Annotated in this window: 110 protein-coding genes, 3 pseudogenes and 1 riboswitch (2 of these 114 cut by a window edge); of the genes and pseudogenes, 68 read left to right on the plus strand and 45 right to left on the minus strand. The window is 37.7% G+C overall.

Translation table 11 applies throughout. The features are described 5' to 3' along the window. From F948_RS06280 to F948_RS06310, 7 genes and pseudogenes are all read left to right on the plus strand, one after another. Positions 1 to 2,193 (plus strand): annotated as a pseudogene (locus tag F948_RS06280) (molybdopterin-dependent oxidoreductase) (it extends 90 nt beyond the left edge of the window). Between the two features lie 271 nt (positions 2,194 to 2,464). Next, a complete protein-coding gene (gene moaA / locus F948_RS06285; protein WP_409360449.1) occupies positions 2,465 to 3,502 on the plus strand; it encodes a GTP 3',8-cyclase MoaA in 1,038 nt (345 codons plus the stop codon). Positions 3,503 to 3,523: 21 nt separating this feature from the next. Further along, a complete protein-coding gene (locus F948_RS06290; protein WP_004638937.1) occupies positions 3,524 to 3,775 on the plus strand; it encodes a MoaD/ThiS family protein in 252 nt (83 codons plus the stop codon). Between the two features lie 2 nt (positions 3,776 to 3,777). Then, positions 3,778 to 4,320 (plus strand): molybdenum cofactor biosynthesis protein MoaE, encoded by a 543-nt coding sequence (locus tag F948_RS06295; RefSeq protein ID WP_004961653.1) that lies wholly within the window; start codon positions 3,778 to 3,780, stop codon positions 4,318 to 4,320. A 15-nt stretch (positions 4,321 to 4,335) separates the two neighbouring features. After that, positions 4,336 to 5,259 (plus strand): bifunctional molybdenum cofactor biosynthesis protein MoaC/MoaB, encoded by a 924-nt coding sequence (gene moaCB, locus F948_RS06300; protein WP_004915579.1) that lies wholly within the window; start codon positions 4,336 to 4,338, stop codon positions 5,257 to 5,259. Beyond that, a complete protein-coding gene (locus F948_RS06305) occupies positions 5,259 to 6,488 on the plus strand; it encodes a molybdopterin molybdotransferase MoeA (RefSeq protein ID WP_004961656.1) in 1,230 nt (409 codons plus the stop codon). The genes moaCB and F948_RS06305 overlap by 1 nt, the downstream gene beginning before the upstream one ends. Positions 6,489 to 6,663: 175 nt before the next feature. After that, positions 6,664 to 7,146, plus strand: coding sequence for a winged helix-turn-helix transcriptional regulator (locus F948_RS06310; protein ID WP_004961659.1), 483 nt, complete (start codon positions 6,664 to 6,666; stop codon positions 7,144 to 7,146). Between the two features lie 110 nt (positions 7,147 to 7,256). Here F948_RS06310 and F948_RS06315 read toward each other — a convergent pair whose 3' ends face one another. The 4 genes from F948_RS06315 to tusD are packed head-to-tail and all read right to left on the minus strand — an operon-like array spanning position 7,257 to position 8,659. Then, positions 7,257 to 7,568, minus strand: coding sequence for a TusE/DsrC/DsvC family sulfur relay protein (locus tag F948_RS06315; protein WP_004915588.1), 312 nt, complete (start codon positions 7,566 to 7,568; stop codon positions 7,257 to 7,259). A 29-nt stretch (positions 7,569 to 7,597) separates the two neighbouring features. Further along, positions 7,598 to 7,882 (minus strand): hypothetical protein, encoded by a 285-nt coding sequence (locus F948_RS06320; RefSeq protein WP_004961664.1) that lies wholly within the window; start codon positions 7,880 to 7,882, stop codon positions 7,598 to 7,600. Between the two features lie 13 nt (positions 7,883 to 7,895). Further along, complete coding sequence (locus tag F948_RS06325) at positions 7,896 to 8,246, minus strand: hypothetical protein (RefSeq protein WP_004961668.1); 351 nt, start codon at positions 8,244 to 8,246, stop codon at positions 7,896 to 7,898. Between the two features lie 44 nt (positions 8,247 to 8,290). After that, positions 8,291 to 8,659 carry a sulfurtransferase complex subunit TusD gene (gene tusD, locus F948_RS06330; protein ID WP_004954585.1) on the minus strand — a complete coding sequence of 123 codons (369 nt, stop codon included), beginning with the start codon at positions 8,657 to 8,659 and terminating at the stop codon, positions 8,291 to 8,293. A 63-nt stretch (positions 8,660 to 8,722) separates the two neighbouring features. Between tusD and F948_RS06335 the strand changes: the two genes are divergently transcribed. The 4 genes from F948_RS06335 to F948_RS06350 all read left to right on the plus strand — a co-directional run bounded on the left by F948_RS06335 (position 8,723) and on the right by F948_RS06350 (position 13,504). Beyond that, positions 8,723 to 9,730: an SDR family NAD(P)-dependent oxidoreductase gene (locus F948_RS06335; RefSeq protein ID WP_004915596.1), complete on the plus strand. Its 1,008-nt coding sequence runs from the start codon at positions 8,723 to 8,725 to the stop codon at positions 9,728 to 9,730. Between the two features lie 117 nt (positions 9,731 to 9,847). Beyond that, positions 9,848 to 11,242: a class II fumarate hydratase gene (gene fumC / locus F948_RS06340; protein WP_004961671.1), complete on the plus strand. Its 1,395-nt coding sequence runs from the start codon at positions 9,848 to 9,850 to the stop codon at positions 11,240 to 11,242. Between the two features lie 119 nt (positions 11,243 to 11,361). Next, positions 11,362 to 11,853 (plus strand): hypothetical protein, encoded by a 492-nt coding sequence (locus F948_RS06345; protein WP_026057358.1) that lies wholly within the window; start codon positions 11,362 to 11,364, stop codon positions 11,851 to 11,853. Positions 11,854 to 11,990: 137 nt separating this feature from the next. After that, positions 11,991 to 12,080: riboswitch (glycine riboswitch) on the plus strand. Positions 12,081 to 12,259: 179 nt separating this feature from the next. Then, entirely contained in the window at positions 12,260 to 13,504 is a 1,245-nt protein-coding gene (locus F948_RS06350) for a D-amino acid dehydrogenase (protein ID WP_004961676.1), read from the plus strand. Positions 13,505 to 13,552: 48 nt separating this feature from the next. Here F948_RS06350 and F948_RS06355 read toward each other — a convergent pair whose 3' ends face one another. After that, positions 13,553 to 14,200 (minus strand): A1S_1983 family putative colistin resistance protein, encoded by a 648-nt coding sequence (locus tag F948_RS06355; RefSeq protein ID WP_004961678.1) that lies wholly within the window; start codon positions 14,198 to 14,200, stop codon positions 13,553 to 13,555. Between the two features lie 98 nt (positions 14,201 to 14,298). Here F948_RS06355 and ispF point away from each other — a divergent pair, with 98 nt between their 5' ends. Continuing rightward, the gene (ispF, locus tag F948_RS06360; protein WP_004915605.1) at positions 14,299 to 14,790 is read left to right on the plus strand and encodes a 2-C-methyl-D-erythritol 2,4-cyclodiphosphate synthase; all 492 of its coding nucleotides are present in this window, start codon (positions 14,299 to 14,301) and stop codon (positions 14,788 to 14,790) included. Here ispF and F948_RS06365 read toward each other — a convergent pair. The 5 genes from F948_RS06365 to glnL all read right to left on the minus strand — a co-directional run bounded on the left by F948_RS06365 (position 14,778) and on the right by glnL (position 19,843). After that, complete coding sequence (locus F948_RS06365; protein ID WP_004915607.1) at positions 14,778 to 15,302, minus strand: protein tyrosine phosphatase family protein; 525 nt, start codon at positions 15,300 to 15,302, stop codon at positions 14,778 to 14,780. The two genes, ispF and F948_RS06365, sit on opposite strands and share 13 nt — an antisense overlap. A gap of 137 nt (positions 15,303 to 15,439) precedes the next feature. Beyond that, a complete protein-coding gene (gene argF, locus F948_RS06370) occupies positions 15,440 to 16,360 on the minus strand; it encodes an ornithine carbamoyltransferase (RefSeq protein ID WP_004915611.1) in 921 nt (306 codons plus the stop codon). Between the two features lie 113 nt (positions 16,361 to 16,473). Then, on the minus strand, positions 16,474 to 17,115 hold the full coding sequence (locus F948_RS06375; protein ID WP_004961684.1) for a TetR/AcrR family transcriptional regulator: 642 nt from the start codon (positions 17,113 to 17,115) through the stop codon (positions 16,474 to 16,476). Positions 17,116 to 17,247: 132 nt separating this feature from the next. Next, positions 17,248 to 18,747: a nitrogen regulation protein NR(I) gene (gene glnG / locus F948_RS06380; protein WP_004961687.1), complete on the minus strand. Its 1,500-nt coding sequence runs from the start codon at positions 18,745 to 18,747 to the stop codon at positions 17,248 to 17,250. Further along, entirely contained in the window at positions 18,734 to 19,843 is a 1,110-nt protein-coding gene (gene glnL, locus F948_RS06385) for a nitrogen regulation protein NR(II) (protein WP_004954561.1), read from the minus strand. The genes glnG and glnL overlap by 14 nt, the downstream gene beginning before the upstream one ends. A 328-nt stretch (positions 19,844 to 20,171) precedes the next feature. On the opposite strand from glnL, the gene rimO reads away from it, so the two are divergent. The 12 genes from rimO to lpxA all read left to right on the plus strand — a co-directional run bounded on the left by rimO (position 20,172) and on the right by lpxA (position 32,508). Beyond that, complete coding sequence (gene rimO / locus F948_RS06390) at positions 20,172 to 21,515, plus strand: 30S ribosomal protein S12 methylthiotransferase RimO (RefSeq protein ID WP_004915625.1); 1,344 nt, start codon at positions 20,172 to 20,174, stop codon at positions 21,513 to 21,515. Positions 21,516 to 21,566: 51 nt separating this feature from the next. Next, positions 21,567 to 22,295 (plus strand): UMP kinase, encoded by a 729-nt coding sequence (pyrH, locus tag F948_RS06395; protein ID WP_004662027.1) that lies wholly within the window; start codon positions 21,567 to 21,569, stop codon positions 22,293 to 22,295. Positions 22,296 to 22,372: 77 nt separating this feature from the next. Beyond that, positions 22,373 to 22,927: a ribosome recycling factor gene (gene frr, locus F948_RS06400; protein ID WP_004915629.1), complete on the plus strand. Its 555-nt coding sequence runs from the start codon at positions 22,373 to 22,375 to the stop codon at positions 22,925 to 22,927. A gap of 5 nt (positions 22,928 to 22,932) precedes the next feature. Next, positions 22,933 to 23,682 (plus strand): polyprenyl diphosphate synthase, encoded by a 750-nt coding sequence (gene uppS / locus F948_RS06405; protein WP_004915632.1) that lies wholly within the window; start codon positions 22,933 to 22,935, stop codon positions 23,680 to 23,682. A 2-nt stretch (positions 23,683 to 23,684) separates the two neighbouring features. Beyond that, positions 23,685 to 24,509, plus strand: a complete 825-nt coding sequence (locus F948_RS06410; protein WP_004961691.1) for a phosphatidate cytidylyltransferase — start codon at positions 23,685 to 23,687, stop codon at positions 24,507 to 24,509. Beyond that, positions 24,510 to 25,706 (plus strand): 1-deoxy-D-xylulose-5-phosphate reductoisomerase, encoded by a 1,197-nt coding sequence (gene ispC / locus F948_RS06415; protein ID WP_004961694.1) that lies wholly within the window; start codon positions 24,510 to 24,512, stop codon positions 25,704 to 25,706. 5 nt (positions 25,707 to 25,711) lie between these two features. Further along, positions 25,712 to 27,067 (plus strand): RIP metalloprotease RseP, encoded by a 1,356-nt coding sequence (gene rseP / locus F948_RS06420; protein ID WP_004961696.1) that lies wholly within the window; start codon positions 25,712 to 25,714, stop codon positions 27,065 to 27,067. Between the two features lie 32 nt (positions 27,068 to 27,099). Then, the gene (bamA, locus tag F948_RS06425) at positions 27,100 to 29,631 is read left to right on the plus strand and encodes an outer membrane protein assembly factor BamA (RefSeq protein ID WP_004961698.1); all 2,532 of its coding nucleotides are present in this window, start codon (positions 27,100 to 27,102) and stop codon (positions 29,629 to 29,631) included. Positions 29,632 to 29,674: 43 nt separating this feature from the next. Continuing rightward, positions 29,675 to 30,157 (plus strand): OmpH/Skp family outer membrane protein, encoded by a 483-nt coding sequence (locus F948_RS06430; RefSeq protein ID WP_004961701.1) that lies wholly within the window; start codon positions 29,675 to 29,677, stop codon positions 30,155 to 30,157. 3 nt (positions 30,158 to 30,160) lie between these two features. Then, the gene (gene lpxD / locus F948_RS06435) at positions 30,161 to 31,231 is read left to right on the plus strand and encodes a UDP-3-O-(3-hydroxymyristoyl)glucosamine N-acyltransferase (RefSeq protein WP_004961703.1); all 1,071 of its coding nucleotides are present in this window, start codon (positions 30,161 to 30,163) and stop codon (positions 31,229 to 31,231) included. 6 nt (positions 31,232 to 31,237) lie between these two features. Then, entirely contained in the window at positions 31,238 to 31,723 is a 486-nt protein-coding gene (gene fabZ / locus F948_RS06440; protein ID WP_004915652.1) for a 3-hydroxyacyl-ACP dehydratase FabZ, read from the plus strand. Continuing rightward, complete coding sequence (gene lpxA / locus F948_RS06445; RefSeq protein ID WP_004954536.1) at positions 31,720 to 32,508, plus strand: acyl-ACP--UDP-N-acetylglucosamine O-acyltransferase; 789 nt, start codon at positions 31,720 to 31,722, stop codon at positions 32,506 to 32,508. The genes fabZ and lpxA overlap by 4 nt, the downstream gene beginning before the upstream one ends. Before the next feature lie 57 nt (positions 32,509 to 32,565). Here the strand turns inward: lpxA and F948_RS06450 are convergent, their stop codons facing one another. After that, a complete protein-coding gene (locus F948_RS06450; RefSeq protein WP_004961708.1) occupies positions 32,566 to 33,492 on the minus strand; it encodes an AraC family transcriptional regulator in 927 nt (308 codons plus the stop codon). A gap of 187 nt (positions 33,493 to 33,679) precedes the next feature. On the opposite strand from F948_RS06450, the gene F948_RS06455 reads away from it, so the two are divergent. Continuing rightward, positions 33,680 to 34,918: an alkane 1-monooxygenase gene (locus tag F948_RS06455; protein WP_004961710.1), complete on the plus strand. Its 1,239-nt coding sequence runs from the start codon at positions 33,680 to 33,682 to the stop codon at positions 34,916 to 34,918. 165 nt (positions 34,919 to 35,083) lie between these two features. Then, positions 35,084 to 36,436, plus strand: coding sequence for a glutathione-disulfide reductase (gorA, locus tag F948_RS06460; RefSeq protein ID WP_004961714.1), 1,353 nt, complete (start codon positions 35,084 to 35,086; stop codon positions 36,434 to 36,436). A gap of 69 nt (positions 36,437 to 36,505) precedes the next feature. Here gorA and F948_RS06465 read toward each other — a convergent pair whose 3' ends face one another. The 4 genes from F948_RS06465 to F948_RS06480 form a co-directional block, all read right to left on the minus strand. Then, positions 36,506 to 37,705: an acyl-CoA dehydrogenase family protein gene (locus F948_RS06465; RefSeq protein ID WP_004915678.1), complete on the minus strand. Its 1,200-nt coding sequence runs from the start codon at positions 37,703 to 37,705 to the stop codon at positions 36,506 to 36,508. A 22-nt stretch (positions 37,706 to 37,727) separates the two neighbouring features. Next, complete coding sequence (locus F948_RS06470) at positions 37,728 to 39,014, minus strand: acyl-CoA dehydrogenase family protein (RefSeq protein WP_171057513.1); 1,287 nt, start codon at positions 39,012 to 39,014, stop codon at positions 37,728 to 37,730. Between the two features lie 236 nt (positions 39,015 to 39,250). Then, the gene (locus F948_RS06475; protein WP_004915684.1) at positions 39,251 to 40,624 is read right to left on the minus strand and encodes an ABC1 kinase family protein; all 1,374 of its coding nucleotides are present in this window, start codon (positions 40,622 to 40,624) and stop codon (positions 39,251 to 39,253) included. Between the two features lie 196 nt (positions 40,625 to 40,820). Then, a complete protein-coding gene (locus F948_RS06480) occupies positions 40,821 to 41,126 on the minus strand; it encodes a hypothetical protein (protein ID WP_004915688.1) in 306 nt (101 codons plus the stop codon). Positions 41,127 to 41,287: 161 nt separating this feature from the next. On the opposite strand from F948_RS06480, the gene ybaK reads away from it, so the two are divergent. From ybaK to F948_RS06555, 15 genes are all read left to right on the plus strand, one after another. Then, positions 41,288 to 41,755 (plus strand): Cys-tRNA(Pro) deacylase, encoded by a 468-nt coding sequence (gene ybaK, locus F948_RS06485; protein ID WP_004915690.1) that lies wholly within the window; start codon positions 41,288 to 41,290, stop codon positions 41,753 to 41,755. 316 nt (positions 41,756 to 42,071) lie between these two features. Further along, positions 42,072 to 43,856 (plus strand): IucA/IucC family protein, encoded by a 1,785-nt coding sequence (locus F948_RS06490; protein ID WP_004961723.1) that lies wholly within the window; start codon positions 42,072 to 42,074, stop codon positions 43,854 to 43,856. After that, positions 43,849 to 45,330: an acinetoferrin biosynthesis monooxygenase AcbB gene (gene acbB / locus F948_RS06495; RefSeq protein ID WP_004961724.1), complete on the plus strand. Its 1,482-nt coding sequence runs from the start codon at positions 43,849 to 43,851 to the stop codon at positions 45,328 to 45,330. The genes F948_RS06490 and acbB overlap by 8 nt, the downstream gene beginning before the upstream one ends. After that, positions 45,327 to 47,144: an acinetoferrin biosynthesis protein AcbC gene (gene acbC / locus F948_RS06500; RefSeq protein ID WP_004961728.1), complete on the plus strand. Its 1,818-nt coding sequence runs from the start codon at positions 45,327 to 45,329 to the stop codon at positions 47,142 to 47,144. Before acbB ends, acbC begins: the two co-directional genes overlap by 4 nt. Positions 47,145 to 47,171: 27 nt before the next feature. Beyond that, entirely contained in the window at positions 47,172 to 47,810 is a 639-nt protein-coding gene (acbD, locus tag F948_RS06505) for an acinetoferrin biosynthesis acetyltransferase AcbD (RefSeq protein ID WP_004961733.1), read from the plus strand. Then, positions 47,807 to 48,178, plus strand: coding sequence for a hypothetical protein (locus F948_RS06510; protein ID WP_004961737.1), 372 nt, complete (start codon positions 47,807 to 47,809; stop codon positions 48,176 to 48,178). Before acbD ends, F948_RS06510 begins: the two co-directional genes overlap by 4 nt. Next, the gene (locus F948_RS06515; protein ID WP_004961738.1) at positions 48,175 to 49,410 is read left to right on the plus strand and encodes an MFS transporter; all 1,236 of its coding nucleotides are present in this window, start codon (positions 48,175 to 48,177) and stop codon (positions 49,408 to 49,410) included. Before F948_RS06510 ends, F948_RS06515 begins: the two co-directional genes overlap by 4 nt. 9 nt (positions 49,411 to 49,419) lie before the next feature. Beyond that, complete coding sequence (locus tag F948_RS06520; protein WP_004961741.1) at positions 49,420 to 51,690, plus strand: TonB-dependent receptor; 2,271 nt, start codon at positions 49,420 to 49,422, stop codon at positions 51,688 to 51,690. Between the two features lie 24 nt (positions 51,691 to 51,714). Further along, positions 51,715 to 52,974, plus strand: a complete 1,260-nt coding sequence (locus tag F948_RS06525) for an MFS transporter (RefSeq protein ID WP_004961744.1) — start codon at positions 51,715 to 51,717, stop codon at positions 52,972 to 52,974. A 197-nt stretch (positions 52,975 to 53,171) separates the two neighbouring features. Beyond that, complete coding sequence (gene mtlD / locus F948_RS06530; protein WP_004961746.1) at positions 53,172 to 55,301, plus strand: bifunctional mannitol-1-phosphate dehydrogenase/phosphatase; 2,130 nt, start codon at positions 53,172 to 53,174, stop codon at positions 55,299 to 55,301. 75 nt (positions 55,302 to 55,376) lie between these two features. Continuing rightward, a complete protein-coding gene (locus tag F948_RS06535; protein WP_004961749.1) occupies positions 55,377 to 56,000 on the plus strand; it encodes a 2'-5' RNA ligase family protein in 624 nt (207 codons plus the stop codon). Between the two features lies 1 nt (position 56,001). Then, positions 56,002 to 56,520 (plus strand): bifunctional adenosylcobinamide kinase/adenosylcobinamide-phosphate guanylyltransferase, encoded by a 519-nt coding sequence (gene cobU, locus F948_RS06540; protein WP_004961751.1) that lies wholly within the window; start codon positions 56,002 to 56,004, stop codon positions 56,518 to 56,520. 1 nt (position 56,521) lies between these two features. Next, the gene (gene cobT / locus F948_RS06545; RefSeq protein WP_004961753.1) at positions 56,522 to 57,592 is read left to right on the plus strand and encodes a nicotinate-nucleotide--dimethylbenzimidazole phosphoribosyltransferase; all 1,071 of its coding nucleotides are present in this window, start codon (positions 56,522 to 56,524) and stop codon (positions 57,590 to 57,592) included. After that, positions 57,582 to 58,181 carry a histidine phosphatase family protein gene (locus tag F948_RS06550; RefSeq protein ID WP_004961757.1) on the plus strand — a complete coding sequence of 200 codons (600 nt, stop codon included), beginning with the start codon at positions 57,582 to 57,584 and terminating at the stop codon, positions 58,179 to 58,181. The genes cobT and F948_RS06550 overlap by 11 nt, the downstream gene beginning before the upstream one ends. Further along, positions 58,178 to 58,918, plus strand: a complete 741-nt coding sequence (locus tag F948_RS06555; protein WP_004961760.1) for an adenosylcobinamide-GDP ribazoletransferase — start codon at positions 58,178 to 58,180, stop codon at positions 58,916 to 58,918. The genes F948_RS06550 and F948_RS06555 overlap by 4 nt, the downstream gene beginning before the upstream one ends. A gap of 51 nt (positions 58,919 to 58,969) precedes the next feature. Here the strand turns inward: F948_RS06555 and F948_RS06560 are convergent, their stop codons facing one another. The 8 genes and pseudogenes from F948_RS06560 to F948_RS16675 form a co-directional block, all read right to left on the minus strand. Further along, positions 58,970 to 60,433: a PepSY domain-containing protein gene (locus tag F948_RS06560; protein WP_004961763.1), complete on the minus strand. Its 1,464-nt coding sequence runs from the start codon at positions 60,431 to 60,433 to the stop codon at positions 58,970 to 58,972. Between the two features lie 3 nt (positions 60,434 to 60,436). Then, positions 60,437 to 62,548: pseudogene (locus F948_RS16010) on the minus strand (TonB-dependent receptor). Between the two features lie 77 nt (positions 62,549 to 62,625). After that, positions 62,626 to 63,132, minus strand: a complete 507-nt coding sequence (locus F948_RS06575; RefSeq protein WP_026057357.1) for a hypothetical protein — start codon at positions 63,130 to 63,132, stop codon at positions 62,626 to 62,628. A gap of 176 nt (positions 63,133 to 63,308) precedes the next feature. Continuing rightward, positions 63,309 to 64,400, minus strand: coding sequence for a 3-deoxy-7-phosphoheptulonate synthase (locus F948_RS06580; RefSeq protein ID WP_004954481.1), 1,092 nt, complete (start codon positions 64,398 to 64,400; stop codon positions 63,309 to 63,311). 118 nt (positions 64,401 to 64,518) lie between these two features. Continuing rightward, positions 64,519 to 65,406 carry a sulfite exporter TauE/SafE family protein gene (locus F948_RS06585; RefSeq protein WP_004954478.1) on the minus strand — a complete coding sequence of 296 codons (888 nt, stop codon included), beginning with the start codon at positions 65,404 to 65,406 and terminating at the stop codon, positions 64,519 to 64,521. Between the two features lie 116 nt (positions 65,407 to 65,522). Then, entirely contained in the window at positions 65,523 to 65,813 is a 291-nt protein-coding gene (locus F948_RS16670; RefSeq protein WP_004961776.1) for a hypothetical protein, read from the minus strand. Next, entirely contained in the window at positions 65,810 to 67,366 is a 1,557-nt protein-coding gene (locus tag F948_RS06595; RefSeq protein ID WP_004961778.1) for a PepSY-associated TM helix domain-containing protein, read from the minus strand. The genes F948_RS16670 and F948_RS06595 overlap by 4 nt, the downstream gene beginning before the upstream one ends. Positions 67,367 to 67,369: 3 nt before the next feature. Then, complete coding sequence (locus F948_RS16675) at positions 67,370 to 67,663, minus strand: hypothetical protein (RefSeq protein WP_004961780.1); 294 nt, start codon at positions 67,661 to 67,663, stop codon at positions 67,370 to 67,372. 244 nt (positions 67,664 to 67,907) lie between these two features. Between F948_RS16675 and lpxB the strand changes: the two genes are divergently transcribed. Next, entirely contained in the window at positions 67,908 to 69,083 is a 1,176-nt protein-coding gene (lpxB, locus tag F948_RS06605) for a lipid-A-disaccharide synthase (RefSeq protein ID WP_171057511.1), read from the plus strand. A 41-nt stretch (positions 69,084 to 69,124) separates the two neighbouring features. On the opposite strand, the gene F948_RS06610 is transcribed toward lpxB, so the two are convergent. Next, a complete protein-coding gene (locus F948_RS06610; protein WP_004961784.1) occupies positions 69,125 to 69,994 on the minus strand; it encodes a DUF2797 domain-containing protein in 870 nt (289 codons plus the stop codon). 37 nt (positions 69,995 to 70,031) lie between these two features. Here F948_RS06610 and F948_RS06615 point away from each other — a divergent pair, with 37 nt between their 5' ends. Further along, positions 70,032 to 70,493: a DUF6231 family protein gene (locus F948_RS06615; RefSeq protein ID WP_004961786.1), complete on the plus strand. Its 462-nt coding sequence runs from the start codon at positions 70,032 to 70,034 to the stop codon at positions 70,491 to 70,493. A 131-nt stretch (positions 70,494 to 70,624) separates the two neighbouring features. Further along, a complete protein-coding gene (locus F948_RS06620; protein ID WP_004961790.1) occupies positions 70,625 to 71,248 on the plus strand; it encodes a YidB family protein in 624 nt (207 codons plus the stop codon). Between the two features lie 59 nt (positions 71,249 to 71,307). On the opposite strand, the gene F948_RS06625 is transcribed toward F948_RS06620, so the two are convergent. The 5 genes from F948_RS06625 to F948_RS06645 all read right to left on the minus strand — a co-directional run bounded on the left by F948_RS06625 (position 71,308) and on the right by F948_RS06645 (position 75,733). Further along, positions 71,308 to 72,399, minus strand: a complete 1,092-nt coding sequence (locus F948_RS06625) for a porin (RefSeq protein WP_004961792.1) — start codon at positions 72,397 to 72,399, stop codon at positions 71,308 to 71,310. Positions 72,400 to 72,647: 248 nt separating this feature from the next. Beyond that, positions 72,648 to 73,061: an HIT family protein gene (locus F948_RS06630; protein ID WP_004954452.1), complete on the minus strand. Its 414-nt coding sequence runs from the start codon at positions 73,059 to 73,061 to the stop codon at positions 72,648 to 72,650. 89 nt (positions 73,062 to 73,150) lie between these two features. Continuing rightward, entirely contained in the window at positions 73,151 to 73,420 is a 270-nt protein-coding gene (locus F948_RS06635; protein WP_004954451.1) for a YARHG domain-containing protein, read from the minus strand. Positions 73,421 to 73,771: 351 nt separating this feature from the next. Continuing rightward, positions 73,772 to 74,644: an NAD(P)-dependent oxidoreductase gene (locus tag F948_RS06640; RefSeq protein ID WP_004961796.1), complete on the minus strand. Its 873-nt coding sequence runs from the start codon at positions 74,642 to 74,644 to the stop codon at positions 73,772 to 73,774. A gap of 3 nt (positions 74,645 to 74,647) precedes the next feature. Next, a complete protein-coding gene (locus F948_RS06645; protein ID WP_004961801.1) occupies positions 74,648 to 75,733 on the minus strand; it encodes an alpha/beta fold hydrolase in 1,086 nt (361 codons plus the stop codon). A 346-nt stretch (positions 75,734 to 76,079) separates the two neighbouring features. Between F948_RS06645 and F948_RS06650 the strand changes: the two genes are divergently transcribed. From F948_RS06650 to aroC, 11 genes are all read left to right on the plus strand, one after another. Further along, positions 76,080 to 77,267 carry an O-succinylhomoserine sulfhydrylase gene (locus F948_RS06650; protein ID WP_004915783.1) on the plus strand — a complete coding sequence of 396 codons (1,188 nt, stop codon included), beginning with the start codon at positions 76,080 to 76,082 and terminating at the stop codon, positions 77,265 to 77,267. 12 nt (positions 77,268 to 77,279) lie between these two features. Next, a complete protein-coding gene (locus tag F948_RS06655) occupies positions 77,280 to 77,609 on the plus strand; it encodes a YbaB/EbfC family nucleoid-associated protein (RefSeq protein WP_004915785.1) in 330 nt (109 codons plus the stop codon). Between the two features lie 67 nt (positions 77,610 to 77,676). Beyond that, on the plus strand, positions 77,677 to 78,273 hold the full coding sequence (gene recR, locus F948_RS06660; RefSeq protein WP_004915789.1) for a recombination mediator RecR: 597 nt from the start codon (positions 77,677 to 77,679) through the stop codon (positions 78,271 to 78,273). Between the two features lie 287 nt (positions 78,274 to 78,560). Next, positions 78,561 to 79,703 (plus strand): ribonuclease D, encoded by a 1,143-nt coding sequence (locus F948_RS06665; RefSeq protein ID WP_004961806.1) that lies wholly within the window; start codon positions 78,561 to 78,563, stop codon positions 79,701 to 79,703. 102 nt (positions 79,704 to 79,805) lie between these two features. Beyond that, positions 79,806 to 80,111, plus strand: a complete 306-nt coding sequence (locus F948_RS06670) for a YcgL domain-containing protein (protein WP_004961809.1) — start codon at positions 79,806 to 79,808, stop codon at positions 80,109 to 80,111. Beyond that, positions 80,104 to 80,490, plus strand: a complete 387-nt coding sequence (locus F948_RS06675) for a hypothetical protein (protein ID WP_004915801.1) — start codon at positions 80,104 to 80,106, stop codon at positions 80,488 to 80,490. Before F948_RS06670 ends, F948_RS06675 begins: the two co-directional genes overlap by 8 nt. Before the next feature lie 39 nt (positions 80,491 to 80,529). Then, a complete protein-coding gene (locus F948_RS06680) occupies positions 80,530 to 81,381 on the plus strand; it encodes an AAA family ATPase (protein ID WP_004915804.1) in 852 nt (283 codons plus the stop codon). A 12-nt stretch (positions 81,382 to 81,393) separates the two neighbouring features. Further along, positions 81,394 to 82,581, plus strand: a complete 1,188-nt coding sequence (locus F948_RS06685) for a vWA domain-containing protein (protein WP_004915807.1) — start codon at positions 81,394 to 81,396, stop codon at positions 82,579 to 82,581. Positions 82,582 to 82,618: 37 nt separating this feature from the next. Continuing rightward, a complete protein-coding gene (gene trpB, locus F948_RS06690) occupies positions 82,619 to 83,824 on the plus strand; it encodes a tryptophan synthase subunit beta (RefSeq protein ID WP_004954438.1) in 1,206 nt (401 codons plus the stop codon). A 125-nt stretch (positions 83,825 to 83,949) separates the two neighbouring features. Beyond that, positions 83,950 to 84,960 (plus strand): 50S ribosomal protein L3 N(5)-glutamine methyltransferase, encoded by a 1,011-nt coding sequence (gene prmB, locus F948_RS06695; RefSeq protein ID WP_004961811.1) that lies wholly within the window; start codon positions 83,950 to 83,952, stop codon positions 84,958 to 84,960. Positions 84,961 to 84,971: 11 nt separating this feature from the next. After that, positions 84,972 to 86,063, plus strand: a complete 1,092-nt coding sequence (aroC, locus tag F948_RS06700) for a chorismate synthase (RefSeq protein ID WP_004954434.1) — start codon at positions 84,972 to 84,974, stop codon at positions 86,061 to 86,063. Between the two features lie 100 nt (positions 86,064 to 86,163). On the opposite strand, the gene F948_RS06705 is transcribed toward aroC, so the two are convergent. After that, entirely contained in the window at positions 86,164 to 87,393 is a 1,230-nt protein-coding gene (locus F948_RS06705; RefSeq protein ID WP_004961815.1) for a GGDEF domain-containing protein, read from the minus strand. A gap of 343 nt (positions 87,394 to 87,736) precedes the next feature. Here F948_RS06705 and F948_RS06710 point away from each other — a divergent pair, with 343 nt between their 5' ends. Continuing rightward, a complete protein-coding gene (locus F948_RS06710; protein ID WP_004915823.1) occupies positions 87,737 to 88,483 on the plus strand; it encodes an iron-containing redox enzyme family protein in 747 nt (248 codons plus the stop codon). Positions 88,484 to 88,549: 66 nt separating this feature from the next. Here the strand turns inward: F948_RS06710 and F948_RS06715 are convergent, their stop codons facing one another. Then, the gene (locus F948_RS06715) at positions 88,550 to 89,248 is read right to left on the minus strand and encodes an NAD(P)H-dependent oxidoreductase (RefSeq protein ID WP_004915825.1); all 699 of its coding nucleotides are present in this window, start codon (positions 89,246 to 89,248) and stop codon (positions 88,550 to 88,552) included. Between the two features lie 123 nt (positions 89,249 to 89,371). On the opposite strand from F948_RS06715, the gene F948_RS16680 reads away from it, so the two are divergent. Together F948_RS16680 and F948_RS16685 are read left to right on the plus strand one after the other, a co-directional pair. Further along, a complete protein-coding gene (locus F948_RS16680; protein ID WP_004961820.1) occupies positions 89,372 to 89,713 on the plus strand; it encodes an AraC family transcriptional regulator ligand-binding domain-containing protein in 342 nt (113 codons plus the stop codon). Positions 89,714 to 89,751: 38 nt separating this feature from the next. Next, positions 89,752 to 90,321, plus strand: a complete 570-nt coding sequence (locus F948_RS16685; protein ID WP_004961822.1) for a helix-turn-helix domain-containing protein — start codon at positions 89,752 to 89,754, stop codon at positions 90,319 to 90,321. A gap of 90 nt (positions 90,322 to 90,411) precedes the next feature. Here F948_RS16685 and F948_RS06730 read toward each other — a convergent pair whose 3' ends face one another. Further along, entirely contained in the window at positions 90,412 to 91,737 is a 1,326-nt protein-coding gene (locus F948_RS06730; protein WP_008942541.1) for an ISNCY family transposase, read from the minus strand. A gap of 296 nt (positions 91,738 to 92,033) precedes the next feature. Between F948_RS06730 and F948_RS06735 the strand changes: the two genes are divergently transcribed. Continuing rightward, entirely contained in the window at positions 92,034 to 92,270 is a 237-nt protein-coding gene (locus F948_RS06735) for a VF530 family protein (RefSeq protein ID WP_004961824.1), read from the plus strand. A gap of 122 nt (positions 92,271 to 92,392) precedes the next feature. Here F948_RS06735 and F948_RS06740 read toward each other — a convergent pair whose 3' ends face one another. The 3 genes from F948_RS06740 to F948_RS06750 all read right to left on the minus strand — a co-directional run bounded on the left by F948_RS06740 (position 92,393) and on the right by F948_RS06750 (position 94,776). Then, positions 92,393 to 93,067: a HEPN domain-containing protein gene (locus tag F948_RS06740; protein ID WP_004961827.1), complete on the minus strand. Its 675-nt coding sequence runs from the start codon at positions 93,065 to 93,067 to the stop codon at positions 92,393 to 92,395. Positions 93,068 to 93,139: 72 nt separating this feature from the next. Further along, positions 93,140 to 93,448, minus strand: coding sequence for a helix-turn-helix domain-containing protein (locus F948_RS06745; protein ID WP_004954417.1), 309 nt, complete (start codon positions 93,446 to 93,448; stop codon positions 93,140 to 93,142). Further along, positions 93,445 to 94,776 (minus strand): type II toxin-antitoxin system HipA family toxin, encoded by a 1,332-nt coding sequence (locus tag F948_RS06750; RefSeq protein WP_004961830.1) that lies wholly within the window; start codon positions 94,774 to 94,776, stop codon positions 93,445 to 93,447. Before F948_RS06750 ends, F948_RS06745 begins: the two co-directional genes overlap by 4 nt. A 277-nt stretch (positions 94,777 to 95,053) precedes the next feature. Here F948_RS06750 and F948_RS06755 point away from each other — a divergent pair, with 277 nt between their 5' ends. Beyond that, positions 95,054 to 95,752, plus strand: coding sequence for a DUF1826 domain-containing protein (locus F948_RS06755; RefSeq protein ID WP_004961833.1), 699 nt, complete (start codon positions 95,054 to 95,056; stop codon positions 95,750 to 95,752). Between the two features lie 59 nt (positions 95,753 to 95,811). Here the strand turns inward: F948_RS06755 and F948_RS06760 are convergent, their stop codons facing one another. The 5 genes from F948_RS06760 to F948_RS06780 form a co-directional block, all read right to left on the minus strand. Further along, complete coding sequence (locus F948_RS06760) at positions 95,812 to 96,609, minus strand: sulfite exporter TauE/SafE family protein (protein ID WP_004961834.1); 798 nt, start codon at positions 96,607 to 96,609, stop codon at positions 95,812 to 95,814. A gap of 41 nt (positions 96,610 to 96,650) precedes the next feature. Then, positions 96,651 to 97,145: a flavin reductase gene (locus F948_RS06765; protein ID WP_004961839.1), complete on the minus strand. Its 495-nt coding sequence runs from the start codon at positions 97,143 to 97,145 to the stop codon at positions 96,651 to 96,653. 186 nt (positions 97,146 to 97,331) lie between these two features. Beyond that, a complete protein-coding gene (locus F948_RS06770) occupies positions 97,332 to 98,360 on the minus strand; it encodes a methionine synthase (RefSeq protein ID WP_004911103.1) in 1,029 nt (342 codons plus the stop codon). 23 nt (positions 98,361 to 98,383) lie between these two features. After that, on the minus strand, positions 98,384 to 99,379 hold the full coding sequence (locus F948_RS06775) for a DUF1852 domain-containing protein (protein WP_004954402.1): 996 nt from the start codon (positions 99,377 to 99,379) through the stop codon (positions 98,384 to 98,386). Positions 99,380 to 99,769: 390 nt separating this feature from the next. Next, positions 99,770 to 101,974, minus strand: coding sequence for a TonB-dependent siderophore receptor (locus tag F948_RS06780; RefSeq protein WP_004961845.1), 2,205 nt, complete (start codon positions 101,972 to 101,974; stop codon positions 99,770 to 99,772). Between the two features lie 218 nt (positions 101,975 to 102,192). Between F948_RS06780 and F948_RS06785 the strand changes: the two genes are divergently transcribed. The 5 genes and pseudogenes from F948_RS06785 to F948_RS06805 form a co-directional block, all read left to right on the plus strand. Then, positions 102,193 to 102,624 carry an SRPBCC family protein gene (locus tag F948_RS06785; RefSeq protein ID WP_004961847.1) on the plus strand — a complete coding sequence of 144 codons (432 nt, stop codon included), beginning with the start codon at positions 102,193 to 102,195 and terminating at the stop codon, positions 102,622 to 102,624. A 175-nt stretch (positions 102,625 to 102,799) separates the two neighbouring features. Next, a complete protein-coding gene (locus F948_RS06790) occupies positions 102,800 to 103,681 on the plus strand; it encodes a LysR family transcriptional regulator (RefSeq protein WP_004961848.1) in 882 nt (293 codons plus the stop codon). A gap of 230 nt (positions 103,682 to 103,911) precedes the next feature. Then, positions 103,912 to 104,616, plus strand: coding sequence for a CoA transferase subunit A (locus F948_RS06795; RefSeq protein ID WP_004961850.1), 705 nt, complete (start codon positions 103,912 to 103,914; stop codon positions 104,614 to 104,616). A gap of 22 nt (positions 104,617 to 104,638) precedes the next feature. Continuing rightward, positions 104,639 to 104,818, plus strand: coding sequence for a CoA-transferase (locus F948_RS06800; protein ID WP_409360451.1), 180 nt, complete (start codon positions 104,639 to 104,641; stop codon positions 104,816 to 104,818). Further along, a pseudogene (locus F948_RS06805) lies at positions 104,805 to 105,734 on the plus strand (thiolase family protein); the annotation flags it as partial. The gene F948_RS06800 and the pseudogene F948_RS06805, both read left to right, overlap by 14 nt. A 292-nt stretch (positions 105,735 to 106,026) precedes the next feature. Here the strand turns inward: F948_RS06805 and F948_RS06810 are convergent. The 5 genes from F948_RS06810 to F948_RS06830 form a co-directional block, all read right to left on the minus strand. After that, entirely contained in the window at positions 106,027 to 107,394 is a 1,368-nt protein-coding gene (locus F948_RS06810) for an MFS transporter (RefSeq protein WP_004961859.1), read from the minus strand. Positions 107,395 to 107,489: 95 nt separating this feature from the next. Then, the gene (locus F948_RS06815; protein ID WP_004961864.1) at positions 107,490 to 108,776 is read right to left on the minus strand and encodes a DcaP family trimeric outer membrane transporter; all 1,287 of its coding nucleotides are present in this window, start codon (positions 108,774 to 108,776) and stop codon (positions 107,490 to 107,492) included. Positions 108,777 to 109,059: 283 nt separating this feature from the next. Beyond that, complete coding sequence (locus tag F948_RS06820; RefSeq protein WP_004961867.1) at positions 109,060 to 109,761, minus strand: class I SAM-dependent methyltransferase; 702 nt, start codon at positions 109,759 to 109,761, stop codon at positions 109,060 to 109,062. A 65-nt stretch (positions 109,762 to 109,826) separates the two neighbouring features. After that, positions 109,827 to 111,521: an AMP-binding protein gene (locus tag F948_RS06825; protein WP_004961870.1), complete on the minus strand. Its 1,695-nt coding sequence runs from the start codon at positions 111,519 to 111,521 to the stop codon at positions 109,827 to 109,829. Between the two features lie 108 nt (positions 111,522 to 111,629). Next, on the minus strand, positions 111,630 to 112,247 hold the full coding sequence (locus F948_RS06830; RefSeq protein ID WP_004961872.1) for a TetR/AcrR family transcriptional regulator: 618 nt from the start codon (positions 112,245 to 112,247) through the stop codon (positions 111,630 to 111,632). Positions 112,248 to 112,392: 145 nt separating this feature from the next. Between F948_RS06830 and F948_RS06835 the strand changes: the two genes are divergently transcribed. The 3 genes in view from F948_RS06835 to F948_RS06845 are tightly spaced (at most 24 nt apart) and all read left to right on the plus strand, a layout consistent with a single transcriptional unit that may run on beyond the window. Next, positions 112,393 to 113,565, plus strand: a complete 1,173-nt coding sequence (locus tag F948_RS06835; RefSeq protein WP_004961873.1) for an isovaleryl-CoA dehydrogenase — start codon at positions 112,393 to 112,395, stop codon at positions 113,563 to 113,565. A gap of 24 nt (positions 113,566 to 113,589) precedes the next feature. Continuing rightward, entirely contained in the window at positions 113,590 to 115,191 is a 1,602-nt protein-coding gene (locus tag F948_RS06840; protein ID WP_004961876.1) for a carboxyl transferase domain-containing protein, read from the plus strand. A gap of 9 nt (positions 115,192 to 115,200) precedes the next feature. Continuing rightward, positions 115,201 to 115,343, plus strand: the start of a protein-coding gene (locus F948_RS06845; protein WP_004961879.1) for an enoyl-CoA hydratase/isomerase family protein. The gene runs 661 nt beyond the window's last position; 143 of the gene's 804 nt are visible here — the first part of the coding sequence; its start codon is at positions 115,201 to 115,203; the stop codon falls past the right edge of the window.

Genomic DNA, 115,343 nt, shown 5'->3' on the forward strand with positions numbered 1-115,343 from the left:
AACCAATTTAAGAAAATTAAAGGTGATGATCAGCATCCATTTTCACAAGGTTATATTTGTCAAAAAGCAGCGCGTTTACAGCATTATCAACAACATGCAGATCGTTTAACTCATCCCTTGAAGCGACAATCTGATGGTTCATTTCAAGAAATTTCTTGGGATCAAGCGATCCAAGAAATCGCAGATCAATTGGTTGAAATTCGTGATGCACATGGCGGAACAGCATTTGCGTCGGTTGGTGGTGGTGGACAAGGCAATCATCTAGGAGCGGCTTATGGTCGTCAACTATTGTATGCAATGAAAAGCTTTTATGCCTATAACTCACTTGCTCAAGAGAAAACTGGTGATTTCTGGGTGAATGGTCGTTTGTTTGGCAGTCAAGCATGTCATACCACTGAAGATGTGGAAAATGCGGATTATGTTTTATTTATTGGAACCAATCCGTTTCAAGCACATGGTATTCCAAATGCTCGTGATACTTTAAAACATATCAAGAAAGATCCAAACCGAACAATGGTGGTTTTTAATCCGCGTGTTACTGAAACGGCTAAGCAAGCTGATATCCATGTGCAATTAAAACCAGGTACAGATTCCTATTTGATGTCTGCAATGATTGCAATCATGTTGCGCGAAGATTTGTATGATCAAGCATTTATTCAAAAGCATACGCATGGGTTTGAGCAAGTTAAACAAGCATTTTCAGCCGTCCCAATTGAGTAATATATTGAGAAGGCAGATGTTTCAGTTGAATTGATCTATCAAATTGTCCGTGATTTTGCCAAAGCTAAGCGTGGTTGTGTTCGTATTGATTTAGGGATTCAGCATACTTTAAACACAACCTTAAACGGATATTTGGAAAAACTACTTTATTTACTCGTAAGGCATTTTGGTAAACAGGGAACGAATAACTTACATACTATGTTTATTCCGATCTTGACCAATACTGATGAGCGTAATCCTAAATATCGTCGTACGGTTCATCATAAGATGTTTCCAATATCAGGTTTTTTCCCACCAAATATTTTACCTGACGAAATTTTAAAAGCAGGTGATAAGCGAGTACGTGCAGTCTTTGTAGATAGTTGCAATCCATTGCTCACCTATCCAGACACCGCAGCTTATGAACAGGCATTCCAGTCATTGGAGTTGCTAGTTGTGGTTGATGTTGCGATGACAGAAACAGCGCGATTAGCCCATTATGTATTGCCAGCGCATAGTCAATTTGAAAAGTGGGAATTTACGGGCTTTAATTTGGAATTCCCACAAAATGGTTTCCATTTACGTCATCCGCTTTTTAAAGCTCAAGGCAATACGCTGCCTGAATCGGAAATCTATACTCGCCTACTTGAAGCAATGGGTGCTATTCCAAAACAGTTTCCTTTACTGAATAAGATCGCGCAAAAGGATTCCGCTAAAACAGCATATCTAGGTTATTTTGCTGCACTTGCTGCCAGTTTTGTGAAAAATAAAAAGTTAGTCCCATTTGCGGCATCTATTGTATATCGAACACTTGGGCAGACATTACCAAATGACGCCGCATCAACGGCTTTATTTTTGCCTTTGTGTATGCAGTATTCGGCTCAACACTATAAAGCAGTCAAACAAGCAGGTTATAAAGGGAATCGTTTAACACTAGGCGTAAACTTATTCCAAGCGATATTGCAAAAACGTTCAGGCGTAATTCTCTCTAAACACAACTATGATGATGTCTGGGATTTGGTTGCTTATAAAGATAAAAAGATTCATTTAGCAATCCCTGAAATGTTGATTGAGTTAGCACAACTAAATCAACAAACTCAAGGTACAACTGATCAGTTTCCATTTATCTTATTGGCGGGTGAGCGCCGTAGCTATAACGCAAACCAAATCTACCGTGATCCAGCATGGCGTAAGGTTGATGCAGAAGGTCGCTTGAGAATGAATCCTGAAGATGCAATTTATTTTGGCGTAGAGACTGGTCACTCATTGCAGTGTATTTCGGAACATGGGCAGATTGATGTGGTTGTGGAGATCGATGAGGGAATGCGAAAAGGGGTCGTTTCGCTGCCGCATGGCTATGGTTTACGTTATAACGGAGGTCAGGCGATTGGACCTGAATTGAATCGATTAACTTCGTTAATGCATTGCGATCCTTTATCGAAAACGCCATATCATAAATATGTGCCTGTACGACTTGAGAAGCCTGCGGCATAGTTGATAGATTGAGTTGATTTGCACTGTTTTATTGCGTTTAAATTTATATATGTTTTGAAATGGTGCAATTTCATTTAACCATAATCTGCTATAAATCATCAGATTTTGCTCTAGTATTAAAAAGATAAGTTCATTCAACTAAACACAGACTATATGATTGATGAATTTTAGAAATTGGAATAATAATTGCTTAAGTAAAATTCTCATATGTTCAGGAAAATAGATACGCACACAACTTGTGCTGAACAAGATGAGAAAATTCACAATATGAGTGCATATGATGAAGCATGAAATACCTGAAACGAGTTTACCGATCTTACAAGATCAGTATGGTCGTATTAAGCGTAAGTTACGTATTTCGGTGACGGATCGTTGCAATTTTAAATGTGTGTATTGTATGCCTGAACATCCTGAATGGATGAAAAAGCAAGACTTATTAAGTTTCGAATCCCTTTTGGTTTTTTGTACTTATATGGTGAAAAAAGGCATTGAGAATATTCGTATTACAGGTGGGGAACCTTTAATGCGACAAGGAGTTGTTCATTTCATCCGTGATTTGCAACAACTAAAAAAAATTGGTTTAAAACGTATTTCAATGACGACTAATGGTCATTACCTAGCGAAGTACGCTGATCAATTAAAAGCTGCTGGTTTGGATGATTTAAATATCAGCCTCGATAGTCTCGATGCAAAACAATTCAAAGCACTAACCAAGAAAGAACTTAATCCTGTATTAGAAGGAATAAAAGCCGCTCAAAAAGCTGAAATTCCTTTTAAAATTAATTGTGTTTTGATGAAAGATCACAATGATGATCAAATTCTACCGATGGTGAGATGGGCTAAAGATCAAAATATCCCATTACGTTTTATTGAGTTTATGCCGCTAGACGGTGATCAACATTGGACAAAAGATGCTGTTGTGAGCGAAGCAGAAATATTAGCGCGATTAAAGCCTCATTATGCTATTGAGCTACTTCAACAAAATCATGAACCAGCACGCCAATATCGATTAGATGATGATTATCGAATTGGCATCATTTCGACGATTACTCACTCATTTTGTGGTGAGTGCGATCGTATTCGTCTAACTGCACAAGGTGAACTATTCAATTGTTTATTTGCTCAACAAGGTTTGAATATCAAAAACGATTTGTTGAACACCATTAAACAACATATTGGTTTATCTGAACTGTCATATCAAATGTTAGATCAAAAAATTAAACCTTATATCTGGCATAAGGCCAAAGGTTATCACGCGATACAAAACCAACAAGTACGTAAAATTAGTATGCACATGCTTGGAGGTTAGATTGAAAAATATGGAGAGGGTATGCAAACCATAGAAATTAAGATAGAAGCTTTTGGCGAGATAGAAAGATTACTACCCAAACCACTTCAATTTGAGTTTGCTAAAGAAAGTTTAATTTTAGATGTTTTAAATCATATTGTAGATCGTTATCCAGATGCTACAAAGGCGATGGATAAATGTGCTTGCGCGATAGGTGAAGATATTGTGACACGTCAGACCGTACTCAATTCATCATGCACAGTGGTGCTTTTGTCACCTGTTGCTGGAGGTTAGAAATGCGTGAGTTCTCAAGAGTTCAAGATCAAGCATTAAGTTTAGATATTTTTGATCCTATTCAGTCATTTCCTGAATGTGGTGGGATTGATGTTTTCATAGGAACTGTGCGAAACCATCATGAAGGAAAATCTGTAAAAGCTCTTAAATATACCTCTTACACGCCCGTTGCAGAAAAGATGATTCGTGACATAGAACAGGAAATTAAAGATAAATATCAAGTTTCTTATGTTCGAGTGATTCATCGTATTGGTTATTTGGATGTGAGTGACACCGCAATTATTGCAATTGCGTATGCTGCGCATCGCCGTGAAGCATTTCAAGCTTGTGAAGAGGCTGTGGAACGAGTCAAGCATGAAGTTCCAATTTGGAAAGAGGAATTTTTCACAGATGGAACAAGCCATTACGTTGAAGGCTGTTGTATTCGAAAAGATACTACTGATAATCTTCAATCGAAAAAGCACTTGAGTTCTCCTTTATCAAAAGCAGAATCAACAACGCATCAGCACCATGAACATTGTGCACATGACCATACACACGATTAAATTTAGGAAGTAGAGATGAAAAATGTTGGGATGAAACCCGAAAGTTATCGTGTAGCTGAAGCACAAGCTGTTTTACATGCACCTGCACATTGTATTCAACTCCTACGTGACGGAAATACCGAAAAGGGCGATGCACTGAAAACTGCGCGTATTGCAGGTATATTGGCAGCGAAACGAACGGATGAGCTGATTCCGCTTTGCCATCCATTACCGATTTATCGTGCCGATGTTGAATATGAATTAAATGATGATCATGTCGTAATTTTAACCACGGTAGAAACGATTGGTCCTACAGGTGTTGAGATGGAGGCACTCACAGCTGCCAGTCTTGCAGGTTTAACGTTATATGACATGTTAAAACCGCATTGTGAGCCAGAAGAGCTTTGTTTAGATCAATGTAAATTGCTCAAGAAAAAAGGCGGAAAATCACATTTCAAACGTACCTTACGTCAACCTGTTTCTGCTGCAGTGATTGTTCTCTCAGATACTGTGGCAGCTGGTCGAAAACCTGATACGGCAGGAAAGTCAGTTGTTGATACTTTGACAGAAGCTGGTTTTGATCCAATTCATTATCAAATTCTGCCTGATGAATCTGATCAGTTAAAGGATCTAGTGTTAGAGCTAAGCAAATCTTATGCATGCATTATGACTGTTGGTGGTACAGGAATCGGGAAGCGTGACATAACGGTAGATACGCTTGAGCCATTGTTAGAAAGAAAATTAGATGGTTTGATGGAAGCGGCGCGTTCTTTTGGACAGAAGCGTACGCCATATGCGGCTATGTCGCGTGGGGTGGCTGGTTTTATTGATCGTTCGTTAGTAGTGACTTTACCTGGTAGTCGTGGCGGCGCAAGTGAATCAATGGCTGCAATTTTGCCAGCCTTGGTGCATATTTTTGATGTTTGCAGTGATTTGCCACATCCAGGGGGATATGAGTAATGTCAGGATGTGGTGCTGAGAAAGGGTTGATCAGTATTGATGATGCTTTGGCGTTGATTCAGTCAACGCCTAGCGCATTGACGGTTGAGCAACTGCCATTAACCGAATGTCTGAATCGTTATTTGGCTCAAGATGTGTATTCAGAGGTCGATTTACCCACTTTTTCACAAAGTGCTGTGGATGGGTATGCAATATGTTCATCCTCTGAAAATCTTCAAGATTCAGTATTTGAAGTTATTGGAGAGATAAAAGCAGGAAGTGAACTTGATCATCAACTTCTGCAGGGACAAGCCATACGTATTTTTACTGGGGGTAAGGTTCCAACTGGAACGACACATGTCGCTAGACAAGAAATTGTAAAGATCGAATCAAATAATAAAATCCGATTAGTCGAACATATTCAGCAACAAGCAGATATTCGTTTTGCAGGCGAGGAAATTCAATTAGGTCAGAAGATTGCTGAATGTGGTCAGAAAATTAATATTGGTGCGCTTGCAGCATTGAGTATGATCGGTGTACGAAGTATTGCTGTATATAGACTACCTAAAGTAGCTGTACTCGTCACTGGTGATGAAGTTGCTGAAACACCAGAAGATTTAAAAGCTGGCAAAGTTTTTGATGCAAATGGACCTTTATTAAAAGCATGGTTTGAAGATTACGGCATAGAGGTAAATATTCTGCACATTGCAGATGAGTCTCAACGTGTTACTCAATGTTTTAACCAATTAAAACAACAATATGATGTGATCATCACCACAGGTGGTGTATCTGTTGGGGACTATGATTTTGTCCGTCCTTGTTCATTTGACGCAGGTTTCGAACAAATATTTTGGAAAGTTAAACAAAAACCAGGTAAACCACTTTTCTTCGCCCAATATATTGAAGATGAGCATCGCTGTTTTTTACTTGGATTGCCTGGAAATCCAGCTGCAGTTTATGTTTGCATGCAAATCTATGGCAAGGTTTTATTAGATGCATTGCAAAATCAAGATCAATCAATCAATTGGTTTAGTGGAACATTAACACACGAACTTAAATCTGATGCACGTGAGCGTTTTTTAAGAATGCAGGCTTATTACGAACATGGACAATTAAAATTAAAAAGTCTAGCTAAGCAACAATCACATATGCTCAGTAATTTAATGCAAGCAAATTGTTTGGTTCGAGTTCCTGCAAATACTAAACTTGAGATTGGACAAGAATTAACAGGTGTATTTATAACGATTTAATTTTTGATTACATTATGTAACTAGCATTGTTTTTAGATGTTGTTGACGAGTTCTGATATTGCATCTAAACAATAAACTGGTTTAGTGTAATATCAGTATTGTTTTTCTTATAAATAATACGGTTCAAGACATGGATGGTGTCTTTTAATACTTTAAAAATAATTAGGTGATAATAATGAAATGGGAAGAAATCGGTGAGCAACCATGTTCTGTTGCTAGAACACTTTCGGTTCTAGGTGATCGTTGGACAATGTTGATTCTACGAAATGCTTTTATGGGTATACGCCGTTTTGATGATTTCCAGCGCAGCTTAGGGCTAACACGTCATGTGTTATCAGAACGTTTAAAACGACTTGTAGAACATGAAATTTTAGTTAAAGTTCCTTATGTCGAGCGTCAAGAACGGTTTGAATATCAACTTACAGAAAAAGGACTAGACATGTATCCAATCATTCTTTCGATGGTACAGTGGGCTGATAAGTGGATGGATAAAGGGTTAGGTAAGCCGATAGAATTTACACATAAAAGTTGTGGCAAGAAAATAAGCCCCAAAGTAGTTTGTTCTGAATGCGAAGAGCCTATTCGTGTAAAAGATGTAAGAGTTGCAGCTGGACCAGGGTATTTCGCTTTCGTAGAGCAAAAGAAGAAGACAGCTTAATTCAAGTTTCTTCTTGTTCTATCTCATGTTTTATTACGTGAGATAGAACTTCAAAAAATTTAGGGTTTAATCTGTTATCTATGCTAAAAAAAATCTTTAATCATAAGTGTTTACAAACAATTTGCAGGTTTGGGAACGCCCGCCAATCGGCTTAAGTGGCGTGCAACTAAACCTGTATTGAACTTCTGCTGTAGTTCAGCATTGTTAATCTCAGGGCTTACCGTTTTCATTAAAAATTTTATTAGTGGTCGGGTAGCTGGAGAATGTCCAAACTGTTGATAAAACTGACGTACAGCATTTAAAACCTCAAAATGCCATTCTGTAAGCTCCAAATCTAATGATTTAGCAAGCTCCTTAGCAACTTCATGGTTCCAAACGGTATAGTCAACTAAATGTCCGTCTTGATCTAGCTCTAATTGCATAAAATAGCCTAAGCAAAATTAAAAATATCTTATTTAAGTGTAATACAATGATGAAATTCTAAAACTAAATCAGCAAAATCAGAGTATTGCAAAATGTTGATTTGCGTGTGATTAGTCTGATTTAGTAAATTAACATCTGAATCTAAACAATATATGCTCCGATAATTATTAAAAATTTCATCAGGTACAGCTAACAAAGCTTCACCCATGATCACGATCGGGTCGTCAACTAATGCAAATTGATATAGCTCGCTCCAAACTTTCGCCAGATTGCTATATGGTGCCTGAATGATAATTAATTTTTTTTTGTTCATGGGGAAATCTCAATCACCAATATAAGACATGATCAAATGATCGAACGAATTCTGGAAGCAAGTTAACCAGTTCTATATCTTGATCAGAATTTTGAACCTCATGACGATCTTTATTTTTTTCTTCAATCAGAATAGGTGTCAAATCATAAAATTCAAAACTTTCCACCATATTGGATGCAATTTTAAAAGCATCACGGAATTGATTAAATTGTAGCTTATTGTTTAGTAGGCTAATTGCAGCGTCTTTGAATAATACTTTGACAGATATACCAAAGGTTGCTAAAACCATAATAGCAGATAAACTTTCGTTGATTTGCAAACTGGTCAAATTGGGCTGCGTTAGGATGACGAGTACAGTTTTCACACAATTTACCTTTTAAAAGCAACACTCTAATTAAGAACTTAGAATTAAAATTGAATTAACCGCGAACAGCTTTGCACAGCATCAGCTAATTCACCGAGACCGACTAACTCAAATCCTTGAGCTAAGTTGTGATGTTGTAGCGAATGACGTTGCGCATTGTCCGCATCAGTGATTCCTCTAGCGAGAGCAGCACTGACACAGACAGGGAGTCGAATACCAAGTTTTTGCCATTCATGTTTCAAATTACGTTGATCATCAGGAAACCACTGAAAATCATTCGCGACTTGAACACCATCTTGGTAAAAGAAAACACGAAACTCTTCATGCTTGTCTTGCAATGCTTGAGCTAAACCAAAAGCATGCCAAGCGATGATAGACGTTGGTGCTGAGGTAATTAATAGTAGTGTACTCATTGAACATTCACTATAGCTATAGTCGGCAAATGATGGACATATTAAAAAGAAGGCAAGTATACAATGATTTTGGTGACAGGTGGTTTAGGCTTTATTGGTTCCCACATTGCCTTGAGTTTATTGGCTCGAGGTCATGAGATCGTCATTGTTGATAACTTAGCTAATTCTACATTGCAAACTTTGGAACGCCTAGAGTATATCTCAGGTATGTATATACCATTTGCCAAGCTCGATGTCCGAAATACACCTGCATTAAATAAAGTCTTTGAACAATACTCAATAGACACTGTTATTCACACGGCAAGTTTTAAATCTTTAGAAGAATCCGTGTTAAAACCACTTGAATATTATAACGATAATGTCAGTAGTATTATGAGTTTACTCCGTGCGATGCAACGGATGGGTGTTCGGCAACTAGTTAATATTTCCAGTTTAGCCGTTTATGGTAAATCAGATGATCAATTGATTGAGGATACGGAATTTAATTATACCTATTCAAATCCTTATATCCGTTCGCAACAAATGGTTGAAGACATCATCGCTGATACTTACAAAGTCGACCATGATTGGAAAATGGTAAATCTAAGATTGTCTAATATTGTTGGTGCATTTGAACATGGGGTTTTAGGGGAATACGTTCCGCAATTGCCCAAAAATATCGTACCACTCGCTTTGCAGGTTGCCGCGATGCAAAGAGAGTGCATTGAACTCCAAAATCAGGCAAATACTACTGATGGTACTGTTGAGCGAAGCTTTTTACATGTATTGGATGCTTGTGATGCTGTATTAGCATCTTTACATTGGTTATCAACTCAACAAGGATGTTTAGAGAGTTTTAATATCGCCCATAATGATTTAACTTCAATAAGCAAATTAATTGAAGAAATTAGTAAAGTAACCAAAATGGAGATACGCGTGCAGCCGGCTGTTTATCAACATGAGGAGCTTAGTCAGCTTGGGGCGAATATCGATAAGGCTGCGAAAATATTGAATTGGACTCCTAAGCGTTCTTTAACCCAGATGATTGAGGATGAATGGAGATTTTATCTCAATATTTTGAAGGGTAACTAATAAATAATGATTCTTATTTACATTTATAGCTACTTTCATTAGGATAGAAATATAAGCCAAAGCACCATCCGCTCTAGCCCATTTATAAAAGTTTATTGATTGAATTTGAGGTGTTTTATGCAAATGCGAATTGAACATGACACGATGGGTGAGGTTGCAGTTCCAAACAATGCTTTATGGGGGGCGCAAACTCAAAGAAGTTTGCAAAACTTCAAAATAGGACATGAAAGATTACCAAGAGCAATGATTCGTGCAATGGGGCTTGTAAAGAAAGCCGCAGCAATAACTAATGCTGAGTTAAAACAACTGCCTCAAGAGTTAAGCCAATATATCGTAGATGCTGCTGAAGAGGTGATTGAAGGCAAGTGGGATGATCAATTTCCACTTGTAGTGTGGCAAACGGGCTCGGGTACGCAAAGTAATATGAATTGCAATGAAGTGATTGCAAATATTGCGAATCAGAAGCTTGGTCATGCTTTAGGTGCCCAAAATCCTGTACATCCAAATGATCATGTAAATCGAGCTCAATCTACAAATGATTCTTTTCCTACAGCAATTCATGTTGCTGCCGCACTTCAAATTAATGAATTATTAATCCCTGCCGTTGAGAAGTTAAAAGATACTCTGCACGCTAAATCACAAGAGTTTAATGACATCGTGAAGATTGGACGTACACATCTACAAGATGCAACGCCGCTTACATTGGGTCAAGAATTTAGTGGGTATGTCTCACAGCTTGAACATGGACTTAAGCGTTTAAACCAAGCATTAGCTGGTTTGTATGAATTGCCACTTGGTGGAACGGCTGTTGGCACTGGACTGAATGCTCATCCAGATTATGCAGTTAAAGCAGCTGAACAATTAAGTGGTTTGACGGGACTACCTTTTATAACAGCACCTAATAAGTTTGAAGCATTGGCAGGAAGAGATGCTGCCGTATTTGCCTCAGGTGCTCTAAAAACGCTTGCTGTCAGCCTAAATAAGATCGCGAATGATATTCGATGGTTAGCCAGTGGACCACGCTGTGGTTTTGGGGAGTTGCGGATTCCTGAAAATGAACCTGGCTCTAGCATTATGCCTGGTAAAGTCAATCCAACTCAAAGTGAAGCTATGACGATGGTTGTTGCTCAAGTGTTAGGGAATGATACGACGATCAATGTCGCAGGTGCATCGGGTAATTTTGAGCTAAATGTTTTTATGCCTGTGATTGCCTATAATCTTTTACAATCTATTCAATTGCTTGGCGATGCTTGTAATAGTTTTAACGATCATTGTGCAATAGGAATTGAACCAAATCGAGAAAAAATTGATTATTTCTTGCATAATTCATTAATGTTAGTCACAGCACTTAATCCTGTGATTGGTTATGAAAATTCAGCCAAAGTAGCTAAAACAGCATATAAAGAAAATAAAACCCTTAAGCAGGTGGCTGTAGAACTTGGTTTAATCTCCGAAGCGCAATTTGATGAGGTGGTTAAGCCAGAAAATATGGTCTCTCCAAACACTAAATAAAGTGCTTTAAATATATCAATAAAAAAACCTTTACCTTTGCTGAGGGTTTTTTTATGAGTAGTTTTTATAAAGTGAACTGCGTACAATACGCTTTTGATTTATTTGACTGTTGCTTTGTTATGCTCAAAATATATTTAACAGATACTCAAACCCATATCCAATTTTCAGATATTCCAAATGAAAATCCTGTTAAGTTTCTGTTAAATTTAAAAAAAATATTTCCTAGTACAGCCGATTTATTATTGCCTGTACTACCTGAAGACAACAATTTAGAAAACGTAACATGGGAAGCTACATCGAGTGATTTTGATGTATTTAAAAAGCTTGTTGAAGGTTGGGGGATTATTGAGCTACGCCTAAGTGCAATCACAACATATAAAGATAAGAATTTTGCGAATGATTTAGTGAAGAAAGCGCAGATCAGACGTAAGCAAATTTCCCAAAAGCATCCTCAGTTATCATTGATTGAGCTTGATTATATTTTAATGCACGAAATCCATGCTTTGATTGATGCTGAATTAGTAATGATTGGAGAAAAATTTTATTTATCTAAGTTAAGAGAACTTTGGAAAGGAAATTTCTCTGAACAAATTTTGCAATGCAAATTCTAAAAATCTAAAGCAGACAAATCGTCTGCTTTTTTTATTCTTGAGCAAATTTAGAGTAGAATAAAGAACGACCTACAAAGAATTACAACATATTCATGTCTGTATTTCACTACGGCATATATATTGCTTATAGGGATATAAATATTATTGCGGGAGAGAAGTTCTTCAATGAACTCGCCGAAGGAGCAACGACCCCGGAAACTCTCAGGCAAAAGGACTGTAATAATATAAATACAATCTGGAGAGCAGTGCTCTTAATGTAGAAACAACACAATTTATTTTCTACACAAAACACTCACCGAAGGGGAAGGCTTAATGATTAATTGGTAATCATCTGCCGAAACTCTCAGGTACCATGACAGATGGGGCTATACAAAAAAGGAATGCTTTGCATTTCTAGGAGTTAGCTATGCCTCATGTTGTTGTTATTGGTGCGGGGATTACGGGTGTAACGTCTGCATATGAATTAATAAAATTAGGTTATCAAGTGACGGTAATTGATCGTCATCTATTTCCAGCGATGGAAACCTCTTTTGCGAATGGGGGGCAATTATCCGCTTGTAATGCTGAAGTCTGGAATCAAAAAGCAACCGTGCTAAAGGGCATTAAATGGATGAGTAAAAAAGATGCACCATTGTTGCTCAATCCTTCTTTCAGTGTGCATAAATATCGTTGGTTGGTCGAATTCTTAACACATATTAAAAACTACAAAGCAAATACCATTGAAACAGTGGGTTTAGCACTTATGGCTAGACAACGTCTTTTTGAGGTGGCTGAAAAAGAGAATCTGTCATTTGATCTTGAAAAGCGTGGCATTTTGCACATGTACCATACAAAAGAAGATTTCGAAATTGCAAAAAAAGTGAATGATATCTTAGTAGAAGGAAAACTTGAGCGTAATGCAATCACTCCAGAGGAAATGAGAGCAATAGAGCCTACGTTGACTGGAGATTATTATGGTGGATATTACACAGCTGGAGATGCGACTGGAGATATCCATAAATATTCAGTAGGCTTAGCACAAAAAACTGAAGAATATGGTGTTAATTATCGCTTTGGATTAGATGTTGTAGACGTAAAATGTTTACAAGACAAAGTGATTATTCAATGTAAAAAAAGCTCTGAAAATATGGATGCTGAATCTGAAGCGCGTACTGAAATTGAAGCGGATTTGATTGTTGTGTGTGGTGGTGTGGGAAGTTATCAGTTAGCAGATATGCTTGGAGATAGCGTTAATGTATACCCAGTGAAAGGATACTCGATCACAGTGCAACTCAAAGATGAACGTAGTGTCAAGAATGCACCTTGGGTCAGTCTGTTAGATGAAAGTGCAAAAATTGTGACATCACGCTTGGGTGCAGATCGGTTCCGTGTTGCTGGTACAGCTGAATTTAATGGCTATAATCGTGATATACGTGCTGATCGGATTCAACCATTAATCAATTGGGTTAACCAAAATTTTGATATTTCTACAGAGCATTCAGTACCTTGGGCTGGGTTGCGTCCAATGATGCCTAATATGCTGCCTGTCGTTAAGCAAGGTCGACAATCACGTGTTTTCTACAATACGGGACATGGACATTTAGGATGGACATTATCAGCAGCTACTGCTGTGATTATTAGTCAAGAAATCTCACAAAAATTTCCAAACTAAATTAAAAAATGCCGATGTTTATACATCGGCATTTTTTCATAATTCTTCTTAATCGTATAAACGATATATTCCTGTAAAACGCTCACATCCTTTTTGGTCACTTTTAATAACAAGTAGAGCTTTTTGAAAATCAAACTGATATTGGCATTTCTTTTCATTATCAATAATTTGATTCTTTTTTTCGGGTGTGCTGTATGCGAGAAGAGATATAGTTTGGGTTTCAATGCGATTGTTTGGATTACGGTAGGCTATACCTTCAATTTTTAGCTTATCTTTATCAAGTTGATGAATCTTTAAGTGCACAGGAAGCTCAGACAATCTACCATTCTCAAATTTTAAATAATGTTGCGTGAGCGTTTGATTCATCGATGTATAAAAGTTCAAATCATCAAAACGCAAATCAAATTGTTGCTGAAAACATGTCTTTGATTTGCATTGTTGAATTTGATTGAGCCAGAGTTTTTGAGTGTCGTGTAAAAGTTGCAAAGGTGCATCTGTAACAAGATAAGCTGTTAAAAACTTATTATTTAGCTTTTGAACATTATCCGAATGTTGCTGTAAGCAAATTTTCTTTCCTTGAAATTTGCTATTAGTGCAATCGATAGATTTCGCGTACACAAATGTTGAGCAAAAACAACTCAATGTAATAATGTAACCCGTTTTCTTTAATTGATTTCTTACAGTGTTAAACAGCATAATCACTTATACTTTCAGTCTAATTTGCTCAACGTACTATAGCGAAATAGAAAGCCTGAATACAAGATTTGTTCGGTATATTGTAAAAGGAAAATCATATGGTTGCTCAAATTCGTATTGGACAAGGGATCGATGTACATGCGTTTGAAGAAGGTGACTTTGTAACTCTAGCAGGTATTAAAATTCCACATACTCAGGGTTTAAAAGCACATTCAGATGGTGACGTTGTATTGCATGCGCTTTGCGATGCGTTATTAGGTGCATTAGCATTAGGCGATATAGGCCAGCATTTCCCAGATACTGATCCACGATACAAAGGTGCTGATAGTCGAGTTTTGCTCAAGCATGTGTATCAGTTAATCTTAGATCGAGGTTATCATCTAAATAATGCAGATATTACAGTTGCATGTGAGCGTCCAAAGCTTGCTAAGCATAATTTAGAAATGCGCCAATCTATCGCGGATGTATTAGATGTGGATGTGACGCAAATTAGTATTAAGGCAACAACAACAGAACAGCTTGGATTTACTGGTCGTCAAGAGGGTATCTTAGCGACAGCAACAGTTTTAATTTCTCATCAAGTAAAATGATTTGTGTTAATCAGTGACTGTTCTAATTCTAATGTTGATTTTCTTCCTTGTAGCTGTAATGAAACACTGTGAATTAGACCAGTCCAAGTTTCATTAGGTTCCCATACCTGATGAAGTAACTCTTGGGCAGTTGGCATATCCATATTCATATAATACTGACGGTATAAATAGATCAAACAACTCGCACGCATATTTTCCGTGCAGTGTAGCCAGACAATTTCATTTTTAACAAGATGGTCGATTAAATCTAAAACAAGTAAGCATTGATCAGAGCTTGGAATTTCCCAGTCAATTGGAATGTGTATGTAATTTAGCCCGATATCTAAGCAAATTTGATCTTGGTGATTGAGATGATCTGCAGATTTACTAGTAGATAAATTAATAACAGTACTGCACCCATATTCTTTAATATGATGAAGTTGATCTATGGTGGGTTGCGCCGAGTTAAATAAGTGCTCATGGACAAAGGAAAAGTGTGGTACTTGTGATAAAGCTTGTTCTAAGGAAGTCATAATATCTACTATTTAATTAGTTTGCTTCTCAAAATATGAGAAATTTACACTAAAGTATTTAATCTAATATACGTCTTTTACTTCAAGTCTTCAATTTTTATCAAAAAAAACAGCATCAATTGATGCTGTTTTTTTAGTTAGTCTTTCTTTAAATTTTCATTAAGCAAGAATTCCATTAATGCTTTTTGTGCGTGCAAACGGTTTTCTGCTTCAGACCAAACCACAGAGTTTTTGTGATCAAGCATATTTTCTGAAATCTCTTCGCCACGATGAGCAGGTAAGCAATGCATAAACAAACAGTCTGGATGTGCTAAATCCATGAGTTTTTCATTTACTTGGAAGTCAGCAAATGCTTTTTCTCTTAATTTTTGTTCTTCTTCTTGCCCCATGCTTGCCCAAACGTCTGTCACGATCAGATCAGCATTCACCGCGGCATCTTCAGCTTTATTGAAAACTTCAACACAGTCAGCAAATTCAGCTAAAAATTCAGGTTTCGGTTCGTAACCTTCTGGAGATGCAATTTTGAGTTTGAAACCCATCATGTGAGCAGCTTCGATATACGAATTACACATGTTATTGCCATCACCAATCCATGCAACTGTTCGACCTTTGATACTACCTCGATGCTCTTCATAAGTTTGCAGATCTGCAAGAAGTTGGCAAGGGTGATGATCGTCAGTGAGACCGTTGATTACAGGTACAGTAGAATAAGACGCAAAGCGCTCTACGATGTCATGACCGAATGTACGAATCATAACGATATCTAGCATGCTTGAAATTACACGAGCTGAATCTTCAATTGGTTCGCCACGACCAAGCTGAGTATCGCGCGGAGATAGGAAAATGGCACTACCACCGAATTGGCAAATTCCAGCTTCGAATGAAATACGAGTACGTGTACTTGATTTTTCGAAGATCATTCCCAAAACTTTACCAACAAAAGGCTGGAATACCGTATTGCTATGTTGCATGCGTTTAAGTTCATGAGCACGATCTAAAATGCGTTGCAATTCTAAAGAAGACAGGTCTCTTAAAGTCAGGAAATGCCGAAGCGCCATAATTACTCCCACAATAATTATTGAATAAAAACAATAATTAATTGTTGTTTAATGGGTGGTGAACAAAAAACGAATTGACTACTATACTATACGCTCAAGAAAAAGCAAAAGAATTAGACTTTTTGATGAGCTTTTAGAAACAAATCAACAGAAAAATCAATATAATCAAATATTTCTTTGTCTTCAGCGGGTACATCTAGACCCATCAAAATACGCCATTCAACATCCCGAAGAATTCCAAAATACATCGTGGCTGAAAATTGTGGCTTTTCGCAAAAAATTTCACCTGAATGATGAGCTTGTTCTAGCGCAAGTGATACACTATTTTGAATGTTCATCGGACATTTATTATAAAGATAGTGGGCAAGGTCGGTATTGTTCTGTGATTGCTCAAGAAACATACGCATGAATGCAATATTTTTAGGCTGTATGATGTGCTGATAAAATCTTTGCAGCGTTTGTACAAGGTAATTTCTTAAGTTTGTAACATTACAAATGTATGGTAAGCATATATCTTTGAAGAAGACTTCGCGGCGGTAATCGCAGATCGCAGTGAAAAGCCCTTCTTTATTGCCAAAATACTTATAAATTGATGTTTTTGAACCGCCGGCATGATGAACAATATCATCTAAAGAAACAGCGTCATAACCGCGTTCTAAGAACAGATCAGTTGCACAAATCAGCAGTGCAAGTCGACGCTCTTGCCCACGACGAGTTTGAGGTTGTTCACAACTTGGATAACAAAGATCAGTCATTACTCTGGCTTAGATATAGCGGGATTTTTAATAGTATATCAAAAACCCTATGTAAAGTATGGTTATGAGCTAGATCAATGTTTCAAAACGTCTCAAATAAAAAGCGAGTCACATTGACTCGCTTTTTATGGTTTATGCACTGCGCACTTCGTCATCATCCTCGTCATCAGCAGAGTCCATACCAAGCTCCTTTAACTTTCTGGTCAAGGTATTACGTCCCCAACCTAAAAGTTCAGCCGCATGACGTTTACGACCACGAGTTTGTTGAAGTGCTGCATTAATCAATGTTTTCTCAAACATTGGAGTGGCGATGTCTAAAAGTTTCATTTCGCCATTTTTAAGTTTTTGAATTGCCCATTGACCCAATAACTCATCCCAGTGATGAACAGCAATTCGATCTACGATTGCAGGACTAGTCGTTGCAACAGGTGCAGTTGGATCATTGTTCAATTTTTGGAGAGGAACTTGCTTCAATTCAGCAGGCAGATCTTCAGGATAGACTTCACGGCCTGTGATCATCACAGTTAACCAACGGCAGGTATTTTCTAATTGACGGACGTTGCCCGGCCAAGGTAACTGCTGCATGTAATCTGTGGTTTCAGATCTAAGAATTTTAGGGCTTACACCAAGTTCTTTGCCTGCACGAGCAAGGAAGTGTTGAGCAAGCATCGGAATATCTTCGCTGCGATGAGCAAGCTTTGGAATATGAATGCGAATAACATTGAGACGATGATATAAGTCTTCACGGAAGCGACCTTCATTCACTAATTTTTCAAGGTCTTGGTGCGTTGCAGCAACAATACGCACATCGACTTTTACTGGAACATGCCCGCCTACACGATAGAACTCACCATCAGCGAGTACGCGAAGTAACCTAGTTTGAGTCTCAAATGGCATATCACCAATTTCATCTAAGAATAGTGTACCGCCATTTGCTTGTTCAAAACGTCCTTGATGTTGAGTGTTAGCGCCTGTGAAAGCACCTTTCTCATGTCCAAATAACTCAGTTTCAATCAAGTCTTTTGGAATAGCAGCCATGTTTAATGCAATGAAAGGTTTTGCACGACGTGGTGAGTGTTTGTGCAGAGCATGTGCAACTAACTCTTTACCTGTACCTGATTCACCGTTAATTAATACGGTAATATGAGATTGTGATAAGCGACCAATTGCACGGAAAACCTCTTGCATTGCAGGAGATTCGCCAATGATTTCTGTAGATTGCAGAGGTGCTGCTGCTTTGGTTGCTTCTTGTTGCTGCAGCTTATTGAGATGTAGAATCGCACGATTAACTAAAGCGAGTGCTTCATCAATATCAAATGGTTTTGGTAAATACTCAAAAGCACCCGTCTGATAACTTGAGACAGCAGACTCCAAATCTGAGTGTGCAGTCATAATGATGACTGGAAGTTCTGGATGAGTATTTTTAACTTTAGATAAGAAAGTTAAACCATCAATTCCTGGCATCCTGATATCAGTTAGAATGACATCAGGGGCTTCATCGTGTAAACGTTCAAGCGCTGTTTGTGCTTCTTCAAAATTGGTAACGTCAAAACCTTCTTCTTTGAATGTTTTTTCAAGTACCCAACGCATGGCACGATCGTCATCAATTACCCAAATTTTATTTCGTGACACGGTCTGACTCCCAAGGTAGATATAAGCTAAATATGGTTTTTCCAGGAATGGATTGACATTCAATCATTCCGTTATGTTGATGCATAATATTTTGCGCGATACTGAGGCCTAAACCTGTACCTTTTGCTCGCCCAGTGACTAAAGGGTAAAATACTGATTCTAAAATACTTTCTGGTACACCTGGTCCATTGTCCTCAATATCTACTCTTACCGTTGAACGGTTTAAAACACCATTTATGGTGACGAGACGTTGGATACGAGTGCGAAGGGTAAGCTCTGGTTCAGAATCTACGAAAAATTCTTTATTTTCAGTCATCGCTTGCACAGCATTTACACTGATATTCAGCATGACTTGAATAAGTTGATCTCGGTCGGCCATAACATCTGGCAGAGATAAGTCATAATCACGTGTGATCTTAATTTTTTTCTTGGTCTGGTTCGCGATTAATGATCTAACTCTTTCTAATGGCTCATGGACATTAACATGTTCATAACTTGGTAATTGGCGTGAACCTAACATGGTATCAGCGAGATTAGTTAATCGATCAACTTCATTAATAATGATATCTGTAAATTCTCGATAACTATCATCACTTAAGCTTCGTGCAAGTAATTGTGTTGCTCCACGAATGCCTGCTAAAGGATTCTTAATTTCGTGAGCAACACCACGAACAAGTTGACGAGCAACTTGATGTTGTTGCACTAAATTTTCCTCTTTCGAAATTTTAAGCATTCGATCGATAGGGTTGAGTTCAATTAATAATAATGGGTGATAGCTTTTACCTGAATTTAATTGGGAAACGGTATAGTCAACATGAATTGGTTTGAAGTTGACATTAATTACAGCTTCACGTCGGGTGTAATGCTGACCACTGTTTAAAGTATTAAGCAAGGCTTCGTAAGTATTAAAAGTATCATCATGTGCATGGAGCAAATTTAAGACAGGTTGACCTGATGCGCGCAATAAACTGATATCAAACAATGCTTCACAAGCTGAATTCAGATAAAAAATATTTAGCTTACTATCGACCAATAAGATGGCAGTCGTCAGATTATCTACTAGAAGTCGATAGTCGATAGTGGTGTGTTGATCCATTTGTGAATCGTCCTGTATTAAAATGGCGCAATTAATATCAATATAAAAGAATAGCCATTAACGTAATGAATCTTAATAATGCAAAATACAAGCCAACTTTGTATTAGCGGAATTTCAATAACTTATTTCGTTAATGTTCTATTTATACGTTATTTTTCACATACATTAAGTTATTTTGAAATTTTATAGTGTTCTAAATTGGTGCAATGTTGGTTTTTGTTAAAAATACTGGTTGTATTTTGGTGCATTACACAAAGAGATGGCTTTGCGGCTATGCGGAAGGCGAGAAAAGACATACAATACGCCGATTCAAGTGGAGCGCAGATTCATGAAGACCCCCAAAGTCGGTTTTGTATCTTTAGGTTGTCCTAAGGCATTGGTAGATTCTGAACGAATTTTAACTCAGTTAAAGACTGAAGGTTATCAAGTTGCATCAGATTATGACGGTGCAGATTTGGTTGTTGTTAACACCTGTGGTTTTATTGAATCTGCAGTACAAGAGTCTTTAGACGCGATTGGCGAAGCCATGAGCGAAAACGGTCGAGTTATCGTAACAGGTTGTTTAGGTAAAGACGAAGACAAAATTCGCCAAATGCACCCAAATGTACTTAAAGTAACAGGTGCGGCAGCATATCAGGATGTAATGGAAGCTGTACATGAGTATGTACCTGCACCGCCAAAACACAATCCTTTTATTGATTTAGTCCCTGAACAAGGTGTGCGGTTGACACCTAAACACTACGCTTATTTGAAAATATCAGAAGGGTGTAATCACCGTTGTACATTCTGCATTATTCCAAGTATGCGAGGTGATCTAGTATCACGTCCAGTAGGCAGTGTATTAGACGAAGCAGCAGCATTAAAGCGCGCTGGCGTCAAAGAAGTTCTCGTAATTTCTCAAGACACTTCAGCTTATGGCGTGGACACAAAATACAAATTAGATTTTTGGAATGGTCAGCCTGTTAAAACTAAGTTTTACGACATGTGCGAAGCGTTAGGGCAACTTGGTATTTGGGTACGCCTACATTATGTCTACCCATATCCACATGTTGATGCAGTAATCGATCTAATGGCTCAAGGGAAAATCCTGCCATATTTAGATATTCCTTTTCAGCATGCCAGTCCGCGCATCTTAAAATTGATGAAGCGACCAGCTCATAGTGAAAATACGTTAGAGCGTTTGAAGTTGTGGCGTGAAAAATGCCCTGAATTGGTGATTCGTTCTACCTTCGTGGTTGGTTTCCCTGGCGAAACAGAAGAAGACTTCCAAATATTACTTGATTGGTTAAAAGAAGCTCAGTTGGATCGCGTAGGTTGCTTTACTTATTCACCTGTAGAGGGTGCAACGGCAAATGATCTTCCTGATCACGTACCTGAAGAAATTAAGCAAGAACGTTATGAACGTTTTATGGAAGTCCAACAGGAAATTTCTGCTGCAAAATTACAAAAGCGTATCGGTCAAAAGATGACTGTGCTTGTAGATAGCTTGGAAGATGAATTTCCAGTAGCGGTAGCGCGTTCTTACGCGGATGCACCTGAAATTGACGGTAATGTTTTTGTAGAAGATATTGATAAAAGTGTGATCAAAGCAGGTGATCTGCTTGAAGTCGAAATTACTGATGCGGATGAATATGATTTATTTGCAAAGTTAATTCAGATTAAGTCTGCTTAATATTAAATGCGAAAAAAGAATTTATGAGATTGGTCGATTTGGAGTAAAAGTATGTCAGCTTCTAAAAATCCACGTTATGCACGTATTTTGTTAAAGCTTTCTGGTGAAGCTTTAGCGGGTAATAAAGATATGGGTATTGATGCCCAAGTCCTTGATCAAATGTCGCTTTCGATTGCTCACTTGGTTGGTTTAGGAGTACAAGTCGGAATTGTAGTTGGTGGCGGTAACTTATATCGTGGAAGTCAGTTACAAAAAGACGGTTTGGTTGGGCGTGTAACTGGTGACCAAATGGGGATGCTGGCTACAGTTATGAATGGTTTAGCAATGCGTGATGCATTAGTGCGTCGCAACATTAAAACACGTTTAATGTCTGCTCTTCCGATCGGAACAGTTGTTGAATCTTATTCAAGTCGTGATGCGATTCGTCATTTAAGCCAAGGTGAAGTTTGTGTGTTTGTAGCAGGAACGGGAAATCCGTTCTTTACAACTGATACAGCAGCTTGTTTGCGTGGTATCGAGATTGAAGCAAACCTTATTTTGAAAGCAACTAAAGTTGATGGTGTTTATAATAAAGATCCAAGTAAATATGATGATGCGGTTAAGTATGATAATTTAACTTTCGATCAAGTGCTTGATGAAAAGCTTGGCGTGATGGATTTAACCGCAATTTGCTTATGCCGTGATCATAACGTCCCATTACAAGTATTCGATATGAATAAATCGGGTGCTTTACTTTCTGTTGTTATGGGTGAAAAAGAGGGTACTCACGTTACGAATTAATGTACGTGAGACCGAAAGCTCTTTATACTAATGTTTAAATATTTTGTAATACCTAATGAATAAGTAAGGAAGATCATATGATTAACGATCTCAAAAAAGATAGCGAACAGCGCATGCAGAAAACACTTGATTCTTTAGAACAAGGTTTTGCTAAAGTTCGTACTGGACGTGCTCACCCATCAATTTTAAATGGTGTGATGGTTCCTTACTATGGTTCTGACGTTCCTTTGAATCAAGTTGCTAACGTAGGTGTTGAAGATTCTCGTACGCTTATTGTTCAGCCATTTGAACGTACAATGGTTTCTGCAATTGATAAAGCAATTCGTGAAAGTGATTTGGGTTTAAACCCAATTACAGCTGATTCAATTCGTGTGCCTTTACCTGCGTTGACTGAAGAAACTCGTCGTGACATGCAAAAAGTTGCTCGTAATGAAGCTGAAAATGCAAAAGTTGCTATTCGAAACATTCGTCGTGATGTTTTAGGTGATATCAAAGCATTATTGAAAGAAAAAGAAATTTCTGAAGATGATGAACGCCGTGCTGGTGAGGATATTCAAAAGATCACAGATAAATATGTTGCAGAAGTAGATAAACGTCTAGCTGCAAAAGAAGCAGAATTAATGAAGGTCTAATTTTTATGACCTTACAAGAAGAACCGCTTCTTCCAAAACATGTTGCCATCATTATGGATGGCAACAATCGTTTTGCAAAAAAAAATAAATTGCAAAAAGGTGATGGGCATCGTGAAGGTAAGAATGTCCTTGATCCGATCGTTGAACATTGTAAAAGAGTTGGTGTTCAAGCTTTAACTGTTTTTGCATTTTCAAGTGAAAATTGGAATAGACCTCAGTTCGAAGTTGATTTGTTAATGAAATTGTTAGAAGACACAATTCATGAACAACTACCTCGAATGGAAAAATTCAATATAGCATTACGTTTCATTGGTGATCGTTCTAAATTATCAAATGAATTAAAAGATTTAATGTTATATGCAGAACAAAAAACGGCATCTTTCAATTCTATGACTTTAACGATTGCAATTAGTTATGGCGGAATGTGGGATATGGCGCATGCAGCCAAGTGTATCGCTCAAGATGTTGTAGATGGAAAAGTTCAAGTAGATCAGATAAATGTTGATTTATTCGATAAATATGTCAGTCTAAATGACTTACCTGCCGTAGATTTATTAATACGTACAGGTGGAGATTATCGTTTATCTAACTTCTTACTTTGGCAAGCGGCATATGCAGAATTGTATTTTACAGATACATTATGGCCTGAGTTTACAGTAAAAGAATTAGACCACGCTTTTGATGTATTTTCAGGGCGAGAAAGACGTTTTGGTAAAACATCTGAACAGATTCAACAAGCGAAAATAGAGAATTAATAATGTTAGAGCGGATTATAACCGCATTGGTATTAGTTGCTGTTGTTTTAAGTTGCATGTTTGCAACGCAATCACATTATCCAATGTTTATTCTTATGATATTAGCTGCGGGGGTGGCTGGATATGAGTGGTTTAAACTTATGCCTCATGGCGAAGCACTGGTTTCAAAGCCTAAAGCTTGGATTTATGGTGGATGCGTAGCAGCAGTTTCAACTCTTGCGTTGTTTTTTGATGATGTTGCTTTATTGCTGTGGGCTGCGTCTATTTTATCTTGGCTAGGTAGTATTTACTGGGTCAAAAACTTCCCAGAATCAGATAACTGGTATAACGTATCTTTGTATGCCATAGGTTTTATCCTAATTTCTGCTGCGGTCACTGCATTATATTCAGTTTGGCATAGTTCACCATGGTGGTTAATGTATTTGTTCCTCCTTGTTTGGGGGGCGGATAGTGGTGCATATTTTGTCGGTCGTAAGTTTGGTAAGAAAAAACTTGCTCCAACAGTTAGCCCGAATAAATCAGTTGAAGGATTATATGGTGGTATTGCGACGACAGTAATTATTATGTTGGTTGTACAATATTCATATTTAAATTTAACTGCTATTCAACTTATCTTATTTCTAGTTCTATCAATCATCACAGTCTTTGCATCTGTTCTAGGTGACTTGTTTGAGTCAATGATTAAACGCCGTGCTGGAATCAAAGATTCTGGTCGCGTTTTGCCTGGACATGGTGGTGTACTTGACCGAATTGATTCTTTGCTTGCGGCAGCACCAATTTTTGCTGCAGGTATGTATATTTTGAAACTCATTGGTGTAGATCTTTAAATGACGCAAGCTGTTTGTATATTGGGTGTCACTGGTTCAATTGGTCAAAGTACATTAAAAGTATTGGAGCAGCATCCAGACCAATACAATGTGTTTGCAGTCTCTGCATATAGTCGTTTAGATGAACTTTTAAAAATATGTAAGCAACATCGTCCAAAAGTTGTTGTTGTGCCTAATGAAAAAGCACTTGAGTTAAAACAACTTTTTAATCAAGAAAATTTAATAAATATAGAGATACTCACTGATCAATCTGGCTTGATTGCAATCGCTGAACATAACGATGTTGATATTGTCATGGCAGCAATTGTGGGTGCTGCAGGATTACTTCCTACTTTGGCGGCTGTAAAAGCTGGCAAAAGAGTACTCCTAGCAAACAAAGAAGCATTAGTGATGTCAGGTGATATTATGATGCAGGCTGCACGTCAGCATGGTGCATTATTATTACCTGTTGATTCTGAGCATAATGCGATTTTCCAGTCTTTACCGCATGATTATCTGGATGCAGAAAGAACAGGACAGCCTCAGTTAGGTGTTTCTCAAATCTTATTAACGGCTTCAGGTGGACCTTTTTTAAATCATACCCTTGATCAATTAAAAGATGTGACACCTCAACAAGCTTGTAAACATCCGAATTGGTCAATGGGACAAAAAATCTCAGTCGATTCTGCCACTTTAATGAATAAAGGTCTTGAGCTTATCGAGGCTTGTCATTTGTTTTCAATTTCAGAACATTTTGTTACAGTCGTAGTTCATCCACAAAGTATCATTCATTCAATGGTGCAATATGTGGATGGTTCAACTTTGGCACAAATGGGAAATCCTGACATGTGTACTCCAATTGCACATGCGTTGGCTTGGCCAAAACGTTTAAAAACAGATGTTCCTGCATTAAACCTATTTGATGTAGCTCACTTAAATTTCCAATCTCCTGACACTATTCGTTTTCCAGCATTAGATCTTGCTCGTCAAGCAATGCGTGCTGGTGGGTTGGCACCAACTGTGCTCAATGCTGCAAATGAAGTTGCAGTTGCAGCATTTTTAAAACAGCAGATAGGTTTCACACAAATACCACAAGTTGTCGATTATGCTTTGCAAAATGTACAAAATGCTAAAGCAGAAAATATAGACATCATTTTGCATACTGATATGATCGCAAGACAAATTGCTGAAAAACACATTGTGGATATAGGAGGCTAAATCGTATGAATGCACTGTTTATGATTGTTGCAGCGATTTTGTTGCTTGGTCCATTAATTGCGATTCATGAATTTGGTCATTATTGGGTGGCACGTAAACTCGGCGTAAAAGTTCTAGTATATTCAATTGGTTTTGGTCCTACTTTATTAAAATGGCAGTCTAAAAAATCAGGTATTCAATATCAATTGTCAGCATTACCACTTGGTGGCTACGTAAAAATGCTAGATGAACGAGAGGGAAATGTTGCTGCTGAAGATTTGCCGTATGCTTTTAATCATCAGTCTCCTTGGAAGCGTATAGCCATTGTTGCAGCAGGTCCTTTAATCAATTTGATCTTTGCTATTTTCCTATTTTGGATTCTATTTTTACCTGCTCAAGAACAGCTTAACACGCGTATTGGGAAAATTATGCCAAACACACCAGCTGCTCAAGTTGATTTAAAAGTTGGTGATAAAATCATAGAGGTGGATGGGCAAACAACGCCGACATGGGAAAAATTAAACTATACGCTTGTTGATAGAGTTGGCGAAACTGGACAAGTTTCAGTTGTTGTTGATCGGAATGGTACTGAGAAGCAATTTAGTTTACCGATTAAAGATTTTTTAAAGGATCAGAGCCAATCACCATTGGATGTTTTAGGCTTTCTTCCATACCGTCCAGTGATTCCTGCAACTGTTAAAGAGCTAAGTGAAGATGGTGCAGCGATTCGTCAAGGCATGAAAGTTGGTGATCGTATAGTTTCGATCAATGGTGTCGCCATGAAAGATTGGTTCGATGTCGTTGATGTAGTGCAAAAATCTCCTGAAAAATTACTCAATATTGCTGTTGATCGTAAAGGTCAAATTGTTAACTTACAGGTTATGCCTCAAGGTCAGCGAGATAATATGGGTAATGTATCGGGCGTGCTTGGTGTGAAAAGTGATGTAGGAAAGATCACTATCCCGAATGAATACAAGCAGACAATCCAATATTCACCACTAGAAGCTTTAGGTGTTGCAGTTGATAAAACTGTTCAGCTCTCTAACATGATTTTTAACTCAATTGTTAAAATGGTGCGTGGTTTAATTGGTTTGGATAATTTATCTGGTCCAATTACGATTGCAAAAGTTGCGGGTCAAAGTGCTGAAATGGGATGGCAAACATTCATATCCTTTATGGCATTGATGAGTGTAAGTTTGGGTATTTTAAATTTATTGCCTATTCCTATGCTCGATGGTGGTCATTTAGTTTATTACTTTATCGAAGCAATTCGTGGTAAACCTGTTTCTGAACAAATACAGATATTTGGTCTAAAAGTTGGTATGGTACTGCTCGGTAGCATGATGCTTTTGGCTTTATTTAACGACTTCATGCGCTTATAAGCGCAAATGGAATTTAACTTACTGGAAAATATATGGGCATGCGTCACACACATTTATTAATGCCTTTGGCACTGGTTAGTGCGATGGCAGCGGTACAACAAGTATACGCAGCAGATGAGTTTATTGCACAAGATATACGAATTGATGGCCTTGTGCGTTTAACACCTGCGAGTATCTATTCGATGTTACCAGTAAATAGTGGCGACAGAGTCAGCGATCCAATGATTGCCGAATCGATTCGTACTCTTTATGCTTCGGGTCTTTTTGATGATATTAAGGCATTTAAAGAAAATAATGTCCTTGTTTTCAAAGTGATTGAACGCCCTGTAATTTCAAAATTGGAATTTAAAGGCAATAAACTTATTCCGAAAGAAGCCTTGGAACAAGGTTTAAAAAAGATGGGAATTGCTGAGGGCGAAGTTTTCAAAAAATCTGCTTTGCAAATTATTGAAACAGAACTTGAGCAGCAATACACACAACAAGGTCGTTATGATGCTGATGTAACGGTAGAAACTGTTGCTCGACCGAATAACCGCGTTGAATTAAAATTGAATTTCAACGAAGGTACTCCAGCAAAAGTTTTTGATATCAATATTATTGGTAATACGGTATTTAGTGACAGTGATATTAAACAGGCTTTCGCTGTTAAAGAAAGTGGTTGGGCATCTGTCGTTACACGTAATGACCGTTATGCACGTGAGAAAATGGCTGCGAGCTTAGAGGCTTTACGTGCTTTATATTTAAATAAAGGTTATATCAACTTTAATATTATTAACTCTCAATTGAATATTAGTGAAGATAAAAAGAATATCTTTATTGAAGTATCAGTTGATGAGGGTAGCCAGTTTAAATTTGGTGAAACAAAATTCTTAGGTGATGCTCTATATAAGCCAGAAGAATTACAAGCTCTAAAACTTTATAAAGATGGTGAAACTTATTCACAAGAAAAAGTGAATGCTGTAAAACAGTTATTGCTTCGCAAGTATGGTAATGCTGGTTATTACTATGCTGAAGTAAACGTAGTTCCTGAGATTAATAATCAGACTGGTATCGTTAATTTAAATTACTATATCAATCCAGGTCAGCAAGTTACAGTTCGTCGTATCAATTTTACTGGTAATAGTAAAACAGCTGATGAAGTTTTACGTCGTGAAATGCGCCAAATGGAAGGTGCATTGGCAAGTAACGAGAAAATTGATCTCTCTAAAGTTCGTTTAGAACGTACAGGTTTCTTCAAAACTGTAGATGTCAAACCAGTTCGTGTTCCAAATTCTCCTGACCAAGTTGATTTAAATGTGAATGTTGAAGAACAACATTCAGGTACAACAACTCTTGCTGTGGGTTATTCTCAGAATGGTGGTATTACATTCCAAGCGGGTCTGAGCCAAACTAACTTTATGGGTACAGGAAATCGTGTATCTGTTGATTTATCTCGTTCTGAAACTCAAGATTACTACAACCTCAGCGTAACTGACCCATACTTTACAATTGATGGTGTAAGCCGTGGTTACAACGTTTACTATCGTAAAACCAAATTAAATAAAGACTATAACGTTAATAACTATGTAACTGATAGTTATGGCGGTAGTTTAAGCTTTGGTTATCCTATCGATGAAAATCAAAGTCTAAGTGCTTCTTTGGGTATTGATAAGACCAAAGTGAGAACGGGTCCAAGTGTTTCAACTTATATTCGTGACTATTTATTAGCGAATGGTGGTAAAGCTACGGGCAAGTCTACTTGGTGTCCTAGTGGCGAGTTTGAAGAAGATGCAGATGGTAATGTTGAAATTGATCCTATAACTGGCTTACCAAAATGTAAGGGTGGTTATGAAGACTACGAAAGTGCATTTGAAGGCGAATTCTTAACCTATATGCTTAATTTGGGTTGGTCTTATAATACATTAAACCGTCCAATTTTCCCTACTTCGGGTATGTCACATCGAGTTGGTTTAGAAGTTGGTTTACCAGGCAGTGATGTTGAATACCAAAAAGTGACTTATGATGCGCAAGCATTTATGCCATTAGGTAATAATTTTGTACTACGTGGCTATGGTAAGTTGGGCTATGGTAATGACTTGCCGTTCTACAAAAACTTCTATGCAGGTGGTTATGGCTCTGTACGTGGTTATGAAAACAGTACTTTAGGTCCAAAATATCCGAGTGTCATTTTCCAAGAAACAGGAAAAAATGACCCGAATCCAGAAGAAGTTGGTGGTAACGCCTTAGTACAATTTGGTACTGAGCTTGCGATACCTTTGCCATTCAAAGGTGATTGGACTCGTCAAGTAAGACCTGTAGTGTTTGCTGAAGGTGCACAAGTCTTCGATACACAATGTGATGTGCCTAAAGGCGATCTTTTAGTTGATGGTAATAGTGTTGATATCAAACAATATTGTAAAGATAACTATAAGTTTGATTTTGGCAACATGCGTTACAGTGTTGGTGTTGGTTTTACTTGGATTACGATGATCGGTCCTTTATCTCTAAGCTATGCATATCCGCTTAATGATAAGAAAGGCGATGATACAAAATCTATTCAATTTGAAATCGGTCGTACTTTCTAAGTACGACTTTTCCCTAAAAATATAGAAAAGGAAGTAAGAAATAATGAAAAAATTATCAATATTGATGGTTGCTTTAGGTTTAACGGTTACAGCAAATGCCGGTGGTATTGCGGTTGTAGACTTAGCTAAAGTTGTTGAAAGTAGTACATATCTAAAGCAGCAAAATGCTAGTTTAGGTCAATCGGTAAAACCTACTTCGACTAAACTAGAGCAGTTAGGTAAGGAAATTGAAGGTCTTCAACAGAAAGCTCAATCAGCGAATCAAGCTGATTTACAAAAACTTTCTGCTCAATACCAAGCCAAAGTTAATGAGTTCAATACAACTCAACAAAGTTTACAAACTAAAGTACAGTCATCTCTACAAACGATGAATACAACTTTTGAAAATCGTGTAAAGCAAGCTGCTGAACAATTGAGAAAAGAGAATAACTTAGACTTTATTTTAAATAAAAATTCTACGATTGCCTCTGACGCTCAGTATGATTTAACTGATAAAATGATCCAAAAGGTCAATGCAATGAAATAATCAATGAATAGACGTAGTTATCGTTTAGAAGAGATTGCTCACCTTGTACAAGGTGAGTATATCGGTCAAAAAGATTTTCAGATTCATAATTTAGCAAGTTTAGAACACGCACAGAATTATCACATTTGCTTTGTAAATGGTGAAAAATACTTAGCACAAGCTCAGGCTAGTCAGGCGGGTGCATACATTGTCACTGAAGCATTAAAAGAACAATTAAGCTCAAAACACAACTTTATCATTGTTTCAAATCCTTATTTAGCTTTCGCTATGCTCACACATGTATTTGATAAAAAAAATGTGCAAAGAGGAATCGAAAGTACTGCTCAAATTCATCCTTCTGCGATCATTGCTGATGATGCCTATATTGGTCATTATGTTGTGATTGGAGAAAATTGTGTTGTCGGAAGTAATACCGTTATTCAATCCCAAGTCCATCTAGATGATGATGTGGAAATAGGAAAGGATTGCTTCATTGACTCTCATGTGACCATCACTGGTGAAGCTAAACTCAAAGATCGTGTACGCATTCATGCTAATACGACGATTGGTTCAGAGGGATTCGGTTTTGCACCATATCAAGGTAAATGGCATCGTATCGCTCAATTAGGTTCGGTATTAATCGGTAATGATGTTCGAATCGGTTCAAATTGTTGTATTGATCGTGGTGCATTAGATAATACTATTCTTGATGATGGTGTCATTATTGATAATCTTGTGCAAATCGCCCATAACGTACAAATTGGTCAAAACACAGCGATAGCTGCGAATTGTGCGATTGCAGGAAGTGTGCGAGTTGGCAAAAACTGTATCATAGGTGGTGGAAGTGCGGTTGCGGGACATTTAAATATTGCGGATAATGTGACGTTGACTGGAATGTCAATGGTCACAAAAAATATTTCTGAAGCTGGAACGTTTTCTTCTGGAATTGGTCTTTTTGAAAATAACCATTGGAAAAGGACGGTTGTACGCCTAAGACAATTAGCAGATGTGCCATTGACCCAAATCACTAAAAGGCTTGATCATATGCAAGCTCAATTAGAGTCCCTTGAATCAACCCTTAAGTTACGTAAATAATTTATTATGACTGAGTCAACATCTCCAGCATTTACTATGCCTGAATTACCGATGGATATTCTTACAATTCGTGAATATTTACCTCATCGTTACCCATTTTTATTAGTTGATCGAGTTACGGAAGTTACTGAGAATAGTATCGTTGGCTATAAGAACGTATCTATTAATGAAGAGTTTCTCCAAGGGCATTTCCCGACATACCCAATTATGCCTGGTGTTTTGATCATTGAGGCTCTTGCTCAAGTGTCTGGAATTTTAGGTTTTGTCTTAACCAATCAGAAGCCAAAAGCAGGTTCATTGTTCCTTTTTGCAGGTGCGGAGAAAATAAGATTTAAGAAACAAGTTGTCGCGGGTGATCAGCTTATCTTAAAATCTGAGCTAGTTATGCAAAAACGTGGCATTTACAAGTACAATTGTAGTGCCAGTGTTGACGGTAAGATTGCCGCGACGGCTGAGATTATTATTTCCCATCAGAAAATTGAGCAGACATGAGTAGTCAAAATTTAATTCATCCAACCGCAATTATTGACGCATCTGCAGAAATTGCATCTGATGTACAAATTGGACCGTATTGTATTATTGGTCCAAATGTAACTATTGATGCAGGCACAAAATTACGTTCGCATGTTGTGGTCGGGGGATTTACTAAGATTGGAAAAAATAACGATATTTTCCAATTTTCGAGTATCGGGGAAATTTGCCAAGATTTGAAATATCAAGGCGAAGAGACATGGTTAGAGATAGGCGATCACAACGCTATTCGTGAACATTGTACCTTACACAGAGGTACTGTTCAGGATCAAAGTATTACCAAAATTGGTAGCCACAATTTATTAATGGTAAATACCCATATTGCCCACGATTGTGTTATTGGTAATCATAATATTTTTGCTAATAATGTTGGCGTAGCGGGTCACGTACATGTAGGTGATCATGTGATCGTAGGTGGAAATGCTGGTATTCATCAGTTCTGCCGAATCGATTCCTATAGCATGATTGGTGGTGCGGCGCTTATTCTTAAAGATGTGCCTGCTTATGTGATGGCTTCAGGTAATCCTGCACATGCATACGGAATGAATATTGAAGGTATGCGTCGTAAAGGATGGTCAAGAAATACGATACAAGGTTTAAGAGAAGCGTATAAGTTGATCTATAAATCAGGTTTGACGACTGAACAAGCGATTGCGCAAATTCGAGATGAAATTCTTGAAAATACGCCTGAAGCACAACTCTTTATTGATTCATTAGAAAAATCAACTCGCGGCATTGTTCGTTGATTTATATCTGATTGAATTCGAAAAAGACACTTAGGTGTCTTTTTTGTTTTTTATATCTTAACTTTCTAAAAATTTTTGGCGATATGGTTTGGGTGATAATTCATATGTACGTTTAAAAGCTTGGCTAAATGCTGTTTCAGACGTGTATCCCACCATATTGGCAATTTGTTGAATAGAGTAGTTACTTTTACGTAAATACTTGCTTGCGAGTCTCATACGGTGTTGCTGTAGATAAGCAAGGGGTGATTCTCCAATCACCTCATGAAACAGGCTTGCAAACTTTGAGCGAGACATACAGCATTGTTCTGCAAGGCTCTCAACAGTCCATGCTAACTCAGGTTGATTGTGAATTGATGCTAAAGCATAGCTCAGTTCTGGATGATTAAGCGCACTCAGCCAGCCATGTTTAGTTGAAATATTTTGAATATGGTCTCTAATACATTTGATCAGTAAAATACTTACAAGATGATCGATAATGATATCTCGACCTGCTTGAATATTTTGTGTTTCAAGGGCTAGAAAATGCAAACCGATTTGTAGCCATTCAGGCGCAGTTGTTTCGCCATGTTGTACATGAATGACTTCTGGCAAGGCTTGCATGAACGGACGAGCCATGATGGTATCCATTTCACAACGGACGGTTAGAATCAGATTTTTTTCTACTGATTCTGTACCAAACTCGATAGCTTCATTTTTATGTCCATCAAACAAATTAGAAATATCTAAAGCATTAACTAACTTTCTGACCGCATTATTAGCTCCAGTATGTTGCTTTCCAGAGGTTATAATGACAATTTCACCTGCGTTCGCAGTTAAACTATTTTGTGAATTTAATTGAATATAAACAGATCCAACCAAAACGATGTGGACGATAAGAGCAGGTTGCTCATGACATAAAAATGACCATTCTCCTTGTGTTTTCAAGTAGATATATTCGGTACGATTGAGATGTATATCATCAAAAATTTTACTTAAAGCATCCATAAGAACAATAATTTTATATTTCAGTTAGATTATAGGAAGTAGGGTTAATAATTCAATATGTGTTTAAGGGACAAAAACAGGGTGGATTATGCCAAAGACGCTGACATAGGTTTTTTGGACGTTTGCTACTGTCATGTCAATCATTTTCAATCAAAATATGTATATATACAAAGACATGGATATGATTATGAATGCGCCAGTAAATGTAGAGCAGCCACTTGCGCCTCTAGTAAAATCAAAGTTAGAGTTGGATCGTAAACGTTATTTATGGGCAATTAGTCCTGCATTACCAGTGATTGGTATTGGGATATTAGGTGGTTACCAACTTGCACCACGTCCACTAAAAAAGATCTTTGCCTTAGGTGGTCCTATCTTACTTCATATTGTGATTCCTGCAATTGATACTATCGTAGGGAAAGATGCAAATAACCCAACATCAGAGCAAGTGAAGTTACTAGAACAAGATCCATACTATGCGCGTCTTGTTAAAACTTTCATTCCTTTACAGTATGCTGCAAACATTTATGCGTGTTATTTAACTAGTCGTAAAGATACTTCTTTCCTAGATAAAATTTTACTTGGTATCTCAATGGGTGCGATCAACGGTATTGCAATCAATACTGCGCATGAGCTTAGCCATAAGCATGATCGTCTTGATCATATTTTATCGCACTTAGCGCTTGTACCAACTGGCTATAACCATTTCCGCGTTGAACATCCTTATGGTCACCATAAACGTGCTGCTACACCAGAAGATCCAGCATCTTCTCAAATGGGCGAAACGTTCTATGAGTTTTGGCCACGTACAGTTTTCGGTTCTTTGAAATCTGCGATTGAGATCGAAACGACTCGTCTAAAACGTAAAGGCAAAGAGTTCTGGTCATTAGACAATGAGTTGCTTCAAGGTTGGGGAATGAGCGCAGCTTTCCATGGTTCTATGGTTGGTATATTCGGCAAAGGCGTGATTCCTTATTTAGCGACTCAAGCATTCTACGGAATTAGTTTGTTTGAAGTGATTAACTATATCGAACACTATGGTTTGAAACGTCAAAAAGATGCAAATGGTAAGTATCAACGTACTATGCCAGAGCATAGCTGGAACAACAATAATATCGTAACGAACTTATTCTTGTATCAATTACAGCGTCATTCAGACCATCACGCGTATCCAACACGTCCATTCCAAGCATTGCGTCATTTCGACGAAGCGCCAGAATTGCCAAGTGGTTATGCAAGTATGCTATTACCAGCACTCATTCCACCTCTATGGTTTAAAATGATGGATAAACGAGTTGTTGAACACTACAAAGGTGATTTAAACAAAGCGAACATTTATCCTAAACGTCGTGCGAAGATCTTCAAGAAGTTTGGTGTCGTTGATCAATCGCTTGAACAAACATCTTTAGAGACTGTAACTACGGAATAAGCTGAAAAGCTGCTCCCAAAGCAGAAGCACCAATCAGAGATGATTGGTGCTTTTTTATTTTCTTGTATTAAAACCATTAATAACAAATGCTTTATATTTTTTATACTGTATATCTATTTAGATATTTAACTTTAAAAAGAATTTCTGATTATTTAAGAGGCAAATATGACAAAACATTATGATTATATTGCTATAGGTGGTGGGAGTGGTGGTATTGCATCAGTCAATCGAGCGGCAATGTATGGAATGAAATGTGCCTTGATTGAAAGGTCTGAAATTGGTGGAACATGTGTAAATGTCGGTTGTGTACCCAAGAAAGTAATGTGGTATGCAGCACATATCGCTGAATCAATCCAAAAATATGCTGAAGATTATGGATTTAATACCCAAATTGAATCTTTTAATTGGCAAACTTTAGTTAAAAACAGACAAGCCTATATAGATCGAATTCATCAGTCATATCAAAATAGCCTAAGTAAAAATAATGTTGATTTGATACAAGGTGCTGCCCAATTTGTAAATCAAAATACAATTGAAGTGAACGGTGAAATTTTCACTGCTGATCATATATTGATTGCAACAGGCACACAGCCATCATTGCCTAAGATTGAAGGTGTTGAATATGGAATTGATTCCAATGGCTTTTTTGAACTGAGTGCTTTACCAAAAACAACAGCAGTTATTGGTTCTGGATATATTGCTGTTGAGCTTGCAGGGGTATTAAATGCATTAGGCTCACAAGTTGGATTGTTCATTAGAAAAGATTTTCCTGTCAGAAGATTTGATCAGTTCTTAAGTGAAACTTTGGTTGAGGTAATGCAAGCTGATGGCGTGAAAATTCATACACAAGCTATCCCTCAAAAAGTGACTAAAAATATCGATGGTTCAGTTAATTTACATTTAGAAAATGGTGAGGTGCATAAAGTCGATTGCCTAATTTGGGCGACTGGACGCGAGCCACATACAGCAAATCTAAATTTAGATAAAGCCAATGTTCAGTTGAACGATCGTGGTTATATTGAAGTTGATAAATTCCAAAATACAACTCAGAAAGGGATTTATGCTGTTGGTGATATTACTGGGAAAATGGAACTCACACCTGTTGCTGTTGCTGCAGGTCGGAGACTATCTGAACGATTATTTAACAATAAACCAAATGAATATCTAGATTATGTAAATATCCCAACAGTGGTGTTTAGCCATCCACCGATAGGAACTGTTGGTATTACAGAACAAGAAGCGATTGAGCAGTACGGAGAGCAGTCAGTAAAAGTCTATAATTCTTCTTTTACCGCTATGTATAGTGCAATTACACAGCATCGCCAGCCAACCAAAATGAAATTGGTTTGTGTTGGTGAAGAGGAAAAAATTGTGGGTATCCATGGTATAGGTTTTGGCATGGATGAAATACTACAAGGTTTTGCAGTCGCTTTGAAAATGGGGGCAACAAAAAGAGATTTTGATAATACCGTTGCAATTCATCCGACTTCTGCGGAAGAGTTTGTGACGATGAGATAAACGAGAATTATATTTCAAAAAAGGACGTTAATTTAACGTCCTTTTTATTAGTTTTCGAATTAAGCCAAATTATTTCAATTCGCTCGATGATTTACCCAATTCTCGACGCGCGATGATCAATTGCTGAATCTGTTGAGTACCTTCAAAAATATCTAGAATTTTTGAGTCACGTGCCCATTTTTCCAGTAATTCATCTTCACCATAACCTACACTTGCAGCAAGTTCTACACATTTGAGCGTGATTTCATTACCAACACGACCAGCTTTAGCTTTGGCAATAGAAGCTTCTTTTGAGTTTGGTTTTTTGTTGTCTGCCATCCATGTGGATTTAACCATAAGCAGGCGAGCAGCTTCCCATTCAGCTTCCATCCGATAGATTTGCGCAGCTAAGTTTGAGGTTTGTAAATAAGGTGTTTTATAGTCTGGATCAAGCTGATCTTTGAAGATTTCTTTGATACGTTCGAGTGATGCTTTGGCACAACCAATCGCCATTGCTGCAACGAGAGGTCGGGTATTATCAAAAGTTTCCATAACTCCAGCAAACCCTTTTGCGACATCTATCTCAGGATTACCTAATAGATTGGCAGCAGGAACACGACAGTCTATGAAACTAATGACAGCAGTATCTGATGCTTTAATTCCTAGTTTATGCTCCAAACGTTCAACTTCCATTCCTGGCGTACCTTTGGGTACAACAAAGGATTTTATAGCTGCACGACCAAGCTTTTTATCTAGTGTTGCCCAAACTACAACTGAATCGGCACGATCACCTGAAGTGACAAAGATTTTTTCGCCATTTAAGATGTATTCATCACCATCTTGAGTTGCAGTTGTACGAATAGCAGCTGAGTCCGAACCACAACCTGGTTCAGTAATTGCCATGGCTGCCCAAGTCCCTTTAAAACGTTCAAGTTGCTCGTCATTTGCTACTGCCGCAATAGCAGAGTTACCCAAGCCTTGGCGAGGCATACTTAACAATAAACCCGTATCGCCATAGCACATTTCGATAATACCGAGTGCAGTCGACATATTATTGCCGTTTTTGTTACCTGACTCAGTTTCTCCACGTTTGCCAACAGCGGCACCTGCATTTATTCCTTCGCCACCTTCATTCATGCCATCAATTAATGATGCCAACATATCCAATTCTTTTGGATAGGCATGTTCGGCTTTGTCATATTTTCTTGAAATTGGGCGCAGTACATTCAAAGCAACTTCATGTGCCTGATCAACCATCATTTTGAATTTTTTAGGATTTTGTAAATTCATTGTAATATCCTCGAATGATCAATTAAGCGTGTAAGCCAGAATGTAAGATTGCGGTAGCACGCAAATCACGATACCAACGTTCAACAGGGTGTTCTTTGGTAAAACCATGACCACCTAGGATCTGTACACCATCCGTACCGATTTTCATGGATTTTTCAGCGCACAAAAGTCTTGCAAGGTAAGCTTCACGATGAAATGGTTGACCCGCTTCAGCTAAACTCGCTGCATTAAGTACCAACATGCGCATAGCATCAATTTCAATAGCCATATCAGCAATCATGAAAGCAACACTTTGGCGGTGAGAAATAGGCTCACCGAAAGCTGTACGTTCATTTGCATATTTGATGCAGTATGCTTTTATCGCCTCGCATGTACCTACAGCCATCGCACACCACATCAAGTTACCAAGATCTACAAATGCTGTGTAATCGAAATCAGCATCACATAAGCGTAAAGCTGGAGTTCGATTGAACTGTAAGATAGCAGTTTCAGCAGCTTTTAGACCCATCGCTGGATTTGATTTGATGGCAATGCTTTCATCACATTGCACGACAAAAATATCAGGTTGACCGTTATATTCTGCACTGACAAGGAAGACATCAGCAGTATCACCTAAAACGACTAAAGTCTTTTCACCTGTGATATAGAACTGACCATTTTGTTCAGTGGCTTTCGTTTTTAATTGGTATGGATTAAATGCAGGGGTCGCTTCTTGAAATGCAAATGTCGCTGTAATATCTGTGTCTTCAGCAAAGCAAGACAAATACATACTTTGTACTTGTGTTGATCCCCAACGAGTGATGGCATTGATCACGCTGAATGTGCTTAATAATCCAGCTGTAAGACTGAAATCACCTTTAGCTAGGTTTTCAGCAATTAGGATATTACTGACAATATTTTGTTCTGCGGCAACACCACCTAAAGCCTCAGGTAATGCATAGTAGTTCAAGCCTAAATCAACCAAATGCTGCCAAAGTTCTTCTGGGAATTGTGCATGGTGATCTGCATCATGCGCTAAATTGTAAAGCACTTCCTGAGCAAATTGTGACATCGCATCTGATGTCATTTGTTGCTCTTCAGTCAATCCTAAATCAAATAGATTTTTATTAACTTGATTTGGTAAACGTTGTTTGTCAATTGATTGCGGCTTAAAAGCTTTCTGAGTTTTTGTTAGAACTTTAAAACCAGTTTTTGAACCTTGGTATAGAGACTTTTCTACAAACTTTCTTAATTTGAGTTGATCGAGCACTTCGCTTCCTGCGATTTTAGTGATCAATGATTGCCCGAGACCTTGAGCCTTATTCATCATATTTGACATGATTTTATCCTAGAGGATGATTGTGAATTTATGCTCGCATGCTAAAGCTAAAAAAACTATGTCTTCTTTGACGTGTCAATATTAGAAGGATAAAGGGTTAATTAAGTGAATAAAGATAAATAAGTTTATGTTTTTAAATAATTTAAAAAAATTAAAAAAAATTATAGCAAAAAAAAATTGACCAAACTGACAGAGCAGATTGGTCAATATGACTGAATTGATTTGGTTTATGCAAATTGACGAATCATTTTGCGAACATTTGTCTTAGCCTCGATCACTGTCATGAAGGTATAAGCACCAATGAACTTACGGCTAATAAACATAAATTCTTTAGGAGGGACTGAGAAATAACGAGAAGCCATAGACTGAGCAGCTTGCTGCATTACGCGACTATGTAGTTGGCTTTTTTTCCAATCATAACGATCTTGTTCATCCATCACACCAGCAGGCATATCAGGATTATTGCTTGGGTTACTAAAAGCTTCGGTCGCAATTAAAAACACATCCGCCATACCTGGTTTTACACTTTCAGGCATCGAATCAAAAAATTCATAACCTGTCATCGCTTTAACCATAGCAGTTTTGTCATGATCATATCCTGCATGGATAAGATTACGTGCGACAGAAAGTAGATTGTCATCAAATTGGCGAATTGCACCAAAGTCGAGCAATACAATCTTATCCTTTACATCATCACCATTGCCTAAGCGGACAAGGTAATTACCAAAATTAGGATCAGTTTGCATCTCACCCCATTCGAACAGCTCACGTACTGCAATTTCTAGTGAAGCTTCACCAAGTTGATTACGGCGCTCTTGAGGTAAAGAAAGCATAACAGGGCTGTTGATAGGTACTCCACGCTCAAATGTCATACACAGAACTTTGTCAGCACAGAACTCATCAACAATTTGTGGAACAATATAACGCGGGTCATCTTTCAAGCGTTCTGCGAAACGTCGAGTTGTCGCTGCCTCAATGTCATAATTCACTTCACGGTGCATCATTTCACGAACTTCATCAAACCACTGGTCGAACTCACGTGTTTGAGGAACCATTCGTGTGAGTTTCAGCATGTTTTTGAAAAGATTCATGTCAGAATCAATCGCTTCTGCAACACCAGGGTATTGAATCTTCAATACAACTTCTAAACCATCAGATTTACGAATTGCACGGTGAACTTGTGCCAATGATGCAGTACCGATTGGCTCATGATCAATCGTTAGATCATTGAGTTTCGAACCTAGTTGCTCATGCAAGTGAGCTTTGATTGCAGGCCATGCTAAAGCAACAGTTTGATTATTCAGCGTATTGAGTGCTTGAGTGATTTCTTCTGGTAAGAAATGTTCACCATATAAAGCCATCATTTGTCCAATTTTAACAATTGAACCTTTTAATTTTCCAATTTCAGAGACCAAATAATGGGCTTGATCAGCCATCGCTTTTTTACGTTTCTTCTCTTTTTCTTCCTCACTAGAAAACATAGAGGTAGCACTTGCAGTTGCCCAACGAGTTCCAGCAAGTAAAGAAGCTTTTGCAATAGATAAGCGACGATCCACAGACGAGGTTTTTAGATTCTTGAGCTTATCGTTCTGATCTGACATGAAAGAAAAATCCTATGCTGAAATCGGAGGGGGAGGAAAGCCGAGAGTTAAATTGTAGTGGATATTACAGCGTTTGAACGTATTAAAATAGTTCAATCGCTTGAATTATCAGTCTAAATTTGTGATTTAAGTCAACAATATCTAAATAGCCTAAGCAAATTGGAGATCGCTTAAGTCAGCTATTTATACATATGTACTAAATTTTAAACTGAATTTTAAGGGCTGATTTACGCATTAGAGCTGCTCGGTTTGTATGTATATGCTTAATCAACATACGTTTGACAATACTATGATGAAAACCTAAAGCATGAGCTTTCACGATAATAATACTGGGTAATGTGAAGAAAAAGTACTTGGTGTCGTCTAAAGTCGCATTCTCGAAAATACCTTCTTCAACCAAAGTATCACGGAGAAATTGCTTTTCAGCTTGAACGGTAGAAGAAGATTCATCATCCCAGTAGCTTTGACGCATCGCCATCAGATTATTATGTTTATAACTCATGAAGTTTTTGCGCCTTTCTCAATTACATTCAGTCTTTATATAAGGTTTGAAAAATAATTATCAAGAACACTATTCAAAATAGCCTAAGCAGATTGAAAATATTTTTTTTAAAATGCTACACTCATCAAACTTAAGAATCATCGAAATAACCCAGATATCAAATGACACCAGCTTGTAAGTTATTGGAAAAAAATAAAATAGCATTCTCGATTCATGAATATGAACATGATGCTAACGCGAAGAGTTTTGGTTTAGAAGCTGCTGAAAAACTCAATTTACGTGTAGAAGAAGTCTTCAAAACATTAATGGTCACAGATGAAAAAAACTATTTTATTGCGATCTTACCTGTAAACCATCAACTCAATTTAAAAAAAGTTGCAGCAGCGGTGGGATGTAAGAAATTACAAATGGCAAATCCTAAAGATGCTGAACGTTTGACTGGTTATTTAGTTGGTGGAATTAGTCCATTAGGGCAGAAGAAACGTCTAAAAACCGTCATTGATGCGACGGCGCAGACATTTAATAAAATATATGTCAGTGGTGGGAAAAGAGGGCTGGATATTGGTTTAGATCCTGATGATCTAGCAAAGTTATTAAATGCAACTTTCTCTGATATATTGGATAGTTAGGAGCTTTATTTGACATTTATAGCTTATGCTTTAATACTTCAATCTACTAAAACAATAAAGTTTAAGATTTTCATTAGAATATACAATAATGAGAATTATTATCTTTTGTATCTATAATCTTCTATTTCTTTATTTTATCTATATTAATCAATGTTTTGAATAATAAACTGCTAGGAAAATATTGTAATTGCTATTATAAATGATAATTATTATCATTACTTTAATCTTATATGCAGTCGTTGCTGTATTTGAGAAGTGTTTTGAGCTCAAACATTCGAAAAAAAACTAACTCTCTCTTTATAGAGGATACCGACAGATGCAATCACTTGCCAATCGGTTGGCGATACAACATTTCGTCAACGCATATACGCAAGAAACTGGCAAAGGTCACTTGCTTAATAAAACACAGCAAAGTCCGCAACAACAAGCGTTTAGCCAAGGTTTGACGCTATTATCTATTCCGATTAATTCAATTCATGCTCAATGTGATTTCCCATTATCTTATGTCAGCCGAGTTGGTAGACATCGGTTAGCTAATCTTCCTCAAATCGTAATTTCAGGTCAGCCAAAATCATTTAGTCCAGTTGCAATCGTTGGCTTATTACTTGAAGAACTAGTTTCTGAATCGTCTTTACCTTTGGATGCTGCTTCTTTACTAGAAAAGTGGATTCAAAGCCGTGATGCACTGCAACAGTTTTTAATACAACGTGAAGCTGATTTTGATGACTTGGTTAAAGCTGGTCAAAGCTTTATTGAAACTGAACAGGCATTGATTTTGGGGCATAGCATGCACCCAGCGCCGAAAAGTAGAACAGGTTTTGTGCATGAGGATTGGCTAAAGTTTTCACCTGAACACAAAGGCAAGACACAACTTCATTATTGGCTAGTGCACCAAGATTTCATTGCGGAAGGTAGTGCGACTGATGAACCTATTTCAGCGCAATTAAAAACGGCATTACAGTGGTATTTATCTGAAAATGATCTCAATCTAGTTAAAACCCATAGCGAATATAAATTACTCCCATTGCATCCTTGGCAAGCTCGTTATTTACAGGGTAAAGCTTGGTTTGAACGATTGAAGCAAACAGGGCAATTGATTGATTTAGGTTTACGTGGCTGGCAATTCTCTCCAACAACATCCATTCGTACATTGGCAAGCTTCAACGCTCCGTGGATGGTGAAGCCATCTCTTTCTGTGATGATTACCAATTCTATTCGAGTGAATTTAGCCAAAGAATGTCATCGTGGTGAATTAACACATCGTCTGTGGCACAGTGAGTTTGGTCAGAATATTCTAAAAAAATGTCCAAGTTTAAGGGCAGTCAATGACCCAGCTTGGATCGCCTTGAAAATTGATGATGAAGTGATTAATGAAAGTATCTGCATTTTTAGAGATCAGCCTTTCCATCCTCAACAGCAAGTCACTTGTATTGCATCCTTGTGTCAGGATCATCCAAGCAAATCTTTAAATCGTTTTAACGCGTTATTTGCCAAGATTTCAAAAGCTCATCCTGAGATGGATTTTTCAGAGATTGCTTTAGATTGGTTTACTCGTTTCCTCGAAGTCAGTTTGCAACCCTTGATGTATGTATACCATCGTTTCGGAATGGCATTTGAATCACATCAGCAAAATGTGTTGTTAGAACTGGAAAATCATTTTCCTAAAACTTTATGGCTGCGTGATAACCAAGGTTTTTATTATATTGAAGAGTTTGCGACTGAAATTCTACAAGCGCTGCCTGAGCTGAAAGAAAAAGCCTTTGCGGTAGGTCCGAAAGATTTTGTGGATGAGCGTTTTAGTTATTATTTCTTCGGCAATACCTTGTTTGGGATTATTAATGCCATCGGTGCGACAGGCTATATCACTGAAGATGAATTGTTAGCGAATTTAACTGAATTTTTAGAAGAACAATTACAACAATACCCTGAGAGCACCTTAGTGCAAGGATTACTGTTCAATTCAACTCTGCCTTATAAGGGTAACTTGCTGACACGTTTGCATGAGTTAGACGAATTGATCGCGCCTGTCGAAAATCAGTCTGTTTACGTGCAACTGCCAAATCCGCTGCGTATTTCACAGAAGGATGTCAGTTATGCTTGATTTTATTGGAATTGGTCTAGGACCTTTTAATTTAAGTCTTGCTAGTTTGCTACAAAACAAAAGCTCACTCAACTACGTGTTTTTTGAGCAAAAGGCACAATTCGATTGGCATGCAGGTATGCAACTACCTAATACGGTATTGCAAGTACCGTTTATGGCTGATTTGGTCTCAATGGTTGATCCAACCAGTCCATTTAGCTTTTTAAATTATCTGCGTCATCATCAACGTTTGTATAAGTTTTATTTTCTAGAGCAGCCACATATTCCGCGTTGTGAATACAACCATTATTGCCAATGGGTTGCAGAACAACTTGATTGTATCGAATACCAATCTCGTGTCTTGAGGATTGAACCCCAAACGATAGGTTTTAAAGTAGTCGTTGAATCAAATGGTGTTCAGCAAAGTTATTTATGCCGTCATTTAGTGATTGGAAGTGGTAATGTGCCTTATTTGCCTGAATGTTTGGCAAAGATTCAGAAAGTCCGTCCGCAACAATGTCTGCATTCAGCACAGTATATGACGCATGCAGATACAGATTTACATGGCGATGTTGTTGTACTAGGTTCGGGGCAATCCGCAGCTGAAGTGTTTATCGACTTGTTTGACGAACAGCAAGATACCGACAATCATCAGTTTGATTTGCATTGGTTTACCCGTTCTCAAGGTTTCTTCCCAATGGAGTATGCGCCATTAGGTTTGGAACATTTTAGTCCAGATTATGCTCAACATTTTTATGATTTGACTGCGCAGCAGAAGGAACAGCAGTTAAAACAACAAGCCTTGTTATACAAGGGGATTAGTGCAAAAACCATTCGGGAAATTTATCAAAGGCTTTATCACCGTAGCATTGCAGGTCAAAGCATACAGACACATTTACATAGTCAATGTGATTTGAAAGATGCGGAAGTATTGGATACACAAAAAATCCGACTGCATTTCGAACATCGTGCTACAGCTCAGTCTTTTCATCTCGACTGTGATTTTCTTGTAGCCGCGACGGGTTATTTCACGCCTGATTTTGGTTTTATGCAGTTGCTCAAGCCATACATCGAGTTTGATCATAAACAGCGTTGGCAGATTACAGACGACTATCGTGTTGTACATCGGCTGAATGGTCATATTTTTGTTCAAAATCAGGAAATGCATAGTCATGGTGTCGGCACACCTGATTTAGGTCTTGGTGCTTATCGTGCAGCAAAGATCATTAATCAATTGCTTGCTGAGCCTCTTTATGAATTAGGCAATCAAGCGCAGACATTCCAACACTTTAATCTCTCTCAAAATCCAAAAATTTGTATGGCAGATGACAAAGCACAATCAAACGAGTGCCTTTGCGAAAATTCTGCCAATAAAAACCATTCAATTTTCAAGAAAACAGAACAGAACGTGATGACGGCGCATCCTAATCGTCGTGGTGCAAACACACGGACACAAACTGCTTCTGTACATTCAACTTATGAGAAACTGATATGAACTTTGCAACTTTAAAAATTAATCAGCAGCAATGGCGTGCCGCAGGGCAACGTCTTATTGAAATGGCGATTGCAGAGTTTCTATATGAAGAAATTATTGAAGTTAAAGCATTGTCAGCAGGGCATTATCGCTTAGATTTAGGCAATCGTCAGTATGAGTTTCAAGGAAATCAATATCTACTCGGACACTGGAATATTCAGGAAGCTTCGGTACGTGATGTGACTCATAGTCAGGAAAATGATCAACCTGCTTGGAACTTACATGAGTTCATTGTCGCAATGTCTGACAGTTCTAATGTTAAGCCATTTACCAAAGCATATTTGATCAAAGAAATGAACAATACTTGGTTGGCAGAAGCACATTTATTCAATGAAACGCGTTTGCCAAGCACAGCGGTTTTGACTGAGCCTCATTACAAAGTTGAAGGCATGCTACGAGGTCATCCTTGGCTCATCATGAGTAAGGGGCGTATGGGTTTTGGTTATGATGATTATCTTAGCTCAGCGCCAGAACTTTCTCCTGAAGTTAAAGTGTTGTGGTTAGCTGTACATCGTGATTTAGCAGAGTATCGAAGTACTGAAGATTGGATTGCATGTGGTTTATATCAACATGAATTTGATGCCAATGAACTACAGCAATTCATCAATATTCTTCAAGAAAAAAATCTAGACCCACAAAATTATTTTTTGATTCCCGTACATGCATGGCAATGGCACCAATGGCTCGTGCCAACTTATGCCAATGAAATTGTTGATCAGAAAATTATTGAACTGAATATCAGTCAAGATAGTTATGTGCCAATGCAGTCCATTCGCACATTATGCAATACATCAAATCTACAACGTCATTACATTAAACTGCCAGTCAGTATTTTTAATACTGCTGTTTATCGTGGATTACCCTCAAAACGTAATCTTGCTGCTCCAGCAGTGACCGCATGGTTAAAACAGATTCATCAACAAGATCAAGACTTACAAAATACAGGTGTGATTTTCTTGGGTGAGGTTGCAACTTTAACCATTCACCAGCCATGTTTTGACCGCATTGACGGCGCACCATACCAATTTAAAGAACTATTTGGTTGTTTGTGGCGTGAAAGTGTTGATCGCTATGTTGATTCATCACAACAAGTTCTCTCTCAAGCAGCTCTATTACATCGTGATATTTCTGGTCAATCGATCCTGAGCGTGCTGATCAAAGCATCAGGATTAAGTCCTTTAGCTTGGTTAGCTCAATTTGCTCAAGTGTGCATGAGTCCATTGTTACTTTGCTTGTATCGCTATGGTTTGGCATTTTCACCACACGGCGAAAACACGATGTTGGTACATGAAAATGGTGTGCCGAAAGCAATGGTATTAAAAGACTTCATTGATGATATCAATTTAGTGGATGAGGATTTTCCTGAGTTAGCTCAGTTACCATCTGAAGCAGACTTATTACTCCGTCACGAAGCGATCGATCTAAGCCATTTTATTTTCACTGGTCTGTTCATGGTGCATTACCGTTATATCTGTAATGTGTTCTTGCAAGACTATCCTGAATATTCTGAGTTTGATTTTTGGCAGACCATTTCCAACACGATTGTTGAGTTTAACCAAAAACATCCAGAACTGGCTGAACGTGCTGATAAATTCGCCATACTGCGTCCAACTTACACCAAAATTTGTCTAAACCGTGTACGTCTATTTACCACAAGTTATAACGATGAAGCAGAACGTCCTGTTCCTGTCTTCCTTGATCCTATTGCAAATCCAGTTAGCCCAGAAACATTGAAAACATGGGCAGAACAACCACGCCAAGCGAAAGCGGGCTAATTTTATTCGTCATTTTATAGGTTCGATATGAAAACAATCTCTCAGCAATTGCCAGATTATTTTGAATACTTTGAAGATGGTACACAGTACTACTTACGCCAAGTGCAATATCCTCAGGATATTCCTTTATTACATCAATGGATGCATGAGCCACATGTAATTCCTCAGTGGCAGTTAAATAAATCGGAACTAGAGTTACAAGTTTACTTCGACAAGATGCTGGCGGATGACCATCAACGTTTATTGATTGTGGGTGTGGATGGCAAAGATGTGGGCTATACCGAGATCTATGAAGGTAAGCGTGATCGTTTAGGTCGTTATTACGAAGGTGATGACAATGATCTCGGTTGGCATTTGCTATTTGGTGATAAATCTGTGTTTGGTAAGGGCTTTTTACGCCCAACCATTCGTCTACTCAGCTTTTACATTTTTGAACATTCGAAAGCTAAAAAAATTGTGGGTGAGCCTGATCATACGGTTAAACCTTATGCCGCTGTGGTTGCAGAACTCTGCTACGAGACTCAACGTCTCATTCCTATGCCAGAAAAAACGGCAATGTTGTATTACTGCTTTAGAGAAACTTTTTATAACAAGTTTGGGGATTATTACCAAACCTCACAACAACAGCTAGCAGATCAGCCAGCCAAACTCCTGAGTGTTACATGAGCTTATATATCAATGAAATGCATATCTTAGACATGCGCTTTGCGGCGAATGTCTCTGTTGCAGAATTTGAACAATGGTTAGCACGGATTCAGCACTATTTCGAACATAAGCAAAATTTCGTGTTGATCATGCAAACCGATGTAAATACTGAATTTCCTGAAGAATATAGAGCAATCCAAGGCAAATGGTATAAACAATATAAACAAGATTTTTACCAATATTGCTTGGGTTTTGCTCGTATTGCTCAAGATGAAGAAGATCGTATTCGATTGGATACACCAGCTCTGCACAAAGCTTGGCATGTTCCATATTTTGTGAGCGTAGATAAAGCTGAAGCCACACAATGGGCTTTGCAGAGGTATTTATGAATCAAAATTCATTAAATATTCAGAAAGTCTCAGCCTTGAGCCTGAGTGTCGTGGTGGTTTTATATCTCGCGCATGCCTTACCACTATATTTTTATAATGTGGCCTTACCTGCGATTCTGCGTCATCAAGGCGTAGATTTACGTTGGATTGGCATGTTGTCGCTGCTCTATATTCCTTGGGCATTCAAGTTTTTTTGGGCACCACTAATTGATCGTTTTTATTTCAAAAAACTCGGTAAACGTAAAACTTGGCTTTTGTTTACGCAAATAGCTTTGGTGTTGGGGGTCGTTGCTTTGGCACTTACCCAATTCGATTACGGTCTTGGTGTATTTGTTATTATCGGTTTATGGATTTCAACTTTTGCTGCAACTCAAGATATCGCAATTGATGGCTATACGGTCGAAACCTTTACAGAATCTGAGTATCGATTAGGCAGTATGGCACAAAGTATAGGTGTTGCGCTTGGCAGTATGGTTGGTGGAGCAGCAACTTTATGGCTGTATCAGCTTTATGGTTGGCAAACTGCACTGATTTCCTTAGCCGCTATGACAGCATTGACGATGTTGGCTATTTTCCAAATTAAAGAAAAATCACATGTAGAGAAAATCTCAAAACAGCCGCCAAGTCTGATCCGTGCATTTAAACGTCCAGAAATGTTATGGGCATTAGCTTTGATTGTATGTTATCGAATTGTCGAAGCACCAGCTATGGCGATGCTGAATCCGATGCTGATTGATCAGAAATGGTCGTTGGCACAGATCGGCGTACTGATGTCAGTAATAGGTGCAGGGATTGGATTATTAGCCGCTGTTTCAGCTGCATTTTTATTAAAAAAAATAGCCGCAACACAATTGCTGATCTGGGCTGGTTGGGCACGTAGTTTGGTTTACGCCTTGTTGGGTGTAGCCGTTTTGCTCAGTTGGTTGAATCAATGGCATTTACTTCTTGGTGGCTTTGTAATTGTCATTCTTGCCATCCGCTATATCGCAATGACAGCCTTATATGCACATTTCATGCAGACCAGCTCCAAAGAACAAGCTGGTACTGATTTTACGATTTTAGTTTGCTTCGAACTATTGGTTTATTTCATTGGCGGTGCAGTCTCAGGTTTCTTGGCCAAAGCATTTGGTTATGGAAACTTCTATCTCATTCTCGCAGTTTCATCTGTTTTAAGCGTGTTGCTTAGTCAACTGCTTATTCGCAAAGCAAAACAAACGCAACAACTCATCTAGGGGTCATTTATGAAAGTTCGTTCACTTTCGACATCATTAACACTGCTCAGCTTGGCGATCAGTACGCAACTTTATGCTCAAAATGTCGAGCAGACTTCAACCGTAAATCAAAGTGCAACGGTTGAGGCTGAGAAGCCAACTCAACTGGCACCGATTGTTATGACAGCAACTCGCTCAGCTCAAAGTATCGCTGAGATTGCGGGAACTGTTTACAGTATTAGCCAAGAAGACATTGCAAAACAAGCTGCTGCTGGTAAAAGTACCGCAGATATTTTAGGACTGTTGGTTCCATCTTTAACACCAAGTTCAGGTACGACTAGTAACTATGGGATGACCATGCGTGGTCGTACAGTGCAATATATGATTGATGGTGTTCCGCAAACGGGATCACGCGATAGTTCACGCCAATTAAATAGCATTAGCCCAGACATGATCGAACGTGTTGAAGTCGTGTCAGGTGCAAGTAGTATTTATGGTGCAGGTGCTACTGGTGGGATCATCAATATCATCACCAAAAGAGGTTCGGGTGATGGTGTAAATTTTGAAACCAAACTCGGCGTTACTTCAGGTGATAATTTCAAAAGTGATGCTTTAGCTTATGAAGCGTTTCAGTCTGCATCATTTAACCAAGGGGATTGGAGTGGTTTTATAGGTGCTAGCTATACACAACGCGGTGAAATTCAAGATAGTCGAGGTGATCGTGTAGGTCCAGAAGTTGCACAAACAGATCGTCAAGATACTGAAACTGTAGATGTGAATGGTCGTTTAAGCTGGCAGTTGGCAGATAAGCAAAAATTAAGTATCGGTGCGCAATACTATAATGATGAGCAGGACAGTGAATATGGCGCTGATTATGGTCTAGGTTTAGCTGTTTTACTTCGAGGCGCAAAACCTAGTCAAAAAGCTGTAAAAGGTTTAGAGCTTGATACTCAACCACGTACTAAGCGTAGTGCAGTAAATGCACAATATGAAAATCAGGATTTTCTTGGTCAGACTTTAAATGCAGAGGCCTATTATCGTACTGAAAAAGGGCGATTCTTCCCAAGTGCAAATGCTTTAGCACATGCATCCATTCCAGGTGGAAGAACATTTATTGTTACTCAATCAGAAACAGATATTGATGTTTTTGGTGCTCGTTTAGCACTTCAAAGTAAGCTCAATCTGGCAGAACGTGCATTAAATCTAACTTATGGTGTGGATTATGATAAGGAAAATGGCAGACAAACAGCACAACTTTATGATCTAAATACTTTTATCAGTAGTAATGGTCTAAAGTTTAAGCCTTTAAATAATTATGCTTTTGGTCCTGAGGTAGATACTGAAAAGCTTGGTTTCTTCTTACAAAGTCAATTTGAAGCAACTGATCGCTTAAATCTACAAGCAGGTATTCGTCATGAGCGCATCGATAGTGATGTTAAAGACTCAGTTCCATATTCTGAAGCAATGGTTGCCGATTTCGTTCCAACATACCAAGCTAAAACTTTAAAAGGTGGTTCAGTTAAGCATGATGCAACACTCTTTAATGTAGGCGCACTTTATCATTTAACTGATGCACAACAGGTGTTTGCAAATTTCTCGCAAGGTGCAAATTTACCTGATGTACAACGTATGCTAAGAGATGTTCCTGCAAACTTTGTCGTAAGTAACCAAACAATTGATCCAATCAAAGTAAATAGTTTTGAGTTGGGCTGGCGTCTACAAGATGATGCATTAAGCACTGGGATCACTGCGTTTTATAACAAATCTGATAAATCATTGAAATTTGGTCCTCCAAGTTTTGCAATTGAAGTTATTGATACAGATGAACGTGTGTATGGTGTTGAAGGTAATGTTAAATACACCGTTTCAGATGATTGGAATGTAGGTGGGACTTTAGCTTATACACGTGGTCAGTTCAAAAACTCAAATGGTAAATGGCAAGAGTTAGATGCAATTCGTGTAGCACCTTTGAAAGCAACGGTTTATTCAGACTGGCAATTCAATGATGGTTTAGGTTTACGAGTACAAGCTTTGGCTATTGATGGTACGGATGAAGCACGTAAAGATGCGATTGCGAATGGTAGTACTCGTCCACCAGCAGAAATCAAAGGTTTTGCAGTGATGGATGTGATTGCCAATGCAAAAGCAGGTCCAGGGACTTTAGGTTTTGGTGTATATAACGTGTGGAATACTGACTATAAGTCTGTTTATAGCCAAGCAGTTTCAACGGTTTACGGCGATATTTCGAGCTTGGCTGCTCAAGGTCGTACCTATGGTTTGAGCTATACTCTCAAGTACTAATCTTATCCAAAAGGCATCTTTTAGATGCCTTTTCTTTTGATGAATTCCATGATGAACAATCATTTAAAATTTTTAGCTTTGGCTGCGTTAATCAATGGAACGTGTTTTTCCATGATACTTCCTTTACTGGCACCTTTGACTCGACAGCTACATTTATCCGAATTCCAAGGTGGAGTGATCGTTTCAGCAGGAGCGATCTGTATGGCGATCGCTTCAATATGGGTTGCTAAAAATAAAAGTAATAAATCTCCAGAAAATCTAGTGAATTATGGTTTTATGGGAATGACCATAACATGGGCGCTTTTTACTTTCATACTGGCTTTGGGCTTTGAGGCGATTTTGCCTTCAGTGTTGATTTTCATTTTGTTGGTTTTAAGTCGTGCTTCGACTGGCATTTTTATGGCAATGCCACAAATCGGTCTACAAAGTTATGTCATGACAGAATCAGCTGAAACAACGACTCGTAGCAAGAATATGGCATTGTTTGGTGCGATGAACAGCTTTGGTATGATTGTCGGACCTTTGGCGACTTCGTTGTTATTGTATGGTGGACTATTATTTCCGATGTGGTTCGCGGTTGCTTTACTGGCATTAGTCAGTTTGGCACTCAGTATGTTTTTTAAGAAAAAGAGTGATATACGGTCAGATGCAGATAAGCCATCAGAACAAAGTTCAAATATAGTTTTGAATCAACAAAATATTATCAAGCAAAGTTTAATTTGGTTGGCTTTAGGTTTTTCTACTTATGTTGCAATCGTGACATTAAACATGACTGCTGGATTTTATATCCAAGATAAATTCTTTCTGAGTAGTCAGCAAAGCGCAGTGTATTTCTCTCAATGTATGGTTGTTGTTGGTATCTGTCTGGTGGTGACACAGTTGCTGATCGTAAAAGTGATTAAGCTACAACTACATAGTCTTGTATTAATCGGCATTTTGACCATGTGCTTTGGGTTGCTACTATCTCTTTATGCACAAAGTATTGTGGTATTTCAAGCCAGTTATATTTTCTATGGTATTTCAGTCGCTTGCTTATTACCTGCATTTACAACAGGGGCAGCACAAGCAGTTACACAAGATTCACAAGTTAAAATGGCAGGATATTGCACTGCAACTCAAGCTTTTGGCTTGATTTTTGGTCCTCTAGTTAGCACTTATTTATATCAATTTGATCAAAATCTACCTTTCTATTTTTTATTCGCTTTAATGATATTGGTTGGGATATGTATAGGGTGGGTTTTAGTCAAAAAGGGAGAAGAAGTGAGTTCTTTTGTCGAAGATTAAACGCTTAATATGATCAAAAATCACTCATATATTCTTTTAAAAAGCAAGGAAACTTACATAACTACATCTTAGGACGTAAACATAGATGGTTATTTGGTTATTTATTAATCAAATTTATTTCATTTATTTAACGGTCGAAATTTAAGCTCATTTCTGAGTTAGCCTATTAGAAGTAAAACAATATAAGAGGAGTAAAGATGTTGATTTTTCATGATTTTCCTGTTCAAGGGGCACTTTTTGATATGGATGGAACAATGTTTGATACAGAGCGATTACGCTTTGAAACATTGAAACAAGCATCAGAAGAGCTTATTGGACAGGAATTTTCAGATGAATACTTAATGCAGTGCTTAGGTCTGAGCGCAAAAACTGCAGAGCAACTTGCAAAGAAATTTTATGGGGAAGATGTTCCATATCAAGCGATTAGAAAACGTGCTGATGAGCTTGAGTTGGAATCTGTGCGTCACAATGGTGTTCCAATCAAAAAAGGTTTAATTCAAGTTTTAGAACGATTACGTAAATCAGGTTTAAGAATGGCAGTTGCGACATCTAGTCGACGTGCGATAGCAGAAGAATACTTAATTAATGCCAATGTTTATAAATTTTTTGATCTGTTAGTGTGTGGGGATGAAGTCGAAAAGGGTAAACCTCATCCAGAAATTTTTATTACGGCTGCACAAAAATTAAATTTACAGCCAAGTCAGTGTTTGATGTTTGAAGATTCAGAAAATGGAATCTGTTCAGCTCATGATGCGGGTGGTATTACGATTTTATTTAAAGATATTAAAGAACCAAATGATCGAATGTTAGCGAAAGCAAATTTTTATTATCAGGATCTGTATGAATATTTAAATGCTTTAGATCAGTACATTCCTGAAATGGATATGCCACAACTACAAGAACCATTTCCGCAAAGTTTGAATCAATTAACCGTAGGGATTCATGGTTTTGGCGCAATTGGCGGTGGTTATATTGCTCAAATTCTTTCACATTGGGATGGATATACGCGTCCAAGACGTATTTTGGCTTCCACGCGAAATAAATTGTATTTGGAATCAGTGAACAGTTTTGGTAGCTACAGTATTCGATATGGGCAATCATCTTTTGACGAGCGAATTGATAACTTGACCGTTATTGATGCTGATAATGACAAACAGATGCTTGAAATGTACACGCAATCTAGTCTTATAGCGTTATGTTTGCCTGAGCATGCGATAGCATCTGAATCAAAAATAATTGCTAAAGGTTTATTGGCACGTTTCATGTCACAAGATTTGAATAATCATGAACCAATCACTTTCCTAATTATTTTAAACAAGGTCTGTGCAAAATATTTGGTGCTCAAACATATTCGTGAAGCTTTGCTTGAGATCACGGATGAAGATATTGCTGAGCATATTTTAAGTGAGCATTATTTTTGTGATACGGTGGTCAATCGCATGGTCTCAAAATTGAGTGATCAATCTTTGTATCGCCAACTCAATATTAAGCATCGTTTATTTAAACAGTATCAAGCTGATTTAAATGAAGAAACGATTGAGTTATCAGATGAAACAGCATTAACTGAAAAACAGGAACGTCAGCTCAGCCAATCATTAGTGGAAATGCGCGAACAGTTCCAAGCGGGGCAGTTTTTACAAAATATGGATTTAATTTTATTCCATAGCGAAACAGATATGCCGATCTATGTTGAAAATCGAAGTCCGCTGTTAAATAAAATGCGCCAAATGATCTTAGTTGATCAAATCTCAGATATTCAAATCATTAAAAATCGCCTCTGGAATGGCTGCCATGCCATGATCGCTTGGCAGGCGCGTCTTATTGATCATGAAATGATTGGAATTGCTTTAGCAGATCACAAGATCAAGAAATTTGCTGAGCAATTGGTGAGTGAGGTGAAAGCTGGATTGGTAAATATCGTTCCGAATCAAGCCAAACAACTTGATCGCATGGCTGAAAGTTTTATGAGCTCATGCCGTTCTGCTTATAAAGATCCATGTGAGCGTGTTGCTCGTGATCCATTGAGAAAACTGGGTTACAACGAACGCGTACTCGGCAGTATTGAAAATCATATCGTGCAACAATTGCCATATAAGTACTTATTACAAGGTGCTGTTTCGGGTTATGTGTACTCGGTTAAGCTTTTAGAAATTCCTGTTGATGATGTGATTATGCATTTACAAAACTCTATTGAGCAAATGGACATTACTGAGCATGAAAAGAAAGATTTGTTTGACTCGATTTATACAGCAATGTCTGCTGAATTAAAGATTTCAGAGCTAGGGCAATCTTTTCGTGTTAAAAATGCAGAGTTTGAAACAGCCTAAATGATTTTTAAAATTATTTAATCTTGCCAGTAAATTATGTTTGAATAACACAACTGTCAGAACGTTATCGTCGTTGTGTTATTACAAACATTTACTCAACTCGTAAAAACTGAAATTCGCGACTATCCAGAATGGCATCATGGTCGGACAGATTATGCTTTGTGGTATATCGAAATTGATCAACCAGAGTTAGTTGAATATTTAGATTCGATCAAAATACATTTCTCAGATTTCCTTATTACGTCGAATCAACGTCAGTATCACATTACGTTATTCGTGTGCGGTTTTCTAAATACCCATCTTTCTCCATACAATGATGATTTTTCACATGAACAATTCTTACAACATCTAAAATCTATCAATCAATTACAACTTGAACCCTTTGAATTAGAACTCACAACGATCGATAGTTTTAGTAGTGCTTTATTTATTCAAATCATCGATCGAGAAAAAATTTTAGAAAAAATCCGTTCTCAGCTTGCACTTGTCTCGAATGAAATAGCGGCATTGCAATATTGTCCACATATTACGATTGGACTTTATAACGATGCATGGAGTAGTGATCTTGTTTTGGAGCGAATAAAAAGCTTTGAAGCCAAAAGAATTAAAATTCAAGTGAATCAATTGACTTTCGGTTATTATAAGGCTCAGATTTTACAAGGATTACTTTATCCTTATCATCAAATGGTATTAGGTTAATATGTTGCAATTAATTTTGGGTGGTGCACGTTCGGGTAAGAGCCGATTGGCTGAAAATATAGCTCAGCAGCGTGGAATCCCTGTGATTTATGTCGCCACGGCGCAAGCTTTAGATGATGAAATGCAGCAAAGAATTCAACATCATCAGCAGCAAAGACCTAAGCAATGGAAACTTTGTGAAGAGCCTATTTTTCTGGCGGATCAATTATTAAAACTAGATCAAGAACATCAAATCATTTTGGTTGATTGCCTTACTTTATGGTTGACCAATCTTTTGTTAGTTGAAGATCAAGATTTGCAGCAACAACAGACAGACAAGTTATTAGAAATATTACCCAAACTTAAATCTGAAATTATTTTAGTCAGTAATGAAACAGGGCTAGGCGTCGTGCCAATGGGTGAAATTAGCCGTCGATTTGTGGATGAAGCTGGTCGATTGCACCAAGCATTAGGACAGCTTGCTCATAAAGTGATGTTTTGTGTTGCAGGCTTTCCAATGATTTTAAAAGATGAGAATTAACATGACTGAACAAAATGCTTGGTACACAGAATCGGCAAAACAAATTGATTTGGAAGCTAAACATCTAGCCGAACAACGACAACAACAACTCACTAAACCAACAGGGGCTTTAGGAGAGTTAGAACAGCTTGCGATTCAGTTAGCAAGTTTACAGGGTACAGTTCATCCCCAAATTCAAAAACCTTGGATCACGATTTTCGCAGGTGACCATGGTGTAGTTGAAGAAAATATCTCAGCTTATCCTCAAGCCGTGACACGTCAAATGCTTCAAAATTTCGCGTCTGGCGGTGCAGCAATCAGTGTTATTGCTAAACATCATCAGGCACAGTTACAAGTGATTGACTGTGGAACGGTAGGCGATCCCTATGATTATGTCGGTGTAGTGCGACATTGTATTCGTGCAGGAACAGCCAACTTTGCTCAACACGTTGCAATGACTGAACAAGAATGTTTTGCTGCATTAGCATTAGGTAAAGCCAGTGTGGAGCTAGCTCAGTCAGAACAGGCTGATATCTTTATCGCTGGTGAAATGGGGATTGGCAATACTTGTTCTGCTTCAGCCATCGCATGTTTGTTGTTGAATGAAGATGCAGCACAACTGACAGGTGTCGGAACAGGAATTAATAATCAACAATTACAACATAAAATTGCAGTCATCAATCAGGCAATTGAACTCCATCAATCCAGTGTTGAGAATGATGCTTTGAAAATTCTAGCTGCCGTGGGTGGTTTAGAGATTGCTGCCATGACAGGAGCATATTTACGTTGTGCTCAAATTGGTTTGCCTATTGTGGTGGATGGTTTTATTAGTTCCGTTGCAGCTTTATGTGCTGTTCGCATACAGCCGAGTTGTCGTGACTGGATGCTATTTGGACATCAATCAGCAGAATATGGTCATGTTCGTATTCTTAAAGAATTAAAAGCGCAACCAATTTTAAAAATGAATCTAAGATTGGGTGAAGGAAGTGGTGCAGGCGCGGCATTGTCGATGCTGCAATTGGCATGTGTTTTACATAATCAAATGGCAACCTTTGCCGAAGCTGCAGTGACAGGAGATAAAGTTGCGCCTTGATTTACTGCGACATGGTGAAACAACTTTAAGCCATACTTTACGTGGGCATACTGATGATGAACTAACAGAAAATGGTTGGTTGCAGATGCAATCAACCATACAGCAATATGTCGCTGGAGGTACTAATTGGGATGTTATTTTTAGTTCACCTTTACAGCGTTGTCATGTCTTTGCGATCAATTTAGCAGAGCAACTTGAAATACCTTTGCAATTAAATATGCATATCAAAGAAATGTATTTTGGTGATTGGGAAGGTATTTCGACTCAAAGCATTTATGAAAATGAGCCCGAGTTATTGGCAAATTTTTGGCAATTTCCAATAAAATACCATGCACCAAATGGTGAGTCTTTAGAGCAATTTTTACAGCGTGTTGAAGTTGGCTTTGATGAAATCCACACTCAAATGAAAATACACCAATGGAATAGAGCATTAGTTGTTACGCATGGTGGTGTGATTAAATTACTCACTTGTTTAGCACGACATAAACATCTCAATGATTTATTAAAAATGTCTGCTGAGCTTGGGCAATTGTATTCAGTAAAAATGTATAAAAACGATAGTCTCAGTTTTGAGGAAATCAAAGAATGACACCATTTTGGATCGCTTTGCAATTCTTGACTGTTTTACCCATCGAACTAAAACAGATACCAACTGCAAAGCAAAATGGTCAATCTTTACTTTTTTATCCACTTGTAGGGTTGCTAATAGGATTAATTCTATTTGGACTTTCAATCCTTCTTGTAAAAGTACCGATTATTCTTGTTGCAACCATTATTTTAGTGATTTGGATTTGGCTTACAGGTGGACTTCATTTAGATGGTCTAGCGGATACAGCAGATGCTTGGGTAGGTGGTTTTGGTGATCGGGAACGGACCTTAAAAATCATGAAAGACCCAAGTTGTGGTCCTATCGGTGTTCTAAGTTTAGTTATTGTTTGCTTGATGAAGTTTTCAGCTTTATATGTCTTGCTAGAACAACGGCTCTCTGCATTTTTAATCTTAATACCCATGCTGGGTCGCAGTGTTCCTTTATTTTTATTTCTCACAACACGATATGTTCGAGCGAATGGATTAGGGCGGTCAATAACGGATTCTATTCCTAAAACACTAGCATGGATGGTTTTTGTCATTACATTAGCATTACTTTGTGCATTTAAATGGATGGGGTTAGTTGCTTTAATCAGCTTTTTATTGATATTGGTTTACTTAAGAATTTTGTTTATTAAGAGAATCGATGGTATCACTGGCGATACGGTAGGTGCTGCCATAGAGTTGAGTGAGACAGGTTTAATATTAACTTTTGTGATCGCTTCCTTTTATATCTAAGTGAATTTTTATAGGCTTGATCCTTCTCAAATAAGAAGGATCAATTCCATTTTAACGTTTTCGAATTGCCAATACACTTCCCAAGATTACCAATACTGTAATCAGTCCCGCAATTGTTGCCAACAGAATGTTTCTAAGCGTTTTATCGATTGGTAACCATGTCCACTTATGCAAATATGCAAAACTAAAGCCCTCTATAGCATCTTGCTGATTTACTTGCGCTGCAATGACACCGCTACTTGGCTCTATATAAAGTTCAAGCTGATCATTTAAGTTGGTTTCAACCTTGATCACAGGTAAACGTTTATTGATAAAACCATATTCACCGCCAAAACGAGTTACCCACGAACTTTGAGTAAAATGCTCTAAAGGTAAGTTTAAATAATACGCTGCCAAATATTTGCTCTGCTCAAGAGGATTCAAATTTTTAGCATGTTTTGCATCGATTAACTCAATCGTTGGTGCAGCATCTTTTGCATGATGATGGTGATCATGTTCTTTTGCTGCGGTCATGCTCCCTTGTAACTGAGGTTTTCCAGTCAATTGAATCATCCAGCCTGCATGAGCTTGATTCTGATCAAAAGCGATCGGTACTAAATTGAGTCGCTGAATCGGACGTTGAACTGCCAATTGCCATGCTTCAGGATTTAAATCTTGCGTATGGAAGATGGGCTGAATATTTACAAGTTCAGGTTTTTTATGCCAAACATGATAAAAACCACTAAACACCCATAACAAGATAAAAACACTTAAACTGATGGCCAGATAACGATGAAAAAATCGAATTGGTTTTTTACCTAAACGGTGATTTTTACGATTGTGAATTTTGAAGAACAACCCGATTCCCATCAAGGTCAAAGCTAAAATGCCAATTAAAGCAATTTGCATCAAGAGACTTTGTCCTGTCCAAGGCTGATCTCCCCAAGTCCATGTATGACCTAAGCGAAATATTCGTGCCATCCACATTTTTTGATTATTGGAAATCGTTGCTAATCGAGATTGTGCTGGATCGACATAAGCTCTTAAACCAGTATCAAAATCTACACGCCAAACAGGTAATAAACGATTGACGCTTGGATAATCATCGCTAAATTGAGTGACCAGTTCAGCAGAAATAATCTGTTGTTGGCTTAAGCCGGTGTACCAAACTGCAAGACGTTTTGCATCTTGCAATTCTGCATCTTTAATAAGTTGCCCAGTATGAAGATCAAAATATTCAGCAATATTTTGATTGGGTTTTAAAACTCGATAAGCGATAAGATCTTTATTAAGTTCAATCACTTGTATTGCAGAAAATTCGGTAATTTTCTGCATTTCTAAGATTTGAGGAACGGACAATCCATCCCTCAAATCAAGCTGTTGGGATGGAGGCATACGTTTTGCAGGTTGTGGTTGGGTTGCACTCATAATTGGATGCAACACACCAGTTAAAGACCACATCAAAACGAGAATGCCAAGTACCATTCCAAAGCCACGATGAAACTTTAGTAGCTTTTTCAATTGGTTGGCATTCATGACTTATTTCCCAAAATGATAACGTAAACCTAATAAATAAGTACGTGGTGCAGCAGGTGTATAACTGGCTTGGTTATTACTAAAAGAGATACTTTCTGCATAATGCACATCAGCAGCATTGAGAATTTGCCCATAAACCTCATAGGAATTTTTACGATAATTTGCACGTAGGTTTAAAATCGAATGTCCATCATACTTTTCTGTATTGGCATCATTTATCCAATATGAACCGACATAAACACCTTCTGCTGAGAGTAATAATTCAGGCATAGGTTTTATCTGGTACTCGATTGTGCCAAAGCTTTTTGGTGAGCTAGGCATCGTATTGCTGCTATAGTCGATTGTTAGTGAGGGTTGAAATTGCTTATATTCATGTTTTGCGATACTGCCTGACAGTTTTAAACGCTGGTCATATTGTTCGCTGATTTTCCATGTTCCACCAACTTCGATGCCTTGATGTAAAGTTTTTCCAGCATTACGAGGTTCACGTGTGTTGTCAGGTTTAGTAAAGCTAAGCACTTCATCTTTACCTTCTAGGCGATACAAGGTAATTTCGCCATCTAAGCGATCATCTAATAACTTGAAACGCAAACCTAGATCAATGTTATCAAAGGTTGCTTCTTTCAGGTCAGGTGTGACTAAATTTGCTCCATAAAGGCTACTCACTTCAGGTGGAACAAAGCCTTGTGACCAATTACTGTAAAGATCTAATTCAGGCGTAATATTCCAAACAAAACCGAGTTGTGGACTGGCTTTATGAAAATGACGTTTTTCATCTGAAGCACCTGTCACTTTAGAAGGCGTAAGCTTATTGTCAAAGTCATAACTGATCCAGTCATAGCGAGCGCCACCGACTAAGTTTAAGTTTGGTAAAGCTTGCCAATTTGCTTGTGTGTAAATCGCTTGGTTATTCACATCGACATTAAAATCACGCAGTAATTGTCGTTGTTTAAACCCTGTATATATTCGTGTTTTAGGATCGCGAAACACTTCAATATCATTGGTTCTTGCTTGGTTAGGCGAATATTCCGCCATAGCACCGACAATTAATTTCACAGGGTTTAAGTTAATTGAATGTTGGAAATTTAAACCATAAAATTGAAAGGCATTATATGTGGTTTGTCCACTATACGTTCCTGTAGGCGTACCATTTTTGGCATCTGTACGAATATTATAACTTGGGTTCTGTTAAGTCGTGTTATCACGATAATACAGTGTAGCTTGGCTTTGGTTTTGATCATTCCAACTGTGGCTTAATTGAGATGAAAGTCTTGTTGCATCAACTTCACGATAGGTAAAGGTTTGATAACTGTAACCAGATCGTTTACTGAAATCCTCTGCATTTAAACTACCCGTCATATCTGCTTTGAGATGATTATAACTGACGATATTTTTAACTTGGGTGGCATCAGATATGCGCCAATCATGCCTCAAAGTGATACTTTGCTTATTACTTTCTGCGTGATCTTGCCAACTATCACCGCGATCACTGGCATACCCTGAAACTCTAAAGCCATGCTCTCCAAATTCGGTATCAAAGGTATTCGATGCACCTAGATCAATACGACGATAACCTTCAGAGCTTGCTCTCACGCCTAAATCAGCTGTGGGAGTTAAACTGGGTGCTTTGGTCAAGAAGTTGATTGTTCCACCAATCGCATTACTGCCATATAAGCTACTGGCTGGACCACGCAGAATTTCAATACTATCAATCCCAGCCAAATTCACTTCATATAATGCATTATGGTTAAACACACCTACAGGACGCACAGATATACCGTCTTCTAAATACTGATAAACAGCCGCAGTCGTGATTGGTTGGCGTATAGACATCATGTGCTGCTCATTACCCAAGTCATTCATCAAAACACCTGGTGTTTGATTCACTAACTGACCAATGAATGTTGCATGTTTATCTTCAATATCTTGGTTGCTGATTTTGCTAATCGCAGCAGGAGTATTGCTAATCGATTCTCCCTCACGGCTTGCAGTGACGACAATCGTCGCTAAGGTTTTGGTTTCATCTTTTGATGAAGTTTCAGCTAAAGCAATTGAACTATAAGTAACAGAAAGGCACGCAGCAGCTAATACTGACAAACGAAATTGAGTATTCATATCAAACTCTATAAAAAAAGCAATAAACAAGGCGGTACCGCAGTTCTCACTGGATACGATATTTACGGAATTGCGTTTTATAGAGCGAGTGGAGGTGCTTGTTTAATTGGGAAAATATAGTAGATACGTGGTATATGCAGATCTTCTGTCCACGCATAGCATAGGCATCGTACACCAGTAAACCAAGCCAATAAAAATACAAAAATAATTGCAATAAAAGGAACAATTGCAGCAGCGTCAACACCATAAGTACATAAAGGACAATGCTTCATGATCTTGCTTGCAAGCGCAAAAACTTCTTTAGCATGATCACTAAGTTGATTGTGTTCTATATGTTGAAGATGTTGTTCATGCTGAGTTTTATCGTGCATAGCATGATGGTGATGACTTGAATGGCTATCTGAATCTATTAAGCTATTTTGAATATTTGTAACTTGGCAGTGACTCGGCATTGCATACAGTGCAGGTACAACGCCACTATGAACCATCGTGGGTAAGAAAATATGCCAGAGTAAACAAAGCAAAGTTATCGCGCTAAGACAGGCACGCCACTTTAGCAAATGTTGACGGAAACTGGACTTCATATCAATGATACGACACAGTGGAAATGTGGCAGCAGTATAGTTAAAAAAACTTTGCACTACAAAACATATCTTAAACAGATGAATCAGTATTCAAGATCACCTTATTTGGGATTTATCGAGCTTTTTACGTAAAAAAAAACAGACTCATAAGAGTCTGTTTTTATATCAACTATTTATTAACGATTTGGTAAAACGTCTTTTAACGCTTCATGCATCTCTAGTAGTGCTTTTTCTGTTGTTTCCCAATCGATGCAGCCATCAGTTACTGATTGACCATAAACAAGATCACATAAGTTTTCAGGAATATCTTGACGACCACCTTTCAAATGACTTTCAACCATGATCCCTACGATTGACTTATTACCATCAAGAATTTGCTCTGTGATGTTTTTAAGAACCAAAGGTTGTAAGTACGGATCTTTGTTTGAGTTAGCATGACTGGTATCGATCATAATCTTATTGCTTACTTTAGCTTTTGCTAAAGCAGCTTCAGCTTCAGCAACAGAAGTTGCATCATAATTTGGCTTACCGTTACCACCACGTAAAACTACGTGTGCATAAGGATTGCCCTTAGTATTAATAATTGCAACTTGACCGTTTTCATTTAAGCCTAAGAAGCTATGACCGTGTTTTACTGATTGCATTGCATTCGTTGCAACTGTTAAACCGCCATCTGTACCATTTTTAAAGCCAACAGGTGAAGATAATCCAGAAGACATTTCACGGTGTGTTTGACTTTCTGTTGTACGAGCACCAATCGCTGACCAAGAAATTAAATCTTGGTAGTACTGAGGTGAGTTCGGATCAAGTGCTTCAGTTGCACAAGGCAAACCTTTTTCATTTAATTCTAGTAAAAGACCACGACCAATATGTAACCCTTTTTCAATATTGAAAGAGTCATTCATATCAGGGTCATTAATTAAACCTTTCCAACCTACTGTTGTACGTGGTTTTTCAAAATAAACACGCATAACTAAATAAAGCGTATCTTTTACTTTTTCACTTAGCTCTTTCAAGCGATCAGCATACTCATTTGCAGCTTTAGGATCGTGGATCGAACAAGGGCCAATAACGACAAACAAGCGCTTGTCTTTACCATCTAAAATATTACGTACAGTTGCACGTCCTTGTAATACAGTTTGCGACGCAGCCTCAGATAAAGGAAGATCAGCTTTCAGTTCCGCAGGGGTAATTAAAGTTTGAATGCTTTTAATGTTAACGTCGTCGATATCTGGCTGAGAAACTGGATTTGACTGTAGAGTATTCATTGCTGTCACAAATTTAATCAAAAGAAGAGGTTATTTTGTCTACGAATATAGCACGAAATGCCGACTGATTAACTAGTTATAATCATATTTTGTGTAGAAACAATCGGCATTTTGCTATTTAAACTGCGCTTGTAGAAGTTGTTGTTTGCTGAATCACGACAGCTTGTTGAGTTTCTACTGGCTTTGGTTTCGCTTTGATCGGGTTAACCATAAAGTTAATCCCTAGCGCAAATAATGTGATACCTAGAATTTTACGAATCAAACGTTCTGGCATATGTGAGCTGATCAATGTGCCTGCAATAATTGCTGGAATAGACCCAACCAATAACCACATCAATAATGTAAAATCGACGTTGCCTGAAGACATATGGCTTAGGCCAGCAACTGCTGTCAATAATACTGCGTGTACAACATCAGAACCAATAATACGAATCATAGGTAGATTTGGGAACATAATTACTAAAGCCATGATGCCAAAAGCACCAGCACCTACAGATGATAGTGTAACGAACACACCTAAGATGATCCCCATGATGACGATATAATGGCGTTTATGTTGTAAAGCATGTTGCTCGCTTTCCATATTTGCTTGTTCACGATTACGGAAACGATCAAAGAACTTTTCAATTTGCGCACGAAAGACAATCGAGATACCTGTCAAAGTCAGCATAAAACCAAGTACCATCGTTAATACAGCTTTGTAGTGCGTTGATTGACTTAAATAATGTTCTAAAACCCATGAGGTTGCGAATGATGCAGGAATACTACCGATTGCTAGCCAAATAACGATTGGCCAAACGATATTGAGTTTCTTTGCATGAACAACTGAGCCACAGAATTTAGAGATTGATGCATAGAGCAAATCAGTACCAATTGCGATATGTGGTTCAATTTTGAAAAGGCTAATAAGAATAGGAGTCATCAAAGAACCACCGCCAACACCTGTGATACCTACACAGAAGCCAACCAAAACCCCAGCCATGATAAATTCAATAGGACCAAACATTACCAATATGCCTAATTATGCAAAAACAGGCATATCTTATGCTTTTTTGAGATAACTCGTTGTGATGAATAATGATTTACTTATGCAAAAAAAAGCTAAAGGAAGATTTTTTAACGTCATTTGTGTTTGACTCTAGGAGTTAAGACATGATTGATTTTTAAAACCAATAGGAAGGTGATGGGTGTTGCAAATATCCACCAACTGACGAATCCGATCGATATTCCCTCAATCCAACATAATAAACTTCCTGAAATTAGGAATAAAAGAAAAGCAAAGATTCGAAATTGCACTTGATAGGTCGTCATTATTTTTTGATATTTCAAATGAACTTTAGACTGTTGTTTAGAACTACAACGATACAAGATGACCATACCGATTAAAGTCAGTAATAAACTAAAGAAAATCACACATTCACTCCATTTTTAATCAGTTTGCTTTTAATTTTCTGAGTTGACTTGATTTGTATTGGCTGAATGTTTTTATATATGAATGCTGCAAAACAAGCACAAGCAACAAAGAATAGATCAACACGTAGAAATAACCAGTAACTTTCCAAGTTTGCTATAAGGTCATGATTAAGCAAATAGAACAGGTTATATAAGGGTAAACTAAAAGCGACTAGAGCAAAGATCACAATCTGAGATTTCCATAAATATTGCTTAGGTGTGAATAAAGCCAATACAAAACTAAGCATCCAAACGCTAAAAAATGTATAAATTTCATAATTAAGATCAGCGCTAGGACTTGAAATCAACCGATTCACTAAAAAATAGCTCAACATAGCAATCGGAAGACCAATAAAACTTGCAATATTTAAGCGATCAACAAGGTAGTAACCAAAATGGAATTTTGGGGACTTATACTGAATTTGTCGTTTAAGACTCCACAGCAATAGCCCTGACGCAATCATCAGACAGCCAAGAACTCCTGAGCAAAAAAAAGCAAATCTTAGAAAAGATTGGGCAAAAGTTGCCATGTGAAGTCCATAAACTCCAGCATTTAGGGTAGCTATAGCACTATTATTTCTAGTATTACTTAATATCTTTCCCGTTCCATCAAATACGATTTGCGGTTGATTTAGCGTGATTGAACGATCTTCAAGTTGTTTGATCGTTATTACGGCTTGATCCGTATTTGGATTTTTAACCTCAAAAGTAGCAAGTGATCGATCTCCCCATTGTTGTTTGATTCGAGTCAAAAGATCCTCTGTCGATATCATGTTGCTTATTTGAGGGGATGTTATCGTATTTGAATTCGTAGCTACGGTTCGTATTTCAGTGAAATATTGATAAGGATTTTCTGGATAGAGTTTTTTCATTCCCCAAGGGAGATATAAATAAAAGAAAATGGCTAAGCCTGTAAACGTTATCGTCAGAAAAAAAGGAAGAGCTAAAACTGATGTCACATTATGAAAATCAAGCCAAGACCGTTGTGATTTAAATGTTCTGAGTGTAAAGAAGTCGGTAAATATCTTTTTGTGGGTAATAATGCCAGATACCAGTGCAATTAACATGATGAATGCTGCAAGGCTTGCGATGAGCCTGCCAATAAACACAGGCATACCGTATAGCTGAAAATGAAAATTGTAAAAAAAGTCACCGCCTTGAGTATGAGATAATTGAAGTTCTTTGCCAGTATTAGCGTCTAAGCTTTTACTTTCGTAACCACCACTAGCTTTTTCCCAATAAATTTTATTTACAGGTTCTTCAGAATTAGCAACTTTTAAATACCACGTTTTAGCATCACTAGCATTTTGGGATAGGTAATGAGTTGCAGTTAGGATTGCCGTATCCTGATTGATTTGATATTGCGCAAGTTGTGGCTGCATCCATAAAGTGATTTGATGCCGATAGTAGGAGCTTGTACCCATCAAGAAAATAGCAAATAGCAGCCATCCGAAAATTAAGCCCGTCCAAGCATGTAGCCAAGCCATTGACTGGCGAACACTTTTATTCTGCATTTTTTAATTCAAACCTGCTGATAAGCCAAATAGAAATATGGTGAGTGCGAAACTTGTTAGGGCGAGCTTAGATAAAGAAGTAAAACAAAATCCAACAATGATAAAGCTGAGATAAAAAAATATGGAAATGAATGCTGCTAGATAAATTGCTTCAGCCTTGGCTAAAAAAGCCTGAAAAACTTGAGTAAGACTCATACATAAAAATGCTGTACATACATACCCGATCACAAACGTTAAAAAGAAGCGAAATAAAACATTTAATTTATCGCTATATGTATTTAAAGAAGTCTTAGGCATGAAGTTCACAACGATGTTAAATAGAATTAATTACATATGAAAATGATTCTTGTTTATATTATTATGTAAGTCAATTCTATTCAATTTTACTTTAATCGTAAATACAAATGGATATAAGAATAATTAATGCTAATACAGATGATTCATAATGTTCACTAATCAAGAACAAATTGTCATCTTTGATGCGATTCAATGTAAAATCATTTTGTTAAAATATTTCAAACATTTGAATGGGGCAGTTGTCTTGTTAAAGCAAAAACTAAAAATTGGGATCGTCGTGGGTGAAGTTTCTGGTGATACGCTAGGAGTTAAACTCATGCGTAGTTTTCGCGAACAAGGCATAGATGTTGAATTTGAGGGTATTGGTGGCCCGCAAATGATCGCTGAAGGTTTTCATAGTTATTATCCTATGGAAATACTATCTGTGATGGGAATTGTGGAAGTCTTAAAAGACCTAAAAAAATTATTTGCTGTACGTGATGGTCTAGTTGAACGATGGACTGAACGTCCCGTAGATATTTTTATAGGAATAGATGCGCCAGATTTCAATCTACGTCTATCTAAAACGATTAAAGAAAACAATTTACCAATCAAAACAGTTCAATATGTGAGTCCTTCAGTTTGGGCTTGGCGTCAAGGACGAGTTCATGGCATTAAACGAAGTATAGATTTAGTCCTTTGTTTGTTTCCATTTGAAAAAACGTTCTATGAAAATTATGAGGTGCCAGCAGCATTTGTAGGACACCCTTTAGCAAAACAATTACCTCTCAAGAATCCGATTATTGAAGCGAAACATCAATTAGGTTTAGCCGCAAATAAAACTCATATTGCATTACTTCCTGGCAGTCGTCGCGGTGAAATCGAACGATTATTGCCATTATTGACGGATGCTGCCGAGATTTTACATCGAAAATATCCAGAGCTTGAGTTTCTGATACCTACAATCAATGATGCTCGTAAGCAACAGATAGAGCAGGGTTTACAAAATGTAGGGACTAGTTTAAAGGCTAAAATTCATGTTTTAGAAAATTCAGATGCTGAATCAAAAATTGGACGTATGGTGATGAATGCGAGTGACATAGTTGCTTTAGCATCTGGCACAGCGACACTTGAAGCGATGTTATTGCACCGTCCGATGGTGACATTCTATAAATTAAACTGGTTAACCTATCTAATTGCGAAATTTTTAGTCAAAATACCATATTATTCTTTGCCCAATATTATTGCTGGCAAAAAGGTAATTGAAGAGTTAATACAAGCAGATGCAACGCCACAGCATTTAGCAACTTCAATTGAGAAATTGATGGATCACGAAACTGCACATATTCAAATGATGCAACATCTTAGTATGCATAAGCAGCTCATCTCAGGGAATACTGATGATCCAGTCCAAGCGATATTGAACTGTTTGAGCTCTTGATAAATAAAAAGGTGGCAACGTAGCCACCTTATTCAAGTCATTCAAGCTCTAAGAATTAGTTCATAGCCTGTATATTTTCGAATATTGATTACTCCAATATCAAGTATCAGGTATTGACCTTTAATACCTTGTAATACACTGCGTATTTTTGGAGTCTTATCCAAATTTAGTGATTTTATTTTTTCAGGATATTGTTCCACAGGGTATATAAACTCATGTGGTATTTCATTTTCTAGTAATTCTAGATTTTCATTGAACTCTAGATTTTGACTGAACTCATCACGAATACTTTGAATCTTAGGTGCAAATTCCTCAATGATCTGATCCCGCTGTTCAATTAAATTTAGTGGCTCAGCTTCGCCTTTAAGCAATTTACGCCAATCAGTTTTATCAGCGATTTGAGTGCCAAATAATGTTTCTAAATGTCCTGATAAACGGCGTGAACCCACTTTCATGATTGGGAGAGCTTGTGTCGCACCTTGATCTAACCAACGTGTTGGCATATTCACGATACGGGTGATTCCGATTTTTAAGGCACTAGAGTTCGCTAAATAAACAATATGTGGTTGGAAGCAGACATTGTGTGCAAAATCATTTTCACGGCATGTACCTAAATGATAATGACAGGTTTCAGGCTTCATAATACACAAGTCACATTCAGCTTTTGTTTTAAAGCATTTAAAGCAATGTCCTTGCGAATATGATTTAGGTGTTTTTGCACCACAAGATGTACAAAAAATATTTCCAGTCCATTCAATCTCTAATTCTTGACCCAACACAAACGGTAGATCAGTTTCTGAACGATCTAGGATAAATTTATATTCAACATTTGCCTTGCGTGTTGATTGATCAGTTACACTATGCGTTTTGAGTGCTGCATGCATTTTATGGCAAATGCCCTGTAGTTCCATTAATAAACTCTCATCTTTCTCAATCAAGGGTTGCAGTATGGCTGAACAAAATGTCATCACTTCTATGCTAGACGATTTATTTAAAGAACAGCCGATTCATACTGCACTTTGTATAGGTCAGAAAATTGACCAAAATGCTTCTATTCAATGGAATTATTTTAGCGTAACTGACTTTTTAAATCTGCCTTTTACGCAGCGATATGATTTAGGTTTTGTATTATTTGATACAGAAGAAATGCAAACTATCAGTGATTCTCAAAAATCTCAACTATTAGTCAAGCTTCGAGATTTGATGGCAAAACGTATCGTTGTCGTGAGTAAATTAACTGATGAGAAGTTACTGCGTTCACTTGGTTTTACTCAATTGATTGATAAAACCACGCATGAAAGCGATTTTGCTTTATGGCAGTTTAATATTTTAACTTATAAACATGTTCCTGACTGGTTTAATTCTAAGTTCTGGGCAAATCCTGAAAACTGGGATAAGTTCCGCTGGTGATCAGGCCGGATTTAGCTAAGCTAAATCCTTGCTTTTGATTGCAAGTTCTTGCAAAAATTAACAAATCATCTTTGTTTTGTTTTTTCAAAGCAGCGTATTCTTTTGGAATAAATAATTCCAAAGGATAAGTCATGACGGATTTAGCAAACATTGTTGAAATACTGGCGAAACAAGCTTTAGGTGGACAACAACAAACGACTGGGCAAAGTGGTTTGGGCGGAATTTTAGGTTCAGTTTTAGGTCAACTTGGTGGACAACAACAAAATAATCAAAACCAACAACAAGGCGGTTTAGGCGGAATTCTTGGTTCAGTATTAGGTCAGTTAGGTGCGGGAAATAGTAGTAATTCTACTCAGACCAATAGTAACAGCAGTGGTACAGCACAAACGTTATTGATAGCAGTTTTACCTTTAATTCTTGCATGGATTCAAAAACAAGGCGGTTTGCAAGGTGCTTTAGATAAACTAAAAAATGCAGGTTTAGCAAATCAGGTCCAAAGCTGGGTCGATCCACAACAGCAAAATGCGCAAGATGTACCAGATCAAAACATTCAAAGTTTATTTGATGATCAAGATATCGAACAGGTTGCTCAACAAGCACAAGCGCCAAAGCAAGAAATTTACAGTGCGATTGCGTCTGTACTACCTCAAGTGATTGATTCTTTGACTCCGCAAGGAAGTAATACCAATCCCCAAGAAGCAAATCAAGATATTCAACAAGTATTGAATTTGGTGAGTGGTTTTTTAAAAAGATAAGCATATAAAAATAAAAGGGCGAAACGCCCTTTTATTTAACACTTGAAATAAACTTCTGATTAGAAGTTATATTCCATACCTAAACCAATAACAGTTTTCTTGTTATTGTCTTTCTGCCAGTCAATTTTTTGTTGAGCAACAACACCGTAGAAACGAGCTTGTTTATTGATATTGTAATCAGCACCTACACCGTATAAATCATTTTTACGATCTTCAAGACCATCAACTTCTGTTTTTGCAGAGATATATTCTGCTTTTAACTTCACTGGTGTAGAAGGAATGATATATGCAGCAGTTACACCGAAAGCGTTTTCTTTTAAGCCTTTGTATCCTACAAGTGTATCATCTGTAGGTTTCGCAGTTTGCCATAAACCACCGAATACTAAACCTTCAGCACCTACTTGAGATAAATCAAGTGAGCCAGTTACACGCACTGCATCTGTATATACACCAGATAAGCCATAAGCATTATACTTTGATGCAACTGCAAAGTTACCTGCAACAGCTGCATTTAAACCAATATCTTTATTTTCGTAAGTTAGAGATGTTGAAACACCATCACCAAATCCATTACGACTACCTTTTTGACCACTTGCAGAGTTATCTAGAGGTATTGTTTGACCGTTTTTATCCTTAGTATTTTCATTTTGTTCACCTTGTTGGAACATGATGTTAAACGCTAAACCGCCAAGCAATTTTTTATCAGTTTCAAAACCAATTACGTTAGTTAAGCGATCTTCACCAACAAGAACTTTAGTCATATCCAGTTCATTGTTATCGTTAAAAATATCTTGGTTATTATTAGCTGCAGTTTTGAAGTAAGAATCGTGTTGACCAACTTTTAATGTTGCAACACCAGCAGATTTAACACCTACAAAACGGTTACGGTTTTTAAAAGCATCACCATCGCCATCTGCCCAAATTTCCCATTCGGCTAAATAAACTGCTGATAAGTTATCAGTCAATTTTTCTTCGCCCTTAACACCAATACGTGAAGCATTTGAATTTACTTTTGTTACGCTTTCATCTTTAAAGCCGTTGTTGTCAATATTGTCCAAAGTCACACTGAGCTTACCATACAATGTTGGTGCTGCTTGCGCTGCATTCATGGCTAAAGTTGCTACTGATGCAGCAAGAAGCAATTTTTTCATTGAGATTTCTCCAAAACACTTTTTTGTAAATGGCTAATGCCTTAGTTACTGTTATAAGCTTGCTTGTGTACAAAAAGTTACACAGCTCACTGACTTGTATGCAGTATCGGAAAACTTTGTGACAGAGAAGTGAAAGAAAGATGACAGTTTGATGACGATTTATATTTAGTAATAATTATATTTATTATTGATTTTTATAGTAATAATAAAAAACGAAGTTATAACTTCGCTTTTTATTATGTGAAAAATTACAGCGCAGCTTTAATTTTTTCTGCTAATTCTTTAATTTTTTCTTGATCACCCATCTTGGCAGCATGACGCCCTAATTCATGTACTGAACTTGGAATTAAGTGAAAATGCACATGAGGAACAGTTTGCCCAGCAGAAGCACCAGACAATTGCATTAAAACAATACCTTTTGCATCTAATGCAGTTTCAATCGCTCGAGCAATTTTTTGCACAATTTGAATGGTGTATGCAGCAGCATCCGCAGGTAAATCGAGTAGAGTTACTGCAGGTGTTTTTGGGATAACAAGCGTATGACCTTCCGCTTGGGGCATGATATCCATAAATGCGAGTACTTGATCATCTTCATAGACTTTAATCGCAGGTAATTCGCCACGTAAAATTCTCGCGAAAATATTTTGGTCATCGTATGCCATGATTAATCCTTTATATGATGTACTAAGTTAAAAAATTGCTCCCTTATTGATTTCAATAAGAGAGCTATAAATGAACTATTTAAGTAGTTTTATTTGCAATTAAGCTCTTTTTGCCTAGCTTTGATTTGATCGAGACGTTGTTGCTCTTTATCTGAAAATTTTGGCTTAGTCGTATGGCAGTTTTCATTACCATATTTAGCTTTCGCATCAGCGTCTTTAAAACAGAATCCTTTTGATGCATAGATGAGGTTGTAGTCATCTTGCAACTTTTTACATTCTTGTTCTGGTGTGGCAGCTTGGAGATTAAAACCAGTAAAAGAGATTAATCCTGCAATAACTGCAACCGTAAACTTATTCATGAGGTGTTCCTCTATTCAAAAAGGTATAAATCAAGGCTTTATGAAACGATATTCATATGGCATTTGATCCCTACGTACTTACCAATATAAGGCTTATTCATGAAATTTCAATCAATCTGTATTGTTTGAGTGTAATTTTTACTTCATGATTTATTCATATTCAAAAATAAAAAATATATTTTTCATTGACTTAAAGTAAGTTAATTAGCTTTAGATGTAATTTAATAATCTCAAGTTATAAGCATTGAAATAAATGTAATATTTAAAGCACCACATATTTATGCAATGCTATCTCATAAATTTCAGATATCAAAAGTGTCGATGAATAGAATATTGCATAAATAAAGGGTCTTATTTAAGCGTGATTTTAGTCCAAGATTCATACATTTTAACTGCAGCTGAGAAGTCACTATTGGATTCAGCAGATAAGCTTGCAGCTTGAATGAGACTTTGTGCCAAAGATAGTATAGGTGCAGGTAATTTTGCATCGTGTACCAAATCTAGGGCAATTCCCGTATCTTTTGCTAATAAAGGCAGGGCAAAAGTAACAGGAAACTCTCGACTTAAAACACGTTGCGGGAAAATATTCTCAGTGACTAGGCTTTTACCACTAGAAGCATTAATACAATTCAAGGCGGCATCTAGATTTACGCCATGTGCTTTTAATGTTGTAAAACCTTCAGCTACTGACCATAAATTTACAGCGAGCAGCATGTTATTAATGGCTTTTACTGCAAAGCCTGCGCCAGACTCGCCTACATGTTGAATAAGTTTTCCTAAAGCTGACATAGCAGGATAGGCACGTTCAAATGCATCAATATCACCACCCACCATAAATGTTAAGGTTGCATTTTCTGCACCTATAGTTTGACCACTGACGGGTGCATCCAAAAATGCTACATTTTGAGCTTTGAGCTGTTCAGCTAGACGACGCGCTGCATCAGGGACACCACTGGTACAGTCAATCCAAATTGCACCTGATTTGATTTTGATACTGCTTATTAGGTTTTCAACATCTTGGCTGGTCGGTAAGCAAGAAAAAATCACATCGGCTTGCGCTGCTTGTTCGAGTTCAGAAGCGATTGTTCCAAATTCTGTTGCATGTTGTTCGGCTTTACTAAAATTTCGATTCCAAACATAAACGGTGTCGAAATATTTTGGTAAATGAGCAGCCATGCGATATCCCATGGCACCTAAACCGATAAATGCAACAGATTGAGTCATAGTTTACCTTTTTAAATGTGTTGAACGTTCTTCTAGCCATTTTGTAAGTGTCGGCCAAAACTCGATTGAGCTATTTTGACTAGACATTAAACCTAAGTGTCCGCCAGGTATAAGAGTAAACGTGACATCTTGGCTATTTGTCAACTGAGTTAATGGAAAAGCAGCATCAACCGTTACCAGTTGATCACTTTTCCCAGCGCCAACTAATAGAGAGCAGTTGATACCTTTTAATTCAATGGTTTTGTTTTTTAGTGTGATTGCACCATTTTTTAATGGGTTCTGCATCCAAACATTAAACAGCATGTCTTGATTAATGCCACCAGGATAATCAATCATATTGTTAAGAAAATGACTTAAAGTTGCATCTTCCTGAACCAGTTTTAGATTATCCAGATTTTTAAGCAGTTGGATATTGCCGTAGATCCAACCTTTAGGATCGAGTAACTTAAAGCCCAAAGAATTTAAAAAACCTGGTGAATGAATCATGAGTTTTGGGAGACGATTGTAAATATAGTCTTTAATCGTCGCATTACGTGTTGTCACATAGGCGAGCGTTTTATATAGCTTACCAATATAACCTGATGCATAACTATCAATTGGACTACCCAATACGATTAGATTTTTTACTGCATCTGGTTGATGGCGTGCTGTATATAGTGTGACAAAGATGCCAGCCATACTCCAACCATGTAACGAGATTTCTTTAGATTTCGAATGCTTTTGAATTGCTTCAATGCAACGTGGAATGAACTTATCGATGAATGATAAGAAATCAATATGATAATTTTTATAAGTTAATTTACCCCAATCAATCAGGTAAACGTCAAAACCGCTTTCTTGAAAGTGTTTAACTAAAGAACGGTATGGATATAAATCGTATATATCCATATTAATCGCAAGTGGTGCTACGAAGACAAGAGGCTCCTTATAACGCTTGTTTTCAGAAGCATAGAATCTGACACGTGTTTGTTTAAATTCGGCAATAACTTGATAAGGTGTAGATTGAGATAAGACTAATTTGTCTGCTTCAAATACACGCATAGCGAGATGTTTAAAATTTATTTTTTGCTGTTCCACAAGCGATTTCATCTTTTTAAGTCTCATCATGAGTCAAGATTGCACGAAGTCTAAGCGATTATTGTATCTTTCGCCTTGACCTTAAATACCTTAGGCGCTCAAAATGTTGGCACATTTAGGCGGAATTTAATAACACTTTGTAATATGAATTTAATTTTTGTGCGTAAATTAATCAGATAGGATTCTAGAAGAGAGCAATAGTGATCTTATTGCTTGGTTTTATATTCAAATGTGAGAAAATTTTAGCCAAAGTTAAAATGGGCAGAAACCTATAGGTTCATTCTTTGCAATTTGCAAAACTGTCCAGAGTATAGAATAGAGTGTTCCTGAACCCATTAATCATAAGGCATACAAAACGATGAATCCAAATGATGATTTAGAATATCAACTAGATACGCTTGCAATTCGTACTGGTCATAACCGTACTTTTGAAGGTGAGCATAGTGAACCTATTTTTTTAACCTCATCGTTTGTATGTGAAAGCGCTGCTGATGCTGCTGCGAAATTTTCAGGTCAAGTAGCAGGCAATACTTATTCTCGATATACCAATCCAACAGTACAAGCCTTTGAGAAACGATTGGCTACGCTTGATGGTGCTGAGCGTGCAGTTGCAACAAGTTCTGGTATGGCTGCTGTACATGCAATTTGTATGGCGTATTTGAAAGCGGGTGACCACGTCATTTGTTCACGTGCTGTATTCGGTTCAATTATTGCCTTATTTGAAAAATATGTAGCTAAATTCGCGGTTGAAGTCACTTTTGTCGATTTAGACGATCTTGAGGGTTGGAAAAATGCCTTACAGCCAAATACTCGTTTGTTATTTATAGAAACACCATCAAACCCTCTAGCGCAAGTTGGTGATATGCAGGCGATTGCAGATATTGCACATGCACATGGTGCTCTTTTCGCTGTAGATAACTGTTTCTGTACCCCAGCATTACAGCAACCCATCAAATTCGGGGCAGATTTAGTTCTATATTCTGCAACTAAATATATTGATGGTCAGGGGCGTGCACTGGGTGGTGCCGTTGTTGGTAAAAATGATTTACTCGAAGAAGTGAATGGTGTGATCCGTACACTAGGCAATTCAATGAGTCCTTTTAATGCGTGGATATTCTTAAAAGGCTTAGAAACATTGAGCTTACGTATGAAGGCGCATTGTGCGAGTGCTCAGATATTAGCTGAATGGCTCAAGCAGCATGATAAAGTTGAAAAGGTATATTATGCTGGATTGCCAGATCACCCAGGTCATGAATTGGCTAAGAAACAGCAAAAAGGTTTTGGTGGGGTTGTCTCATTTGTTGTGAGGGGAGAGCGTCAAGGTGCTTGGACTGTAATTGATAATACAAGATTCTTATCCATTACAAGTAATCTTGGTGATGTCAAATCAACAATTACACATCCTGCGACGACCTCACATGGTAGAATGTCGGCTGAAGCCAAACAAGCAGCAGGTATTGAGGAAGGTTTAATCCGTGTATCTGTTGGTTTAGAAGATATCAATGATATTATTCGTGATCTGTCACGTGGTTTAGATTTAATTTAACGAGAGAAAGATATGAACATTAATATGCTCATGCAGCAAGCTCAGCGCATGCAAAAAGACATGGAAACAAATCTTAAAAAAGCCAAAGAAGAGCTTGCGAAAACTGAAGTTCATGCTGAAGCAGGTGGTGGATTAGTTAAAGTAACCATGACTTGTCGCCATGTTGTAAAACGCATCGAGATCAGTCCTGATTTATTGCAAGATGAAGCGGACATGATTGAAGACTTGATCGCAGCTGCGATGAATGATGCTGCTCGTCAAGCTGAAGCGATTTCAGAAGAGAAATTGCAAGGTGCAAATTCTGGTATGGGTTTACCACCGGGCTTATCTGGCTTGTTCTAATTGATTACTCCCTAAGTTTGAAAAATAAGCTTAGGGGGATTCTTTCTACAAATATTCGAGTTAATTTGTGTTTAGTGAACGATTTGAACAATTGGTTCAAGCATTGCGTATTTTGCCGAGTGTAGGTCCTAAGTCTGCACAGCGTATGGCATTACATTTATTGATGAAGAACCGTGAAGGTGCTTTTGCACTCTCGTATGCATTGCATGAGGCCTCGAGTCATATTCACGAATGCAGAATTTGTCATTCACTCACTGAAAATGAAATTTGTGATATTTGTGCGTCGACAGAGCGTGATTCAAATTTACTGTGTGTGGTTGAGTCACCCGCTGATGTTATGGCAATTGAACAAAGTGGAAGCTTTAGAGGTAAATATCATGTTTTAGGTGGGCATCTATCACCACTTGATGGTATTGGACCTGAGGAAATAGGCATCCCATATTTAGTGCAGCGTTTAAGTGAAGGTCAAATTGAAGAAGTGATCCTAGCAACTAATGCAACAGTTGAGGGGCAAGCAACGGCACATTATTTGGTTGAAGCGACAAAACACTTGCCAATACATATGACTCGAATTGCACAAGGCGTACCTCAGGGTGGTGAATTGGAATATGTAGACAGTCACACTTTGAGTCAGGCTGTACATAATCGAATGCGTATGAAATAAGACTAAGGTCGATATAATTTATATATTTATTTTAAATTCATGCTGTTAATTTAAACAAATAATTAAATTTTACATTTTGTCTTACATTATCATAGCTATAATTATTTAAATTTGTGGCACTATTGGCTGGCGAAATGGACTTTCGCTGATTTACAAATGGAATAGGGAGTAATTTCATGTTTTGCATGTGGAATACTAAGTAAATTTTTGCATCTGATCTCGCTTGAGCAATAACTGCAATGAAATCGTTGCATCGCTATGTTTTTAATTTTTTTACTTGAGCAATTATGTTTCAGTTTATCCAACAGCAAAAAGATCTAGCTGTTCTCCTCAATCAAATGGAACATTGTTCCACATACGCACTTGATACTGAGTTTATTAAGGTTGATACCTTATATCCGAAATTAGGCGTTTGCCAAATCAATGTAAATGATCAGGTTTCGTTGTTAGATGGCGCTGCGCTAGATTTATCTGATTTTTGGCGTAAGCTTTTTGAAGCTCAGCAGAATATCTTTCATGCATGCGGTGAGGATATTGATCTGATTTATCATTACGCAGATCAAAAGCCATTAAAAAATGTATTTGATACGCAAGTCGCGATGGCTTTTCTTGGTCATGGTTTGCAGGTCAGCTATCAAAATGCATTAAAAACTTGTTTAAATATTGATATCGATAAAGACCAAACACGTTCGGACTGGTTAGCACGTCCACTTAGTCAAGAGCAAATGAGTTACGCTGCAAATGACGTACTATATTTAAATAAGCTGGCAGAAAGGCTGAAGTTTGATCTTCAAACAAAGGGTCTATATTCCTATGTTTTAGAGGATTGCCAAAATCTAACTAAAGAAATCGCATTAGAGACACCATTATCTGAACTTTATACGGATATTGGTAATTATCGTCACTCTAGGCGTGAGTTGATGCAATTACAACAATTAAGCATCTGGCGTGAACAAATTACCAAAGCGATGAATCAACCACGTAGTTTCATACTTAAAAATGCCACAATGATTGATCTAGTCGAAAAGAATCCGCGAAATACTTTCCAGTTGGCACAAGTTAAAGACATGCGACCAAATATTGTGCGTGAGCATGGTAAAACAATTTTAGATCTACTGAAGTTTTTACCCCCAGAAGATGAATGGCCATTGCGTTTGGCGCGTCCTGTCAAAAACAACTCCAAAGAAATTGCACCTCGTGTTGATCTATTGATCGAAATGGTGGTCAATAAAACAGGTATTCCAAAGGAAGTGTTGTTACGTAAGAAGTGGCTAAATGCGATTTATGAGCATGTGGTCTTTCATCTCGATGAGCAAGATTTACCCAGCTATTTATTAGGTTGGCGCTATGATCTTTTGACAGAGCCGTTAATTGCACTTTTCAAAGAAGATATTGAGTTTTTAACAACTCAAATGAAGATTTCTAGGTAAATAAGAACAGTATAAAATACGACTGTAGCGTTAACATTCCTTAATGTACCTACAGTTTTTTTCATGTATGCTGTTTTTGATTGATAATGGTTGTGAGTAAACATGCACTGCGATATTTATAGATCGAGTAAAAAAGACGAAATGTATATTTATATTGCTCGTCCAAACTATCCTGAGGATAAAGATCAAGAGAATCCTCTAGAAGTCGTTCCTGAAAATGTCTTGCAAGCTTTTGGTAAAGCAACATTTGTAATGCACTTAGAGTTGCATGCTGAGCGTAAGCTTGCACGTGTAAATGTCTTGCATGTATTAGACTCTTTGCAAACCAAAGGCTTTTTTATTCAAATGCCACCAGAAGGTCTTATCAACCCGAATGCTGTAGAACCTGAGGGATTACGCGGTGCTTGAGACTCTAACGGCAATATGGTCACAAATTCTTTCGGTCTTTGATCAATTTCCAGAAGAAAATGTAGCCATTATTGTTTATGTTACTGGAACATTGATTGCCTTATGGTGCTGGTATCGTTTGATGTCGCGTTTACCGAATCCAGTAGGTGGAATACTGTGGATTATTGTTTTTGCAATTTTAGTCACACCAACCATCTCCGAGGGGCCTAATTCTGCATTAGCCCCAGCAATCTTTGGACTGATCTTCGGTGTACTTACCAAAGAGCATGTTCTTATTTGGTCAAATTTATCCTTAATTTTATTTGTAATTGGATTAGGATTACTGGTTGGGTTTTGCTGGTCTAAATACACTGCAAATAAAACAGGACACACGGTTTAAATCTACACACAGTTAAATATAGAAAAATAAGGTTTTAAAATGTCTGCTGATACACAACACTTTACTGGTACAGATCAATATATCGCAACCGATAGCCTCAAACTTGCAGTCAAAGCTGCACGAGCTTTACAAAAGCCTTTATTAGTTAAAGGTGAGCCAGGGACTGGTAAAACTTTACTTGCTGAGCAGGTTGCTGAAAGCTTAGGTTTGAAATTGATTACTTGGCATATCAAGTCAACGACTAAAGCACAACAAGGTCTGTATGAGTATGATGCTGTATCTCGCTTACGTGATAGCCAGTTAGGCGACGATCGTGTATATGACATTAAAAACTATATTAAACCAGGTAAGTTGTGGGAAGCATTTACCAGCGAAGAACGTTGTGTATTGTTAATTGATGAAATTGACAAGGCAGATATTGAGTTCCCAAATGATTTGTTGCATGAACTCGATAAAATGTCGTTCTATGTTTATGAGACAGGGGAAACAATTACCGCAACTCAACGACCTATCGTTATCATCACTTCAAATAATGAAAAAGAACTTCCAGATGCATTCTTACGTCGTTGCTTCTTCCATTATATTGAATTCCCTGATGAAGCAACCATGCGCGACATTATTGCTGTTCATTTCCCAAGTATTTCTAATACATTGGTGAGCGAAGCATTACAAATATTCTTCAAGTTACGCCAAGTGCCAAACCTGAAAAAACCACCATCAACATCTGAATTGATTGATTGGTTAAGCTTACTTATGGCTGATGATATGCCTGAAGATGTGTTGCGCAATCATGACAAATCAAAAGCAATTCCGCCACTTTATGGTGCTTTGATTAAAAATGAACAAGATGTGCAGTTACTTGAGCGTTTAGCTTTTATGTCACGCCGTTAAGAGTGTCTACCAATGTTTGTGAGACTGTTTTACACCTTACGTAAATATGGCGTTCCTGTTACCACCCGTGAATTGATTGATCTTAATCAGGCTGTGGCTTCAGGTCTTGTTTTCGCAGATCAAGACGAGTTCTATCAATTGGCTAAAACTGTCTTAGTCAAAGATGAACGATATTTTGATAAGTTTGATCGTGCTATGAAAGATTATTTTGATGGCATTGAAACTTTCGATTTAGATGAATTGCTTAAACAGGTTCATAAACTACCTAAAGATTGGTTTGATCTTGAGCTTTTAGAGAAACATCTAACACCAGAGCAACGTGAAGAACTACAAAAGGCCGGTTCCCTCGAAGAATTGATGAAAATGTTGGAAGAGCGTTTACGCGAACAACATAAAAAGCATCAAGGTGGCAATCGCATGATTGGTACGGGTGGAACTTCACCTTTTGGCGCCTTTGGTGATCATCCAGAAGGTGTGCGTATTGGTGGGCCAGGACGCAAACGTTCGGCTGTAAAAGTATGGGAGCAACGTAAATACCAAAATCTTGATGATGATCAGGTTTTAGGTACACGCCAAATGCAAATTGCTTTACGTCGCTTACGTAAATTTGCACGACAAGGTGCTGCAGAAGAGTTAGATGTAGATGGTACGATCCGTGAGACTGCAAAACAGGGTATCTTAGACGTACAACTGGTTCCAGAGCGCCGTAACCGTATTAAGGTTTTGATGCTATTTGATGTTGGTGGCTCCATGGATGCTTATATTGCTGAATGTGAGAAGTTGTTTAGCGCTGCCAAGTCAGAATTTAAGACACTAGAGTATTTCTATTTCCATAACTGTCTCTATGACTATGTTTGGAAAGATAATCATCGTCGTAGTTCAACGCGTATGAATACATGGGATTTATTCCATACATATGGACGTGACTACCGTGTCATCATCGTAGGTGACGCGAGTATGGCACCTTATGAGCTAAAGTCAGCGGGTGGTTCAGTTGAATATATGAATGATGAAGCTGGTGAGGTTTGGTTAAGGCGATTACGCCAACATTTTGATAAAACAGCTTGGTTAAATCCTGAAGTAGAAGGCTATTGGCATTACACACAGACTATTGGCTGGATTAAAGAGATTTTTGAAAATCATATGTATCCGATGACCCTCAAGGGGATTGAGGATATGACACGATATTTATCACGCTAAAAATTGACATTAATACTTTATAAGAACAGGAAAAGACATGGAACATCAAATTAACGGCATTGCTTTGCCTAATGAATTAGGCTTTTTTGGTAATTTTGGCGGTCAATTTATTCCTCCTCATTTAAAAGAGGCAATGGACGAAATTAACAATGCTTATGAAGAAATTCGTCATACAGCTGAATTTCAAGATGAACTTAATGATTTGTTTAAAAATTACGTTGGTCGCCCAAGCCCTTTATTTCATGCAAAACGTCTATCCGATCAACTAGGTGGAGCACAGATTTATTTAAAACGAGAAGATCTTAACCATACTGGTGCTCATAAAATTAATCACTGTTTAGGAGAGGCTTTGCTTGCTAAATATATGGGCAAAAGCAAGGTCATAGCTGAAACTGGTGCAGGACAGCATGGTGTTGCTCTAGCAACTGCTTGTGCATTAGTCGGTATTCCGTGTGAAATTCATATGGGACAAGTAGATATCGAAAAAGAACATCCAAACGTCGTTAAAATGAAAATTTTGGGTGCAAAGTTGGTTTCAGTTACTCAGGGGACTGCAACTTTAAAAGATGCAGTTGATAGTGCTTTTGAAGAATATTTAAAAGATCCTAAAAATTATATTTACGCGATTGGTTCTGTAGTTGGTCCGCATCCATTTCCCAAAATGGTACGTGACTTTCAGTCGATTATTGGAAATGAAATTAAAACTCAAGCAAACGAACGTTTTGGACAAAACCCTGATTATGTAGTTGCATGTGTAGGTGGTGGGTCAAATGCAATTGGTGCTTTCACTGCATTCTTAAATATCCCTGAAGTAAAACTTGTTGGGGTTGAACCAGCAGGTCACGGCTTAGATACGGATAAACACTCAGCTACACTTACATTGGGTAAGCCAGGTCAAATTCATGGTATGGCGTGTTATGTGCTTGAGGATGATCAAGGAGAACCCCTACCTGTACATTCGATTGCATCAGGTTTGGATTATCCTGGTGTAGGACCACAACATAGTTTTCTTAAAGAGTTGGGACGTGTTCAATATGAAACAGCAACAGATCAAGAGTGTTTAGATGCATTTATGACGCTTTCGCGCGTCGAAGGTATTGTGCCTGCTCTAGAAAGCTCCCATGCGGTGGCTTGGGCATTACGTGAAGCACCTAAAATGGATAAAAATACGAAGATCGTCGTGAATCTTTCTGGTCGTGGAGATAAGGATTCAGACTATGTTGCTCAAAAGTTGGGTTTGTAATTTTCTACCTTGATTTAAATTTCATAAACCGTTTCTAGTCTGTAGAAGCGGTTTTTTACTGTTAAATAGGCTTGAATCCCGTTAGAATAAAGCGTTTTTGCTATTTGCATTTTGGAGACGCCTAAGTGGAGCGACCTACAATCAGCCCTGAACATTTACAAGAAGCGGCTGAAAATTTAGTAAGCATTCGAGATTTTATTCGTTTTGGTGTAACCGCACTTCGTCAATATGACGCACACTTAGGACAAGGTACTGAAGATTATTTTGCAGAAAGTTCAGCTTTAGTTTTACAAACTTTATCACTAGAGTGGAATGCAGATTCAGAAATTCTAGATGCGAAACTTTTGCCGAGTGAAAAGGCTGAATTCCTTAGTTTGTTAGAACGTCGAATCAACGAACGAGTTCCAACCTCATACTTATTGAATTTGGCATATTTCTTTAATAAGCCATTCTATGTCGATGAGCGTGTTTTGATTCCGCGTTCACCAATTGCTGAATTAATTGAACAGCGTTTTGCACCATACTGCTTAGATGAAAATGGACAAATGCTTGAAGCTTTAAATAGCTTACCTGTTAATCCAAATCCAAAAACACCGCAACGTATTTTAGATATGTGTACAGGTTCTGGTTGTATTGCAGTTGCATTAGCCTATGCATTTCCTGATTCTGAAGTAGATGCTACTGATATTTCTAAAGAAGCTTTAGAAGTTGCTTCCATTAATACAGAACATCACAACAAACAATATCAAGTTGCATTACTGGAATCTGATTTGTTTGCAAAAATTCCAGCTGAAAATCAATATGACCTTATTGTCAGCAATCCACCATATGTGGATGCAGAAGATATGGCCGATTTACCAGAAGAATTTTTGCATGAACCTGAATTGGCACTTGCTGCGGGTCAGGATGGTTTGGATTTAGTGCGCAAAATGTTAGCTCAAGCTGCTGATTATTTGACTGAAGATGGTCTAATCGTCATCGAAGTGGGTAACTCAGAATGGGCAATGCGCCAAAACTTCAATACAGTTGACTTCCATTGGCTCACTTTCCAAAAAGGCGGTTCTGGTATTTTTGCATTAACTGCTGAACAATGCCGCCGTTATAAAGAAATATTTCAGCAATCTGTTCAAAGTTAAGGGGCTAAAACATGGCAGGGAATAGTATTGGGCAACTCTTTAAGGTAACAACATGTGGTGAATCACATGGTGCTGGCTTAATGGCAATTGTCGATGGAGTGCCACCGGGTCTTGAACTGTGTGAAGCTGATTTACAACGTGATTTAGATCGCCGTAAACCAGGTACCTCTAAGTTCGCAACACAACGTAAAGAGCCTGATGAAGTTGAAATCATATCAGGTGTTTTCGAAGGAAAAACAACCGGAACTTCGATCGGTTTACTAATTCGTAATACAGATCAAAAATCAAAAGATTACGGTAATATTGCTCAAACTTTCCGCCCTGGTCATGCTGACTATACTTACACGCAAAAATACGGTTTCCGTGATTATCGTGGTGGTGGTCGTTCAAGCGCTCGAGAAACAGCTATGCGTGTTGCTGCAGGTGCTATTGCAAAGAAATACTTAGCTGAGAAATTTGGAATCGATATTCGTGGTCATGTCACTCAAATCGGTAATGAGGTTGCTGAGAAATTAGATTGGAATGAAGTTCCAAATAATCCATTCTTTTGTGGTGATGTTGATGCTGTCCCTCGTTTTGAACAACTTGTGACTTCATTACGTGAGCAAGGAACAAGTTGTGGGGCTAAACTGGAAATCCTCGCTGAGAAGGTTCCTGTGGGTTGGGGTGAACCTGTTTTTGATCGATTAGATGCTGATATTGCACATGCGATGATGAGCATTAATGCTGTAAAAGGCGTTGAGATCGGGGATGGTTTCGCTGTTGCGGGTCAATTTGGTCACGAAACTCGTGATGAACTCACTACAGATGGTTTTCTTGCAAATCATGCTGGTGGAATTCTAGGTGGTATTTCAAGTGGACAAACAATCCGTGTTGCAATCGCTCTAAAACCGACTGCTAGTATTACAACACCGGGTAAAACAATCACGATTGATCGGGAAAATACAGATGTATTAACGAAAGGGCGACATGACCCATGTGTAGGTGTACGTGCTACACCTATTGCAGAAGCAATGTTGGCAATTGTATTGATGGACCATTTTTTAAGACATCGTGCTCAGAATGCAGATGTAGTTCCGCCATTTAAACCTATAGAACCATAAAATATAAAGACACCTATTATTAAATTAATAGGTGTCTTTTTTTATCAATGTTTAAAATAATATAAAATTATTTAAATAAATTTAAATTACATTTTAGTGGTTATAATAACTCTGAAACTTTATTATTTGACGTTGCAATATGATATTGGTTCCGACCATTACTCTTAGCAATATATAATGCATGATCTGCTTGAGATACGAATTCTGAAAGACTGTCATTTAGTGTTGGTGTAATGGTTGCCACACCAACACTGATCGTAACGTGCTTAGAAATATTGCTTCGAGGATGCACAATACCAATATTTCTGACTAGTTCCATTAAGCGCTGAACTTGAATAATAGCCTGATCTCGATCAGTCATAGAGAACAATAGCAAAAACTCTTCACCGCCATACCGAGCAGCTAAATCTCCACTTCTTGATGCAATCGAACCCAACATAATTGCGATACGTCTAAGGCATTGATCGCCTTGAATATGACCTAGTGTATCGTTATAGAGTTTGAAGAAATCAATATCAATCATCATGATGGTAAGTGGCATCTCATGTCGAGTGGCTCTTTTCCATTCGTTCTCAAGTACTTCATCTAGATAGCGACGATTTGCTAAGCCCGTTAAAGCATCTTGTTGAGATAAAATTGATAATTGCTGTGCTTGACGCATCAACTCAAGACGATTCAGTTCAATCATGCAATTTTGTAGATAGTTTTCTCGATGTTGTCGATCAGTTGCATAAGCTAAAGCCATGCCTAAAAAACTACTGAAGGTATATGTGCGATGTAAATAAGTCCAATCAATAGAACCATTTAGCCAAGTACTTGCAGCTACGCCAATCAATCCACCAGCCCAGCCAGCAATAATGGCTGTGTAAAAACGCATTCCAACGAAGCCATAAATAATTACGACGGCATACATCATTGCTGCGTGGAATAAAACGTTATTTTGACCTTGTTCAAGTACGTTGATAAGGGTAAATGTGATTGCAACGGCACCCATGGAACCTAAACAAACGTAATGATCAAACCATTTATTAAGATTTGGCACAAAAGAAAGTAGCCAAGCAAACATAATGATAATGCCGACCCAGCCATAATAAGCAAACCATTCAAAACGCATGCCAGAAGGAAGAACTTGATAGATACCAAAGCTTAGAAATGCATATAATCCTAAAATAATAGGAGCTCTATAACGAAACTCATAAGCTGCTTCATTTCTATACTGATCTTTGTAGATCGATTCTAATTCTTTAGGAAACCAAACTAAATTTAGCCCGCGAGAAATTAACAAGTCGATTTGTTCTTGTCCCAAAATATTGGAAGCCTTCAACTTCATCTTATCTCTCACCACTCCCAAATATTTTTATACATGTAAAATAGGGATTATTTAAAAAACTATGTTACATCGAATTAAATTAAAATTTTTTATTCGATAATAAAAAAATAATTAGTGCAAAATTCAACTTTAATTAATCCCCACTCATCATCCATTGATCGAATTTATTAAAATCTATTAAATAATATAATGATTCAGACAAATAAAATATCAAACCCTTAAAAACTGTTACAAATTTACCAAGAATGATTGTATATTTGGAGCAATAAGATACAATTTAGAAAAAAGCATCAATCACATACAGAGTGATTGAATTAAGTCATACGAAATAGGATGCATCGCAATGACTGCTATGAATCAATACAGCACAAAATTAGAAATCACGCCTCATTCTGATTGGGCGCAAAAGTTCTGGGATGAGCTTGTACCTGCTAAAGAAAGAGTGAGTAAACATCCATTATTTGTGGACATGGCAAATGGGGATTTAAGCCTCGAGTGTTTCCGTTCTGCATTATTAAATTTTTATCCATTGGTTGCTCATTTTCCATCATACATGGCAGGTGCATTAGCTAAAGCGACTAACTTTGCTCTAGATGGTGTAACCGAAACCCGAGACTGGTTAATCCAAAATATCAAAGTTGAAGAAAGACATTTAAATTGGTATCAAGATTGGGCAGGTGGATTCGGTTTGACTGTTGAGATGTTAAATAACGTTAGGCCTCCTGCGGCGATGAATGCTGTGAATCATTATTTGTGGGATGTAAATTTTAGAGGTGGCTTGGCTGAAAGTATTGCTGCAACAAATTTAGCCATTGAGTGGGCGACAGGTGATTGGACAATCCAAGTCTACAAAGGGATTCAAACTTATACTTCACATCCTGAAGTCAATATCAATAAAAGATCATTGGCTTGGTTGAGAGCTCATGCGCATTATGATGATTTACATCCATATGAAGCGATGGAATTAATCAAAAGATTATGTCACAAAGATCCTGTTTTACAGAAAAAAGCTTTTCAGGCAGCTCAAGATGGTTTGGCTTATTATGAGTTGGCTTTGGATGAGTGCTATAAAATTCAACATAAAAACTAAGTTCTAATGATAGAAACAGTCACATTTTTATAAAAGTGTGACTGTTTTTTTATAAGTTTGATTTTGTTAAAGCGGATAAAGTTTCTCATCAAAGTTTTCTAATTTTGGAAACTCTAAAGGCGTTAATTGATCTATATTGTTTAAATAATCTTCAAAATTTTCAATGATATTCATTCTATTTTCATCTTTAATATAAGGAACATGATAAGCAATAAATGGCGGAAGTACCTCAAAACCTACATAAGCCAAACTCCCTCGTTGGATTGAAGATAGGTAAGTCTCTATATAGCCGTGAATTGATTTATCACCAAACATATGCTCACGACCGCCCAGAGTCAGACACAGTATCGCTTTTTTTCCAGTCATTCCGCCATGATTGTAAAAGCGTTTTCCACCATAAAAGAGACCAGCAACAAATACTCGATCAATCCATCCTTTTAAGATTGCAGGAACAGAAGTCCAATATAGTGGAAAGCTGAATATAACGAGATCTGCACGTTTAACTTTATCGATTTCTATCTGAATATCTTGCGCAAGTGTTTGATTCTTTTGTGCATGACGTTGTTCAAGTGCATAATTAAAGTAATCAGTTTGGTTGAGTGATTCAAAATCTAATTGTGAAGCAACTGGATTGAAATTCATCTCATATAAATCAGAGATTTCTACATAATGTCCTTGTTTTTCAAGATTTTCTTTAGCAGTATTTTTTAAAGATGATGTGAATGACTTGGGTTCAGGATGTGCATGAACAATCAAAATATGCATTTAATATTTGCCTTGATGAAGAATTTCATCTTTTTACTATGCCGTAAATAAAAAAGCTGTCATAGTTCATGACCCGACAATATTTACCATTTCACGCCAATGTAAATGATTAATGGAGTGTCAATGTTACTTTCTAAGTTACCAGGTACGTATGTAAATCTATTGATTGAAACTATAGAAGAATGGGGGATTTCATCAGAGGAAGTTCTTGTTGACACACATATTACATTTGAAGATTTACAAAAAACGTATTGGTATGTTGATTCGGAAGTTTTTATTCAATTACTTGAAAAATCAGTACGTTTAACTGGTAATGCTGCATTTCCAATCCTTATGGCAAACAAAATGAAAGTATCTCATTATGGAAATGTTGGTATTGCTGCAATGTCCTCAAAAAACCTTGAGCAGGCATTGAGAGTGTTAGAAGAATTTATTGGTCTATTTTATATCTTACTCACATACTAGTTGAATCTGAGAGTACAAATAAATTTATAGCATTTCTTGTGGCAAGTTTTGCGAATATCATAAGTAAGTTGATAAAAACCGAATCAGATATTCTTATTTTTCTTAAACAAAAACAATCATTTATTAATAATAATTTTGCTTATAAATTTGAGCAAGTAACTGATGCTGTTTGCTTTGACAGAGAGCTATTAAATATACATTTAAAGACTGCAGACGAGATTGTTTTTAAACTTGCAAAGAAACAGTGTATTCGTGATACGGAGAAACATATAAAAAGTAGACAAACAAAATCTATTATGCGATCGCAAATCATTGAGCTCATAGAAACAAGTCTGATCCAAAAGAATATTGGTCAATTGAACTTATCTGAGGTTGCCAAGCAGTTAAATATGTCTTCAAGAACGTTGCAGCGTTATTTGGAAATTGAAGACACAACATTCAAGGCTTTGATTGCTGAAGTTAGAAAACAATATGCAGAAGCCATGCTAATTCAAAACGAACTATCTATACAAGAAATATCTGAGTCTTTAGGTTATGCAGACGTTTCTCATTTCTCAAGAGCTTTTAAAAATTGGACTAGGGTTACGCCAAAAGCATTTAGGAAGTAAGTATGAATAGATATGTAGTGTAGATTTTTCAAACGTATTAATGTTATTCCCAAGTAGAAATGTCCTACCTAATAACCAAATAGAAATGTCCTATATGGACATTTCCAAGTCAAGCACAGGATTTAGATTTCGTTGTTCAATCGCTGTTTTCTGTGCTTGTCTACGTGGCATCTTTTGAGAACGATTGCGTTTGTTTTGGTGTTCCAGTTGTTCATGCTGTTGTTGAATATGTGCCAGCACAGAACCCAAACGTTTATTCTCAACGATCTCTCGCTGGTTGAGCTGACTTAATTTATCAAAGATGCTGTAATTGATTTTTCTTCCCTGATATTCAATGGCTACAGTACCATCCGGATATTCCAGGAACTCAAGATACTTGCCGCCCAATCTTTGATTTTCTTCGCTGTTTTCCAAGATATATACGCATTTATCATAAGTAATCGTCAAGCTGTTCGTGACCCTGCGGGGTTCACGCCAGGTAAAAACATCATCTAATTCTTCGGCTGTTTCAGCGATAGGCCGATGTAGATCCTTGGAATTAAAAGCCATCTTGGCGAATTTACGATTAAATTGCTCAATAAAGCACGGCAGCCACTTATTGGCATCTGCAATTGAACTGATGCCTTCTAGACGCATCTCCTTAATCAGACGATCCTGAAGTGTTCTATTCGCTCGTTCTACACGACCTTTGGCTTGAGGGGAGTTAGCGAAAATGATATCGATATTGAGAGTGCTCAGAACACGTCCAAACTGGGTAATCTTGGTGTCTTTCTTGCTACTTTGATTCACCCTAAAAACTGAATGTTTGTCACTGTAAAATGCCAATGGCTTACCATGCTGTTCGATATATAAACGTGTCGAAATCATATAGTCAAAGGCTGACTCTGACGCACAGAAGCGTAAATGCTGCAATTTTCCTGTGGCATCATCGATGAATACTAGCAGACAGCATTTAGGTGCTCGACCTTCAAACCAATCATGGTGTGAGCCATCAATTTGGATCAATTCACCATAACAATCTCGGTTATAACGAGGCTGATATGGTCGTTTCAGGCGCTTGCAGCGAGGGATCCATAAATCGGCTGCAATCATCCAGGAACGCAGGGTTTCTACTGAAAGATCGAATCCATGCACGGTGGTGAGCTTTTCATGCGCTAAAGTGGGTCCGAAACCATAAAGTTGATCTGAAACAATATTGAGACACTTAAGTCTGAGTTCTTCAGGAAGTTTAGAATTGCTGATTTGGCCACGACCGGCATGGGCTAATGCAGCGGGACCTTGAGCTTTGTATTTCTGCAGTAAGCGTCTGATGTGACGTTCTGAGATATGAAGTAGCTGAGCAGCCTGGGATTGAGTTATACGTTGATCACAGATTTCTTGCAAGACCGACAATCGTTTAAGTTCTTTATCCGACATAGACACCAACATATCAAACCGTCCGCTAAGGAAATTGCAAAAGCGCATATTCTAAAAGCGGACATTTTTACTTTGGAGAAACCGGACATTTCTATTTTGGGCTTACATACGATACTTCGTATAATGTATATTATGTTAAATGACTTACACCTGGCAATAACTTCATCTTTTCTATTCCATAACCACTATTCAATAACTTAAGTGATTTCTGTTTTAATTACGTTCAAATTCCAACCCTCTCATTTTTAACTAGCCTAGGTTATAATGATGGTCTTCCAAAATATTGTTGCTCTATTATGAACGCCTCCAATGACCCTCTACACGGCAAAAAACTTGCTGACATTTTGGATGAATTATTGGATTACTACGGTGGCTTTGAAGGCTTAAGTCGTAAAATTGAAATTAGATGTTTTTGCATAGATCCAAGTGTTAAATCATCATTGCGATTCTTGCGTACCACACCATGGGCACGTGAAAAAGTAGAAAACTTATATTTGTATGTTTTACGCCAGAAAGCCAAACAGAAATCGTAGCCATCAAAACACTAGTCTCAGCATTTTAATTGGTGGTGGACTATCACCTCGTTGTTGAGTATTCAAAAGTTACATAATTCGCTACTCTACTTGCGTATCTGTCGATTCTACACAAGATTGAATCAGGATGAATGATTCAGTAAAAATCTCTCTATGTCATCAATCATTCGTTCTACATCTTCTTTCGTGAATTGCTCATAATTTCCATGAGCTGCGCTATTCCTTATATCAGCTAAGGCTGTAATTTGTTTTTGCTGAAGCTTGTTATAAACTCCAGCTTTGGCTAGATCGTCATTTAACTGAGTTAATTTTTTTCTTTCGATTTCAATATTATTGTTCAAACATACCTCTTTTATAGCGGTTTCTAAGACTACGCCTGCAATTACAGCCGCAGCATTCTTGTAACCATTTTCTAAAAGAGATCTTGATTGTTCAAGTTCACTATCAAAAACTTCAGCTTGAATTATCTGTTTAAAAGAAACTAAAAAACCATTTTTAAAATCATCGTAAGTAGCTACCAAAATAGGAAATAACCGTATAAGGACTCTAGCATTTGTATCAAAACTTTGAACCTCTTCTGCTAAAGAAAACTCTTTGCAATGAACAGAATTTTCACCACAAGATAAATTAAGTAAATTTTTCACCTTTACTTTCCATTGTAAATATTGAGCATTCTTATCTTCGTCAAGGTCATAATATTCTCCAGAATATTCAGAATATTTTTTCTTTATGAAAGATTTTATAATTTCTGCTTCATCAATTAATTGTTCAAATCGATTTAGTATTTTTTGGCTCATAATATTCCTCTAATTTTTATTGATTTTTGAACAAATACTGGAACAAACTTTTCTTTAGGTATTTGGTTCATTTCACTCTGATGGTTTAATGATCTTTCTCACAATATGCTCATGAGTCGGTACAAGTCCTGCTTTCAATCCAAGTGGTTTAAATACCTTGTCTAAAACAGATTGCGTAAGTTTTCCTTTATCTTGTTCAATATCAGTTAACGTCCTACGACTTACACCGACTAAATTTGCATATTGTTCCTGAGACATACCAAGAATATTTTTTCGCAAATACGCCAATAATTGCCCTAATGTGATTTCATTCAATAAGTACTGCATATATAGATCAATAAGAACTTGTTGACGATCTTGAGTCTGATTTTTTGTATTCATAATAGTTCCCATCTTTCTAATTTAGCTTCAACATAGTCAAATGAAAGCGCTGGCATCTCCATAATTTGTTTTGGTACACCTTTATCTATTAATCTTTGTTTTAGCCCAACAAGATGACTTGCTAAAGATTTCAATGTAGTTAGAGATAAATTCGGATCGCATAAATGTGCAAGCTTTTGTGTAATTTGCTCCCATCGATATTCTCCTCCTTCCTCATAAGGACTTCCCCAAGTTATTGATCTTGTAACAACTTCTGGATCAGCTTTCATTGGAGCAAAATCATAAATTGGAGCAAGCGAAATTTTTCCAGATTGTTTTAGAAATGAAGTATTTCGCCCATGATTATCAGAATTACCAAAAATAATATTGAGTAAATCTCGCTGTAACCACTCACAAACGAATTGTTCTGAATCAAACTCTGAATCAATAGATTTCAGTAAATTGCATAGATTTTCAATCACTTCAAAGTGATTGAGATGGCTACCCGAAGCTTTATTTAATACGGAATAGACAGATTCAAGCCCATGACGATGCCATTTTTGGTTGTGCCATTCAACATCAAATCTTGGTAGCCATAATGATGGATATTTTTCACCTTCGATCAGCTTCATTTCTGTAGTTTCAATGGTATTGAAACCCAACTCTTTTAGCTCTTGATAGTAATAGTATTCTGCTCTGAGAATATTACAGTCGATCTCACTACGATTATTTCTAGGGAATTTAACTAGATAGTGTTGATCAGGTTGATCAAAGTTTTGTTGATAAGTATCAATCCAAATATTTTGATCTTTTGTAGCACGAATCAATAATTTAGGAGCTTCACCACCCGCTCCTGTTGCACCACCACTAATTGCACCCATTTGCTGTGCATATTCAAGAAAATCTACATTTCGGTCAGCAACATCACTTTGACTAAAATAACGTAAATGCAGAGTTGATTCAGGATTGATTGGTGGAAGAGCTTCTTTTATTCTCAAATTGCCTACGGGTGCGATGCCACCTTTTTCTAATAAAATACTATCTTGCTCAGCATGCGTTAGTCTTTGTAGACCTAGAAAATTCACCCAATAACGGCGTGCAGCACCTGATGGAACAATATCATCTAAAAAACCAAACCATGAACTAGATTCATGTTTTATTAGTAGTTGTACAGGTAGCGACAAACTACAGGCATGCTCATCTCGCTTGTCCAAATTGTGGATTGCGTATTCTAAATCGTAAGCTAATTCACTGGCACTTGCTGAGCCTAGTTTAGGTTCTAATAATGTTAGTTCAGCAATATCAAACCAACTTTGATCAAGTAACGCCTGTATTGTTAATTTTTTCATTGATGTAAATGAGCAATTATTTTCTCAAAAATACTCTTTTTTTTTATATTTGTGAATATATTTGCGCATAATTATTTTTTATGTAAGTTTTTGAGCATAAATTTGCTCATAACGATCTGTGGAAAATAACTTACTCAGTGTTTATTTAAAACCCTTTATTTCATTGTTATAAGGTATGAAAAATTAAATGTTTGAAAAATACTATTCCATCTATCGTTGTTAACGTGATCGAACTGTGTATCATTAAACATATTTTCTTTTTGATAAACTTCTTTTTATGAAGAATGCATTTTCTAACCACAAGCAAATTAGCGTGGTTTCTAGTTTCTCCGAACTTGTCAGTTCTAATTTTCAAGGAGATAGAAATGCGATTTGTTGGTATAGAAATCTTAATGGGGATTTTCAAGAAATCGTCAAAAAACTTCAGCTAAAGGAAAATATCACTGAGATTTCAGTTGATGATTTATTGGCTTTACAACTTTCTGAATATGGTCGTTTAGCAAGAGAAATCATAATTGCGGATATTCAGCAATTAACAGAGCTTGGCGCATCACCTACGCTTAACTTAATTCAAAACTACGAACGTGATGATGAGTTAGATTTTATTTCGACAGATGTTTATTCATTTCATGTTGATCGCTCGCCTATTCCAACAGATACTTTTTTATGTACCTATCACGGTGCGGCAAGTGAGATTCTGCCAAACGATCAAGTTGAGCAAAAGATTCTAGTTCCTGAAATTAGAGAAAAACTAAAAAATCTACATGATGGACCAGAAGCCGAATTTGAGAATTTTTTAGAAGAATATTTCTTTGATTTGCACTACCGAGCAAAACCTGAGAGTAAACCTGTTAATTTAGGTTTAGGTCATCTTTGGCGTTTGGCAGTCGACCATCCAACACAACAAGTTTTACCCTGTGTGCATAGAGCACCGATAGAGATAGATGGAGAATATAGATTGCTGTTGATTTGTTAAATACTAGAAAAAGATTTTAAAAGCTCACAGAAAAGTGAGCTATACGGAGAAGATTTTTATCACATGCCTTTGTAAAGAAAGAAACATCCAACGATCAATAACATTAAAGCAAAGCATTTTTTAAGTACGATTGGCGATAAAATATGTGCTGTTTTAGCTCCAAGCTTAGCCGTCATAAAACTCATAATGCTAATACATAAAAATGCATAGATATGTACAAAACCAATAGTGTTAGGCACATTTATATGCTGTTTCATACCAAAAAAAATAAATCCTAAAGCACCTGCGATGGCAATTGGTAAGCCACATGCTGCCGAGGTTCCGACGGCTTTTTGCATGACTACACCATAATGATTTAGATAAGGAACGGTTAAACTCCCTCCCCCAATACCAAAAATTGCGGAAGCAACTCCGATGCCTGTACCTGCAAATATTTGTCGAGTTGTTGATGGTAATACCTTACCCTGATCGATTACATTTTTCGCCCCAAAGAACATTTTGTAAGCAACCCAGATCACAAATATCCCGATGATCAATTGTAAATTTGCCCCAGAAAGTAATCCCGCAATACCAGCTCCTAAAAATGAACCAAGGATTAGTCCTGGTGTTAGATTTTTAAATACAGGCCAAATCACGGCGCTGTTTTTATTGTGGGCGATCAATGAACTAATAGAAGTCACAATGATTGTTGCCAATGAGGTTCCCAAAGCCATATGCATGATGACATCTGGTTGGTATCCCATTTGAGTGAATACGATGTATAAAAGTGGAACGATAATGAGCCCACCACCGACACCAAAGAGTCCAGCAGCGAAACCAGCTAAAGCCCCGATGGCTAAAAAAATGATTAATTCCACGAGATATTTTCTTAAAATAAAGGGATGAATAGATAGTTGGCTCAGGCAATTTCTGCAATCTGCCCAACTTGATGATAAGTACGGTTAAAATAGACTAACCCTTGATCATGCTGACCTTGTTGGATAGCTACGATACGACAAATAAAAATGGTATGTGTTCCAACTTCCTGAATCTGCTCAATTTGACAATCAAAACTAACCAAAGCATCTTTTAACACAGGTGCGCCAGTTTCTAATTCTGTCCAACTGCCATATTTAAAACGTTCTTCAGGACTCATCTTTGATGAAAACACTTTAGACATATGCTGATGATGTGCTGCCAAGACATTCACAGTGAGAATTTTATTTTCAACAAAGTGTGTATGTGAGCTAGAAGCGATATTCATACATACCAAAAGTGTTGGTGGTGAATCTGTCACGCTGCACACAGCTGATGCCGTAAATCCATATCGACCTGTAGAGCCAATCGTTGTTACAACACTCACTGCACTTGTTAGTAAAGACATTGCATTTCTAAAGTCTATTGCTTCAATCATTAACTTGTTCCTCAATTGAACCGTACCTTTTAGATTTAGCAATATCATGCTATTCCATTTCTTAGGCACACCATCTGCATGTGTTTTTAAATAGATGCGATCTTTGATCAAGATTGACGCTAAAAGAGACTCATGGCTTGATCATCATTTTGATTGCAAACCATAAATCCTATTTAGCTCAAAATATTAGTTAGATAGTTCTTTTCGAACGATTTCTGCACCTGCGCTTAAGGCATTAAGTTTGCCTCTCGCTACATGGCGAGACAATGGCGCCATGCCACAATTGGTTGATGGATAAAGTTTGTCAGCATCAACAAATTGCAAAGCTTTTCTTAAGGTATCGGCAACTTCTTCAGGTGTTTCGATATTATTAGTAGCAACATCGATCGCGCCTACCATCACTTTTTTACCGCGAATTAGTTCAATTAGATCCATTGGTACACGAGAGTTTTGGCATTCTAGCGAAACGATATCAATTTTAGATTGTTGAAGCTTAGGAAAGGCTTCTTCATATTGACGCCATTCTGAACCTAATGTCTTTTTCCAATCTGTATTGGCTTTAATACCGTAGCCATAGCAAATATGTACGGCTGTTTCACATTTCAGACCCTCTAGCGCTCTTTCTAAAGTTGCAACCCCCCAATCATTGACCTCATCAAAAAATACATTAAATGCAGGTTCATCAAACTGGATAATATCAACACCAGCCGCTTCGAGTTCTCTCGCCTCCTGATTTAAAATTTTTGCGAATTCCCATGCTAGTTTTTCACGGCTTTTATAATGTCCGTCATATAAGGTATCAATCATGGTCATAGGACCTGGTAATGCCCATTTGATCGGTTGATTGGTTTGTTGACGTAAAAATTTAGCATCTTCAACGAATACAGGTTTTTGACGACTGACAGCACCCACAACGGATGGAACACTTGCATCGTAACGATTTCGAATTCGAACCGTTTCACGCTTCTGGAAATCAACGCCATCTAAGTGTTCAATAAACGTTGTGACGAAATGTTGGCGTGTTTGTTCACCATCACTTACGATATCGATGCCGGAGTGTAATTGCTCGTGCAGTGACAGTCTTAAAGCATCTTGCTTAGCCTCATAAAGTTGTTCATCTTGGAGTTTCCATGGCGACCAAAGCTTTTCAGGTTCAGCTAACCAAGAAGGTTTTGGTAAGCTGCCAGCAGTTGATGTCGGTAATAATCGTTTCATAATCAGTAATCTTCTATATCGGTTTACACAGCAGCATAATTTTGTTCGGTGTAGTTCTCAGCCCACTGTTCGAGAATCTCTCGATAAGGTTTGATAAATTGCTCTTCAGTGAATTTGCCTTGTTTTACAGCTAACTGACTACGCTCTTCACGGTCGTATACGATTTGCGTTAAAGAGTAATCTTGGTATTTCAAACTTGGTTGATAACATTTGCCCGCTACAGAGTTAGCATTGTAAATTTCAGGTCGGTAAATCTTTTGGAATGTTTCCATTGTGCTGATTGCACTAATGAGTTCTAGGTTGCTGTAATCACTTAGCAAATCACCTGAAAAATAAAAAGCTAATGGCGCTACACTGTTAGCAGGCATGAAATAACGTACTTTTAACCCCATTTTCTTGAAGTATTCATCAGTTAGAGAATATTCATCTTGTTGATATTCAACGCCTAATACAGGATGAACATTTGCAGTTTGATAATATGTTTTTGTGCTCGACACACTCAGGCATATCACAGGTGCTTTATCAAAATTCGCTTTATATGCCGCTGAGTTGATTAAGTGTTTAAAAAGCTTGCCGTGTAATACACCAAAGTTATCTGGCGCACTAAATTTTGCTTGATTTTTACTGTGTTCTAGTAATAAGACACTAAAATCATAATCACGCACATAAGATGAAAAACTATTACCTACCATGCCATCAATACGCTTATTTGTCTGATGATCAACAATTGTTGTTTTTAGCATTTCAATAACTGGAAATGCATGACCATTACCTTCGATATCCATATTTGCTGAAATAATATCGATTTCAACTGAATAACGATCCGCTTTTGGATTATCCCAATGTGCTAAGTCATTGAAACGATTATTGATCATTTGTAAGGTTTTACGTAGATTTTCTTGACGGCTCTCACCTCTTGCTAAATTTGCAAAGTTAGTTGTAAGACGTGTGCTTTCTGAAGGATGATAATTTTCATCAAAACGAATACTTTTAATAGAACATGTAAATTTTTTACTCATTGTACTACTACCCTAATCTCTAAGATAAAACCTGAATTTCTGTATGAAATAATTTATACATGAATGTTCACATGAGTAAAAATGATTTAATCTAACCAAAAGATGAATAAAATTCATGGTTGTGTGTTTTTATGGGTTTCAGTGCTCTAACCTGAATGAACTTCATCATGAGCTGAAAAACTATCAGGATATTGATTGAATTATTGCTATAAGGGTGTGTTTGTAATTTGGAGTTATTCTTTAGATGATGACATACAATCTTTCTTTTCTATTTTTTCGTTTACAACGATATAAAACTTGAATTTTATTAATCGAATAACAGAATCCCATATAAAAAAGACGATCCAATTTTTAAGTCAGATCGTCTTTATTCATATCAGTGAATTGGATTTAGAAATTCACCGACCAAGAAAATTGTGCGGTGCGTGGAGCGCCTAGGAACAAATAATCATCCCCAAAGAAGCTTCCCGCATCTCTCCAATATTTTTTATTAAATAGATTGTCAACATTGAATCTTAACGTGTTTTCATAGCCATTAGCTTTAAAGTTATAAGCTGCACCAGCATTAAAAACTGTGTAGCTTGGAACTTTTACACTGCCTATTTTATTGGCATATTTACTTGAACTGTATTGTGTACCAGCCAGTAGTCTTAAGCCTTCTACTTGTGGCAATTGATACGATAAATAAGTTGCAAAACGTACTTTAGGAACATTCTGAGTTTGATGGCCTTGATATTCAGCGACATCAATCTCTTTTAAGCGTGAACGAGTCAGCGCCAAAGTCGAGACCATATCTAAATTCTGTGTCAAACGTCCTTGCAAACCAAGTTCTAAACCTAAGTTATGTTGTTTACCATCAGTTAAGTAATAGTTATCAGCATTCGTATATTGATGATCTTGTTCTAGATCAAATATTGCTGCTGTAAATAACATAGATGGTAATTGATGCCTCAATCCCAGTTCATATTGGGTGGATTTGATTGGAGCAAGTGTTTCAAATGCATTACCGACAATCCCTTTTTCTTCATTACCGAAGGCATACCACGGCGCTTGTCCGCCATCACTTAGACCTTTGCTAAATGATGTGTAAACTTGCGTATTTTCCCAAGGTTGGTACATCACTGCAAATTGTGGCAAGAATCGGTTTAAATCTGTATCACGAATCATATTCGCTGCCGCATCATAAGCTTTCTCATCTAAAGAAAGGATTTTTCCACCTATATGAACTGACCATGCGTCATTGAAACGGATTTGGTCTAGTAGATTTAATGCGGTTTGCTGACTATCAAGGGACTTATAGCGATTGCCTAGAGCTACATCTGTAGGCTTATAGTCCACAGTATTGTTATAGATGTTGCCCGTACCAACGAGTTGATTGATTGCATCATATTGAGCACGTCGTTTATAGGTATGAGATAACTCGACATTTAAGCTATGCTGCCATGTCCCTGTTGCGAACTTGCCGTTTAATCCTGTTTTAAATTGATTTGTTAAATAACTATCATCTGGACTACGGAAATCATAAATATCGTAGTTACCTTTTTGATCAAAGGTATTGCCTAAACCTGTAAATTCACAAATCTCACTATAACAACCCCACGGGAATGCTGAATAGTCATCAACGACTACACGGCTTTGCGAAGCGGATAAGCTTGCTGTCCAATCATCATTGAGACGATGCGTATATTTTAAACTCGTATTCAGACTTTCATTAGTAACGGGTTTACTCCAACTTTGATAACCCAGTAAACGATCCCATTCCACATTAGTCGGTACAATTTTTCCATCTAATAATTGATAGCCTGGTACCGAGCGCTGACGTTGGCGTTGTGATTCAATATCAAACTCAAGTTTTGAATCATCAGAAATCTTCCAGTCCAAAGCAACTGAACCAAAAAGTCGCTTCCCATTTGTATGCTCTACATACGGATGAATCTCTTCGTGAGCTAAATTGATTCGATAGCCAAATTGTTGATTTTCACCCACGATATCGCCTATATCTGTTGCGATACGATAACCACCCTGACTATCTGTTTCTAAGGTAACTGAACGAATATCCTTTGGACGTTTAGTCACGTAGTTAACTATTCCACCTGGCGTAGACATACCACTTTGGATTGCGCTGATACCCTTTAAGATCTCGACTTGCTCTTTATTTTCTAACGCAACATTTTGCTCGCCTCTAAGTAAGTTGCCATTGAGTAGATAACTTGAACCTAGATTGAGCGCGAAACCACGCATAATAAAGTTTGAGTAATAGCCAATAGGCGCATAACCATCCCCTACAGAAGCATCATTTTTCACAACGTCAGCCAGTGTTTTTGCATGCTGATCAGCAATGCGTTCGGCAGTAATCGTGCTCACTGAAGCAGGAATTTTAGCAACGGTTTGTTGATTAAAACCTGATAAATTGATTTGAGGTTGGTAGTACACACTTTGAATGGATTGTGCTGCTAAAGTGATAGTTGGAAGTTGCGAAACAGTGTTTTCATCTTCTGCATTTGCGACGACTGAGCTTAGTCCCATACACGAAAATGAACCAACGGTTAGAAGCGCTTTTTGTAAACGAGAAAATGAAAATGGATAAGTTTTCACAGTAGTTGCCTAACCCCAAAAAAGATAATGGTATAACCTGAATTTTCGAGGCTGAGTATTCACAATTTTTGATGCTTGAACAAGCGCCTTTGCTTACATATATCTGAATTTTTAGCTACTCCGATAATCCGACAAACAAAATGACCAGTTCAGCCAAACCGTGTTAGTATTTGAAAATGACAATTCATCATGTCAAATTAAAAAAGAAAGGAATTGCTATGCTAAAAATGCAACAAATCAACATCACTCAAGAGTTCAATGCCCCTGTCGAAAAGGTATTTGCGATCCTCAGCGAACATGAAAATTTGAATAAGCTCTTCGCTCCAGCAAAAGTGACTCGTTTGAGTGATGGTCAAGATGTACGTAATGGGGTTGGTTCAGCGCGTAAGTTATCTATACCACTCACACCTTCATTTGTTGAAACAAATTTAGTCTATAGAGAAAATGAATTGATTGAATACGCGATTACCAGTGGTATTGCACCAATTAAAGCGCATCGCGGCGTAATGAAGTTTACTGATTTGGGAAACAATCGTAGTCGTTTGGACTATACGATTAGCTTTAAGGGTCGTGTGCCTTTTATTGGGCCAATTATCAAATTGGCATTACAAAATGGTGTGAGCCGTGGACTTAAAAAACTAAAAGTATAAGTTTTAGAGAAACTTCGTATTCTCTAATTTGAATCTTAACTCCCATAATCTATGATTGTGGGAGTTTTTATTTGCTGTATAGATCAACTTTTCTTTGAAAATTAATTTCTAAAATAACATTCAGTTCATTTTTAAGATAAATTAGATCTATTCAATAATTTACTTAGGAAAAGCGATGACTCTTAAGCAGCTAAAGGCATTTTTAGCACTTGCGCGTACTTTAAATTATGCCAATGCTTCGCTGGAACTGCACTTAAGTCAGTCTGCTTTAAGTCTAAGTATAAAAAGTTTAGAAGATGAACTCGGCGGTAAGTTATTTAATCGAAATACACGTCGTGTTGAACTGACTCAAGAAGGTAAATCTCTCATTCCCTACGCAAAAAAACTATTGGCAAATTGGGATGAAATGGAAAATGACGTTAAACAACGCTTTAAATTAAATCGCGGCACACTTAGTATCGCCTCGATGCCCTTTTTTACCCATGCGATCTTGCCTGATGTGATTCATTCTTTTTTATCTGAGCATCCAAACCTTAATTTTTCGATCCATGATATTCCAAATGAAACCATTATTGAAAAAGTTCAAGATGGTATCTTTGAGTTAGGCATTTGTTTTGAACCAGAACTGACCGAAGGCTTAGAGTTTGTGCCTTTGTTTGATGAAGACTTTCTCGCCTTACTTCCTAAAAATCATGCTTTAGCAGACAAAGCACGTATTACTTGGCAACAATTGTTTGCTAATCCTTTTATTACACTACAAAAGCCATCGATTGTTCGTCACTTGGTTGAGCAAAACTGTTTGCGCAACAATATGACTTTGGATTTGAAAATAGAGTGTCATCAGATTTCTTCACTATCTAGTTTTGTTGCACATGGTATTGGGGTAAGCGCGATTCCTCGACATTTTGCTAAGCATATTGATTTAACAGAGAATGTATTACTCGAACTGGAAGATGGAACCATCCACAAAACGGTTGGTATCGTCTATAAAAAGAATTTTGAAATATCACATATTTCGGCACAATTTATTCAGTCATTGAAAAGGTATAAATTTTAAATAACTCATTATTGTAATTGGTTATATATTTTTTACTTTTAAATAAATATATTTATTATTAATATTTTCAATTGTTTATGAATTTTAATCTATTATTTTTTAAGATTAAAATCCATCCAAATGAATCAATTTATTAATTAAACTCATTAATCCTTGAGAAAAATCAACTTCTATCTACCTAGTCCTAATGCTAAAACTAAATCACTAAGGGACGATAGGACAATAATAGAATGAATAAGGTATATGCCAGTGCTGAGGCAGCAATCAAAGATGTGGTTGCTAATAACCAAACCCTTGCCGTGGGCGGTTTTGGGTTATGTGGAATTCCTGAGCAGCTCATTGTCGCGGTTAAAGAAAGTGGTGTAACAGGTCTTACTTGTATTTCAAATAATGCAGGTGTTGATGATTTTGGCCTAGGTATTTTATTGCATACCAAACAGATCAAAAAAATGATCTCATCTTATGTGGGTGAAAATAAAGAATTTGAACGTCAATATCTAAATGGCGAGCTTGAAGTTGAATTAACTCCACAAGGAACATTAGCTGAAAAATTACGCGCTGGCGGTGCTGGTATTCCAGCTTTTTATACGAAAACTGGTGTAGGAACTCTGATTGCTGAAGGCAAAGAAGAACGTAATTTTCATGGTAAAAAATACATTTTAGAAGAATCTCTTACTGCTGATGTTTCTCTTATTAAAGCTTACAAGACAGATAAAGCTGGAAATTTAATATTCCGTAAGACGGCTCAGAATTTTAATCCTGAATGTGCAATGGCTGGGAAAATTACCATTGCTGAAGTGGAACAAATCGTTGAGATTGGTGAATTAGATCCAGATGAAATCCATTTACCAGGGATTTATGTGAATCGCATTATTTTAAATGCATCACCAGAAAAACGTATCGAACAAAAAACTTTAAGCATGGAGGCAGTTTAAAATGGCTTGGTCACGTAATGAAATGGCACAGCGTGCTGCACAAGAACTCGAAGATGGCTTCTATGTGAACTTAGGTATTGGCTTACCTACCCTTGTTGCCAACTATATTCCAAAAAACATGAATGTATGGTTGCAGTCTGAAAATGGGCTGCTTGGTATCGGCGCATTTCCTACTGAAGAAACCTTAAGTGACCATCAATAAACTATGTGGTTCTGCGATGAAAGCAGTATTGATGGCATCAGATGCTTTGAAAGCTGGTAGTGCAAATATTGTGGTTGCGGGCGGTATGGAATCAATGACCAATGCACCATATATCTTACCTAAAGCACGTGGTGGCTATCGTATGGGACATGGTGAAATCAAAGATCATATGTTTCTGGATGGTTTGGAAGATGCTGAAACTGGTCGTTTAATGGGTTCATTTGCTCAGGATATGGCAAATACTAAAGGCTTCACCCGTGAGCAAATGGATAACTTTGCGATTTCTTCACTCAAAAAAGCTCAAACAGCGATTACAGAAGGATATTTCAAAGATGAAATCGTCGCTGTAGAAGTTAAAACACGTAAGGGTGTTGAGGTGATTGACCAAGATGAGCAACCTCTGAAAGCAAATCTTGATAAGATTCCGACACTACGCTCTGCTTTTAGCAAAGACGGTACGATTACGGCAGCCAATTCGAGTTCGATTTCGGATGGTGCTGCGGCTTTGGTACTTTCTACAGAAGATTATGCACAAGCAAATGATTTAAATGTCTTGGCTAAGATTGTAGCTACTTCGAGTCATTCGCAACATCCAAGTGAGTTTACGATTGCTCCAATTAGTGCGATTCAAAAAGTACTTGATCGTGCTGGCTGGTCAGTTGAGGATGTCGATGCATGGGAAATCAATGAAGCTTTCTCGATGGTGGCTATGGCTCCGATTCATGAGTTAGGTATTGATGAAGCTAAAGTCAATATTCACGGTGGCGCATGTGCTTTAGGTCATCCGATTGGTGCGACAGGTTCACGTATTATTCTTTCATTGATCTATGCATTAAAACGTCTAGGCAAGAAGAAAGGCGTCGCTGCATTATGTATTGGTGGTGGTGAAGCAACAGCTGTTGCGATTGAAATCTAAATTATCAAGTATCAATAAAGCATCTCAATCGAGATGCTTTTTTTGCATAAAAATGATGTGTGGAAAAGGTTTGATCTGATTTATATTCATTTTTCTTTCTAGATTGAATGAAAAAATAGATACCAGTCTCATGTAAATCCAAGTGTTTTAAAGAATTAAGGGTTGTCAGGAATTGAGCCAACTCACTTCTATTCTTACCTTTTTGATTTTAAGTTCTGTCTGAAATAAAAAAAGCACATCAGCCTATCTGATGTGCTTTTCATGTTTTATAGAAGAATCAAATCATATTAAGTTAAGCATTACTTGATTCGGTCAAGCTAGTTTTTACTTCTTCTACTTGTTGTTGCTCATCATCAAATTTATGACGTTTCAAACTCAATATCGCGCAAATTGCTAACATTGCAGGGATAGAAATCATCACAAAATTCATGGTATGCGGTAAGTTTAAGGTTAATAACAAGCCTGTTAAAATCGGACCGACAATCGCACCAATTCGACCTACACCAGAAGCACAACCAATTCCAGTCGAGCGAACACTTAATGGATAGTATTGCGCAACATAGCTATAAAGAAGGATTGAAGTACCTATAGTCGCTGCGCCAGCAACAGTTACTAAACCATATAAAACATAAGCTGGAGAGTTAAATCCTAAGCCGATCAGTGCCACTACACCTGCCATCAGCATTCCCATGATCACAGGTTTCAAATGGAATTTGTCTGAGAGAATGCCACCACCAATTGAACCAATCATTGCACCAACATTCAAAGCAAACAAGAATAAGATACTCTTGCCGAGTGAATAACCTGCTGCAAGCATAAGTTTTGGTAACCAACTGCTTAGTGCGTAAACCATTAATAAGCACATAAAGAACAATACCCAAAACATAAGCGTATTGAATGCACGTCCTTGTTGAAATAAGCCTTTTACAGAACTACCTGTTGGAACATTATCTTCATTCAACACTAAACGCGTATTAATACCGATGCTTTGTTCAGGTGAGATTTTTTGAATGATGCTATGTGCTTGATCAGTTTTGCCAGTTTTAACCAAAAAGGTTAAAGATTCAGGTAGGAATTTCCAGATAACAGGTAATAAAATTAAAGGAATACCAGCAATCAAGAACATGATCTGCCAACCTTGACTCTCAACTAAATAACTTCCGATAAGCGCAGATAGAATTCCACCGATCGCATAACCACTAAACATCGTGCCAACTAAGGTACTGCGAATACGTTTAGGTGCGTACTCTGATGTGAGTGCGACGAGATTTGGCATAACCCCACCTATCCCTAAACCTGCTAAAAACCGTAAAATACCAAATTCAAAAGGATTTGATGCAAACGCACCTAAAAAAGTAAAACCGCTAAAGAAGGTCACACAGATTAAAATTACATTTTTACGTCCGATTTTATCTGCCAAAGCACCGAATAACATGGCTCCAAACATCATTCCGCACAAAGCCGTACTGGCGAGCATGCCTGCTTGTACAGAAGTGAGAGACCACTCCTGCATAAGTAAAGGTAGAACAACGCCATAAATGACGAGATCGTAACCATCAAAAATAATAATCAATAAGCACCAAAGTAAAATACTCCAGTGAAAAGGTGTAAATTTTGCTTGATCAATTACTGCATTTACATTAACCGTAGATGTTGTCATTCTGCATCTCCTCAATGAGATAAATTCCTAATCATTATTTAAAACGACATAATGCACCTTAAAGAAAAATATTATTATTCAAGGCTTTATTAGTATTAAAAGTCATAACTCGCCATCATGTTGATGCGGTTATCCGTCCCTGTGCGACCATCGAAGGTTTCACGTTCACCGTAGACATATTCCATCCCTAAGGTAATTGGCTTGTAAGGGTTGTACATGCCATTGATCCAGCCTTGCCATAGTTCTTTATTTTGAGCTGTGTTGTCTTTATTGATTCGTGCAAATGCATTGTTGTCTTTGGCTTTCATATAGCCATAACCCAATGTTGAACGAAATTGAGTGTTAAATTGATGGGTAATCCCTGTTGAAATCGAATCAAACTCATTGCTTTGAATATGCTTTTGATCATCAATTGCATAACTGCTATTGGTCCACATCAGGAAGCGTCCGTCGCCTTTGATATGGTTATAGTCTGCTTTGAGAAAAGTTTTTGGTGTTAAATGATATTTTCCACCGATGCCGACACCCCAAGCCCATTCTTCATCTTGACTAGTTTTCTTTTCAGCGACAAAACTACGTCCTGAAAGCATAGAGCCATTGGCAAACTTATGATTTACACGTCCAACAAAGGCAGGTAAACGCATTTCATTATCAGGATCAGAGCTTGCTGTATATTTAGGATCTTCTACTGCTAAAGCAAAGCTGGTATTTGCCGTAATATTGTCACTATAACGAACCAATGGTGAGCGTTGTAATGCTCCGCCTACATAGGTCGCAGCATCAATCGTTTCTGGATAATATTCAGGTGCGATAAATGTAGACCATGTCTGACCTAATAACCATTTATCAAAGGTTAAATAGGCATGACGGATACGGAATTGATCGCGTGATGCGCTACCAAAGAAGTCCATTTCTAATTTTCCACCGACATCGCCCATAGCAGTCGGTGTTTTAAAATTTAGACCTATCCGAGAAACACTTGCAGTGCTATGCAAACGATCTTTTTGTTGCGCTTCTTCAGCTGTCCCTTCTAATGGTACACCGCTAATGTTGTTGTACATCGTAGATGCGCCTTTGGCTTGATAAGATGCATCCGCACGCAAATAACCATATAAATTAACCTCTGCACCAGATTTGGTGAGTGATAATTTCGGCGTTGTTGTTTGAACAGGTTCAGATGTCTGTGCAACCATGACCTGAGTAGTGGGCTGAGCAGGCGGAGTTTGCTGGACATAATTTTGCAGCATTGCACGCAACTCTTTTACTTCTTGACGAAGTTGTTCTATTTCTGCATTTTCTGAGCCTGCATAACTTCCAGACATGGCAGTGAGTACAGATAGTGCTAAAACACTTTGTTGAACCGTTAAGATGAATCTTTTCATTAAAATCAATTTCCTTGTTTCATGAACTTTACTTTTCAAGTTCATTTTTTGTTTGCGTTGTATCCTTTGCAGTACTTGATGACTGCATCGCATTTCTTGTTTTAAAACCTAATGTTCTGATTTTATTTGGTTTTACCTCCTTTCATTGTTTTGTTTAACGCTTTATTTAGACAAAAAGAACCTCACAATAACTATAAAAGTCACTGTTAATTGAACATTTGGTAAAAATAAAAGCTAAATTATTCTTCTAATCATTTATTCCATTATGAATGAGTCCCTTGGGTTATGAGGCTTGAGCAAACTCGGCAATTTCTGCCTTTTTCGCAATCAAACCCTGATAAATTAAGATTTGACTATATGAGTGCACGTCTTCAAAACCAATGCCTTGAAGTCGTTGCTGATATTCACTGAATGAAATAGTGAAAAAGTCATTTTCCATGCGATCTAACATTTTTTGGCATTGCAATTCAGTTAAACCTTGAGCCATACATAAATAACGTAAAGCTTGTAGATGCTGAGGATTGCTGCAAGGCATCAAATCATAGGTCAATAGCAGTCCACTATTTTTCAAACAACGATGAATACTGCTGTAGAAGTCAGTTTTTTGTTCATCTGCTATAAAGTGCGCGACTAAAATAGAAAGTGCAGCATCAAAACCAGCACCTTCAGTTAAAGCAAAGTGATCACCATGTACAAATTGTACCTGTGCAGACTTCCCCATTTGTTTGACACGTATTTCTGCTTTTTCAAGCATAGCTAAGGAAGGATCAAGGGCAGTAAATTTCCAATTAGGATGTCTATTTAGCAGATATTCCAACTCATAACCTGTTCCACATCCAACAATAAGTATGTGTGCAATTGGTTGAAGTACAGACTGTAAAATGGCATCCACTTGTTGATGAATGATTTCATATCCAGGAATTAACTTACGGATATGCTGATCATATTCTTCAACGATCTTTGGACTATTAAAATCTTTTGCCATTCACTGTGATCCTTTTCCTTATGACTTTAAAATGCTGTTTTTTTCTATGCGATGTAAGACATCATTTAGTCGAATACGTTTCCAGTTAAATTCAGTTCAGCACGCATAATTTCCTGTAACTTAAACTTCTGCGCTTTGCCTGATGCAGTCATAGGAAATTCATTAAAGAATTTTACGTAACGAGGCACTTTATTATGTGAAATGTGTTCCTTACAGAAACTACGGATGTTGTCTTCATTGGTCTGATGATGTTCATGCAAAATAATACAAGCACATAGTTCTTCACCGTAACGCGTATCAGGTAGACCAATCACTTGCACATCACAGATCGCAGGATGGGTATATAAGAAGTCTTCGATTTCTTTAGGAAAGAGATTTTCTCCACCACGAATGACGACATCTTTGATGCGACCTTTGATTTTGACAAAGCCTTCAGCATCCATCTCCGCAATGTCACCTGTATGCATCCAACCTGCGGCATCAATTACTTCACGGGTTTTTTCTTCTTCACCCCAATAGCCTGCCATTACCGAGTAACCTCTGACGCATAGCTCGCCTAAGGTTCCTTGTGGTACGAGTTGCCCTTCAGGATCGACAATTTTGATTTCGACATGTGGATGAACATGTCCAACCGTACTGACGCGTTTATCAATGGTGTCACTCACTGAGCTTTGTACGCTGACAGGTGAAGTCTCAGTCATGCCATAACAAATCGTGATTTCTGACATATGCATACGATCAATCACACGCTGCATAATTTCACGTGGGCATGGGCTTCCCGCCATGATCCCTGTACGTAAACTAGATAAGTCAAATTCATTAAATTGTTCATGCTCTAAAGTGGCGATGAACATGGTTGGTACGCCGTATGCTGCCGTACAACGTTCGTTGTGAATTGTCTTTAGTGTTTCTAATGGATTAAATACAGCTGATGGATACACCATAGTAGAACCATGTGTGATACAAGCTAGATTTCCCATGACCATACCGAAACAGTGGAATAAAGGCACAGAGATGCATACTTTATCTTGTGGCGTTAAACGAATACCCTCTCCTACAAAATAACCATTATTCAGAATGTTATGATGGGTGAGCATTGTGCCTTTCGGATTACCAGTCGTTCCTGACGTAAATTGAATATTAATGGTTTCATCAAATTGCAATTGCTGCGTAGCCAATTGTAATTGATCGAGTTGTTCTTGAGTTGGAGGAACGACTAGATCACTGAAACGATGAATACCTGTATGCTGTTTTTCATCAATTTTGATCACAAACTTTAAGAAAGGCAGACGTTCTGAATGAATAATTTTGTCTGTACAGAAAACAATTTCTGGTGCAATTCGTGTCAAAAGCTCTTGATAATCAGTCGTTTTGAATTGTGAGGCGATGATCAATCCTTTGCAGGAAACTTTATTCAATACATACTCTAACTCATGGCTTTTGTAGGCAGGATTTAAGTTCACTAGGATAATCCCTGCTTTAAAAGCAGCAAATTGAGTGATCGTCCATTCCACGCAGTTTGGTGACCAGATGCCTAGTCGATCGCCTTTCTTTAAACCGAGTTTGAGCAAACTACAGGCAAAAGTATTCACTTCATCTTGTAGTTGTTTATAGGTCAACCGTCTGTTCTGATGTGAACTTACAATCGCTTCTTGATCAGCATATTGCTGACAAGCTTGATCAAATTTTTCTCCAATCGTCATCCCCAATAAGGGTTGTGCACTTGGTCCAGAGGCATAGCTTAACCGTTGTTGTTGCATTGAATCATTCTCCTTGATTCTTTCTAATTCTGTTCTGATTTCATCTCATTGTTATTACTGCAACTATTCTTCAAACTGCCTTGTTTTGATTTTTATTGTTGTTTATGCCTATTTTTTCCTCACGGCATCCACACAAAAATCAGCAATCTGCTTTGAAAAATAGTCTTTGTGTTGCTGATCAAACTTTGTATTTTGAGCTGGGTCTAGAGGTTCTACGACTACAAAAGTCATCGCGCCAACCACACAAAGTGCAGTGGTATTTAAATTCTCTAACATAAACTCGCCACTTGCATTTCCATCTGCGAGTATTTTAATAATACTTTGTTTAATCAACTGCTTAACACGAAAACGCTCATGCTCTACCAATGAATCAACAGGTTCAAACATGAGTGAATATGCAAGCTGAGGGCTGTTTAGTGCCCTTTTTACAAAGGTTGTTACCGCTTTATGTAACTTCTGTTCCGCCGTTAGATCACTTTCCGTAATCGCATCAATCACTAAAAGTTCGGTATTGATCGCTTCTGACAGAACTTCAATAAGTACCTGACTTTTATTGTCAAAGTAGCGATAAACCAACCCACTTGAAACACCTGCTTGCTCAGCAATTGTTTGTATCTGTGCGTCTTTAAACCCTCCTTCTGAAATTAATTTTCTGGCTGAACTCAAAATCGACTTACGATTTTGTTCCATCCGTTCTTGCATTAAAGATGATCGTTTATAACTCATGAAATTTATTCTCTAACAAATAAAGTGAATTGTAAATCATTTTATGAATCTATATTCACTTTTTCAAAAATTCATTGTATGGTACTTCCTAAGCACAAACAAGAATGCTTATGGAACAACAAATATAACCAATAGGATGAACACAATGAACCTACGTAGCTTGAATTTTGGTCTGGATGAAACATTGATTGCCCTTCAAGATTCAGTTGCCGCATTTTGTGCAAAAGAAATTGCACCAATTGCTCAGCAAGTAGATCAAGACAATAAATTCCCGAGCCATCTATGGAAAAAGTTCGGTGATATGGGCTTATTAGGCCTAACGGTTTCTGAAGAATACGGCGGCACCAACCTTGGTTATCTTGCTCATATTATTGTTATGCAAGAAATTTCTCGTGCTTCTGCAGCAATTGCACTTTCATACGGCGCACACTCAAACCTATGTATTAACCAAATTAATCGCAACGGTAATGAGCAACAAAAGCAGAAATATCTGCCTAAATTAATTTCTGGAGAATATGTCGGTGCCCTAGCGATGTCTGAACCGAATGCGGGTTCTGATGTAGTCAGTATGAAATTACGTGCTGAACAAAAAGGTGATCATTTCGTTTTGAATGGTTCCAAGATGTGGATTACCAATGGCGGTGATGCTGATGTCCTAGTGGTATACGCAAAAACTGATCCACATGCAGGCGCAAAAGGCATGACCGCTTTTTTAATTGAAAAGGACATGAAAGGTTTTAGTCATGGTCATCACTTAGACAAACTTGGTATGCGTGGCTCAAATACCTATCCATTGTTTTTTGACAATGTAGAAGTACCTGTTGAAAACGTGTTGGGTGGTGTCGGTAACGGCGCTAAAGTCCTGATGAGTGGCTTGGACTATGAGCGTGCAGTTCTTAGCGCAGGTCCACTTGGCATTATGGATGCCTGCATGGATGTCGTGATTCCGTATTTACATCAACGTGAACAATTTGGACAAGCTTTAGGTGAATTCCAATTAATGCAAGGCAAACTTGCTGATATGTATTCAACTTGGCTGGCTTGTAAAGCGCTTGTATATGCCGTTGGTACAGCGTGTGATAAAGGAGATCATGACCGTAGCTTACGTAAAGATGCAGCCAGTGCCATTTTATATGCAGCAGAAAAAGCGACATGGATGGCGGGTGAAGCGATTCAAACTTTAGGTGGCAATGGCTATATCAATGAATTCCCTACGGGGCGTTTATGGCGTGATGCAAAACTTTATGAAATTGGTGCAGGCACATCTGAAATTCGTCGTATGTTGATCGGACGTGAATTGTTTAATGAAACCAAATAATAACGATAAATCAGGATGCATCATATGAATCAATTACAAAGCAAAATTAATGTGCGAAGTGAAGACTTCAAAACAAACCAACAAGCTATGCAGACGTTGGTTAATGATTTAACACAAGTTGCCCAAAATATTGCATTAGGCGGCGGAGAAAACGCACGTCAAAAGCATTTAGCACGTGGAAAATTGCTTCCACGTGAACGTATAGATCAATTGATTGACGTTGGCACAGCTTTTTTAGAAATCGGACAACTTGCTGCGTATAAGGTTTATGAGGATGATATTCCTGCTGCGGGTGTGATTGCGGGTATTGGACAGGTTAATGGTGTGACATGCATGATCGTTGCCAATGATGCAACGGTTAAAGGTGGTACCTATTATCCACTTACGGTTAAAAAGCATTTACGTGCTCAAGAAATTGCAGAACAAAATCACTTACCTTGTATTTATCTTGTAGATTCAGGTGGTGCGTATTTACCTATGCAGGATCAGGTATTCCCTGATCGTGATCACTTCGGACGTATCTTCTACAATCAAGCACGTATGTCGAGCCAAGGTATAGCCCAAATTGCGGTCGTGATGGGTAGCTGTACCGCTGGTGGTGCTTATGTTCCTGCGATGTCAGATGAAACCATCATCGTGCGTAATCAAGGGACTATTTTCTTAGGTGGTCCTCCTTTGGTTAAAGCTGCAACAGGTGAAGTTGTAAGTAGCGAAGATTTGGGTGGTGGTGATGTACATACGCGTCTTTCAGGTGTTGCCGATCACCTCGCTGAAAATGATGAACATGCGATTGCGATTGCACGTAATATCGTTGCCAATTTGAATAAAAAACCAAATGAACTCAATAAACAGATTGATGAACCATTGTTTGATGCGAAAGAGTTGTATGGTGTAGTCCCAACCGATGCGCGCAAGCCATTTGATGTACGAGAAGTGATTGCACGTATCGTCGATGGTTCTCGTTTTGATGAATTTAAAGCTCGTTTTGGTTCAACCTTGATCACAGGGTTTGCATCACTTTATGGGATGCCAGTCGGAATTATTGCCAATAATGGCATTCTATTTTCTGAGTCAGCTCAAAAAGGCGCACACTTTATTGAGCTATGTACCCAACGCAATATTCCGTTGTTATTTATTCAAAATATCACGGGCTTTATGGTCGGTCGCCAATACGAAAATGAAGGCATTGCCAAGCACGGTGCTAAACTGGTGATGGCGGTTGCAACTGCAAATGTACCAAAACTTACACTCATCATTGGCGGTTCTTTTGGTGCAGGTAACTACGGTATGTGTGGACGTGCTTATTCTCCACGTTTCTTATGGACTTGGCCAAACTCGCGTATTTCAGTCATGGGTGGTGAGCAAGCAGCCAGCGTACTTTCGACTTTGAAGCATGATCAGATCGAGCAAAAAGGCGTAGAATGGTCAGCACAAGAAGAAGATGAATTTAAACAACCGATTCGTGATCAGTATGAACGTCAAGGTCATCCTTACTATGCTTCTGCCCGTTTGTGGGATGACGGTGTGATTGATCCAGCGCAAACGCGTCAAGTATTAGGATTGAGTCTTGCTGCAGCTTTAAATGCACCGATTCAACCAACTAAATTTGGCGTGTTCCGCATGTAAGAGGTGTTTATGAGCTATCAATTTTTACAACTGGAACAGCATGATCAGGTGGCATATGTGTGGCTGAATCGCCCTGAGCTACACAATGCCTTCAATACAACGGTGATTGAAGAATTGCATACTTGCTTTAAGCAAATTGCTATCCGTGACGA

The organism is Acinetobacter junii CIP 64.5, assembly GCF_000368765.1.
GTDB lineage: Bacteria > Pseudomonadota > Gammaproteobacteria > Pseudomonadales > Moraxellaceae > Acinetobacter > Acinetobacter junii.

Excerpts from the sequence above, each read along its gene's own strand:
- F948_RS06290 (WP_004638937.1), top strand. The coding sequence starts at position 3,524 with ATGCAAACCATAGAAATTAAGATAGAAGCTTTTGGCGAGATAGAAAGA.
- F948_RS06295 (WP_004961653.1), top strand. The coding sequence starts at position 3,778 with ATGCGTGAGTTCTCAAGAGTTCAAGATCAAGCATTAAGTTTAGATATT.
- moaCB (WP_004915579.1), top strand. The coding sequence starts at position 4,336 with ATGAAAAATGTTGGGATGAAACCCGAAAGTTATCGTGTAGCTGAAGCA.
- F948_RS06305 (WP_004961656.1), top strand. The coding sequence starts at position 5,259 with ATGTCAGGATGTGGTGCTGAGAAAGGGTTGATCAGTATTGATGATGCT.
- F948_RS06310 (WP_004961659.1), top strand. The coding sequence starts at position 6,664 with ATGAAATGGGAAGAAATCGGTGAGCAACCATGTTCTGTTGCTAGAACA.
- F948_RS06315 (WP_004915588.1), bottom strand. The coding sequence starts at position 7,568 with ATGCAATTAGAGCTAGATCAAGACGGACATTTAGTTGACTATACCGTT.
- F948_RS06320 (WP_004961664.1), bottom strand. The coding sequence starts at position 7,882 with ATGAACAAAAAAAAATTAATTATCATTCAGGCACCATATAGCAATCTG.
- tusD (WP_004954585.1), bottom strand. The coding sequence starts at position 8,659 with ATGAGTACACTACTATTAATTACCTCAGCACCAACGTCTATCATCGCT.
- F948_RS06335 (WP_004915596.1), top strand. The coding sequence starts at position 8,723 with ATGATTTTGGTGACAGGTGGTTTAGGCTTTATTGGTTCCCACATTGCC.
- fumC (WP_004961671.1), top strand. The coding sequence starts at position 9,848 with ATGCAAATGCGAATTGAACATGACACGATGGGTGAGGTTGCAGTTCCA.
- F948_RS06345 (WP_026057358.1), top strand. The coding sequence starts at position 11,362 with ATGCTCAAAATATATTTAACAGATACTCAAACCCATATCCAATTTTCA.
- F948_RS06350 (WP_004961676.1), top strand. The coding sequence starts at position 12,260 with ATGCCTCATGTTGTTGTTATTGGTGCGGGGATTACGGGTGTAACGTCT.
- F948_RS06355 (WP_004961678.1), bottom strand. The coding sequence starts at position 14,200 with ATGCTGTTTAACACTGTAAGAAATCAATTAAAGAAAACGGGTTACATT.
- ispF (WP_004915605.1), top strand. The coding sequence starts at position 14,299 with ATGGTTGCTCAAATTCGTATTGGACAAGGGATCGATGTACATGCGTTT.
- F948_RS06365 (WP_004915607.1), bottom strand. The coding sequence starts at position 15,302 with ATGACTTCCTTAGAACAAGCTTTATCACAAGTACCACACTTTTCCTTT.
- argF (WP_004915611.1), bottom strand. The coding sequence starts at position 16,360 with ATGGCGCTTCGGCATTTCCTGACTTTAAGAGACCTGTCTTCTTTAGAA.
- F948_RS06375 (WP_004961684.1), bottom strand. The coding sequence starts at position 17,115 with ATGACTGATCTTTGTTATCCAAGTTGTGAACAACCTCAAACTCGTCGT.
- glnL (WP_004954561.1), bottom strand. The coding sequence starts at position 19,843 with ATGGATCAACACACCACTATCGACTATCGACTTCTAGTAGATAATCTG.
- rimO (WP_004915625.1), top strand. The coding sequence starts at position 20,172 with ATGAAGACCCCCAAAGTCGGTTTTGTATCTTTAGGTTGTCCTAAGGCA.
- pyrH (WP_004662027.1), top strand. The coding sequence starts at position 21,567 with ATGTCAGCTTCTAAAAATCCACGTTATGCACGTATTTTGTTAAAGCTT.
- frr (WP_004915629.1), top strand. The coding sequence starts at position 22,373 with ATGATTAACGATCTCAAAAAAGATAGCGAACAGCGCATGCAGAAAACA.
- uppS (WP_004915632.1), top strand. The coding sequence starts at position 22,933 with ATGACCTTACAAGAAGAACCGCTTCTTCCAAAACATGTTGCCATCATT.
- F948_RS06410 (WP_004961691.1), top strand. The coding sequence starts at position 23,685 with ATGTTAGAGCGGATTATAACCGCATTGGTATTAGTTGCTGTTGTTTTA.
- ispC (WP_004961694.1), top strand. The coding sequence starts at position 24,510 with ATGACGCAAGCTGTTTGTATATTGGGTGTCACTGGTTCAATTGGTCAA.
- rseP (WP_004961696.1), top strand. The coding sequence starts at position 25,712 with ATGAATGCACTGTTTATGATTGTTGCAGCGATTTTGTTGCTTGGTCCA.
- bamA (WP_004961698.1), top strand. The coding sequence starts at position 27,100 with ATGGGCATGCGTCACACACATTTATTAATGCCTTTGGCACTGGTTAGT.
- F948_RS06430 (WP_004961701.1), top strand. The coding sequence starts at position 29,675 with ATGAAAAAATTATCAATATTGATGGTTGCTTTAGGTTTAACGGTTACA.
- lpxD (WP_004961703.1), top strand. The coding sequence starts at position 30,161 with ATGAATAGACGTAGTTATCGTTTAGAAGAGATTGCTCACCTTGTACAA.
- fabZ (WP_004915652.1), top strand. The coding sequence starts at position 31,238 with ATGACTGAGTCAACATCTCCAGCATTTACTATGCCTGAATTACCGATG.
- lpxA (WP_004954536.1), top strand. The coding sequence starts at position 31,720 with ATGAGTAGTCAAAATTTAATTCATCCAACCGCAATTATTGACGCATCT.
- F948_RS06450 (WP_004961708.1), bottom strand. The coding sequence starts at position 33,492 with ATGGATGCTTTAAGTAAAATTTTTGATGATATACATCTCAATCGTACC.
- F948_RS06455 (WP_004961710.1), top strand. The coding sequence starts at position 33,680 with ATGAATGCGCCAGTAAATGTAGAGCAGCCACTTGCGCCTCTAGTAAAA.
- gorA (WP_004961714.1), top strand. The coding sequence starts at position 35,084 with ATGACAAAACATTATGATTATATTGCTATAGGTGGTGGGAGTGGTGGT.
- F948_RS06465 (WP_004915678.1), bottom strand. The coding sequence starts at position 37,705 with ATGAATTTACAAAATCCTAAAAAATTCAAAATGATGGTTGATCAGGCA.
- F948_RS06470 (WP_171057513.1), bottom strand. The coding sequence starts at position 39,014 with ATGATGAATAAGGCTCAAGGTCTCGGGCAATCATTGATCACTAAAATC.
- F948_RS06475 (WP_004915684.1), bottom strand. The coding sequence starts at position 40,624 with ATGTCAGATCAGAACGATAAGCTCAAGAATCTAAAAACCTCGTCTGTG.
- F948_RS06480 (WP_004915688.1), bottom strand. The coding sequence starts at position 41,126 with ATGAGTTATAAACATAATAATCTGATGGCGATGCGTCAAAGCTACTGG.
- ybaK (WP_004915690.1), top strand. The coding sequence starts at position 41,288 with ATGACACCAGCTTGTAAGTTATTGGAAAAAAATAAAATAGCATTCTCG.
- F948_RS06490 (WP_004961723.1), top strand. The coding sequence starts at position 42,072 with ATGCAATCACTTGCCAATCGGTTGGCGATACAACATTTCGTCAACGCA.
- acbB (WP_004961724.1), top strand. The coding sequence starts at position 43,849 with ATGCTTGATTTTATTGGAATTGGTCTAGGACCTTTTAATTTAAGTCTT.
- acbC (WP_004961728.1), top strand. The coding sequence starts at position 45,327 with ATGAACTTTGCAACTTTAAAAATTAATCAGCAGCAATGGCGTGCCGCA.
- acbD (WP_004961733.1), top strand. The coding sequence starts at position 47,172 with ATGAAAACAATCTCTCAGCAATTGCCAGATTATTTTGAATACTTTGAA.
- F948_RS06510 (WP_004961737.1), top strand. The coding sequence starts at position 47,807 with ATGAGCTTATATATCAATGAAATGCATATCTTAGACATGCGCTTTGCG.
- F948_RS06515 (WP_004961738.1), top strand. The coding sequence starts at position 48,175 with ATGAATCAAAATTCATTAAATATTCAGAAAGTCTCAGCCTTGAGCCTG.
- F948_RS06520 (WP_004961741.1), top strand. The coding sequence starts at position 49,420 with ATGAAAGTTCGTTCACTTTCGACATCATTAACACTGCTCAGCTTGGCG.
- F948_RS06525 (WP_004961744.1), top strand. The coding sequence starts at position 51,715 with ATGCCTTTTCTTTTGATGAATTCCATGATGAACAATCATTTAAAATTT.
- mtlD (WP_004961746.1), top strand. The coding sequence starts at position 53,172 with ATGTTGATTTTTCATGATTTTCCTGTTCAAGGGGCACTTTTTGATATG.
- cobU (WP_004961751.1), top strand. The coding sequence starts at position 56,002 with ATGTTGCAATTAATTTTGGGTGGTGCACGTTCGGGTAAGAGCCGATTG.
- cobT (WP_004961753.1), top strand. The coding sequence starts at position 56,522 with ATGACTGAACAAAATGCTTGGTACACAGAATCGGCAAAACAAATTGAT.
- F948_RS06555 (WP_004961760.1), top strand. The coding sequence starts at position 58,178 with ATGACACCATTTTGGATCGCTTTGCAATTCTTGACTGTTTTACCCATC.
- F948_RS06560 (WP_004961763.1), bottom strand. The coding sequence starts at position 60,433 with ATGAATGCCAACCAATTGAAAAAGCTACTAAAGTTTCATCGTGGCTTT.
- F948_RS06575 (WP_026057357.1), bottom strand. The coding sequence starts at position 63,132 with ATGAAGTCCAGTTTCCGTCAACATTTGCTAAAGTGGCGTGCCTGTCTT.
- F948_RS06580 (WP_004954481.1), bottom strand. The coding sequence starts at position 64,400 with ATGAATACTCTACAGTCAAATCCAGTTTCTCAGCCAGATATCGACGAC.
- F948_RS06585 (WP_004954478.1), bottom strand. The coding sequence starts at position 65,406 with ATGTTTGGTCCTATTGAATTTATCATGGCTGGGGTTTTGGTTGGCTTC.
- F948_RS06595 (WP_004961778.1), bottom strand. The coding sequence starts at position 67,366 with ATGCAGAATAAAAGTGTTCGCCAGTCAATGGCTTGGCTACATGCTTGG.
- F948_RS16675 (WP_004961780.1), bottom strand. The coding sequence starts at position 67,663 with ATGCCTAAGACTTCTTTAAATACATATAGCGATAAATTAAATGTTTTA.
- F948_RS06610 (WP_004961784.1), bottom strand. The coding sequence starts at position 69,994 with ATGGAACTACAGGGCATTTGCCATAAAATGCATGCAGCACTCAAAACG.
- F948_RS06615 (WP_004961786.1), top strand. The coding sequence starts at position 70,032 with ATGGCTGAACAAAATGTCATCACTTCTATGCTAGACGATTTATTTAAA.
- F948_RS06620 (WP_004961790.1), top strand. The coding sequence starts at position 70,625 with ATGACGGATTTAGCAAACATTGTTGAAATACTGGCGAAACAAGCTTTA.
- F948_RS06625 (WP_004961792.1), bottom strand. The coding sequence starts at position 72,399 with ATGAAAAAATTGCTTCTTGCTGCATCAGTAGCAACTTTAGCCATGAAT.
- F948_RS06630 (WP_004954452.1), bottom strand. The coding sequence starts at position 73,061 with ATGGCATACGATGACCAAAATATTTTCGCGAGAATTTTACGTGGCGAA.
- F948_RS06635 (WP_004954451.1), bottom strand. The coding sequence starts at position 73,420 with ATGAATAAGTTTACGGTTGCAGTTATTGCAGGATTAATCTCTTTTACT.
- F948_RS06640 (WP_004961796.1), bottom strand. The coding sequence starts at position 74,644 with ATGACTCAATCTGTTGCATTTATCGGTTTAGGTGCCATGGGATATCGC.
- F948_RS06645 (WP_004961801.1), bottom strand. The coding sequence starts at position 75,733 with ATGAAATCGCTTGTGGAACAGCAAAAAATAAATTTTAAACATCTCGCT.
- F948_RS06650 (WP_004915783.1), top strand. The coding sequence starts at position 76,080 with ATGAATCCAAATGATGATTTAGAATATCAACTAGATACGCTTGCAATT.
- F948_RS06655 (WP_004915785.1), top strand. The coding sequence starts at position 77,280 with ATGAACATTAATATGCTCATGCAGCAAGCTCAGCGCATGCAAAAAGAC.
- F948_RS06665 (WP_004961806.1), top strand. The coding sequence starts at position 78,561 with ATGTTTCAGTTTATCCAACAGCAAAAAGATCTAGCTGTTCTCCTCAAT.
- F948_RS06670 (WP_004961809.1), top strand. The coding sequence starts at position 79,806 with ATGCACTGCGATATTTATAGATCGAGTAAAAAAGACGAAATGTATATT.
- F948_RS06680 (WP_004915804.1), top strand. The coding sequence starts at position 80,530 with ATGTCTGCTGATACACAACACTTTACTGGTACAGATCAATATATCGCA.
- F948_RS06685 (WP_004915807.1), top strand. The coding sequence starts at position 81,394 with ATGTTTGTGAGACTGTTTTACACCTTACGTAAATATGGCGTTCCTGTT.
- trpB (WP_004954438.1), top strand. The coding sequence starts at position 82,619 with ATGGAACATCAAATTAACGGCATTGCTTTGCCTAATGAATTAGGCTTT.
- aroC (WP_004954434.1), top strand. The coding sequence starts at position 84,972 with ATGGCAGGGAATAGTATTGGGCAACTCTTTAAGGTAACAACATGTGGT.
- F948_RS06705 (WP_004961815.1), bottom strand. The coding sequence starts at position 87,393 with ATGAAGTTGAAGGCTTCCAATATTTTGGGACAAGAACAAATCGACTTG.
- F948_RS06710 (WP_004915823.1), top strand. The coding sequence starts at position 87,737 with ATGACTGCTATGAATCAATACAGCACAAAATTAGAAATCACGCCTCAT.
- F948_RS06715 (WP_004915825.1), bottom strand. The coding sequence starts at position 89,248 with ATGCATATTTTGATTGTTCATGCACATCCTGAACCCAAGTCATTCACA.
- F948_RS16680 (WP_004961820.1), top strand. The coding sequence starts at position 89,372 with ATGTTACTTTCTAAGTTACCAGGTACGTATGTAAATCTATTGATTGAA.
- F948_RS06730 (WP_008942541.1), bottom strand. The coding sequence starts at position 91,737 with ATGTCGGATAAAGAACTTAAACGATTGTCGGTCTTGCAAGAAATCTGT.
- F948_RS06735 (WP_004961824.1), top strand. The coding sequence starts at position 92,034 with ATGAACGCCTCCAATGACCCTCTACACGGCAAAAAACTTGCTGACATT.
- F948_RS06740 (WP_004961827.1), bottom strand. The coding sequence starts at position 93,067 with ATGAGCCAAAAAATACTAAATCGATTTGAACAATTAATTGATGAAGCA.
- F948_RS06745 (WP_004954417.1), bottom strand. The coding sequence starts at position 93,448 with ATGAATACAAAAAATCAGACTCAAGATCGTCAACAAGTTCTTATTGAT.
- F948_RS06750 (WP_004961830.1), bottom strand. The coding sequence starts at position 94,776 with ATGAAAAAATTAACAATACAGGCGTTACTTGATCAAAGTTGGTTTGAT.
- F948_RS06755 (WP_004961833.1), top strand. The coding sequence starts at position 95,054 with ATGAAGAATGCATTTTCTAACCACAAGCAAATTAGCGTGGTTTCTAGT.
- F948_RS06765 (WP_004961839.1), bottom strand. The coding sequence starts at position 97,145 with ATGATTGAAGCAATAGACTTTAGAAATGCAATGTCTTTACTAACAAGT.
- F948_RS06770 (WP_004911103.1), bottom strand. The coding sequence starts at position 98,360 with ATGAAACGATTATTACCGACATCAACTGCTGGCAGCTTACCAAAACCT.
- F948_RS06775 (WP_004954402.1), bottom strand. The coding sequence starts at position 99,379 with ATGAGTAAAAAATTTACATGTTCTATTAAAAGTATTCGTTTTGATGAA.
- F948_RS06785 (WP_004961847.1), top strand. The coding sequence starts at position 102,193 with ATGCTAAAAATGCAACAAATCAACATCACTCAAGAGTTCAATGCCCCT.
- F948_RS06790 (WP_004961848.1), top strand. The coding sequence starts at position 102,800 with ATGACTCTTAAGCAGCTAAAGGCATTTTTAGCACTTGCGCGTACTTTA.
- F948_RS06795 (WP_004961850.1), top strand. The coding sequence starts at position 103,912 with ATGAATAAGGTATATGCCAGTGCTGAGGCAGCAATCAAAGATGTGGTT.
- F948_RS06800 (WP_409360451.1), top strand. The coding sequence starts at position 104,639 with ATGGCACAGCGTGCTGCACAAGAACTCGAAGATGGCTTCTATGTGAAC.
- F948_RS06810 (WP_004961859.1), bottom strand. The coding sequence starts at position 107,394 with ATGACAACATCTACGGTTAATGTAAATGCAGTAATTGATCAAGCAAAA.
- F948_RS06815 (WP_004961864.1), bottom strand. The coding sequence starts at position 108,776 with ATGAAAAGATTCATCTTAACGGTTCAACAAAGTGTTTTAGCACTATCT.
- F948_RS06820 (WP_004961867.1), bottom strand. The coding sequence starts at position 109,761 with ATGGCAAAAGATTTTAATAGTCCAAAGATCGTTGAAGAATATGATCAG.
- F948_RS06825 (WP_004961870.1), bottom strand. The coding sequence starts at position 111,521 with ATGCAACAACAACGGTTAAGCTATGCCTCTGGACCAAGTGCACAACCC.
- F948_RS06830 (WP_004961872.1), bottom strand. The coding sequence starts at position 112,247 with ATGAGTTATAAACGATCATCTTTAATGCAAGAACGGATGGAACAAAAT.
- F948_RS06835 (WP_004961873.1), top strand. The coding sequence starts at position 112,393 with ATGAACCTACGTAGCTTGAATTTTGGTCTGGATGAAACATTGATTGCC.
- F948_RS06840 (WP_004961876.1), top strand. The coding sequence starts at position 113,590 with ATGAATCAATTACAAAGCAAAATTAATGTGCGAAGTGAAGACTTCAAA.